Source organism: Streptomyces rimosus subsp. rimosus (assembly GCF_000720725.1).
Taxonomy (GTDB): Bacteria; Actinomycetota; Actinomycetes; order Streptomycetales; family Streptomycetaceae; genus Streptomyces; species Streptomyces rimosus_A.
The window spans coordinates 1-83005 of the sequence record NZ_JOCQ01000041.1 but is presented as its reverse complement, the minus strand read 5'-3'; the positions used below and the strand labels follow the sequence as shown (position 1 = coordinate 83005).

Sequence of the window (83005 nt, the reverse complement as noted above, 5' to 3'; positions counted from 1 at the left end):
GGTCCACCTTGCCGTTGACCGTCAACGGCAGCTCATCCAGCACCACCACCGCCGACGGCACCATGTAATCCGGCAACCGCACCGCCGCGAAATCCCGAATATGCACGGCATCCCCGACGACATACGCCACCAGCCGCTTGTCCCCCGGCTGGTCCTCCCGTACGAACGCCGCCACTTGTGCCACGCCGGGGCACTGTCCGAGCACCGCCTCGACCTCGGCCAATTCGATGCGGAATCCCCGGATCTTCACCTGGTCGTCGGCCCGCCCGAGGAACACGAGACGCCCGTCCCGGTCCCAGCGGACCACATCGCCCGTCCGGTACATCCGGCCGCCGAAGGGGCAGGCCACAAACCGTTCCGCCGTCATGCCCGGACGGCCGAGGTAGCCGTTCGCCACGCCCCGGCCCGCCACGTACAGCTCCCCGGCCACACCCACCGGAACCGGGCGCAGAAAACCGTCGAGGACGAATACGCGCAGGCCGTCCCGTGGCCCGCCGATCGGCAGCACGGGCGGCACCTTCGAGCCCGGCTCGACGGCGAACGTCGTGGCGCACAGCGTGGTTTCCGTGGGGCCGTACAGGTGGTGGACCACGGCGGCGGGGCAGGCCTCGGCGACGCGGGCGACGGCTTCGGCGGGGACCACGTCGCCGCCGGTCAGGACGTGCCGGAGGTCAGCGAAGCACTCCGGGGTCTCCTGCGCCAGCACGCGGAACAGGCCGGCGGTCACGTGCACCGCCGTCAGGGCGTGGTCGCCGACGAGACGGCTCAGGGTGTGGCCGTCGAGGTCCGTCTCCGGCGCGACGACCACGCACCCGCCGTTCAGCAGCGGCACCCACAGCTCGAACGTCGAGGCGTCGAAGGCGTGCGGCGCGTGGAACAGGACGCGGCCCGTGCCGATGTCGTCCCAGCAGGAGTCCAGCGCCAGTGCCGCGACACCGCCGTGGGTGGCCAGTCGGCCGCTTCCCGTACCTCCGCCTCGCCCACCACCAGGGCCGGTGCGGAGTCCGCGAGCAGCCAGCACACCCGCTCCGCCGGGTACGACGTGTCCACGGGCACGAACACGGCGCCCGCCTTCACGATGCCGAGGAGCACGACGACCAGCTCCGCCGAGCGGGGAAGCGTCACCCCGACCCGGTCGCCGGGCGTCACTCCCCTGCTGTGCAGGTACCGCGCGAACCGGTTCGCGCGCGCGTCCAGTTCGCCGTACGTCAGGGACACGTCGTCCGCCCGTACGGCGACCTGGGCCCGCGAGCGCCGCACGGCCTCATCGAACAGGCCGAGGACCGTGCGGTCCTCGACGCCCGCCGCTCCGACGTTGACGCCGGAGACGAGGCGTTCCCGCTCCCCGGGGGCGAGGAGTTCGACCGCGCCGAGCCGCAGTTCCGGGTCGGCGGCGACCTGGTCGAGCACCGCGAGCAGCCGGGTGATCAGGTGCTGGGCGCCGTCCGGGTCGAAGAGGTCGGTGGCGTACTCCAGGTAGCCGTCCAGGCCCGCGCCGCCGGTCCGCTCCGCCAGGCCGAGGGCCAGGTCGAACTCGACCGTCGCGGGCGGTACGGGGACCGGTGCCGCGGCGAGGCCGGGCAGGTCCCAGGCGGGGTGGAGGTCGTCCTCCATCACCAGCAGCACCTGGAACAGCGGGTGCCGGGCGGTCGACCGGGCGGGTTTCAGGGCTTCCACGAGGTGTTCGAACGGGAGGTCCTGGTGGGCGTAGGCGGCGAGGTCGGCGTCCCGGGCGCGGGCGACCAGCTCCCGGAAGGTCGGGTCGCCTCCGGCGTCGGTGCGCAGGACCAGGGTGTTGAGGAAGAACCCGACGACGTCGTGCAGGGACTCGTCGGTGCGGTCCGTGACGGGGGTGCCGAGCGGGATGTCGTCGCCCGCGCCGAGCCGGGACAGCAGCAGGACGACCGCGGCCTGGGCGACGGTGAACAGGGTGGCGTCGCAGTCGCGGGCGATCTCGCCCATCCGCCGGTGCACCCGGGCGTCGACGGTGAACGGCAGGACGGCGCCGCGGTGGCTGGCCGTGGCGGGGCGGGGGCGGTCGGTGGGCAGGGCGATCTGGTCCGGCAGGCCGGCGAGGGTCTTGGTCCAGTGGGTGAGCTGTTCGTCGAGCAGGCCGTTGCGGCTGTCGAGGAGGCCGTGCTGCCAGAGGGTGTAGTCGGCGTACTGGACGGGCAGCGGCTGCCGGTCCGGCGCGCGGCCCGCGGCGCGCGCGGCGTACGCCGTCGAGAGGTCGCGCGCGAGGATCCCCATCGACCAGCCGTCGGCGGCGATGTGGTGCACGACCACGAGGAGGACGTGGGTGCCGTCGGGCAGCTCGAACAGCGTGGCCCGCCGGGGCGGTGCGGTGTCGAGCGCGAACCTGCGGCCGATGTGGTCGGCCAGGTCGGTGTCCAGAGCGTCGTCGGTGGTGGGGACGGTGCACAGGTCCCCGGCGTCCAGTACGAACAGGTCCCCGGCGTCCAGCACGAGCTGGTGGGGTACGCCGTCGCGCTCCGGGAAGACCGTACGCAGCGGCTCGTGGCGGGCGATCACGTCCGCCCAGGCGGCGCGCAGCGCGGAAACGTCCAGGGCGCCGGTGAGGCGGACGGCCATCGCCATGTTGTAGGCGCCGCTGGTGTCCTCCAGCCGGTTCGCGAACCACATGCGCTGCTGCCCGAACGACAGCGGCAGGACGTCGGGCCGCTTCGCCGGGACCACGGGCGGGCGGCCGGCGCCCAGCTCGTTCAACCGCCCGGCGAGGCCCGCGACGGTGGGCGACTCGAACACCACGGTGATCGGGATCTCGACGCCCAGGGCGGCGCGGGCGCGGCTGGTCAGCCGCATGGCCAGGAGGGAGTCGCCGCCCAGGTCGAAGAACCGGTCGTCGATGCCGACCCGCTCCAGCCCGAGGACCTCGGCGAACAGGCGGCACAGAGTTTGCTCGTGCGGGGTGCGGGGCGCGCGGTCCGTGGTGGCCGCCGCGTAGTCGGGGGCGGGCAGCGCGGCGCGGTCGACCTTGCCGTTGGCGGTCAGCGGGAGCGCGTCGAGGGCGATGACGGTGGCGGGGATCATGTAGTCGGGCAGCCGGTCGGCGGCGAAGTCCCGTATCCCGGTGGTGTCGCCGACGACATAGGCGACCAGCCGCTTGTCGCCGGGCCGGTCCTCCCGTACGACGACGGCCGCCTGCTCCACACCCGGGGCCCGCCCGAGGACCGTCTCGATCTCGGCGGGCTCGATCCGGAAGCCCCGGACCTTCACCTGGTCGTCGGCCCGGCGCAGGAAGACCAGGTTCCCGTCCCGGTCCCAGCGCACCAGGTCGCCGGTGCGGTACATCCGCCCGCCGCCGTACGGGCAGCCGACGAAACGTTCCGCGGTCAGGGCAGGCCGGTTCAGGTAGCCGGGGGCCACGCCGCGCCCGGCGACATACAGTTCGCCGGTCACCCCGGCCGGCACCGGGCGCAGGGCGCGGTCCAGGACGTAGCCCCGTACGCCGTCGCGCGGGGCGCCGATCGGGAGGACCGCGGGCGCCCGCGTGCCGGGCGGGAGGGTGTGGGTGGTGGCGCAGAGGGTGATCTCCGTCGGCCCGTAGAGGTGGTGCAGCGTGGCGTGTGGGCAGGCCTCGGTGACCCGGGCGACGGCTTCGGCGGGGACCACGTCACCGCCGGTCAGAATGTGTTGGAGACCGGCGAAGCACGCCGGGGTCTCCTGCGCCAGGACGCGGAACAGGCCGGCGGTCACGTGGACGGCCGTCAGCGTGTGTTCTTCCACGAGCCCGGCGAGCGTCGCACCGTCCAGATCCGCCGCGGGCGCGACCACCACGCAGCCGCCGTTCAGCAGCGGCACCCACAGCTCGAACGTCGAGGCGTCGAAGGCGTGCGGCGCGTGGAACAGGACGCGGCCGGTGCCGGTGTCGCCCCAGCAGGTGTCGCGCGCGAGGGCCGCGACGCTGCCGTGGGTGGCCGTCACGCCCTTGGGCGTGCCGGTCGAGCCGGAGGTGTACATCACGTACAGGCCGGACTCCGGCGAGGTCCGGACCGGCAGCGGCGCGGGCGAGAAGTCGCGCAGGGCGTCCTCCCGCGCCGCTTCCGGGCCGCTGATCACCAGCGCGGGCGCGGAGTCCGCGAGCAGGTAGCGCACCCGCTCGGCCGGGTAGGACGGGTCGACGGGTACGGCCACCGCGCCGGCCTTCGCGATGCCGAGGAAGGTGACGATCAGTTCCGCGGAGCGGGGCAGCAGGACGCCCACCCGGTCGCCGGGCGCCACTCCCCCGGTGCGCAGGTGCCGGGCGAAGCGGTTGGCCCGCGCGTCCAGTTCCGCGTACGTGAGGGTGTCCGCGCCGCAGACGACGGCGGGCGCGTCGGGGGTGCGGTCGGCCATTTCCGCGAACCGGGCGGGCACGGTGGTGTCCGGCGGGGCCGGGCGGCCGGTGTTCACCTCGGTGAGCAGCCGCTCCCCTTCGCCGTCGAGCAGCGCCTCGACCCGGCTCACCGGCAGCGCCGGGTCCGCCGTCAGCTGGGCGAGGACCGCGGTGAGCCGGGCGGCCAGGGTGACGGCCGTCTCCCGGTCGAAGAGTTCCGCGTTGTGCCAGAGCCCGCCCTCGATGCCGCGCGGCGCCCCGTCGGCGTCGTGCCGCTCGCTGAGGTTCAGGTAGAGGTCGAAGAGGCCGAACGTCAGGTCGTCCCGGGCCGCCTCGATGCCGACCCGCTCCGCTACGGCGGTCAGTCCGGTCAGGTCCCAGGCGGCGCCGGGCGCGTCCTCCATCACCAGCAGGATCTGGAACAGCGGGTGCCGGGCCAGTGAGCGGTCGGGGTTCAGCACGGCCACGAGGTGTTCGAACGGGAGGTCCTGGTGTGCCTCGGCGGCCCGTTCCGTGGTGCGTACCCGCCGGAGCAGGTCGGTGAAGGCCGGGTCGCCGGTGAGATCCGTCCGCAGGACGAGGGTGTTGGCCGCGAATCCCACCAGGTCGTCGAGGGCGGGGTCGGTGCGGCCGTCGGCCGGGGAGCCGATGGGGATGTCCTCCCCCGCGCCCAGCCGCGAGAGCAGGACGGCCAGCGCGGCCCGTACCACCATGAGCGGCGTGGCGTCGCAGTCGCGGGCCAGCTTCAGCAGTGCCCGGTGGGTGTGCGCCGGGATGCGGACCGGGACGGAGCCGCCCTCGTGCCGGGGCTCGGCGGGGCGGGGCCGGTCGCAGGGGAGGTCGAGCTGGGCGGGCAGCCGTTCCAGGTTCCGCCGCCAGTAGGCGAGCTGGCGCCCGTACACGCTCCCGGGGTCCTGCTGGGTGCCGAGCAGTTCCCGCTGGCGCCGGGCGAAGTCGGTGTACGCGAAGGGCAGCGGCGCCCAGTCCGGCTGCCGCCCCCGCGAGCGGGCGGTGTAGGCCCGGGACAGGTCGCGGGCCAGGATCTCCAGCGACCGGCCGTCCACGGCGATGTGGTGCACCACCAGCAGCAGCACGTGCTCACGGTCGGACAGGGCGTACAGCGCCGCCCGGCACGGCGGCTCGGACCGCAGGTCGAACTCCCGGCCCGCCTCGGCCGCCAGGGCCCCGGCCACCTCGTCCTCGGTGACGCTGTGCGCGGCGAGCCCGGCGGGCGGTTCGTCCAGGACCCGTTGCCACGCCTCGCCGTCCGCCTCGGAGAAGACCGTGCGCAGCGCCTCGTGGCGCCCGACGACATCGGCCCAGGCCGCCTCCAGGGCCGGCCGGTCCAGCGCGCCGGTGAGCCGGACGGCCGTCGCCATCGTGTAGGCGGTGCCGGTGTTCTCCAGCCTGTTGACGAACCACATGCGCTGCTGGCCGGACGACAGCGGAATCCGCGTCGTCTCCGTCCGGGCAGCGCGGATATTCCGGTTTCCGCGCACGCCGAGCTCCCCCCGTGAATTACAACGCCGCGCGGCCACAACTCTTTACGGGGCGCGCGGCGGCAGCTCTTGCGGCGAAGATACCCGCACCGCAGCGGCACCACGCAATGTCCAGTGACGGTCCGGCGATGCGGAATTTTGACGTCCAGAGAAGAAAAACAACGACCGGTTCAGCGTGCGACAGGAGGGAATTCGACGCGGATTTCGAGACCGCCGTCCGGCAGCGGCTCGGCGCGCAGATCCGCGTCGTGGGCGGTGGCGATGGCGGCGACGATCGACAGGCCGATGCCCTGGCCGTCGTGACCGCCGAGGCGGGTCGCCCGCAGCCGCTGGAACGGCTGGAAGATCAGCTCGATCTGGGACGGCAGGACCTCGGGCCCCGTGTTGCGCACGCACAGCGCGGGCCGGTTCCCGCGCAGGCCCGTCCAGACGCGTACCCGGCCGTCCGGCACGTTGTGCCGCACCGCGTTGTCGACGAGGTTGATGATCAGCCGTTCCAGCAGCGGTGGGTCGCCCATGACCGCGGCCGGGGCCAGCTCGCTGCCGATCCGGACACCCGGCGGCCCGTCGCCGGAGCGGGGCTGGTCCAGGTACTCGGCGGCCAGCGCCGCCAGGTCCGCCGGCACCCGCCGGTCCAGGCCGCGCTGGCTGCGCGCCAGCGTCAGCAGCGCCTCGATCAGCTTCTCCTGCCGGGCGTTGCTGCCCAGCACCCGTACGCAGGTCTCCCGCAACTCGGCGGCGCCCGCGTCCGGGTCGGCGAGGGTGATCTCCAGCAGGCTGCGCTCGAAGGTCAGCGGGGTGCGCAGCTCATGGGAGGCGTTGGCGACGAACCTGCGCTGCGCCTCGAACGCGCCCTCCAGATGGTCGAGGAGCGCGTCGAAGGTGTCGGCCAGGTCCTTGATCTCGTCGGACGGGCCGGGGGCGCTCAGCCGCCGGTGCAGGTCGTTCGCCGAGATCGCTTTAGCGGTGTCGGCCATGGTCCGCAAGGGGCGCAGCACCCGGCCGGCCACCACCCAGCCCAGCCACACCGACAGGAAGGTCAGCAGCGCCAGCGCGATCCCGGACGAGGTGAGCAGCTTCTGGAGGTAGTCGCTGAGCTGCTGTTGCAGCCGCTGTTCCAGGTCCACCGTCGGGGCCGGTACGCCGGTGGCGGCACCCAGGCCGCTGGGGCTCACCGTCGCGGCCGGCGGGTTGGGCGGCTCGACGCCGGACCACGGCGGCCGGCCCGCCACCAGCAGGTAGACCACGGTGAGCAGCAGTACCCCGGTGACGAGGAAGAGCGCCCCGTACAACAGGGTCAGGCGCAGCCGGATGGTCCAGCGGACCCCGGCGGGGCGGCCGGGCGCGGGCCGGGCCGGACGCGGTGCGCGGCGCATCCCCGGCGCCCTCAGATCCGGTAGCCGGCCTGGGCGACGGTCTCGATGAGCGGCGGGTCGCCCAGCTTGCGGCGCAGCCGGCTCACGGTGACCTTGACCGTGTTGGTGAACGGGTCGGCGGCCTCGTCCCAGGCGCGCTCCAGCAGCTCCTCGGCGGAGACCACGCGTCCGCCCGCGGACAGCAGCAGTTCGAGGACGGCGAACTCCTTGGGGCTGAGGTCCAGGCGCTTGCCGGCCCGCAGCGCGGTGCGCTTCCCGGGGTCCAGCTTGAGGTCGGCGTGGCACAGCACCGGGGGCAGCGCGGGCTGGCTGCGGCGGCCCAGGGCCCGGATCCGGGCGACGAGTTCGGCGAACGCGAACGGCTTGGGCAGGTAGTCGTCGGCGCCGCTCGTCAGGCCCTCGACCCGGTCCTCGATCGTCGAGGCGGCGGTCAGCATCAGGACCCGCGCCGGGTACCCCTCGGTGACCAGCGTCTGGCACACCTCGTCGCCGTGGACGCCGGGCAGGTCGCGGTCGAGGACGACGACCTCGTACCGGTTGACCGAGGTGCGTTCCAGCGCGGCCGTGCCGTCCAGGGCGACATCGACCGCCATGCCTTCCCGGCGCAGGCCCGCGGCCAGCGTCTCCGCGAGATCGCGATGATCCTCCACCACCAGAATCCGCATGGCCCCCACCGTCGGCTCGACTCCGTTGATCGTGACCTTGCTCGCGGGGCGGTTACAGCGGCGTAAGGCCGCCGGCCGGGGTTACAGGCGCTTAACACCCGGCGTTCCGTCGCGGTAACCGCCCGGTTGGTGAACTGGCTTCCAGACGTCCAGCGTCCCAGAGGAGTTGACATGTCGGCACCGTCCGAAGAGGAAACACCACGTAAGAAGAAGCGCAGGCTGCTCGCCGTGCCGCTGCTCGTCGCGGCACTGGCGGCCGGCGGGACCGTGCTCGTGCTGCAGACCGGCTCGTCGTCCGCGGCCCCGGCCGCGTCGTCGGCGAAGATCGGCGCCGCGGCGGCCACGTCCTCGGCGTCGGCGTCGAGCGGTACGGGCGGGTCCGGCGAGGACGCCTCGACACGGGAGAAGCAGGCCGAGGCGTTCACCCAGTGCATGCGGGAGAACGGGGTCAAGGACTTCCCGGGCATCACGATCAAGGAGAACGGACAGCTCCAGCTGAAGGGCGGGAGCAACATCAACCCGGTCTCCAAGGCGTACCGGGCGGCGGCCAAGACCTGTGCCTCGAAGCTGCCGTCGGGCAGCAAGAGCCTGCCGAAGGAGCCCACCGCGGTGACCCCCGAGACTCCGTCGCTCGGTTTCACCTGCACCGAGGACTGCCCTTCGACGCCCAAGGCGCCGAGTCTGCCTTCTGATTTCTGATCCGTAGGCCCATGTCCAACCGCCCCGAATGGGCGGTTGGACATTCCCGGCATGCCAGGAATCCACAAAATCCGACCCGGCATCACGACAAAATCGCACCTGTAACCGTGACGTAACCGCCCGCCGGTCACCATGGAAGTTTCGCAACCGCCCCATGAATTCCGGCCACCGTTCGAATAACAGGCTCAATTCAGTTCCACGAGCACGACCCGGCGCCGAATTCGCCTCCGTATCGGCCGCCGGGGACCGCGTGGCCCGCCGCGGCCGTTCCCCCGTACGCACGACGCGACGGCCGGGCGCCGCGCCCCGGTCCCCGGCGGTGCACCACCCCGCCCGGCCGGGCCCGTCGGCCGCCGGACGGCCCACCCCCCGGGCCGTCCGGCGGCCGACGGGCAGCCGTCCGGTCCGGAAACGTGATGTTTTCGTGGCGGATCAGAACATAGGCACGGTGAGTCATCCCATAGGGTCGAGCGGTGATCGAACGTCGAAAAGGGGCACACGCCCGGACCACCGCAGCCGCTCCGGGCGGCCGATGGCCCGCCCTCCTCCTCCGGTGGTGGCGGGCCGGATACCTCCGCATACGCCGGCTCCGCCCGGCCTACCCGCGCCCGGGACGCACCGGTTTTCGGCGCTGGATACCGTCGTGGCGCCAGTCGCTGGGCCTGGGCGGCACCTGCGTCGGCGTGCTGGCGGGACTTCTGGCGATCATGTACGCGCGCACCGAGATACCCGCCGACCTGAACGCCTTCGCCACCCAGCAGGACAACGTCTACTACTGGGCCGACGGCACGGAGATGGCCCGCACCGGCGACATCAACCGGCAGGACATGCCGCTGGAATCCGTCCCCGAGAAGGTCCGGTGGGCGGCGCTGGCCGCCGAGAACGAGACGTTCTACTCCGACAGCGGCATCTCGCCCAGCGGCATCGTCCGGGCCGCCACCAAGATGGTCACCGGCGGCGACACCCAGGGCGGGTCCACCATCACCCAGCAGTACGTCAAGAACGCCTACCTCAACCAGGACCAGACGTTCACCCGCAAGCTCACCGAGGCGTTCATCGCGATCAAGCTGGACAACAAGATGTCCAAGGACGAGATCCTCGAACGCTATCTGAACACCAGCTGGTACGGGCGCGGCACCTACGGCATTCAACGCGCCGCGCACGCCTACTACGGCAAGGACGCCTCCCGGCTGAACGTGAGCGAGGGCGCGTTCCTGGCCTCGCTGCTCAAGGGCGCGGCGCTGTACGATCCGGCGCTCGGCGCCGAGTCCCGCAAGCGCGCGGTGGAGCGCTGGAACTGGGTCCTGGACCGGATGGTGGCCATCGGCAAGCTCTCCAAGGAGGAGCGGGACGGCTACACCCGCTTCCCCGAGCCGCAGGCCCCGCCCAAGCCCGCCGGGCTGACCGGGCAGAACGGCTACCTCGTGGAGACGGCCCGCGCCTACGTCGACGCGCACACCGACATCTCCGAGAAGGACTTCGCCCTCGGCGGCTACCAGATCCACACCACCTTCGAGAAGCCGCGGATGACGGCGCTGACCAAGGCGGTCGGCGCGGCGCGCGCCAAGCTCGACCCGGACACCCGGCAGGCCGACCGCAACGTCCGCATCGGCGCCGCGTCGGTGACCACGGACGGGCGGATCGTGGCGCTGTACGGCGGGCCCGACTACCTCAAGCAGGGCTTCAACGACGCCAACTCCTCGGTGGTGCCGTCGGGCAGCGCGTTCACGCCGTTCGTCTACGCCGCGGCGCTGCGCGACGGCGTCGAGCGCGAGCGCGGCAAGCCCCGTACGCCCGTCACCCCGGCCACCGTCTACGACGGCAACAACAAGATCACGCTGCTCACCCCGGAGGGACCGTACTGGGACCGCGCCGGCAAGATCGCCAAGGCGGAGAACGACGGCGGGAAGTCCTGGGGGAAGATCCCGCTGAAGAGCGCGGTCGCGAACTCCGTCAACACCGCGATCATGCAGCTGGGCATGGACGTGGGCCTGGAGCGGGTGGGCAAGGTCGGCGTGCAGACCGGACTGCTGGAGAGCAGCCTCGGCGAGAAGCTGCCGTCGTTCGCCCTCGGCACCGCCACGCCCAGCGCGATCCGGATGGCCGACGCGTACGCCACGTTCGCGGGCCAGGGCAAGCACAGCGAGCCGTATTCGGTCGGCAGGCTCGTGCGCAACGGCAGCAACGTGCCGGTCGGGAAGCCGTCCGTCAAGCAGGTGCTGCCCACGGCGGTGGCGGGCGCCGTGGACGACGCGCTGCGCGAGGCGGTCCGCGGGGGCTCCGCCACCGCGGCGAAGGCCGCCGGCACGGGCGCGGCCGGCAAGACGGGCACCGCGCAGGACAACACGTCCGCCTGGTTCGTCGGCTACCGCGGCACCCTGTCGACCGCCGTCTCGCTCGCCCGCATCGACCCGCGCACCCAGGAGCTCCAGCCGCTGGACGGCATCGGCGGGCGGCACAAGGAGCTGACCGGCAGCACCCTCCCGATCGACATCTGGACGCGTTACATGACCGCCCGCTGAGGGCGGGCGGTCCGGCCGCTTCCCGGTCCGCGGAGCCCCGGGGGCTCCGCGGACCGCGGCGGGGCTACTTCACCACCGAGGACCAGTCCGTGATCTGCGCCGGGTCCAGGCCGCGCAGCCGCTCCAGGACCGCCGGGTCCTGGGCGTCCAGCCAGTCGGCCACCTGCTTGAACGTGACGCAGCGCACCTCCTTCTTCGTGCACACCGCCTTCACGACATCCTCGATGGCCTTCATGTAGATGCCGCCGTTCCAGTCCTCGAAGTGGTTGCCGATGAACAGCGGCGCGCGGCTCCCGTGGTAGACGCGGTTGAATCCGTTGAGATATCCGTCGCGCGTCAGTTTCCGCCACTGCTCGTACTTCGCCGGGTCGCCCTTGGTGTTGTCGCCGGACTGGTTGTAGAGGAAGTTGAAGTCCATGGACAGGACCTGCTTCTCGCTCTTGGGATACGGCAGCAGTTGCAGCGGGAAGTTCCAGATGCCGTTCTTCTTCGACGGCCACACCTGGAAGTCGCCCGGTGAACTGGCGTCGTAGCGCCATTTGAATTCCTTGGCGGCGGTGAGCAGGTTCTCCTGCCCCTCCAGGCACGGCGCACGCCCGCCCACCAGCTCCTTCTTGTAGTCGAAGGGCAGCGGCGGCAGGCTCTTGTAGCCGGTGTTCGTCTTCCAGTTCTCGACGAAGGAATACGACTGCTGGATCTCGCTCTTCCACTCCGCGACGCTCCAGTCGCCGCCGCCCTTGGCCCCGCAGAAGTGGCCGTTGAAGTGGGTGCCTATCTCGTTGCCGTCCAGCCAGGCGGCCCGGACCAGGCGCAGGGTGTCCTTGATGTGATCGTCCGTCGCATAGGAAATCGCGGACTCGCCCGGCTTGTGCTGCGGCGGCTTGTACATCGCCGCCTTGGATTTCGGCAGCAGATACGTACCGGTGAGGAAGTACGTCATCTGGGCCTTGTTCTGCTTGGCGACCTCACGGAAATGGGAGAAGAGGTGGTCGTCCCCCTCCAGCGCGCCGTCCCAGGAGAACACCACGAACTGCGGGGGCTTCTCCCCGGGCTTGAGCTTGACGGGCTTGGGCTGCTTCGGCTGCGGGCCGGTGTACGACGTCGAGCCGTCCCCGAGCACCTTGACCTTGCCGTCCCACTTCTCCTCGGGCTTCGGCGTCGGCGTCCCGTCCTTGCCGTCCTCCGGCGGAGCCGGCCGTGGCTGGGCGGAGTCCCGGGCCGCCGCCTTCTTCCCGTCCCCGCCCTGGTCGTCGGAGCCGCAGGCCGACAGGCCGAGGGCGAGCGCCGCCACGGTGACCAGAGCCGGCGTGCCGAGCACGCTCCTCTTCGACATATTCCTACCCCCTGGCACCAAAACACGTGTTCTGGCCCAAGTATCACAGAGGCATCATGCCGACCATCATCCCCTGGCCCCGCATATCACGTCACAGGGGCGGCCGGGCGGCGGCGCCTTCCGGTGCGCCGCCCGGCCCGGCCGTCAGGTGCGGTAGGCGTAGTAGACCGCGTCCGGGTAGGACGCGATGATGCTCGCCACCGACTTCCGGTAGGTGTTGGTCGAGTGGTACGTCAGGTAGGGCACGCCGTAACTGCTGCGGTACGTCGTCATCATGGAGTGGTCCTTGGACCCGTCGCCGTCGAAGTCCATTTGCATGACATCGCCGATGTCCATCTGGTAGACGTTCGACAGGCTGGTCACGCGCTTGGAGTTCAGCGCGTACCAGGACCACTCGTTGACCCCGAGCCAGCTGTCGGACTGGTAGCTGCTGTCGTACCACCACTTGCGGTAGTCCGAGGCCGAGCCGCCCTCCGGCTTCCAGCCGCCCGCCTTCAGGGCCTGGCTGAGGAAGTTGGTGCAGTCGCCGCCGTCCGCGTTGAACTTGCGGTACTCGGGGTTGTAGTTCCGCCAGTACTTCTCCGTGTACGCGGCCATGGCGGCGTAGTCGTATCCGCCGGTCAGCTGCTTGCGGGGGGTGGCACGCAGCGGCCGGGAGGTCGAGGCGGGCGGCGCGCTGGGCGTGGTGTTCCCGTCGTCCGCGACCGCCGCCGCCCGCAGCGTCGGGGCGTTGATCGCGCCGGGCCCGTCGTCCTTGGACCGGACGCCCGTCAGCTCCCACGTGCCGCCCGGGAGGGCGGTGAAGTCCATCTCGTGGCGGGCCTTGAAGCCGGTGGTGCCCGGCTCGTCGCCGCGGATCTTCTTGTACGTGAGCGTGGTGCTCTCGGTCACCTCGACCGTGGCGCGCCGGCCGGTGACCCGGGCGCCGTCCACGGTGACCTTGGTGTCGGCGGCGGTGTAGGCCTCCCCGAGGGCGGCGAGCCGCTTCTTGCGGGCGCGCAGGGTGGCCACCCCGGCGTCCTCGGAGCGCGCCAGGCCCGCCGACAGGCGCACCTGCTTGCGGGGCAGCGGGGCTATCCGTCCGGAGCGGGTGTCGAGCAGCGCCGCCGTACGCTGCGTCAGCACGGCGTCGGCGGTGCGGCTGAACGTTTCTGCGGTCGCCTGGTCCACGCCGCCGGTGCGGGCGGTCGCCGCCGCGGGCACGGCGGGCAGCAGCACGGCCGCCGTGGCGACGGTGAGCACCGTGCCGACGGCGGATCTGAGGGTCGTTGATCTCACGAATTTTCCCCTTTACACCCCGGCCCACCCGGGCCGGGCAGGGAATCTTTACACAAACTTCCCAAGATTGGATCAGTCGAGTGGGAGGCGATGATGCCGCCACCCGGCGGGCGGGGCGGGACGGGTAGCCCTACTGACCGACCGCCCCCGCCCCGCCCGCACCCCTCCGGCCGGGCCCGGGCTCAGCCCGTCGCCGTACGGACCCAGGCCGTCGTCCACGGCGGCAGCTCGTCGCCGGTGACGGGTGCCGACGACAGCAGCAGCGTGCCGTCGGGCAGCGGCCGGGGTGTGTCCGAGAGGTTGGCCAGGCAGTGCCAGCCGCCCGAGCGCCGGAAGTGCAGCAGTCCCCCGGCAACCGTCTCGTCGTCGCCGACCCACTCCAGCCCTTCGTCCGCGAGCAGCCCGCGGCGCAAGTGCAGCGCCCTCCGGTACAGCTCCAAGGGCGCGGCCGGGTCCCCCTCCTGCGCCTCCACGGACAGTTCGCCCCAGTACGGCGGCTGCGGCAGCCAGGAGCCGCCGGTGCCGAAGCCGTACGAGCTGCCGGTGCGCCGCCAGGGCAGCGGAACCCGGCAGCCGTCCCGGCCCTTCGACCGGCCCTGGCTGCGGGTCCACACCGGGTCCTGCAGCGCTCCGCGGTCGAGGTCGGCGACCTCGGGCAGGCCCAGTTCCTCGCCCTGGTAGAGGTAGCCGGCACCGGGCAGCGCCAGCATGAGCAGGGTCGCGGCGAGCGCCCGGCGCAGCCCGTACTCCCGGTCGAGGGGCGGCTGCCGCCCGTCGGAGAGCAGCCACGCCTCCGCGTCACAGCCGTCCGGCAGACCGTGCCGGGAGGCGTGCCGGATCACGTCGTGGTTGGAGAGCACCCAGGTCGCGGTGGCCCCGGCCGCCCGTGCGTCGGCGAGCGCGGTGTCGATGGAGGCCCGCAGCCCGCCCGCGTGCAGCGACGCCTCCAGGAAGTCGAAGTTGAAGGCCTGGCCGAGTTCCTGGGGCGTGGCGTAGGCGGTGCGGCGGGAGTTGCGTACCCATGCCTCGGCGACCGCGATCCGCGGCGGGTCGTACTCGTCGAAGACCTTGCGCCACTCGCGGAAGATGCCGTGCACCTCGTCGCGGTCCCAGAAGGGGTGGCTGCCGTCCTCGGGCAGGTCCTGCGGGTCGTACGCCTCGACGGTGCCGATGTCGCGGAGCGGCGCGGCCAGGTCCTTGGCCAGGCCGTGCGCCACGTCGACCCGGAAGCCGTCCACCCCGCGGTCGGACCAGAAGCGCAGCGTCGTACGGAATTCGGCGCGCACCTCGGGGTTGTCCCAGTTGAAGTCGGGCTGCTGCGGGGCGAAGAGATGCAGGTACCACCAGCCGTCGGGCAGCCGGGTCCAGGCGGGGCCGCCGAAGCACGACACCCAGTCGGTGGGCGGAAGTTCGCCGTGCGCGCCCTTGCCCTCGCGGAAGACGTACCGTTCCCGCGCCGCGGAGCCGGGCCCGGACCGCAGCGCCTCCTGGAACCAACGGTGCTGGTCGGACGAGTGGTTGGGCACGATGTCGACCATCACCTTCAGGCCCAGCCGGTGGGCCTCGGCGACCAGCGCGTCGAAGTCGCCGAGGGTGCCCAGGCGCGGGTCGACATCGCGGTAGTCGGCCACGTCGTAGCCGCCGTCGGCGAGTTGGGACGGATAGAAGGGACTGAGCCAGACGGCGTCCACCCCGAGGCCGGCGAGGTGGCCGAGCCGGGAGGCCGCACCGGGCAGGTCGCCGATGCCGTCACCGTCGGAGTCGGCGAAGCTGCGCGGATACACCTGATAGACGACGGCCTGCCGCCACCAGTCGCGGGCCTGGGTGGCCCGGCCGGGGTCTGCGGCGTGCTGTTGTGCGGTCACGTGACTGCCTTTCAGGTCGTGGTACGTGGTGGGAGCACTCCGGGGCACAACGGCGTCGGCGCCGTGTCCGTCATCCCCCGACCGCCCCGGGTCATGCCGGTGGCGGGGAACGGCGGAAGACCACGACCAGGACACCGATCGGCGGGGTGGCCGCCACGGCCCCCGCGAACAGCGTCCCGTACGGGACGGTGGACCGCTCGTGGCCAGGGCGCTGCCGACGGGGATCGAACGGTGCCGTCCTCGCTGCCGTACGCGGCAAAGGAGCGCGGAGCGGCGAACACCGGCGGAGCGGGCTGATTCAACGGGCCCGACCCAATCCCGCCATTTACCATTTCTTGGCCTTTGCTTGACCACTCATTGCCGGTAGCGTCCGACCTTGATCAGCACGATCCCCTGGATGCCACGGAGGATGCATGCCGTCCCGTACCGCCGCCGGAATCGCCGTGTGCGCGCTGAGTTTCGGAGTCCTCGCCGCAGGCGCGGGCGTCGCCACCGGCGCTCCCACCCCCTCCCCCTCCGCCCCCCCTCCCCCTCCGCCTCCCCCTCCGCCTCGGTCGACGCACGCGCCGCGGCCGTGGACCGGTGCACGTACCAAGTCGTCCGCGATCACGACTCCCGCTACGTCTATGCGGTCAGCGCAGTGGTCGGTGGCGCGGTCCGCGAGCTGACGTTCCAGAAGGAAGCCGACGTCAGATTCTCCTCGGGCTGGCGCAAGGTCACCCAGGTCGACGCGTGCGCGGGCGGGCAGCACCAGCCCCCCACGGAACTGCGTGTCACGGGGAAGCTGGACAACCCCGACGGCTACGAGGAGTGGGTGCCGCGCACCATCCGCAGCAACGGCATCGAGCCCGCCGCCGCCTCGTCGATCCCGAAGGCGCCGTCGATCACCTCGGTCGACCGCATCGACGCGGCCACCGTACGCGTCAACTGGCAGACCCCGCAGGGCAATCCGGACCTGGTCATGCTGATGGAGCGCAAGCCCTTCTACATCAGCGAACTCGGCCTGTGGGACCCCTACACGTTCCAGCGCGACGTTCCCTCCGACGCCACCTCCGCACACCGCAAACTGGAGCGCAACGCCGCCATCCCCGCCAACGTCCGCACCCACTCGTACTGGATGCGCGTCACCAAGAACGGCTTCGTCAACGACCTCCGCACCGAAACCGCGGTCGACGTCCAGCCATGACAACCCGCCCCGGGCCCGTTCCCACCACGGGCCCGGCCACGGAAGTCCGGGCGGTGCCGGCTCCGCGTGGCGGCGCGCACCCCGGCCTTTGCCGGGGTGCGCGCCGCGCTGTCGGGGTCAGCCGCGGTTCAGCGCCGCGGGGCGCCGCCGGCGCAGTGCCGGCCACGCGGGCAGCAGGACGCCTGCGGTGACGGTCACCACGACGACCAGGGCGATGGCCGCCGCCTGCACCGGCGGGAGGTGGGGCAGGGAGCCTGCGACGGACAGGCTGAACGCCGTGAGGGGGATGGCGGCGGCCAGCGTGCCGACCGCCAGGCCGGTCGTGATCACGATGGCGGCCTCGGTCCTCAGCATCCGCCTGATCTGGCGCCGGCCCGCCCCCACCAGCCGGAGCAGCACCAGTTCCTGTCTGCGTCCGACGAGGATCAGCACCAGTGTGCTGAGGACGGCGATGACGGTGAATCCGCCGACGACGGCGACGGCCACGGCGGTGAGCACCTGGCTCACGCCCCGGTCCTCGGACAGCACGTGCTCCGGGTTCGGGGCGCCGGTCACCCGTACGTCCAGCGCGGCACCGGACAGTGCCGTGCGCACCGCCCGCCGTACGGCGTCCTGGTCGGCGTCCGGCGCGACCCGGGCCAGGATGCGGGTGTCGAGGGGTGCCGAGACGTGTGCGGCCAGCGCGTCGCGCGCGAACAGGAAGTCGCCGAGTGCGAGGGACCGGTCGTAGACCGCCACCACCCGCAGCGAGGCGGCGACGCCGTCCCCGTAGCGCAGCCTGACCTCGGAGCCGACCTTGAGACCGAGCGAATCGGCCCGGCCGGCGCCCACCGCCACGGTGCCCGCGCGCAGGTCCCGCAGCGACCCGGAGGTGACGCCGGGGTCCAGCGTCCCGGGCAGCGCGCCGGGCGTGACGCCCACCACCGGAAGCCGGTCGAGTACGGGGTCGCCTGCTTCCCGCCGGGCCAGGAGGACCGTGCTGTGGAGCGTGCCCGTGGCGGCCCGGACACCGTGCACCGCGGCGACGTCCTGCGCGGCCCGGGCCGGGAGTCCGGCCTGCCCGGTGGTCACGACGAGGTTCGCGCGCATGGCCTGCCGGGCCTGTGCGCTGCCCTCGTGGTCCATGGTGGCGCCTGCCGTGAGCTGGACGCCGGTGAAGGCGACCACGAGGGCCACGGGGGTGATGGCCGCGCCCAGCCGGCGTACGTTCGCGGTGGCCGACGCCGCGGCGAGGTAGCCGCCTGAGCCGCCCAGCTTCCGGGCGAGCGGCGCGAGCAGGCGCACGGCTCCGCGGGCGATCCATGGACCGAGCAGCGCGCAGGCGATGATGAGAGCGATCGTCGCGCTGCTGGCGGCCATGGCGGCGAGCTCGCCCGACTGCAGGGCGGCGGTTCCCGCGGAGCCGAGGCCCGCCAGGAGGACGGCGAGGCCGGTCATGGTCCGGCCCCGGCCCGGCGGTCCGGATTCGCCGGATGCCTCGCCGAGCGCCTGCGCGGGACGGATCCGGGCGACGCGTCCGCACGCCGCGGCGGCCGAGACCCGGGCCACGATCAGGGTGAGGACGGCCGTCAGGGCCGGCGCGGCGAGCATCCACGGCAGCACCGGGAGGTCCAGCCCGACGGGTACGGCGCCGCGGTCGCGCAGCATCCACAGCAGCATCAGGAAGACCGGCACGGCGCCGGCCGCGCCGAGGACGGCGGCCGTCGTGGCGACGCCGGTCACCTCCCGGCCGACCGTGGCCCGCAGTTGCCGGGGCGTCGCCCCGACCGCGCGGAGCAGCGCCAGTTCGCGGGACCGCTGGTGCACCGCCTGGCCGACGGTGCCGGCCACCACGAGCAGCGCGATCATGATGACGGTCGCGCAGAGGGCGGCGAGCAGGGTCAGCAGACTCGTGCGGCTCGGCGCGGCCTCCAGGAACTCCGCCTGTCCCCGCTCGTCGCCGGTCAGCACCTGCAGCTCGGCCGAGTCCTGCCGGTCCCGGCCGCCGGCCACGGCGTCCCGGGCCGGGTGGGGCCCGCCGAGGGCCTTGCGCAGCTCGGAGTGGAGCTGGTCGCCGCTCACACCGTCGGCGGCGAGCACCCCGATGGCGTCCACGGTGCCGGGGTGGCCGGCCAGCCGGGCGGCCTGGTCGTCGGTGAAGAAGAGGGCGCCCTGGTGGGCGAGTCCGGTGCCGTCGGCCCGGCCTTCGGGGGCGACGATGCCGGAGACGACGTAGTACGCCGGTGTGCCGAGCGTCTGCACCCGGATCCGGTCGCCGGGACGTATCCCGGCGCGTGCGGCCAGGTCCCCGTCGATCGCCACCTGCCCCGCCCGGGAGGGCGCCTTGCCTGCGCGCAGGGTGTACGGGGCGAGGGCCGCCGCGGCCCAGCCGTGGCCGTACACGGGGGCGGCACCCGAGTCACCGGCCGGTCCCGGTACGAGCCGGCCGTCGGCGCCGGTGAGCGCAACCGGGAAGCTGCTGTCCGGGATGGCGGCCCGGACGCCGGGCACCTTCGCGAGCCGGCCGACGACATCGGCCGGGATGCGGATCCGTTCGGTGAGCGACTGCGTCACGGTGGTCGGCTCGTCGCCCCACGGCTTGGCCCGGAACCGGGCGTTCTGGTCGGCGGCGACCACGGCGCCGGTCGCCGCGTAGCGCTCCACCCGAGGGTGCCCCACGAGCGCCGACACCGCCGCCAGGGCGAAGCTGCCGAGCAGCAGCGAGGTGAGGACGAGCGCCGCGAACACCGCGGCCCATGCCTTGCGGTGCAGGCGCTTGGAGCGGCGGGCGAGGAAGCGGGCGGTGCGCCGGAGGCCCTCGGCCGATTCCTCGCTCCCGTCCTGGGCCGGTGCCCGGCCGAGTTCGACAGTCATGGTCACCGCTCCGACAACTGCGCGAACCGGCGCGCCACGGTTTCCGCGGCGGGACGGTCCAGCCGGGCGACGCCCCGTCCCGCCTCGATGAACAGCACCTCGTCGGTCCAGGCGGCGGCCTGCGGGTCGTGGGTCACCATCACCACGGTGTGCCCCGACGTGTCGACGGCCCGGCGCAGCAGGCCCAGCACCTCGCGGGCGGTGACCGGGTCCAGCGCGCCCGTCGGCTCGTCGGCGAAGATGACGGCGGGGTCGGTGACCAGGGCGCGGGCGACGGCCACGCGCTGCTGCTGGCCGCCCGACATCCGCAGCGGGGAGTCGTCCGCCCGGTCGCCGAGCCCGACGGCTCCCAGCACGTCCAGGGAGCGCTCGCGCACCCCGGGGTCGTCGGGGCTCATGCCGCGCAGCAACAGCGGGAGCGCGACGTTCTCCTGGACGCTGAGCGACGGCACGAGGTTGAGCGCCTGGAAGACGAAGCCGATCCGGTCCCTGCGCAGCCGGGTCAGCGCCGCCTCGGACAGACCGGAGAGGTCGGTGCCCCCGATCCGTACCGTGCCCGAGGTGGGCTGGTCGAGCCCTGCCGCACACTGCAGGAAGGTCGTCTTGCCGGACCCGGAACGGCCCATGACGGCGAGGAAGCGGCCCTGCGGCACGTCCAGGCTCATGTCCTCCAGCGCGTGGAACGGCTTGCCCGCGCGCCGGTAACTCCGGGAAACGCGGTCCAGGGTGAGCGCGGAGGCACCGGCCGCGCCGTAGTCCGTCATCCGGGTCGTGCTGATGGGCGCCGAGGGTCTTCTCCCCGTGCGAAGTGCCATGGGTTCGCCTTCCGAATCGCAGTCGCACGGCCGTGTCGTTCACATGCCCCCACCTGGCCTTTCGACAGGGCGAGGCGGGGGTGGCCGTCCCTGGTGACACTAGGTTCGGACCGCGGGGCGGCACGATGGGGCGCCCACCCGTTCCGGGGGTTCAGCCGGCACCACCCGGACCGGGGTGGTGCCGGCACCACCCCGGGGGGTGGCGGCACCCGACGACGGCCCGGGCAGCGACGGCTCCGAGGCCCCGGAGGAGCGACGCCCGGCCCCACGTAACCTTGATCGGACAGCAGACCGCACCGCGCCCACCAGCGCACCACGACCGAGGAGTTGAGCATGGGCGCACCGGACGCGCAGGACACCGCCGAGCGGCTGCGGGCGGTCTGTGACGAGTTGTCGCAGCGGTTCTACGAGCGGGACGACGTGGTGCGGACGCTGGTGGTGACGCTGCTGGCCGGGCAGCACTCGCTGGTGCTCGGGCCGCCCGGGACGGCGAAGTCCGAGCTGGCCCGGGAGCTCACGGGCCGGATCGACGGGGCCGCCTACTGGGAGATCCTGCTGTCGAAGTTCACCGCGCCGACGCGGATGTTCGGCCCCATCGACGTCGCCGCGCTGGCGCGGGGCGAGTACCGCCAGGTGTACGACGGCCGTGCCACGACCGCGCATGTGGCGTTCATCGACGAGATATTCAAGTGCTCGACGGCGGCGCTCAACGAGACGCTGGGCTACCTCAACGAGCGGCTCTACCACCCCGAGAACGGCGGCGCGCCGATCCGCTGCCCGCTGATCGGGGCCATCACGGCGAGCAACGAACTGCCCGGCGGCGAGGACTCGGCCGCGATCTACGACCGGCTGCTGGTGCGGATCGAGGTCGGGTACCTGGAGGATCCCTCGAACTTCGCCGCGCTGGTCCGCTCCGCGGTCAGCCGCCCGGCGGCACCGTCGCGTACGACGGTCGCACTGGCCGCGCTGCAGCACGCCGTGACCGAGGCCGTCCCGGCCGTGGACGTGCCCGACGGGATCGTGGACGCGGTGTGCACGCTGCGCGCCGCCCTGCGCCGCAAGGAGCTGGTCGCCTCGGACCGCCGCTGGCGGCAGGCGGTGGGACTGCTCCAGGCGTCCGCGTACCTCGACGGCCGCCCGGCGGTCGCCGAGTCCGATCTGTCGGTGCTGGCGCATGTGCTGTGGGACTCCCCCGCCCAGCGCCCGACCGTCGAGCGCGAGGTGCTGCACCTGGTCAATCCCGACGCCAAGGAAGCGCTCGACCTGGCCGACACCATCGACGAACTGGAGGCCCAGCTCGACGCCATGGCCGGGCAGTCCCGTGAGGCGCTGAGCGAGTGGGTCATCAAGAACGCCCACAACACGCTCGCCAGGGCGGGCAAGCGGCTGGAGCGGCTGCGCGCGGAGGCGGCGGGCGCCGGCCGCTCCACCACGGCCATCGAACGGGTCGCCGGCCGCCAGCGCGCCGTCCGCGCCCGGGTGCTCACCGAGGCCCTCGGCGTGGACGCGAGCACGGTGCAGGCCCAGTTCTGAACATGGCGGGGGTACGACGATGTGCGGGACACCGAGCAGGCTCGGCGACCTGGCGGGCCTGGCCGGCCCGTGGCTGGCCGGGTCCGCAGCCACTGCCGAGGGACACCCGACGGCCGTGGTCGCGGACCGCTTCGAGCAGATCGTGTGGCGCGACACCTACACGCAGTCGGCCGGGCTGCGCGAGCTGGCCGAGGAACTGGCCGGGCGCTACGACCACACCGCCGACCTCCTGGCCGACGCCTTCCTGGCCGCCTACAAGACCGGCCCGTGGCTGCGCGAGCGCGCGGACATGGCCCCCTCCCGGCTGGTCAACCACCAGGTCATCAGCTCCCTGATGGAGTCACCGGAGTTCGCCGAGCTGCACCGGGAGACGGCCGGCGACCCGTACGCCGCCGCCATGGCCGTACTCGCCCAGGCCGCCGCGCTGCGCCGGATGCTGGAGCGCTTCCGGGCTGCCCGGGAGCAGGCCGAGCGGGCGGCGAAGGGCCGGCGGGACGCCGAAGGAGCGGCGGCGGCCGTGGGCGCGGCTCTTCAGCAGGCCGCCGGTGGGGCCGGTGCGGACGGCACCGTACCGGCCCCGGCCGCCGAGGCCGTACAGCAGGCGATACGGGCTGCCGAGACCGCCGGCGCCACCGCCCGGCAGGCCGCAGAGGGCGCCGCGCAGGCCCTCGCGGCGGCAGCCCCCGGCGTCCGTGCCACCGCGCGGAACGCCGTGACGAAGGCCGCCGCGGCCGTACGGGAGGAGAGCGCGCTGATGCGGGCGTGGGGCGTCGGCCCCGGCGAGCTGGAGCGCATGCCGTACGACCAGCGCGCCCGGCTCGCCGAGCGGCTGCGCACCGGCCGCCTCGCCCGGTGGGCCGAACTGATCGGCCGGTTCCGGCAGATGGCCGACGGCGAACGCGCCCGCAAGGTCGAGAACGCCACCGGGGAACTGATCGGCGTCACCCTGGGTGACGACCTCTCCCGCGTCATCCCCTCCGAGCTGGCCAACCTCGGCCTGCCCGAACTGCGCGCGGTGTTCGCCGCGCGCTACGCCGCCGGGGAGCTGATGCTCTACGACAGCCAGGGCGAGCAGACCACCGGCCAGGGCGCGATCATCGCGTGCGTCGACACCTCGCACTCCATGTACATGGAAGGGACCGGCGGAGGCACCCGGGAGGCGTGGGCCAAGGCGTGCGCCCTGGCGCTGCTGGACCAGGCCCGCCACGCGAAGCGCGACTTCGTCGGCATCCTCTTCTCTTCCGCCGACAGGCTCCGGGTCTTCCGCTTCCCGGCCGGCGAGCCCGCCGGCATCGCCCGGGTGCTCGACTTCGCGGAGACCTTCCTCGGCGGCGGCACCAGCTACCAGAGCCCCCTGTCCGCGGCCGTCGAACTGCTGGAGGCGGAGTTCAACGACGCGGCCCGCACCCGCGGCGACATCGTCATGCTCACCGACGACGAGTGCGGCGTCACCGAGGCGTGGATGCGCGACTGGAACGACGCCAAGCACCGCCTGGGCTTCCGCGTCTTCGGCGTGGCCATCGGCGCCCCCCGCGCCGCCGAGGCCGACTCGGTCCTGGACGCCCTGAGCGACAATGTGCGCTCCGTCGAGGATTTCCTGGATGTCCAGGTGGCCGCGGATCTGTTCCGGGTGATCTGAAACAACCACCCGCCGGAAGCCGGTCGGCCCCCGGTGGGTGGTGGCGGTCATTCCGGGCCACCCTGCCAGGTCACGCGCATCGCCTCCGGCCCCCGGATGTGCGGCCGTTCTCTCCACCTGATGTCGCGGACGGTCAGCTCCGGGGCCCTGGTGAGCAGCGCCCGCAGTCCCTCCTGGAGGTCGATGCGCCCGAGCTGGGCGCCGACGCAGTAGTGCGCGCCATACCCGAAGGTGAGGTGTCCACCGGGTGGCCGGGTGAAGTCGATCGCGTCGGGGTCCTCGAACCGGGCCGGGTCGTGGTTGGCCGACTCGACGGCGACGGTCAGGGCTTCGCCCGCGCGCACCAGCGTGCCGCCGACGTTGACATCCTCCCGCGCATAGCGGACGAACAGGCCGGCACCGGCGGAGGCGTTGTTGCGCAGCAGCTCCTCGACCGCCGCCGGCAGCTCGGCCGGATGCGCACGCAGCCGGTTCCAGAGCGCACGGTCGCCCCGCGTGAGAACGTAGACGCAGTTCGGGATCTGGGTGATGATCGCCTCGAACCTGGCCAGCAGCATGCTGACGACCAGCTCGATCAGCTCGGCGTCGGTGAGCCGGTCCGCCTCGTCCCGGGCCTGGACCATCGCCGACATCAGGTCGTCGCGGGGGCGGGCCCGACGCTCGGCGATGAGCCGCTCGGTGCAGGTGCGCAGCTCACCGAACCGCCGCATCATGTCCTCGGCGCCGACGGCGCTGCCGGGCATCAGCGCCGCGCTGGTCGACTCGAACGCCTCCCGGTCCGAGGCCGGCACGCCGAGCAGGTCGCAGATGGACAGCACGCTCATCGGCTGCGCGTAGTCCACCACGATGTCCATGCCCGGTCCGGCGTTCATCGCCGACGCCAGCAGGTCGTCCGCCGTCGCCTGCACCGTCGGGCGCTGCGCTTCGATACGGGATCTGGTGAGGGCTTTGACCAACAGCGTGCGCAGCCGGGTGTGTTCGGGGGCGTCCAGGGTGATCAGCCCGGCCAGTTCCGTCGCCTCCTCCTGGCGCGGGAAGTCCCGGCCGACCGACATCGCGCGGCTGAACCGCGCGTCGCCCAGCACCAGCCGGGCGTCCGCGTAGCGGGTGACCAGCCAGGTGGGTTCGCCGTAGGCGAGCCGCACCCGGAGCAGCCCCGCGCGCTGCCGCAGTTCCCGGAACCGCTCGTTGACCTCGATGCCGCGGCCGTCGTCGAAGGGGAAGTGCTCCAGTTCCTCCGCGGCGCCGGGAAGATCGGGAAAGGTCGTCATGCGGGCTGCACCTCCGTCAGCCAGTCGTGCAGGTTCGCTGAGATCAGGTCGGCGTGCTGGGACAGGAGGGTGAAGTGATCGCCGGGCAGTCTGCGCACGCGGTGCGCCAGTTCGGCCGGGAACGGGTGGTCCTCCGAGCTGGTGGGCATGCCCGCGACGACTTCGCTGGCGAGCAGGTGCAGGACCGGCGCCTTCAGCGGGCCGGGCCGCCAGCCGTAATAGAGCCTGCTGTAGCCGCCCATCGCCGCGATCTGGCCGCTGGTGGTCACGGTCCGGTCCGGACGGTCGAGCGACATGCCCATGAGGTCACGTCGTCGGATCTGCTCACGCATGAACTCGCTGCGGGTCTCGGTCTGGTCCATCTCCTCCTCCGGCAGGTACGAGTCCAGCAGCAGCAGCGCGGTGACGGGGACGCCGGTCTGCTCCAGGTGCGCGGCCAGGTCGTGCGCCGGCCAGCCGCCCGAGGAGTAGCCCGCGATGATCAACGGGGTGCCGGCCAGCTCACGGCGCAGCGGTTTCGCCAGCATCCGCATCAGGGCGGCACGGTCGGCGGGCAGCGGAGCCTCACCCGCGAATCCGGGCGACCACAGCGACCACACGTCGGACCCGGGGTCCAGCCCGGCGTGCAGGTAGGAGTAGGGCAGGTCCAGGTTGGGGAAGATCGGCGGGGTGAGGCCGACGATCGTGGGGCCGCCCGCGCCCGCCCCCACCTTGCGCAGTTCGGCGAGATCGCGCGGATCGTCCCGGTCGAACGTGTCGCGGGTCTCGGAGGCCGCGCGGGCCAGGCGGAGGGCGACGTTGATCCGGCCGGTGCGGATCGCCCGGATGTAGTACGAGGCCAGGCTGCCGTCGCTTTCGTCGGCATTCCCGGGCGCCGCGTCCACCCGCCCGGTACCGGATTCCGGGGCCCCGTTCCCGGTACGGGCGGTCCCCGTGATCTCGTCGAGCGTGCCCTCCTCGGCGCGGGCGGCCAGCTTTTCCAGCACGCGCTCGGTGAGGTCGACCACCGTGGGATAGTTCAGCACGTCGGAGAGTTCGATCTCCACACCGGCACCGGTGGTGAGCTGATCGCGCAGGTCCTCCGCGCCCAGCGAGTCCATCCCGAGATCGCGGAACGTGTCCTCGGCGTCGACCTGGTCGTCCGGTCCGTTGCCCAGCGCCCGGTCCAGGCACTCACGCACCAGCGTCTCGACGTGGCGCGTGCGCTCCTGCTCGTCCAGTGCCCACAGCTGAGCCGCGGGCGAGCGCCGATCGGGCTCGCGCGTCTTGGGGTCGTCGGAGACCAGGACCGGCATGGTCCACTCGCGCTCGATCCAGTACCGGCTGCGCTGGAAGGCGTAGCCGGGCAACGGGATACGCCGTGCACCGGCGCCGGCCAGGACGGCACGCCAGTCCACCGCCGCGCCCATCACGTACGCGCGGCCCAGCGCGCGCACGACCGCCGCCGAACCGGTCACCGCGCTCTCCGTCTCCTCCGGCACGGCCAGCACGGCGGGACCGTCGGGCAGCGCGGCGGCGATGCCGGCAGTGTCCCCACCGAACAGGAGCAGCAGTCGATGACCGTCGGCCCGCAGCTCACGGGCGGCCGAGCCGGAATCGGCAGCCGGCGCCGTACCGTAGTCGTCCTCGGCCGGACGCTCCCGCAGCCAACGGCCGGTGTCCCCGCACAGCACCGGCACGCCGGGTGCGGGGGGCGGGGCATTCGCGACGTCGGGTTCGACGCCCGCGGGGCACCCGGCTGCGATCCGCAGCGCCGAGGACAGGGACAGCCACCCGACCGCCCAGGACGCGGCCAGCAGGCCGGATCCGTGTCCCGCCAACGCCGCCGGACGCACCCCGGACGCGCACCACACTCGGGTCACGCCGGTCAGCACGGCCAGTGTGGCCGGGGCCAGCACGTCCGGCCGGTCCAGTGGTGGCGCGTCCGGGTCGCCGCGAAGCACATCCGTCAGAGACCAGCCGGCCAGCCCGGCCAGCGTGGCCGCGCATGCGGAGAGGTGCTCGGCGAACGGCTCGGCCTCGGCGTACTGCGCGGCCAACGCGCGCACCACGGCCGGGGTGCACTCGTGCGGGTACAGGAACGCGGTGGTGCCGTTGCGCACGGCGGTGCCGGAGACCACCACCGTGGCGCTCCCGGTGTCCTTCCGGCCCGTGCTCAGCGCGGTCAGGCCCGCGGCGAGGTCGGCCGAGCGGGAGCCGAACACCACCGCGCGGTGCGGCAGGTGCGCCCGGGTGGTGGCCAGCGACCACGACAGGTCCAGCAGATCCGGGCGCGTCCGGTCGAGGTACTCGTGCAGCGCGGCCGCCTGCGCGGACAGCGCCTGTTCGGTCCTGCCCGACAGGGTCCAGGCCAGCAGGGGCGGGACGGCCCGGGCGCCGGGCTCGGTGTCCGGGTCGGGCCCCGGGTCCTCCAGGATCACGTGCGCGTTGGTGCCGCCGACTCCGAACGCGGACACGCCCGCCCGCCGGGGACGCCCGTCGCGCGGCCACGGGACCGCGCCGGTGAGCAGTTCGACCCCGCCCTGCGCCCAGTCGACCCGGGGGGTCACCGTGTCGATGTGCAGGGTCTTGGGCAGCGTGCTGTGCCGCATGGCCAGCACCATCTTCACCACGCCGGCGACTCCGGCCGCGGCCTGGGTGTGGGCGAGGTTCGACTTCACCGCGCCGACCAGCAGCGGCGGCCGGTCGCCGCGGTGGCGGCCGTACCCGGCCAGCAGCGCCTGCGCCTCGATCGGGTCGCCGAGCGCGGTGCCCGCGCCGTGCGCCTCCACCGCGTCGACGTCCGCGGGCGACAAGCCGGCCGAACCGAGCGCGTCGGCGATCACCTGCTGCTGCGCGGTTCCGTTCGGGGCGGTCAGCCCGGAGGAGGTGCCATCGGAGTTGATCGCCGATCCGCGCAGCAGCGCGAGCACCGGGTGGTCGTTGCGGCGTGCGTCGGAAAGCTTTTCCAGCACCAGCATCCCGGCGCCCTCGCCCCACGCGGTGCCGTCGGCGGCCGAGGCGAAGGGCTTGCACCGGCCGTCCGGCGCCAAGGCGCGCTGCCGGGCGTAGTCGATGAACAGCAGCGGGCTGGACATGACGGTCACCCCGCCCGCGAGCGCCAGGGTGCACTCGCCCGCGCGCAGCGACTGCGCGGCCAGGTGGATCCCGACCAGGGACGAGGAACAGGCGGTGTCCACCGTCAGCACGGGCCCCTGGAGGCCGAACACATAGGCCAGCCGACCGGAGGTCACGCTGCCCGCGTTGCCGATGGAGAGCTGGCCCAGCATGTCCTCGGGCATCTCGCGGACCGCCGTGGCGTAGTCCGCGTTGGCCAGTCCGAGGAACACGCCGGTGCGGCTGCCGCGCAGCCCGGCCGGATCGATGCCGGCGGACTCCAGCGCCTGCCAGGTGACCTCCAGCGCGATCCGCTGCTGCGGGTCCATGCCGAGCGCCTCGCGCGGCGAGATGCCGAAGAACTCGGCATCGAAGTCGGCCGCGTCGTCGAGGAAGGCACCGTGCCGGACGTAGGAGCGGCCCGGCGTGCCCGGTTCAGGGTGGTAGATCTGGTCCTCGCTCCAACCGCGGTCGGCCGGGAACCCGGTGATCACGTCCCGCTCGGCGGCGAGCAGTTCCCACAGCTCCTCCGGTGAGCCGACCCCGCCGCCGAACCGGCAGCCCATGCCGACCACGGCCACCGGGTCGTCAGCGGGGTTCTCCAGCTCGCGTAACCGCTCCCGGGTGCGCTGGAGTTCCGCGGTGACCCGCTGGAAGTACTTGACGAGCTTCGGATCCTCGCCCACGGCTTTCGATTCCTCTCCGGTCGGTCTGGCGGCCCCGGCCGCTGACTCACGCATCGCCGAGCTCCCGGTCCACGAAGGCGTAGAGCTGGTCCACGGAGGCCGAGCTCAGCTCGTCCACACCGGGCTCCGGCTCGCCGTCCAGCGCGCGCAGCGCCGCCCGCAGCCGTCCGCGCAGCGCGTCGCGCTGCGCGTGCTCGCCGGCCAGCGCCTCCTCGACCGCCTGCGCGAGTCCGGAGAGCTGATCCGGGCCGCGCTCGGCAGGGCTCTCCGCCGGTTCCTCCACGCCTGCGGCGTCCGGCGCGACCTCCGTACCGAGGTGCGCCGCGAGGATGGCCGGAGTGGGGTGGTCGAACACCAAGGTGGCGGGCAGGTTCAGACCCGTGGCGGTGTTGAGCCGGTTGCGCAGCTCGACCGAACTCAGTGAGTCGAATCCGAGGTCGCCGAACGGACCGTCCGCGGGCACCCCGTCCGCGGACGGGTGGCCGAGCACGGCCGCGATCTGCCCGAGCACCAGGTTGAGGAGCTGCCGGTCCCGTTCGGCGGGGCTCAGCCTGCCCAGCCTGCGGGCCAGGTCCGCCGGGGACTCGGCGGGCGCGGCGGACCGCGCGGAGCGCCGGCGGCGGGCCGGGCGGACCAGATCGCGCAGCAACGGCGGAATGCCCTCCTCCCCCAGACCGGCCACGGTGACCAGATCCAGCCCGATGGGCACCAGGTGGACCCTGTCCGAGCCGGTCGCGGTGTCCCAGAGGGCCAGGCCCTGCGCGACGGTCAGCGCGCGGATCCCGGTGCGGTCCATGCGGTTCCGGTCCGCGGCGGCCAGCCCGCCGCCCATCCCGTCGGTCGTGCCGGATTCGCTGTCCGGCGCCCACAGGCCCCAGCCCAGTGAGCGGGCCGGGAGTCCGGCGGCGGCCCGCTGGTTCATCAGCGCGTCCAGGAAGGCGTTCGCCGCGGCGTAAGCCCCTTGGCCCGCGGTGCCGAACACACCGGCGGCGGAGGAGAAACACGTGAACCCGGCGAGGTCGAGTTCCCGGGTCAACTCGTGCAGGTGCCAGGCCCCGTCGACCTTCGGCGCCAGTACGTTCTCCACTTGCCCGTCGGTCAGCGATTCCACCAGGCCGTCGTCCAGCACACCGGCCGCATGGATCACGGCGGTGAGCGGGTGTGCCGCGGGCACCTCGGCCAGCACCCGGGCCACGTCGTCCCGCCGGGCTACGTCGCCGCGCGCGATCTCGGCGTGCGCGCCGAGCCGGCCGAGTTCGGCGACCAGTTCCGCGGCGCCGGGGCTCTCCGCGCCACGGCGCGAGAGGAGCAGCAGCCTGCGGGCGCCCCGGCTCGCCAGATGCCGGGCCAGCGTGCGGCCCAGCGACCCGAGTCCACCGGTGATCAGCACGGTGCCGTCGGGATCGGGCGTGCGGGCAGCCGATCCGCCGTCGCTCTCGGCCGGACCGTCGTCGCGGTGCAGCCGGGGCACCAGCAACTCGCCTGCGCGCAGCGCCACTTGGGGCTCACGGGCCGCGGACGCGACGGCGACCGCGTCGCGCAACGCGGTGTCGGTCGGCTCGTCGACGTCGACCAGCAGGATGCGACCCGGGTACTCGTTCTGTGCCGAGCGAGCCAGCCCGTGGGCCGCGGACAGTGCCAGGTCGGCTTCATCGTCCGCACGTACGCTGAGCGCGCGCTCGGTGCGGACCACCAGCAGCGAACCGGCGAACCGCTGGTCGGTGAGCCACATTCGCAGGTGCCCGGTCAGCTCGGTGAGCGCGGCGCGGACCCGTGCGGTGACGTCGTCCCCGGCGGGACGGACCGGGCGCAGCACCACCACCGGCGGCACCGGGTCCTCGGCGTCCGCCAGTGCCGCGAGGTCGAGCCCACCGGTCCCGGGGTCGTGCCACCCACCGGGATCGTCCACTGTGGACGGCCGGCGCACGGGCACCCAGTCCTGTGCAAGGAGTTCCGCGCCGTCCTCGGCCGGTCCCAGCAGGTAGGACGCATCGGCGGGCAGCGGCCGGAACAGCAGTGAGTCCACCGTGGCCACGGTGGCACCGGTCTCGTCCGCCAGCGTGATCGCCACATCACCGTTCCCCCCGGTGGCGTGCACCCGCACCGTCGAGGCTCCGGCCCGGAACAGCGACAGCCCCGACCACGAGAACGGCATCGAGCCGTTGCCCTCGTCGATCCCGTCCAGCTGCGGGCCGAGACCGACCGCGTGCAGTGCCGCGTCCAGCAGCGCCGGATGCAGGCTGTAGCGCTTCGCGTCCCCCGCCGCTTCGGCGGGCAGGGCGACCTCGGCGAACATCTCCGAGCTCCCGTCGGGGTGGTCGCGCTGCCAGAGGGTCCGCAGACCTCGGAACGCGCCCTCGTAACTGAAGTGCCTGCCCTCCACCACCTCGTCGTAGACGTCCGCGACCGGGATCTCCCGCACGTCCCGCGGCGGCCAGTGCGCGAGGGCCGTGTCCGGCGTCGCGGTGCGGATGCCCAGATAGCCGAAGGCGTGTGACCGCCATGGGCCCGGCTCGGCCCGGCCCACGCCCTCCGGCCGGGAGTACACCCGCACCGGGCGGCGGCCGGTCTCCTCGGCACTGCCCACCACCACCTGCACCGACACCCCGCCGTGCTCCGGCAGGGCCAGCGGTGCCTCGACGGTCAGCTGTTCGAGCAGGTCGCAGCCGACGTGCTCGCCCGCGGCCAGCGCCAGTTCCACGAAGCCGGTGCCGGCCAGCAGGGGGATGTCACGCACCCGGTGGCCCCCCAGCCAGGAGTGCGACTGGAGGGACAGCCTGCCGGTGAGCAGCACACCGTCGCCCTCGGCCGCGGACAGCATGGCGCCCAGCAGTGGGTGGCCCACCGGGAGCAGCCCGGTGGAACGCAGGTTCAGCCCGTTCCCGTCCGGCACCAGCCAGTACCTCTCGTGCTGGAACGCATAGGCGGGCAGGTCCGCCGTCCTGGCGGGCGCGGCGGGCAGTACGGCGGGCCAGTCCACCTCCACGCCTTGCGTGTGCAGCGCGCCGAGGGCGAGCAGTATGTCCTTGGTCTCGTCACGACCGTCCCCGCGCAGGGTGGGCACTCTCGCCTCGTCCGGCCCGGCGTCCCGTCCGGCCAGCGCGGAAAGCACCGCGCCCGGTCCCAGTTCGAGCAGGACGCGTGCACCGGCCTCACGTGCGGTGCGCAGCCCGTCGTGGAACCGCACCGCCTGCCGGACGTGCGCGGTCCAGTACTCCGGCGAGCGCAGTTGCTCCGCGGTGGCCATCTCGCCGGTGAGGTTGGAGATCACCGGGATGTCCGGATCGTGTGCCGTCAACCCGGCCACCACCGTGCCGAACTCGGCCAGCATCGGCTCCATCAGCGGCGAGTGGAACGCGTGGCTGACCCGCAGCCGCCGGGTCCGCCGTCCCCGGCCCGCCCAGTCGGCCTCCAGTTCCGTGATGTCCTCGTCCGCACCGGAGACGACCACCGTGTCCAAGGCGTTCACCGCCGCGACGGACACCCGCCGCTCGCGCCCCGCCAGCCAGGGGGCCAGGTCCTGCTCGGTGCCCTGTACGGACAGCATCGCGCCGCCCTCGGGCAGCGCGGCCATCAGGCGGCCTCTGGCGGCCACCAGCCGGACCGCGTCCGGCAGCGACCACACCCCGGCCGCGTGCGCCGCGCTGATCTCCCCGATCGAATGTCCCAGCAGCAGGTCCGGGCGCACACCCCAGGAGCGCATCAGCCGGAACAGCGCGACCTCCACCGCGAACAGGGCGGCCTGGGCGTAGTCGGTGCGGTCGAGCAGGTCCGGTTCGCCGTCGAGCACGGTCCGCAGCGGAATCGCCAACTCCCGGTCGAACAGCTCGCAGACCTCGTCGAACGCCTCGGCGAACACCGGAAAGGAGGCGGCGAGCTGCCGCCCCATGCCGGGCCGCTGCGCGCCCTGGCCGGTGAACAGCATGCACATCCCGCCGCCGGCCGCGGCGCCCACCGCCACATCGGGGGCCCGGCCGGTGTCGAAGTGGCCGCGCAGCGCGGAGGTGAGTTCGGCCAGGTCCCGGCCGGGCACGGCCAGCCGGTGGCGGAAGTGGGTGCGGCGGGTGGCCAGAACGTACGCCAGCCCCTCGGCGGAGGGGGCATCGCCGGACTCGGCGAAGGCCAGCAGCCGGGTCGCCTGGGCGCGCAGTGCGTCCTCGGTCCGGCCCGACACCGTCCACACCAGACCGGCGGACGGCACGCCGGGCTCCGGCGTCTCCGGCTCGACGTGCTGTTCCAGTACGACGTGGGCGTTGGTGCCACTGATCCCGAAGGAGGAGACGGCGGCGCGGCGCGCTCGGCCGGTCTCCGGCCAGGGCATCGCGTCGGCGAGCACGCTGACCCCGTTCACTCCCCAGTCCACCTTCGGGGTGGGGCTGTCCACGTGCAGCGTCTTCGGCGCGAGACCGTGCCGCATCGCCATGATCATCTTTATGATGCCGGCCACGCCGGCCGCGGCCTGCGTATGCCCGATGTTGGACTTCAGCGAGCCCAGCAGCAGCGGCCGGCCGGGCAGCCGGTTCTGGCCATAGGTCGCCACCAGCGCGGTGCCCTCCACCGGGTCGCCGAGCGGGGTGCCGGTGCCGTGCGCCTCGACCACGTCGACGTCCTGGGTGGACAGTCCGGCGTCGGCGAGCGCGGTACGGATCACCTCCTGCTGGGCGGTGCCGTTGGGTGCGGAGAGCCCGTTGCTGGTGCCGTCGGAGTTGACCGCCGAGCCGCGCAGCACCGCGAGCACCTGATGGCCGTGCCGCCGCGCGTCGGACAGCCGCTCCAGTACCAGCAGGCCCGCCCCCTCGGCCCAGATCGAGCCGTCCGCCCCGGCCGCGAACGCCTTGATCCGGGCGTCCCGGGAGGTGACGCCCTGGCCGCAGAACTCGACGAACGTCTCCGGCGTGCTCAGCACCGTCACGCCGCCCGCCAGCGCGATCGGGCACTCGCCGGCGCGCAGGGCCCGCATCGCGAGATGGGTGGCGACCAGGGAGGACGAGCAGGCGGTGTCCACGGTGAGGGCCGGGCCGTTCAAGCCCAAGGCGTAGCTGATCCGGCCCGAGATCACGCTCATGGTGTTGCCGGTGATGCCGTACTGGGAGAACTGGTCGGTGCCTTGCCAGAGCATCTCGTAGTCGTTGCTGGACGCGCCGACGAAGACCCCGGCCCGCTCGCCCACCAGCGAGTCCGGCAGGATTCCCGCGGACTCCAGTGCCTCCCAGGCCAGTTCCAGCACCAACCGCTGCTGCGGGTCCATCACCAGCGCCTCGCGCGGGGAGATCCCGAAGAACGCAGGGTCGAAATCGCCCGCCCCGCTGAGGAAGCCGCCCTCGCGCACGTAGGACCGCCGCGCCTGCTGGGACTCCGGATCGGCGTCGTAGAGCTCCTCGATCGGCCAGTGCCGGTCCTCGGGGAAAGGCGAGATGGCGTCCGTGCCCGCGGCCACCAGGTCCCACAGCTGGGCGGGCGAGGCCACGTCGCCGGGCAGCCGGCACGACATGCCGACCACCGCGATCGGCTCGGCGGACCGCTCGGTCACGTCACGCAACTCCTCCCGGGTGCGTAACAGATCGGTGGTGACCCTTTTCAGATAGTCCCGGAGCGTGCTGACTTCATCGGGCATGAGCGACTCCCTGCGACAAATGGCCGGTCAGAGTTGGAAGGTGATCCGTTCGGTGTCGAGGCCGCGGACGACCACGTGCCTGCGATAGCGCAGTGAGTCCTCGTGCACGTGGAAGCCGCGCAGCCGGCGAGCCAGCTCACCGAACACGATCTCCGCCTCCAGCCGGGCCAGGCTGCTGCCGAGGCAGAAGTGCGCGCCGGCGCCGAAGGCGAGGTTCATCACGGCCGGTTTCCGGTCCGCGATGAACCGGTCCGCCTTCGGGTGCACCCGCTCGTCCCGGTTGCCGGACGCCAGGACCAGGGTGACCACCGAGCCCTCGGGGATGTCGAGGCCGTTGATCCGGTCGGACCGCAGCGCGACGCGGCCGGTCAGCATGATCGGGCAGTCGTAGCGCAGCGCCTCGCTGACCACCTCGCCGGCGATCGCCGGGTTCTGCCGGAGCAGCTGGAACTGCTCCGGGTGGCGCGACATCGCGAGCAGGCCGTTGGTGATCAGGTTCGTGGTGGACTCGTGGGCCGCGGTGAACACGGTCACCACGACGTTCGTCACCTCACGCCGGCTCAGCCCGCGCCCGTTCTCCTGCGTGGCGAGCAGGCTGGAGATGAGGTCCTCGCCGGGGTTGCGGCGGCGCTTGTGGATGAGGTTCGCGAAGTAGCCGTGCAGTTCGGTGGTGGTGCGGATGATGCGGACGAGTTCCTCGCGGTCGAACATCGCGGCGGAGTGGAAGCTGGCCACCAGCGTGGGCAGCTCCGTGGACAGCGCCATGTCGCTGGACCACTCCCGCAGCATCGGGATGTCCTCGCCCGGGATGCCCAGGAGCGTCGCGATGACCCGCAGCGAGAGCACCGCGGCCAGGTCCTGCACGCCGTCGAACTCGCCGTCGGCCAGGCAGTCGCGGAGCAGTTCGTCCACGATCTCGCGGATCCACGGCTCGAAGCGCGCGGTGATCCGTGGCGTGAATGCCTTGCTGACGAGGTTCCGCTGCCGCCCGTGCGCGGGATCGTCCATGAAGAAGATCGAGTTGAGCACCGGCTCCTCGCCGCGGTCGCCGAAGAGTTCCCGCATCCCCGGCGCGTTGAACGTGTCACTGCCCATGGTCGTGTGGCTCTTGAGCACCGCCATGCAGTCGGCGTGGTCGCTCAGCAGCAGGGACCCGTCCGACGTCCATATCGGACCTTGCTCCCGCCACCGCTCGAACAACGGGTAGGGGTTCGCGAGCACCTCCCGGTCGAGCAGGGCGTGCAGCGGGTTGTCCGGCACGGTGGCCGGTGGGCGGCTTGGCGCCGACATGGGCTAGCTCCTCTCCGTGGCACGGCCGGCAGTGCGACCGGTGTCCGGGTTCGCGTCGTCGAGCACTCCGTCGATCAGCGTGAAGATCTCGTCGTCCGTGGCGCCGCTCAGGTCGGGCACCGCGGCCCGCTCATCGGCGGTGCCGTCCTCCTGGCTGCGCAGCAGTCGCCGCAGTGTCGTGGTGATCGCCTCGGGTACGGGCACGGACGGACCCCACCGGAGCAGGGCCGCCTCCAGTTCCCTCAGGCGGTCCAGCACGATCCGCTCGGCCGGGTCGCCCTCGTCGGCACCGAGCGCGTCGCCGAGGTACCGGGCCAGCGCGGCGGCGGTGGGATGGTCGTAGACCGCGGAGGCCGGCAGTGGCACTCCGGTGTCCGCGCCGAGCAGGTTGCGCAGCCGGACCCCGGCCAGCGAGTCCAGGCCCAGCTCCTTGAACGGCCGGTGAGCGTCCAGGCCTTGGGCCGGCCGGCCCGATACGACGGCGACCCGGGCCGTGACCAGCTCCAGCAGCACCGACGACCGCCGCTCCGGCGCGGTGGCCGCCAGCCGTTCCCGCAACGCGCTCGCGGGTTCGGGCCCGGTGTCCGCGTCCACACCCGGCAGTCCGGAGCACAGGCGCCCTGGCCGTGCGGCGGCGAACCGCGGCCAGTCCACGGCACCGGCCGCGTACTGCGCCGCACCGCCGGACAGTGCCCGCTCCAGCGCGTCCAGCGCCCGGTCCGCGGGCATCGGCGTGGCGCCGCTGTCCGACTGCGGGCCGACCGGCCAGGACGTGGTCATCCCGGTGTCCAGCCAGGGGCCCCACGCCAGACTCGTCGCGGGCAGGCCGGCGGCCTGTCGATGGGCTGCCAGCGCTTCCACTACGGCGTTGGCCGCGGCGTAGTTGCCCTGCCCCGGCGAGCCCGCGGTGCCGGCCAGCGAGGAGCACAGTACGAAGAAGCGCAGCGGATGGCCGGCGGTCAGCTCGTGCAGGAACCGCGCGCCGTCCGCCTTCGCCGCGTACACACGCGCCAGCCGGGCCTCGGACAGCGACTCCAGCACCCCGTCGTCGAGCACCCCGGCGGCGTGCACCACACCGGTGAGCGACCGCCCGGCGAGCAGCCCGGCCAGCGCCTCGCGGTCCGCCACGTCGCAGCCGACAATGTCGACCTCGGTACCCAGCGCAGTGAGTTCGGCGCGCAGTTCCGTCGCGCCAGGGGTGTCCGCGCCCCGGCGGCCGGCCAGCAGCAGGCGGTCCGCGCCCCGGGCCGCCAGCCGACGGGCGATGTGCACGCCGATGCCGCCCAGCCCCCCGGTGATCAGCACGGTGCCGATGGGCTCCGTCGTGGCGGGTTCGGTACGGGGCACCGGGACCAGCCGCCGGGCGTACAGCCGCCCGTCCCGGATCGCGATCTCGTCCCTGGCAGCCAGCGCCGCGGGCAGCGCGGCCAGGTCCTCCACGGCCGGTCGCAGCGGCAGGTCCACCAGGCCGCCGTGCAGCCGGGGCGCTTCCATGCCCGCGACCCGGGCCAGCCCGCACACGGCGGCCTGCTCCGGATTCGGCACGGTGTCCGCCGTGTCGGCCCGCACGGCGCCGCTGGTGATCGACCACAGGGGCGTATCCGCGCCTCTGGACAGCAGCGCCCGCAGCAGCGCCAGGGTGGCGGCCAGGCCGGTCGGCACCCGCGGCGTGTCCGGGCCCCCGGCCATCGCCAGGAGGGACACGATGCCGCCGCCCGGCAGGTCGGGCAGCAGCCGGTCCCAGTGCTCGGCGTCCACGGCGTCACCGCGTACGGTACGGGTCCCTTCGCCCAGTACGCCCGCCACGTCCTCGGTGAGCCGGTCCCAGTCCGCGCCCGGCGGGGCCACCACCAGCCACGGCCCCATCGCGTCGGCGGCCGAGCCGGGGTCGGGCAGCAGCGGCCACTCGACACCGTGCAGCAGAGGGTCGGCGGGGGCCCCGCCGTCGTCGGGCAGCCAGAACCGCTGCCGGGTGAACGCGTAGCCGGGCAGTGGCACCGTCCGCCCGCCCGCGCACCAGGCCGCCCAGTCCACGTCGGTCCCCCGGGTGTACGCGGTCGCCAGCGCCGTCAGCAGGCCGTGCACCTCGTCCACGTCCTGCCGTAGCAGCGGCAGGAAACCGTCCCCGCCCAGCGCCTCCTGGCCGAGCGCACTGAGCGTCGCGCCCGGTCCCAGCTCCAGGTAGGTGCTGGTGCCCGCCGCGTCCAGAGCGCGCAGGCAGTCGTGGAAGCGCACCGGTTCCCGCGCATGCCGGACCCAGTACTCCGGGTCACGAAGCTCTTCGGTGACCCGTGCGCCGGTCACCGAGGACACGACCGGAATCTCCGGTGTCCGGAAGTCCAGTGCGGCCAGCACCTTCCGGAAGGGGTCCAGAACCGGGTCCATGTGGTGGGAGTGGAACGCGTGACGTACCGTCAGGCGATGCGCGTGGGCCACCCGTTGCGCGATCTCCCGCACCGCGTCCGCGTCCCCGGCGAGCACCACCGAGGCGGGCCCGTTCACCGCGGCCAGCGCCACCCGGTCCTCGCGGCCGCGCAGCAGTTCCGGTATGTCGGCTTCCGGTACCTGGAGCGCCACCATCGCGCCCTCGCCGCCGAGTTCGTGCATCAGCCGCCCGCGCGCGGCCACCAGTGCGCAGGCGTCGGCCAGCGAGAAGACGCCCGCGGCGTGCGCTGCGGCGAGTTCGCCGACCGAGTGTCCGGCCACCGCGTCCGGCCGTACCCCCAGTGTGGTGAGCAGCCGGAATACCGCCACCTGGACCGCGAACACCGCGGCCTGCGCATGGTCGGTGCGTTCACCGGGCCCGTCCCGGAGGATCTCGGCGAGCGGCCGGTCCAGCAGCGGGTCCAGCTCGGCGGCGATCTCCTGAAGGGCCGCCGCGAACACCGGTACCCGGTCCCGGAGCGACGTGGCCATGTCCGCGTACTGCACGCCCTGGCCGGGGAACAGGAACGCGGTCGTGCCGTCGGCCGCCACTCCGGTACTGCCGGTCCCGGCTCGCAGCGCGGCGGTCAGCTCGCCGGTGTCCGTGCCGAGCACGACGGTGCGGGCACGCAGCCGGGCCCGCGTGGTGGCCAGCGAGTACGCCACGTCCAGCGCGGACGGCGAGCCGTTCCCGTCCTCGTTCCCGTCCTCGTCGGCCAGTCGGCGGAGCAGGGCCTCGGCCTGCGCGGGCAGCGCCTCCGGGGTGGCCGCGGAGAGCACCCACGGGATCAGCGGCGGAGCCGCGGCGGCCGCCGGCTCCGGGTCGGGCTCCGGCTCGGGTTCCTCCAGGATCACGTGCGCGTTGGTGCCGCTGAGGCTGAACGAGGACACCGCCGCCCGGCGCGGACGGTCCGCGCGCGGCCAGTCCATCGGCTCGTCCAGCAACCGCACCGCGCCGTCGCCCCAGTTCACATGCGGGCTCGGGTTCTTCAAATGCAGGGTCCGGGGCAAGCGGCCGTGCCGCATGGCCAGCACCATCTTGAGCACACCCGCCAGGCCCGCCGCGGCCTGGGTGTGCCCGAGGTTGGACTTCGCGGACCCGACCAGCACGGGGTGCTCCCGGTCCTGCCCGTAGGTCGCCAGCAGCGCAGTGGCCTCGATCGGGTCGCCAAGCGGGGTGCCGGTGCCGTGCGCCTCCACCGCGTCCACCTCGCCGGGCGCCAGGCCCGCGACGGCCAGCGCGTCCCGGATCACCCGCTGCTGGGCCGATCCGTTCGGCGCGGTCAGCCCGTTGGACGCGCCGTCGGAGTTGAGTGCCGAGCCGCGCAGCACGGCGAGCACCCGGTGGCCCCGTTCGCGCGCGGTGGAAAGCCGCTCCATCACCAGCAGGCCGGCGCCCTCGCTCCACGAGGTGCCCTCCGCTGCCGCATCGAACGGTCTGCACCGGCCATCCGGGGCGAGCACCCCCACCTGGGAGAACTCCACGAACAGCGTCGGCGTCGTGAGCACCGTGACGCCACCCGCCAGCGCGACCGTGCACTCACCGGTCCGCAGCGCCTGCGCGGCCTGGTGCATCGCCACCAGCGCGGAGGAACACGCCGTGTCCACCGTGATCGCCGGGCCGTGGAAGCCGAGCGTGTAGGCGAGCCGCCCCGACGCGACGCTGCCCGCGTTGCCGATGGAGACGTCGCCGGTGAGGTCCTCGGGCGTCCGGTGCGCGCGGCGCGCGTAGTCGTTGCCCATCAGCCCGAGGTAGACACCGGTACGGGTGCCCCGCAACGCGGTCGGGTCGATCCCGGCGTCCTCCAGCGCGTGCCAGGCCAGTTCCAGCAGGATGCGCTGTTGCGGGTCCATCGAGACCGCCTCGGCCGGGGCGATGCCGAAGAAGCCGTTGTCGAACTCGGCGATCCCGTCCAGGAAGCCGCCGTGCCGTACGTAGCTGCGCCCGCCACGGCCCGGCTCCGGGTGGTAGACCTCGTCCAGGTTCCAGCCGCGGTCCGCCGGGAACTCGGTGATCGCGTCCCGCCCGGCGGCCAGCAGCTCCCACAGCTCGTCCATGGTGGACACCCCGCCGGGCAAACGGCAGCTCGCGCCGACCAGCACCACCGGGTCGTCCATGGCGTGCGGGCCGGGCCCGGCGACCGCCGCCCGGCCACCGGGTACCGCGTCGGGGAGCTGCCCGGACAGGTACCCGGCCAGGGCCGTGGGGGTGGGGTGGTCGAACACCGCGGTCGCGGGGAGCCGCACCCCGGTCGCGACGGTGAGCCGGTTACGCAGCTCCACCCCGGACAGCGAGTCGAAGCCGATGTCGCGGAACGCCCGCGCCGGGTCCACCCGGCGTTCCACGCCGAGCACGGAGCCCACCGTGGCCAGCACGAGATCGAGCACCGAGCGCTCGCCGCCGGAGACGAACACGGGCGCCGCGGCCGCGGCGGCAGGCCGGGCCGCGCTCCGCCGGACGCCGAGCAGCCCGGCCCACACCGGAGCCCGCTCCGGGCCCGCCGCCCGCACGTTGGCCAGGTCGAAACGGGCGGGCACGGTGCACGCCAGGCCGGTGCCCAGCGCCGCGTCGAACAGCGCGAGCCCGTGTTCGCGGGACATCGGCACGAGCCCGGTCCGCCGCAGCCGGGCCCGGTCGGTGTCGTCCAGCCGCCCGGTCATGCCGGTGTCCTGCGCCCAAAGTCCCCACGCCATCGACGAAGCGGGCAGTCCCCGCGAGCGGCGGTGCTGCGCCAGCCCGTCCAGCCACGCGTTGGCGGCCGCGTAATTCGCCTGCCCCGGCGTGCCGAGGACACCGGCCACGGAGGAGAACAGCACGAAAGCGGCCAGGTCGAGGTGTTCGGTCAGTTCATGCAGGTTGCGCGCGCCCTCGACCTTCGGCCGCAGCACCGCGTTCAGCCGTTCGGCGGTGAGGGAGCGCACCGTGCCGTCGTCCAGCACCCCCGCGGCATGGATCACCGCGGTCAGCGGGCGGTCCGCGGGGACCGCCGCAAGCAGCTCGGCGAGGGCGGCCCGGTCGGCGACATCGCATGCCACGACCGTGATCTCGGCGGTGCCGGCCAGGTCCTCCAGACCGGCGAGCGCCGCCGTGCCGCCGCGCCGCCCCGCCAACACCAGGTGCCGCACCCCGTGTTCGGTGACCAGGTGCCGGGCCAGCTCCCGGCCGAGTACGCCGGTCCCGCCGGTGATCAGCACCGTGCCTCCGGCGAGGGAGGGCCGGTCCCCCGTCCGCGTCACCCGGACCAGCCGCGGCGCGAACGCCTGCCCGTCCCGGATGGCGATCTCCGGCTCACCGGTGGCCAGCGCCGGCTCCAGGGCGGAGCCGACGTCCTCGGGATCGCCGGGGCGCTCCAGGTCGACCAGCACGAACCGGCCGGGATGTTCGGTACGGGCCGTGCGGACCAAGCCCCAGGCTGCCGCGGCGTCGGGGTCCTGGTCGTCCTCCGGGGCGATCGCGACCGCGCCACGGGTCCGTACGATCAAGGGCCCGCCCGTCGCGTCCTCGTCCTCGGTGTCCAGGAACTCGCGGACCCGCGCCAGTGCTTCCCCGGGCCCGGCCACGTCCACGATCGGCGCGTCCACGATCGCCGGGGTGGACTGCCGCGCGACCGGCACCCAGTCCAGCCGGTGCAGCGCCCGGTCCACGCCCGCCGTCCCCGGCCGCACAGGCCCTACGGGCCGGAGCGCGAGCGCGCTGATCCTGGCCACCGCTTCCCCTGCCGCGTCGGCGAGCACCACGGCGAACGAGTCGTTGCCCTCGTTGCCCTGCGGAGTCAGCCGCACCCGCAATGCCGTGGCCCCGACCGCATGGAGTGCGACTCCGCTCCAGGAGAACGGCAGCCTCACCGGCGCGTCCCCCGCGTCCAGCAGCAGCGGGTGCAATGCGGCGTCGAGCAGGGCCGGGTGCAGGCCGAACCGCCCGGGATCAACCGGCAGTTCGACCTCGGCCCAGCGCTCCGCACCGAGCCGCCAGGCCCGCCGCAATCCCTGGAAGGCCGGCCCGTATTCGTAACCTCGCTCGTCGAGCCGCACGTACGCGCCATCGAGGTCGATCTCCTCGGCACCGGCCGGCGGCCACTCCGTCAGGGGTGCGCCGCCGGACTCCGCCGCCCGGAGGGTCCCGGTCGCGCACCGGGTCCACGGCGCGTCCGGCGCGGACCGGGCGTACATCGCCAGCGAGCCGGGATCCGTCTCGCCGATCGCGATCTGCAACTCGGTCTCGCCCCGCTCGGGCAGCACCAGCGGGCTCTCCAGCACCAGTTCGTCCAGCACCGGCAGCCCCGCCCGCTCACCCGCGTGCAGCGCCAGTTCGACGAACGCGGCCCCGGGCAGCAGTACGGTGCCGCGCACCTCGTGCTCGGCCAGCCAGGGGTGCCGGGCGAGAGAGAGCCGGCAGGTGGCGACCAGGCCACCGCCGGCGAGCTGGACCACCGAGTCCAGCATCGGATGCCCGGCAACGGGACCGGAGGCGGCGGTGGGCAGCATCCAGTACCGCTGCTGACGGAACGGGTAGGTCGGCAGCTGCACACTCCGGGCGCCGTCGAACAGTCCGTTCCAGTGCACGTCCACACCGTGCACGGCAGCCTCGGCCACCGCCGTCAGGAAGCGGTCGGCATCACCCTCGTCCCGTTTCAGGGTCTCCAGGACCACGCCGCCCCCGTCGGGGTCCTCCTGGTGGGCACCGAGGATCTGCCGCACGCCGCCGGCGAGCACCGGATGCGGGCTCACCTCCAGGAACGTGGTGTGCCCGGCGGTGACCAGCCCGCGCACCGTCGCCTCGAACTCGACGGTGGTACGCAGGTTGCGGTACCAGTAGTCCGCGTCCAGCGCGGTGGTGTCCACCGGGCTGCCGGTCACGGTCGAGTGGAAGGGGACCTCGGCCGCCGTCGGAGTCACCGGCGCCAGCAGTTCGCGCAGCTCCGCGCGCAGCAGTTCGACCTGCGCCGAGTGCGAGGCGTAGTCCACCGGCAACAGGCGTGCCCTTTTGCCCTCGGCGACCAGTGCGGAGGCGAACTCTTCGACCGCCTGGGCTGCGCCCGATACCACCGTCGCGCGCGGCCCGTTGACCGCGGCCACCGAGAGGTCCTCGCCCCAGGGGGCCATCGCCTCTTCGACCGCCGCTCTCGGCAGCCCCACCGACAGCATCCGGCCCGTACCGGAGAGCGCCCGTATGGCCCGGCTGCGCAGCGTGACGATTCGCGCCCCGTCGTCCAGGGACAGCGCGCCGGCCACGGTCGCGGCCGCGATCTCGCCCTGGGAGTGGCCCACCACCGCGGCCGGCCGCACCCCGTGTGCCCGCCAGAGTCCGGCCAGCGACACCATGACCGCCCACAGCGCGGGCTGCACCACGTCCACCCGGAGCAGCGCGTCCGCGTCGGTGAGCACATCGCGCAGGTTCCAGTCCACGTACGGCGCCATCGCGTCCTGGCAGGCCGTCATGTGCCGGGCGAAGTCCGGGCTGGACTCCAGCAGTTCCGTGGCCATCCCGGTCCACTGCGTGCCCTGGCCGGGGAACAACAGCACCGGACCGGTGTCCCGGCAGGGTGACCCGAGGACCGTGCCCGGTGCCGTACCGCCCTCGGCGAGCGCGTCCAGTCCGTGCACCAACGCGTCGCGGTCCCGGCCGAGGACGGCGGCCCGGTGCTCGAACCCGGCCCGGCCGGTCGCCAGGGTGAATCCGGCGTCCAGCAGGCCGACCCGGTCCGGGCGGAGCCGCTCGGCCAGCCGGGCGGCCTGCTCCCGCAGCGCCTCCGCCGTCCGTGCGGACAGCAGCAGCGGCACCGCGGACGCCGGGCGCGGTGCCGCGGCGGGCGCGGGTTCCGGCGCCTGTTCCAGGATCACGTGGGCATTGGTGCCGCTGATGCCGAACGAGGACACCCCGGCCCGGCGCGGGAGTCCGGTCTCCGGCCACGGCGTGTCCTCCGCGAGCGGGGTGACCCTGCCGGTCTCCCAGTCCACGTGCGGGCTGGGCTCGGTGTGGTGCAGGATGCGCGGCAGCACGCCGTCGCGCATGGCGTGCACCATCTTCAGGATGCCCGCCACCCCGGCAGCGGCCTGCGTGTGCCCGATGTTCGACTTGACCGACCCCACCAGCAGCGGGCGCGCACGCTGCGGGCCGTGCACCGCCAGCAGCGCCCGGGCCTCGATCGGGTCGCCGAGCCTGGTGCCCGTGCCGTGTGCCTCCACCGCGTCGATGTCCGTCTCGGACAGTCCGGCGTCGGCCAGCGCCGCCCGCAGCACCCGTTCCTGAGCCGGTCCGCTGGGTGCGGAGAGCCCGTTGGAGGCCCCGTCCGAGTTGACCGCGGTGCCGCGCACCAGCGCGTGTACGGTGTGCCCGTTGCGCAGGGCGTCGGAGAGCCGCTCCAGCACCAGCATTCCGACGCCCTCGGACCAGGCCGTACCGTCCGCCGCCGCGGAGAACGGCTTGCACCGGCCGTCCGGGGCGAGGCCCCGCAACCGCGAGAACTCCACGAACATCTCCGGGGTCGCCATCACCGTCACCCCGCCGGACAGGGCCAGGTCGCACTCGCCGAGGCGCAGCGACTGCACCGCGAGGTGAGTGGTGACCAACGACGAGGAGCAGCCGGTGTCCACCGTGACCGCGGGGCCGGTGAGGCCGAGCACGTAGGCCAGTCGGCCGGACACCACGCTGGCGGTGTTCCCGGTGATCAGGTACCCCTCCAGCCCGTCCGGGACGGTGTGCACCCGGGGCGCGTAGTCGTGCATCATCGAGCCGGCGAACACGGCCGTGCGGCTGCCCCGCAGCGAGGTGGGATCGATGGCCGCGTTCTCCAGGGCCTCCCACGCCGTGGTGAGCAGGAGGCGCTGCTGCGGATCGGTGGTCAACGCCTCGCGGGCGGAGAGCCCGAAGAACTCGGCGTCGAAATGGCCGGCGTCGTAGAGGAAGCCGCCGTGCCGGACGTAGGAGGTACCGGGCCGGTCCGGGTCGGGATCGTAGAGGGCCGCCAGGTCCCAGCCCCGGTCGTCCGGTAACTCGCCGATCGCGTCGGTCCCGTCCCTGGCCGACTGCCAGAGCCCTTCCGGGTCGGCTATTCCGCCCGGGTAGCGGCACGCCATTCCCACAATCGCAATCGGTTCGCCCGGCATCCGGTGCCCTCCCAGAGCAGTTTGGACTGTGTCGGCCACCCTGGACGCAAAATCATTCACCGAACTCGCGGCCAGCCAACCAAACGCCGATAAATCGAGGTGCGTCACCATGATTAGCCCCCGGACTCATGCCGCACAACACCTCCAGCCGACCAGACTCTGGGGCTTTCACTAGCAACTCCGGCCTGTTGTCGAGAATTTCCACCACTACCGCGACGGTTAGCAGATCCCGCCGGATTCCACTACCCGCCAAAATCAGAACGGCAAAATCCGCAGGTCACACGCTCGACCAGTGGCGCCGCTCGATTACCGGGCAGCAGGACGACCCACCCCTGCCCGGAACTCACACATCAGATCACGCAACAAGTCACGGATATGCGCCTGAACGAGCAGGCCGTCACGTGAATTGCCATCACCGCAAGCTCTTCGTCCGGAAAGCGCGGCGCGATCCATACCCCTGCCTGCCCGTATGTGACCGGCACAGAACGAACTGCCTCTACCGCGACCCGGTGGACGCATGGCTGACGGTCGGCACCCTTCTCTCCGTCACCAAGTGACCGGGAGTGCCGATACCGAGAACCCGGAGCCGTTGACGTAGCGCAGTTCGTCGCGTGGCGTGGCCAGGCGGAGAGTGGGGATGCGCCGGAACAGGGTGCCGAGGACGATGCCCAGCTCCAGCCGGGCCAGATTCGCGCCGAGGCACTGGTGCGGTCCCCAGCCGAAAGCCAGGTGCCTGCGGTTGTCCCTGGTGACATCGAACGTGTCCGGGTCGGCGAACGCCGCGGGGTCGCGGTTGGCGGCGGCGGACAGGGCGGCGACGCCCTCACCCGTCCGTACCAGAGTGCCGGCGATCTCGATGTCCGCCGTGGCGCGGCGCACCAGGGACAGCTCGGCGACGGAGAAGAACCTCAGCAGTTCCTCCACCACCGCCGGGGTCAGGTCGGGGTCGGCGGTGAGGAGGGCGAGCTGGTCGGGGTGTTCGAGGAGAGCCAGGATGCCGAGTGCGGTCATCGTGGCGGTGGTCTCCAGGCCCGCGACGGCCAGGAGTACGCACAGTTCGACCATGGCCCAGCGGCTCTCGCCGCCGCTGAAGAGCTGGTGGCCCGCCAGCCTGCCCAGCAGGTCCTCGGGTCGCTCAGTCATCTTGGTGGCGCACAGCGCGTCGAAATACGCGGTCAGAGAGCGGAAGGACTCGGCGCGATCCGCATCGGCGGAGTCGTGGGCTATCAGCACCGTGGTGTCGGTGGTGAACTCCTGCCGGTCGCTGGTCGGGATGCCGAGCAGCTCACACAGCACCAGACCGGCCATCGGCACGGCCAGCGCGGACACCAGGTCGACGGGCTCGGCGCCGGCCAGCACATCGTCGAGCAGACCGTCGACGATGCGCTGGACCTTGGGGTGCAGTTCCCGCATGCGGCGGGTGGTGAACTCGCCGGCGACCGCACGTCGGGCGGGGCCGTGCTCGGGTGGGTCCATCGCGATCAGTGAGGGCCTGAAGCCGGGGAACACGGTTTCGCCGACGCGCATCCACGGGAAGTCCGGGTGCGAGCGGTCGGAGCTGAGCCGGGCGTCGCCGAGCACGGCGCGGACGTCTTCATGGCGTGCGGCAACGAACACGGTGCGTCCGCTCGGGCCCGTCACCCTGGGCAGGCCGGGGCGCTCGCGCAGAGCGGCGTAGTCCGGCGGCGGGGAGAACGGGCAGGTCCGGGACATCGGCCAAGTCTCGGCTCGCAGCGGGCTCTGGTCGTGCATGGTCACCACCTCGGCTCGTCCAGAAATCGAGGATGACCGTATGACGAGCGATACCCGATTTTCCCTAGAATCCCGTTGAGGTCGGAATTCAGCCGTCCGTCCGAAACACCCCGCCCCCACTGCCGGGCCTCCCCCGATCCATTCGCATCCGGCCGCGCCAGGGGCGGAACAAGCCCCTCCAGGATCTTTTGTGGCCAGTTCCGGCCTCACGCCGCCACCCCCTGTGGCCGCTACATTCACCCCGACCGGACACACACGCCCAGGGGGAACAGGCAATGATGCGCTCCACAGGACCCGTCAGCCGCATCGGCAGATCACTCATGGCAGTGACCGTTACGGCGGCCGCCTGGGCGGTCACCGCCACGGGCCTTGCCGCGTCACCGGCTGCGGCAGCACCCACCGGCACGACGGCGCAGACGCCCGCGCCCGGCGACACCTGTACGGCGGCCGACCTCGGCACACGCCACCCGTACATCAAGTCCACCGAAGTGTCCCCGACGATCACCCACTTCAAGGGCTGGTACGTCACCGAGGGCACCACCGGCACCCAGACCGTCACCACCACCACCCAGACGACCGTCACGGTCTCCGTCGGCCTCAGCGGCAAGATCGAGGGCGGTTTCGGCACCGAGGCCCTCGGCAAGGTCGGCACGAGCCTGGGCTATGACGTGAAGGTCGACTACACCTCCACCAACAGCGAGTCGAACGCGGTCACGTGGAACTTCAACCAGCCCGGCTACTACGGCGCCTACAAGGGCACCAAGAAGATCACCGGTACGTACGCGAGCCTCAACTGCAACCGCGTCCAACAGGGCGACGGCACGTGGGCGTTGAAGTGGACGGAGGGGCCCGACGGCGGCAACTTCACCACCTACACCACTCTTGAGGAAGGCGCGGTGCGCTGCCAGGACAAGGTGCCCGCAGGCAGCATCATGGCCAAGGCACAAAGCCTCCTCGACTGCGGCTCGGCCGCCGCGAAGGCCGAGCACCCGGCGGGTGCGGTGGCGCCGACGGCGGAGCAGAAGCGCGACCACCTCGCGCAGCGTCCGGCTCTCACCAGCGGCACGTATGCCGGACAGCCCAAGGCCACCGGGCGTAGCGCGCGGGCCGCTCTCGACTGCCAAGCCCAGGTCTACAAGATCGCAGTACCCGGCAAGCCCCTGTCCTGGGGCGCGCCGCTCCTGGCGGACGACGGTGTCCGCCTGCGCCCCTCGTCGATCTTCAGCGCCCACCTGGACAACTGGCGCCTGTGCAACGTGACGGAGCGCAACGGGGTCCTTGAGGCGTCCCTCTGGAACTGGGGCAACGGCGGGTGCGCGACCATCGCCTCGCAGAACGCGGCCACCGAACGGGCGGTCCTGCAGACGGCCACCTGCGCGGAGGACGACCTCCAGCGGTTCTACATCTACCGCGACGTCCCCGGCAGCTCGAAGATCGGCGTGCAGAACAAGTACACCGGCTCCATGATGGGCCACGACCGTTACGCGGACGGGGAGTTCATACGCCAGTACTCCAGCGGCAGGCAGGACGGTACGGGTACCTACAGCCTGATCGGAGTCTGACGGCCCGTACCCCGTGAGCGGCCCCGCACGTGAACCCGGCTTCCCGGTTCCGTGCGGGGCCCTCCGCGTCCCTGCTCGGAGGTGGCTTGCTGAGCGCGGGCGGTGGTGGCGGTACGCCGGAAGCGAGAGTTCCAACCACTGGTGATGGAGCTCCAAGCCCTGCTCGACACCGTCGCCACCGGCAGATTCCTTGATCTATACCGACCGCCGACCTCTACCGTCCGCCGACCTCTACCATCCACTGATCTCTACCGTCCGCGGTCAACACACCACCGCTAGCTCACGGCTGCGGCCGCGCGTACTTCGGCGAGCGCTTGCCGTGCCAGCGGGCCGAAGCCCTCGCTGTTGCCGGTGTCGATCCACCGCTCGAAGGCGATCTCCCAGGCGAGCGAGCCCAGTTTCGCGGCCACGCGCGCGGTCAGGCCCGGGGCTCCGCGGCGGCTGAGGGCCTCGATCATCGAGGTGGTGAGGTCGATCCTTTTCAGGGCCTCGCGTTCACGCAGTTCCGAATGGGCGTTCAGCACGGCCTGGCGCCGGCCGCTGAACTCGCGGCGGTCGGCGGTGAAGAACGTCCGGCCGAGCGCTTCGAGGGCGTCCGCCACCGCGTCGAGCGGCCCGGCCGCCGACGGCGCCGAGGCGATCCCTTCGACGAGCAGACCGGACACCGCGCCCTTGTCGAAGAGCACCTCGCGCTTGTCCGGGAAGTGCCGGAAGAACGTGCTCTTGGTGAGTCCGGCGCGCTCCGCGATCTCGATCACGGTCGTGTTCTCGTAGCCGTTCTCCTCGAAGAGGTCGAGGGCGGCGGCAGCGAGTCGTCCTGGTGCGTCGGGTTGCCAGCGAGCCATGGGAGCAGTGTACGGGACTCGGTCCCATCGTTGATGTAGGGTCGATGAGACCAAGTCCCATCACTGGCCAAGAGAGGTCACCGATGAGTAGAGCTGTCCGTTACCGGCGATTCGGCGGTCCCGAAGTACTCGAACTTGCGGAGATACCCGAGCCGCACGCCGCACCGGACGAGGTGCGCGTCCGGGTCACGGCCGCCGGGCTGAATCCGATGGACTGGAAGATCGCCGCACAGCCCGACATGGCGGCGCGGTTCGGCATCACCTTGCCGGCCGGGTTCGGCAGCGACTTCGCCGGAGTGGTCGACGAGGTGGGCGCCGACGCCACCGGATTCGCGGCCGGCGACCGGGTGTACGGGGCTGCGATCGGCCGGTCCGTCGCCGACTTCGTGCTGGTCAAGACACCTACGGAAACGCTATGGCCCACCCCGGAGGGCATCGGCGACGAGGTGGCGGGCACGCTTCCGGTGGCCGGCCTGACGGCCTGCGCCGCGCTCGACGCGATCGGGCTCCGCGCCGGGGACACCGTCCTGATCGGCGGGGCGGCGGGTGGCGTGGGCATCTTCGCCGTACAGCTGGCGAAGCTCGCGGGTGCCCGGGTGCTCGGCACCGCCTCCGAGGGCACGTTCGGATTCCTGCGCGGGCTCGGCGCCGAACCCGTGGCGTACGGCCCCGGCCTGGCGGACCGGGTGCGGGCCCTGGCGCCCGAGGGGATCACCGCCGCGACCGACCTGTTCGGAAGGGAGGCGGCCGAGACCGCGCTGGAGCTCGGCGTGGCACCCGAGCGGATCTCCGTCGTGGCCGACGGCCCCGCCCCGCCGCCCGGTGTGCGCCAGACGGGCGCCCTCGATGCGGGGCCGGGCACCCTGCAACGGATCACCGACGCGATCCGTTCCGGCGAGATCACGGTGCCGATCGCGGCGACCTTCCCGGTCGAGCGGATTCGCGAGGCCGTGACGACGCAGGCCGAGGGGCATGTGCACGGCAAAATCGTGATCGCCCTGTGAACCGGCACAGGGCGGTATCAGCGACCGGGGATCAGGGCCGGATCAGGGCGCGCATCGCGTCGTGATTGATCGTGGAGGCCCGGTCCGGGTGATGCGACCGGGCCTCCGCGCCGGGCGCCGGCCTCCCGGCGCCCGGCCGTCCTACTCGGTCCCGGTGTGCACGATCTGGATCAGGTTGCCGCAGGTGTCGTCCAGGACCGCGGTGGTGGCGCCGCCCATCTCCAGCGGCTCCTGGGTGAACTCCGCCCCGAGCTTGCGCAGCCGGTCGTACTCCGCCCGGACGTCGTCCACCGCGAAGGAGGCGGCCGGGATGCCGTCCTGGACCAGGGCCGTCTTGTAGGGCTGCACGGCGGGGTGGCCCGAGGGCTCCAGCAGGAGTTCGGTGCCGTCGGGCGCGTCCGGCGAGACCAGGGTCAGCCAGCGGGCCTCGCCCATCGGGATGTCGTGCTTCTTCACGAAGCCCAGGACGTCGGTGTAGAAGCGCAGCGCCTTCTCCTGGTCGTCGACGAAGACGCTGGTGATGTAGATCTTCATGGGCTGCTCTCCGGTGCTTCGGGGGTGAGCCATCGGGTCACGATGTGCTCCAGGGGCCCGGTGTTCAGGTCGTGGAACTTGTAACGGCCCTGACGGCGTGCGACGACCAGGCCGGCGGATTCCAGGACGGCCAGGTGCTGGCTGATCGCCTGGCGGGACAGGCTCAGGCCGTGCTTGGTCACCAGCCGTGCGCATATTTCGAACAAGGTCTGGCCGTTCCGTTCGGCCAGCTCGTCAAGGATGCGCCGACGGGTGGGGTCGGCCAGCGCCTTGAAGACGTCCTCTGCCATGACCCTCACCATAGGCAAGTCGCGACTTGCCTATCAAGACGGGTTGCGCCGTACGCAGGGTGTGCGCGGCCTCGCCCGGCGCGGCTACAGTCGGCGCTGTCCCGCCCGAAGCCCGCACTCCGGAGCCGCTCATGACCACATCCCGGGACCTGTCGATCACCGCCGTGGAGGCGGGAGCCGGCCGCGCCGTGGAGCCGGGTGATCTGTCGCTCGCCCTCGCCGGGGCCGAGCTGATCGATCTGCTGGCGGCCGGTGCCCTCGCGCTGGACGGCGACCGCATCGTGCCCGGTGGGCCGGTGCCGCCGGGCGACCGTCTGCTGTCCGAGGCCGCCGCCTCGCTGGTACGGCAGGAGCCCTACGAGTCGGTCGAGGACTGGCTGTGGCGCCGGGGCCGCGGTCTGTCGGAGATCTACCGGGGCGTACTCGAATCGGAAGGGCAGGTGGCCCGGCGGCGCCGCCGGTGGGTTCCCGCGCGCGGCGGCCGGGCGGAACCGGCCGACTCACCGGCCCGCCGTCACGCCGCCGACCGCTGGGCCTCGGGCGAGCCGGTCCTCGCCGCCCTCGCGTCCGCCGCGGGGATCCGCGACCGGGCGGCCGATGGCGAGGAGGCCCCCGGCATCGCCGACGACGCCGTGCTGACCGTGCTGGCCGCCGTCAACGAGGCGGTGGTGGAGCTGGAGTCCGTACGGCAGCGGCGGACCGTCGAGAAGGCGGCCTTCGACAACATCTGGCGAGGCGCGTGAAGGGCGGGCGGCGGGCCCGGGGGGGGCTTCGCTCAGGCCGGCAGGCGGCGGGTGCGTTCGAGTGTGGTGACCAGGTCGTCGTAGACGCGGGTCATGGCGGGGTACGTCAGGACGGGCTCGGGGTTCCAGGGAGCGGTCTGGCCTGCGTGGACGGCCGGGAGGCTGCGCCAGACGCGGTTGGTGGCGAGCTGGTCGCGCTGGAGGCTGCTGGTGCGGACGTCCATGAGGATCAGGTCGGCGGGGTAGCGGTCGGCGTCCTCCCAGGAGAGCTTCTGCGCGTAAGCACTGGTGCCCGTGGGCGGCACCACGACATCGAGGCCGAGGCCCTTGAGGTCGGGGAGGCCGGGCCAGGCCTCGCGCGCCACGCGTAAGCCGTCCGGGTCCGCGGAGACGCACAGGACGCGCAGGCCGGGGCGGGTTCTGATGGTGTTCTTCAGGCGTCGGCGGGCGCCTTCGAAGGCCGTACGGTGGTGACCTGGGGCCTCCCCGCCCAACGCGCCCGCGAGTTGGGCGAAGCGGTGTACCGCCCGCGGGATCTCGGTGTGGTACACCTCCAGGCCGACCACCGGGGCCAACCGCCGTACGAAACCGAGGGTGTTGGGCTCTATCTGGTGCGCCCCGAACTGGAGGGTGTCGACGACGAGGTCGGGGGCGAGCCTGCCGAGGACTTCGAGGTTGACCTGGCCCCAGGTGCGGCCGAGCAGCGTGGTCCGGTCCAGGTCGACGCCGCCCAGGATGGCGGTGTTCACGCCGCCCCCGCTGGTCTGAATCCCTCCGTACACGCCGACGGCCCGGATGCCGTACTCCCACAGTGCCGCCGCGGCGGTCGCGTACGCCACGACCGTACGGGGGCGCCGGGGAGCGCCGACGGACGTACGGGTGTCGTCGGTGAAGGCCCACCGCCGGGGCCCTTCGGGGCGGGACGCCGCCGCCCGGGCGCAGCCCGCGGTCACCAGGCCCGCCCCCAGGGCCGTCGCTCCGGCCAGAAGCCGCCGCCGGCTCCACCGCGCGCCGTCGGTGTGCAGCATGGCTGATCCTCTCTCGTCGGTTCGCACCACGTTTGCTTGAAGATCATGGACGGACTTGCCAAGTTAGGCCAGCCTTTCCATAGTCCTGCTGTGGCACATGTACCGGAACAGATCACTCAGTCGCCGCCCCCACCGGGGCAGGCGAACACCGCGGCCGGGCCACGGCGTTGGCCGCACCGGCGGTTACGCCTGGCCGCCGGGCTGGTGGTGGCGCTCGTCGTGCTGGCGGCGCTGGCCACGGCCAGCGTGATGATGGGCAGCAAACCGCTGCCCGCGCACACGGTCGGGGACGCCCTGTTCCGTTTCGACCCGTCCGACACCGACCACTTGGTGATCCGTTCGTTACGGCTGCCGCGCACCGTCGTCGGGCTGCTGGCGGGGGCGGCGCTGGGGCTGGCGGGCGCGGTGATGCAGGGCATCGCCCGCAACGCGCTGGCCGATCCCGGTGTGCTGGGCGTCAATTCGGGTGCGGCGCTCTTCGTGGTCGCCGGGATCAACTTCTTCGGGGCCACCTCGCTGTCGGGTTATGTGTGGTTCGGGCTGGCGGGCGCGGCCGTCTCCGCGGCGGTGGTGTACGCGGTGGGCTCGATGGGCGCGAGCGGGGCGACCCCGCTGAAACTGGTCCTGGCCGGGACGGCGACGACCGCGGTGCTCACGTCGGCGACGCAGGCCGTACTGCTCCTGAACGTCAGCGCGTTCGACCAGTTCCGGTTCTGGCAGGTCGGGTCGCTGGCGGGCCGGGACGAGGCGGTGGCCTGGCAGGGGGCGCCGTTCGTGGCGGTGGGCGCGGTGCTGGCGCTGTCGCTGGGCCGGTCGCTGAACCTGCTGGCGCTGGGTGACGACACGGCCCGGGCGCTCGGGCAGCGCGTGGTGCGCGTACGGCTGGCCGCCGCGCTCGCGGTGGTGCTGCTGTGCGGCACGGCGACCGCGATGGCCGGGCCGATCGGGTTCGTCGGGCTGGCGGTGCCGCACGTGGCCCGCATGCTGACCGGCGCCGATCACCGCTGGCTGCTGCCCTACGCGATGGTGCTCGCGCCGGTGCTGGTGCTGCTGGCGGACATCGTGGGCCGGCTGGTGATCCGGCCGACCGAGGTACAGGTGGGCATCGTGACGGCGGTGATCGGCGCGCCGGTCCTCATCGCCATGGTGCGCAGCCGGAAGGGGGCGGCGCTGTGACGGCCGTGACCGTGCGGACCAAGAGCGTCCGCGGCGCCGTACGACGGCGGCGCGCGCGGCCCGTGGTGGCCGTGCTGGGCCTGGCGGTGCTGCTGACCGCCGTCACGCTGCTGGTGGTCGGCGACTTCGTCGTACCGCTGTCGGAGGTGATCGGCGCGATCCGCGGCCAGGCGGACTGGAAGAGCCAGTTGTTCGTCGTCGACATCCGGCTCCCCCGCGTGCTCACCGGCCTGCTCGCCGGTCTGGGGTTCGGCATGTCGGGCGCGATCTTCCAGAGTCTGGTACGCAATCCGCTGGCCAGCCCGGACGTCATCGGCATCACGTCGGGCGCGAGCGCGGCGGCGGCGACGTGCATCGTGGCGCTGGGGCTCGGCGGTATGGCGGTCTCGGCGGGTGCGCTGGCCGGGGCGCTGGTCACCGCCGTGGCGATCTATCTGCTGTCGTGGCGCGGCGGGCTGTCCGGCCAGCGGCTGGTGCTCGTCGGGATCGGCGCGACCGCCCTGTTGTCCAGCCTGGTCTCGTACTTGATGACCAGCGCGGCGGTCTGGGACGCGCAGCAGGTGCTGATCTGGCTGACCGGCAGCCTCAGCGGCCGCACCTGGACGCACGCCACGACGCTGGCCTGCTGTCTGGTGCCGCTGGTCCTGGCGGCTGCCGTGCTGGCCCGCCCCCTGAACGTGCTGTGCCTCGGCGACGACCTGGCCCGGGGCCTGGGGCTACGGGTCGAACGGTCCCGGCTCGCGCTGCTGCTGACCGGGGTGGCGCTGGCGGCGACGGCCACCGCGGCGGCGGGCCCGGTGGCGTTCGTGGCCCTGGTCTCCGCGCCGGTCGCCCGCCGCCTGGTGCGCGACGGCGGGCCGGCCCTGGCGGCGTCAGCCTTGGTGGGGGCACTGGTGACGCTGGTGTCCGACTTCGTGGCGGAACACGCCTTCACGCCGGTCGAGTTGCCGGTGGGGGTGGTCACGGGCGTGGTGGGCGGCCCGTACCTGCTGGTGCTGCTGGTGACGGCCAACCGGGCGGGTACGTCCGCGAGTCGCCGAGGAAGTCGACTTCTGAGGTGAGCGCCACGCCGGTGCGCCGCAGGACGGAGCGGTGCACGGTGCCGACGGCCTGCCCGAAGCTGGCCGCGCTCGCGCCCGACCGCGCGACCAGGGTGTAGTGCCGGGAGGACACGCGGACGCCGTCGGCGACGGTGGTGCGCAGCCCGAATCCGGCCTGGCGGATCAGCCAGCTGGCGCTGACCCGGGTCGAGCCGTCGGAGAAGGAGTTCAGCGGGGCACCGGCCGCCCGCAGCCGCGCCTGCTGCGCACCGGTGACCTCGGGGCTCAGGAAGACGCTGCCGACCGTACGGTGGTCGATGCCGGAGTCCTCCAGCACCATGCCTTTGCCGCGGCGGACGGCCAGGACGGCCCGCGCGGCGTCCTGGAGCGGGACCCGGCTGCCCAGGGGGACGTCCAGGACGCCGGCGACGCTGCGGTAGGTGAGGGGCGCGCTCAGCGGGGACGGCCGCAGCGCGAGCACCAGGGTGAGCAGCGTCCAGCGCGTGGTGCCCTTGAACTTGCTGGTGCGGTGGCCCAGGCCGCATTCGGCGGCGGACAGCGTCACCGCGCGGCCCAGCTTCCAGTCCCACGCCCGTACCCGCACGAGGCAGTCGCCGATCTCCTGGCCGTACGCGCCCACGTTCTGCACCGGTGTGGCGCCGACCGTGCCGGGGATGCCGCTGAGCATCTCCAGCCCGGACAGGCCCTCTTCGACGGTCGTCTCCACCAGGTCCCGCAGCGGATGGCCGACCTGTACCTCGACCAGGACCCGCCCGTCGGGCGCGGCCCCGCGCACCTCCACGCCCCGGGTCGCCAGGCGCAGTACGGGGCGGCTGCACCCGGCGTCGCTGACGAGGACGTTGCTGCCGTGCCCGAGGCAGACGGGCGCGGTGCCGTACCGTTTCGCCCAGGCGACGACGGCGGGGAAGTCGGCGAGGTCCCGCAGTTCGGCGAGGGCGGTGGCCGGGCCTCCCAGGTGCAGGGTGGTCATCGGCGCCAGCGGCACTCCGTACGCGATGTGCAAGGTGTCTCTCCTCCAGACGCAACTGCCCGGTCCCGGTCCGGCCGGGCGGCACGGAGGTCCGTGGGCGGAGCGCGCCGCCGCGTCCCGGCGGGGCCGCGGCGGGAACCGTACGGCAACAGCTCCCGCCGTGGCCCGCGCTCAGCCGCAGGAGGCCAGTCGGCGCGCCTCGTCGAGCGCCTCCGCCGTGCCCTGGGCGACCTGCCGGGCCACCCTCGCGTCGCAGCGTGTGAAGCGGCTGCGCAGCCGGGTCAGCCGGACGCGGGCGCGGTGCGAGGTGACCCGCTCGTAGAGCCCCAGGGCCTCCCAGGTCGCGGTCGCGGCGCCGTCCACGTCACCGTGTGCCAGCCGGGCCTCGGCCAGTGAGGTCCAGTGCAGCAGCCGGTTCAGCGGCTGGCTCTCGCCGAACAGCTCCAGTCCGCGCTCCAGATGGCGTTCCGCCCAGGTGGACCTGCCCACATCCAACCAGGACCGGCCCGCGTCGGCGACCAGCACGGCGGGGGTCACCCAGGACGCCCAGGGCGCGGTGTGGCACTCGCCGTCGGCCCCGATCAGCTCCTGCGCCTCGTCCAGCGCGCGCCGGCAGCCCACCGCGTCCCCCAGTGCGGCGTACGCCCTGGCCAGCCGGCTCGCCAGCAGCGCCTGCCCCGGCCCGGGTGCCTCGTCCTGGGTGCCCTTGCGGGCGATCTGGATCAGCCGCAGTGCCTCCCGGCCCTGGCCGCTCCAGGTGAACCGGTAGCTCAGGCAGGAGATGACGTACGCGGCCAGCGCGCGGTCCCCGGCGATACGGGCGGAGCGCAGCGCGGCCAGGAGGTGGCGCTCGCTCTGGCCCGCCATGTCGAGGTCGGCGGCCATCCAGCCGACGACCTGGGCGAGTTCGGCGGCGGTGCGGTGCAGCCGCAGCCCGGTCGCGCGGCCGTAGCTGCACTCGGCGATGAGCTTGCGGGTCCACCGCAGCTCCTGCACGGCCCAGTCCATGACCAGCTCCCCGGCGCGCTCGTCGCCGAGCCGGCGCAGCTGGGCGCTGCGGTCCTCCAGCACCGCGAGGATGCCGGGATCGACCTCCTCGCCGCGCAGCCGGCAGGTCATGGGCGGGTCGCTGCCCACGAGCCAGTCCACGGCGGTGGCGACCATGTCCTGTGCGGGCAGCGGGGCCGGTGCGGCACCGGCGGAACGCTGCCGCGGGAAAGGAGCCTTTTCGGCCGCCGCGGCCGGAAATCTGTCCGGCCAGAGATCACGGACCGTGACCGGCTCGCCGAGCTTTTCGGACAGAATTCTCGCTACGATTTCGGGAAGTTGCCGCCGCGGCAGGGAGCCTTTGAGCCAATTGTAGGGAGCCTTGTCGCTGATCGTGCCCCCGCCGCACACCCGGTTGATCTCGCGGGCGAGCCGGTCCGGGGACCAGGACAGCCTTTTCAGGCATGCGGACAACGTTACGGAGTCGCTCACGGCAGCCTCGTCCCGCCGCCTAATACGCGCATGCCCGGGAGAATCCGTCTGCTCTGCTCGTACCGGTCGGACACACCGCTGTGCACAAAACCCCTCCAGCGCTCGCGAACGAAGCACTGGGCAGCCTAACCGGAGGCCGACAGTCGCAGATCACCACCGGCAGAAAATTATCGCAAAGTCGCTTTGCGTTATGCGCACGGCAATCCCGGAACCAACCGAACGTGTGCTATAGGGCCAGGACTTCGTCTCCTTCCGCGCGGGGTGCGGCCGCGGGCGCCTGCCCGGGGCGCGGCACGAGCAGCCGCCGGTACAGGAGGATGCCGACGCCCAGGACGGCCGCGGCGCACACGAAGGGCGCGCCGAAGGACCCGGTCACCTCCGCAAGCCAGCCGGTGAGGACCACACCCGCCGTGGTGGCGGCGGCGTTGGCGAAGTTCATCAGCCCGCCGGCCGCGCCCACCGCGCCGGGCGGCGCGAGCAGGCCGGGCAGGCTCCAGGCCGCCGGCGCGGCGACCGCGAGACCGCCGAGGGAGAGCGCCATCCAGCCCATGGCGGCCGGGCCGCTGGACGCCGTGCCCGCGAAGGCGACGGTCGCGCCCACCGCGAGACCGCAGGTCAGTACGGTTCTGCGGACCTTCATCGGATCGCGTCCGGCCCGTACGAGACGGTCGGCCAGCCAGCCGCCGAGGGCGAGTTCGGCGGCGGTGGCCACGATCCAGGGGACCGCCGAGTACAGGCCGGAGCCCAGGGTGCGGGTGCCGAACTGCCGCTGGAAGAACTCCGGCATCCAGGTCAGGACGACGTTGATGGCGTAGCCGTAGCAGGCGAAGCCGAGCGCCATCGTCCACAGGCGGCCGGAGCGCAGTACCGGGCGCAGGACGGAGCCGCGCGGCGGGTCGGTGACGCGCGCGCCGCCGGCTTTCAGGTGTGCGCGCTCGGCGGCGCCCAGCCGGGGGTGTTCGGCCGGGTCCCGGTAGCGCCACCACCACACGGCGGCGAACAGCAGGCTGATCACGCCGGTGAACTGGAACCCGGCCCGCCAGCCCCAGGTGCTTACCACGAGGGCGAGCACCGGCAGCCCGATGACGTTGGCCAGTTTCGTGGCCCCGTCGAAGAGGGCGGTGGCGCGGGCGCGTTCGGCGGTGGGGAACCAGGTGGCGGTGGCCTTCGCGGCGCTGAGCATGAAGGGCCCCTCGGCGATGCCCAGCAGCAGCCGCGAGACGATGATCAGGCCGAGGCCCCCGGCGACCGCGAGCAGCAGGCTGGCCACGCCCCACAGCGTCACCGCGACGCGGTTGAGCCACTTGACGCCGATCCGGTCCACCAGCGCGCCGGCCGGCAGCTGGACCAGCCCGTACGACCAGCTGAACGCCGCGAGGACGACGCCCAGCTGACTCAGGCTCCACCCGAACTCGTCGGCCAGCTGCGGCGCCGCGACGGACAGCACCGTACGGTCCGCGAAGTTGACGAGCAGGCCGCCCGCCAGGAGGGCGCCGATGCCCCACCGGGCACGTCCGAGGGAAGACACCGGGCCCCTCTCACCGGCCGCCGGCGGCGCACAGGACGATGTTGGCGCGGAACAGCCGGCGGGGCTCCTCCTGGCGGATCTGCCGCACGCCGACCAGCCCGCGGTAGGCGCCGCCGGTGCCGACCGCGTGCAGGCTCTGCCACTGCCCGCCCCATACGGCGGTGGAGTCCATCCAGCCGGACGTGACGACCGTGCCGTCCGGGAACTCGATCTCCTCGCGGTAGTAGGACAGCACATGGCCGTCCCGGGGGTGTTCGAACACCTTCCAGCCGCCGCCGGTGATGGTGCCCACGGTGGTGCCGTCGGCGTCGGTGAGGCGGTCCACGTGGGTGTTCCGGTCCCCGACCGTGGGCCCCGTCGCGGTGGTGGCGTTGAAGGTGATGTCCGCGTGCTCGGCAAGCCCGGTCCGTACGAAGCAGCCCGTGCCGCCCTTGGTCTGCCCGCCGTCCGGCAGCGGGCCGTCGAGGGCGGTCCGGCACTGCGGGCACATCGCGGGAATTCCGGGGACCGGCAGCGGACTGGGCGTCGGGGTCATATCTCCCTCGTTTCACGGGTCGGTCGGGCGAGCATTTCCGCCGGGGTGGCCGGTATTCAGCCGGTGTCCGGGGCTCATCGGAAATCTACGAGCCTCTTCCCTTTGAATTCACTAGATCCACCCGGCCCCGGACGACCCCGGCGAGTACGGGAGATCCGCCGGCCGGCGCGAGCAGCGTCCCGGACGCCGGGAAGGCACATTCTCGGCCCCGCCCGGAAAAGGGACCGACGGACCCGTCGCAAATGCTGTGCCAGCCCCTTTCCCCTGTCAACCGTCCGATGTCGGGCGAGAATGCGCGAAGCGGGAATTCCGTCGGTCGTTCACACCGCGCCCGGGACCTCCTTATGCGTACGCCCGCGGAATCCGAGGAGCCACATCGCCGCGAGTCCGGCGGCCAGGGTGATGACACCGGCGAGGAGGAAAACGGCGTCCAGTCCGTCGGCGTACGCCGTGCCCGGGGCCGGGCCGTTGTCCGGCACGTACTGGTGGAAGACGGTGCCGAGCAGGGCGATGCCGAGGGCCAGGCCGAGCTGGCGGGCGCTGTTGGCGGCCGCGGCGGCGACGCCGCTGTGCGCGGCGGGCGCGGCGGACATGGCGATGGCGGGCAGCACGGGCGAGACGAGTCCCGCGCCGACCCCGGTGATCACCAGTCCGGGCAGCAGCGCCGGCCAGGACGAGCCGGGGCCCACCGTCAGCAGTGCGAGGTTGCCCAGGCCGACCACCACGGAGCCGCCGCCGAGGGTCCAGCGGGCGGGGATCCGGTGCAGGGCGCTGCCGACCAGGGCGGAGGTGGCGAAGAAGGCCGCGGGCTGGACGGTGATGACCAGGGAGGTGGCGAAGGAGCTGAGTCCCACACCGTTCTGGAGCCAGAGGGAGAGCACCGGCAGGAAGCCGAAGGCGGCCAGGTAGTAGCCGCAGGCGGCCAGGAGCATGCCGTCGAAGGCGGGTTTGCGGAACAGTTCCAGCGGGAGCATCGGGTGGGTGGCGGCCCGTTCCACGAGGACGAAGACGACGAGCAGGACGGCGCCGACGGCGAAGCCGAGCAGGGTGGTGGTGTCCGTCCAGCCCGCCTCGCCGCCGCGGATGAAGCCGAAGGTGATGCCGATGGCGGCCAGCGTGAAGGTCGCGATGCCCGGCCAGTCGATGCGGGTCGGCCGGCTGGCGTCGTTGACCAGCACCTTCAATGACAGGGCGATGGTGGCGGCGCAGACCGGCACGGCGCCGTAGAAGATCCACTGCCAGGACAGGAACTGGGTGAGCATGCCGCCCGCGACGTTGCCGATACCGGCCGCCGCGCCGGCGACCGCGCCCCAGACGGCGAACGCCGTGGCCCGGTCGCGTCCGGTGTAGGTCAGGCCGATCAGCGGCAGCAGCGTCGCGAACATGGCGGCTCCGGCGACACCTTGGACCGCGCGGGCGGCGATGAGCACCCCGACGTCCGGGGCCAGGCCGCAGGCGAGGGTGGCGGCGGTGAAGACGGTCAGCCCGAGGACGTACAGGCGCTTGCGTCCCAGGTTGTCGCCGAGGGAGCCCATGCCGAGCAGCAGGCCGGCCAGGGCGAGGGTGTAGACGTCGATGATCCACTGGAGTGATCCGAAGCCCGCGTGCAGGTCCCGCGCCATCTGCGGCAGCGCCACCGTCACGATCGTCGCGTAGACGAGGAGCATGAAGGTGCCCAGGCACGTGGCGACCAGGGGGAGCCATTTGCCGGGGGTGGGACGCGGGGGTGCGGAAGTCTGTGCGGGCGCGGGTGCCGGGGGTGCTTCTCCGGCGACGACGGGGCGCCCGTCGGCCAGTGGTGAGTTCATGGGGATCACTCTGCTGTAATGGTCTTATGCAGCAGAACCCTTACGGGGAGGACCCCGTCCGCTTCGTGACCGACCTCACCAACTCCCCGCCCGCCAGCGCCTCCGAGCTGGCCGAACGCTGCGTGGCCGCGGGCATGGTGCTCGACCGGCCCGCCACGGACGACGACCTCGCCGAGGTGCTGGACTTCCTCGCCCGCTGGGCGGAGGTCGTCGACGCCCCCACGGACGAGCGGCGCGCCGCCCTGCTCAACACGCTTCTCGCCGAGGCGTCCGCCCACCCCCGGCTGACCGACCACGCCGACGGCGGCTGGCACATCCACTACCGCGAGGACGACCTCGGGGCCGCGAGCCTGCTGCGGGCCGTGGTCAGCGTCGGCACCGCACTGCACCTGACCGGCCTGGGCATGCACCGGCTGGGCCGCTGCGCGCTGGCCGAATGCACCGACGTCTACGCGGACTTCACCCGCGCCGGACGGCAGCGGTACTGCTCGCACGCCTGCGCCAACCGCGACGCGGTACGCCGCCACCGCGCCAAACGCGCAGCCTGAAGGCACCGGCGGGCGGCGGCCCCGAAAACCGCCGCCGCCCGCCGGTGCTCCTCAGCCGTCCCGCCCGTCCAGTGCGGCCGCCAGCCGCGCCGGCGTGGCGTGCGCAAGCACATCGCGTACGGACACCTGCTTCCGCAGCACCTCGGTCAGGCGGTTGGCGATGCGGGTCGCGAGCAGCGAGTGCCCGCCGAGTTCGAAGAAGTCGTCGTGCACGCCGACGGGCTCGTACTCCAGGAACTCCTCCCACAGCGCGACGACTTGCTTCTCCGTATCGCTGTCCGGCGCCGCATAAGCGGTCCGCAGGCCGCCGGGCCGGGCCGTCCGCGCCTGCACCTGTGCCGGCTCGGAATGCCGCTCCTCGGAAGCGCCCGCTGCCTGCTGCCCGCCGCCGCGCGGCTCGATCCAGTACCGCTCGCGGGCGAACGGATACCCCGGCAGCGCGACCCGCTGCCGCGGTACCCGGTGCAGCGCGCGCCAGTCCACCTCGGCGCCCGCGAGCCACAGGTCACCGACGCCGGAGAGCAGGGTGACCCGCTCGCTCTCCGCCTCCGTGGGCCGCGGCATCGTACGGACGACGGTGAGCCCCTTGCGCGTACCGAGCGCCGCCCTGGCCAGCGAGGACAGGGTGGTGCCCGGGCCGACCTCGACCAGGGCGCAGCGCCCCGTGGGCAGGGCGGTGCGCAGCGCGTCGGCGAACCGTACGGGGCGGCGGATGTGTCCGCCCCAGTAGGCGGGGTCGGTGGCCTGCTCCGCCGTGATGGCCGCGCCCGTGACGCCGGAGGCGAACGGCCGCTGTGGCGCCGCGGGGCGAGCGGTCCGTACGGCTTCGGTGAACGGCGCGACGGCCGGTTCCATCATCGGGGAGTGGAAGGCGTGCGAGGTGTGCAGCGGCCGTGCGGGAACGCCCGTTGCGGCAAGGCGTTCGGCCAGGTCGGCGACGAGTTGTTCAGGGCCCGAGGCCACGCACAGTTCGGGCGCGTTGACGGCCGCGATGTCCAGGCCGTCAACGAGCAGTTCGCGTACCCGCTCCTCCGGGGCCTGGACCGACAGCATCGCCCCGGCCGGGCGTGCGGCCATCAGCCGGCCGCGCAGCGCCACCAGTCGCAGCGCGTCCTCGACCGTGAACACGCCGGCGAGGCAGGCGGCGACGTACTCCCCGAGGCTGTGGCCCACCATGCCGTCCGGCGCGATGCCCCAGGAGGCCAGCAGCCGGGCCAGCGCGTACTCGACGGTGAACAGCGCGGGCTGCGCCACTTCGGTCGCCGTCAGCCGCTCTGCCGGGGCGTTCCGGTCCAGCAGCAATTCCCGTACGTCGAAGCCCAGTTCGTCGCGCAGCACCTCGGCGCAGTGGTCGAGGTGTTCGGCGAAGACCGGCTCCGCGGCGTGTAGTTCGCGGCCCATGCCCGGGTATTGCGCTCCCTGGCCGGGGAACAGGAACACCGTCCTGAGCCGCCCGGCGCCGCTCTCCCCCGTGTGTTCGGCGTACGGCGCGCTCCCCGCGCGGAGGAGGGTGCGCCGGTGGCGCATCGGTGACCGGCCGGTCTGCAGGGTGTACGCGGCGTCCGCGAGGTCCGGGGCGCCGGGCTCCGCGAGCCGGGCGGTCAGCCGCCGCGTCGCCGTGTCCAGGGCCTCGGGGCTCTTCGCCGACAGGACGAGCAGCTGCGGCCCGTCGGCCGCGGTGCCTTCGACGGCGGCTGCCGTGGGCCGTGCCGCCTCCTCCAGGATCACGTGTGCGTTGGTCCCGCCGATGCCGAACGCGCTGACCCCGATACGGCGCGGGAACTCCTCCGCCTCCCAGGTGCGGAGCGCCGCGTCGACCCGGAACGGTGTCGCCGCGAAGTCGATGCGCGGGTTGGGCGCGGTGAAGTGCGCGGTGGGCGCGAGCTGCCGGTGGCGCAGCTGGAGGACCGCCTTGATGAACCCGGCGATGCCGGCCGCCGACTCCAGGTGCCCGATGTTGCCCTTGACCGACCCGACGGAGCAGAAGCCGCTCGCGTCGGTGGTGTCCCGGAACGCCCGGGTGAGCGCCTTGATCTCGATCGGGTCGCCGATCGGGGTGGCCGTGCCGTGCGCCTCGACGGCGGTGACGCTGCGCGCGGGCACGCCCGCGGCCCGCAGCGCCTCGCGGACCACCCGCTCCTGCCCGGCGACGCCGGGCGCGGTGAAGCCGACCTTGTCCGTGCCGTCGTTGTTGACGGCGGATCCCTTGACGACGGCCAGTACGCGGTCGCCGTCGGCCAGCGCGTCGGCCAGCCGCTTGAGGACGACCACGCCCACGCCGTTGCCGAAGACGGTGCCGGCGCCGCGTGCGTCGAAGGGGCGGCAGTGGCCGTCCGGGGAGTGCACCATGCCGCGCTCGGCGAGGTAGCCCGCGCGCTGCGGCACCCGGACGCAGACCCCGCCGGCGAGGACGACGTCGCACTCGTCCACGAGCAGCGACTTGATGCCTTCGTGCACGGCGACCAGCGAGGTCGAGCAGGCGGTCTGCACGCTGACGGCGGGCCCGGTGAAGCCGAGGCGGTGCGCGGTGCGGGTGGCGAGGTAGTCCTTGTCGTTGTGGATCTGCTGCTCGAACACGTCCGCGTCGAGCACGATGCGGCGGCCGCCGAGCAGGTTCGACATCCAGTACGCGGGCATGTTGGCCCCCGCGAAGATGCCGCCGCGGCGGACCGAGGCCGGGTCCAGTGCGGCGTCCTCAAGGGCGTGCCAGGAGCACTCCAGGAAGAGCCGCTGCTGCGGGTCGAGCAGGGTGGCCTCGCGCGCGCTGAAGCCGAAGAACCGGGCGTCGAACAGGTCGTGGCCGTCCAGGAGCGAGGCGACGCGGACGTAGTCGTCGCGCTCGAACAGCTCCCGTCCGATGCCCTCGGCGAGCAGGTCGTCCTCGCTGAGCGCGGTGACCGACTCCACGCCGTCGCGCAGGTTCGCCCAGAACGCGTCGAGGTCCGGGGCGCCGGGGAAGCGCCCCGCCATGCCGATGACCGCGACGTCCCGGGAAGCGGGCGTCATCGGGCGGTTCCGGGCGCGGGCCGTGCGGGCACCGGGCCGGTCAGCGCGTGCCGCGCGATGTCGTACGACGTACCGCCGTCCAGGGCCAGTTCCGCGCAGATCCGGCCGAAGAGCGGGACCAGCTTGAACGCCCAGCCGGCGACGGAGACGATCACGTTCTCGCCGCCGTCGACGAGGCCCGCCGCCGTGCCCAGGTAGAACTGCCGCGACGGGTCGCCGGGCAGCACGGCGAGGCAGGTCGAGGTGCCGGTGGGCTCCGGGTCGACCCACGGCATGTGCGCGCGGACCCAGTCGGTGACCCGCTCGACGTGCCGCGGGTCGGGGACGCCGGTGGCGCGGCTCGCGTGCTCCAGGGCGTTGACCTCGAAGTCAGGGCCGAGGCGCACCTCGTCGGAAGTGGACCAGGGATTGGGCGGGAATCCGTAGAAGAGGTTGGTGTCCTCCTCGGTGGGCTTCTGGAAGGCGAACCAGAACGGCCGCTGTGCGGAGGTGTCCCGCTGCCGCAGGGTGACCAGCGCCATCTCGTACGCGTGCAGGTCCAGCGCGCCGCCGCCCCAGGGGGTGATCAGGTCGTTGGCCTGCGAGCCGTTGGCGAGGACGACCTTGGCGGCCCGGTAGGCGGCCCGGTCGGTGCGGACCGTGACCCCGTCGCGGTCCGGTGTGGTCTCCAGTACGGCCTCGTTGCCGCGCAGTACCGCGCCGTGCTCCTGGGAGAGCTGGAACAGCGCGGCGAGGGTGCCCCGTACGTCGATGGCGCCGCCGTTGCGCTGGAGGAACCCTTCGAAGTGGCCGGGCAGCCCGGTGAAGCCGTAGCGCTTCTCGATGTCCCGGGCGGTCAGCCATTCGTACGCGACGGACATCTCGTCCATGGCCCGCGCGGTGTCCGCGATGTGCCCCTCGTTGGTCTCCACCTCGACATCGCCGAACCACAGGCTGCCCAGCTCGTGGATCAGTTTGCGGCCGGTCAGCCGCTCCAGCTCCGCCCACATCGGGCGGGTCTGCAGGGTCAGCGCGAAGATGTCCTTCTGGGTGTACTGCACCCGCCAGTGGCGTTCGGCGCCGCTCGATCCGGAGCGCTCGTTCAGGAAGCCGTACTGGTCCAGTACGAGGACCCGCTGTCCGCCGCGCCGGGCCGCGTGCCAGGCGGTGGACAGGCCGATCGGCCCGCCGCCGACGACGATCAGGTCATAGGTCTCGATGCCGCTCATGGACACAGCTCCTTAGGTGTACTGCCCGGTGGCGTGCGGAAGCGCTCCGACGAGCGCGGAGATCACGGCCTGCCGGCCGTCCCGGAGGTAGAAGTGACCACCGGGGAAGTGCAACTGCTCGAAGGGGCCGGTGGTGAAGTCGCGCCAGCGGGCGACGTCCTGCGGCGAGACCGCCGGGTCGTCGCGTCCGCACAAGGCGGTCAGCGCGGCGGTGACGGGCTCGCCGTCGAAGGGCTCGTAGCCGTCCAGCACCGCATAGTCCGCGCGCGTCAACGCGGCGACGAAAGCCTTGAGTTCGGGGCTGCGGCGGATGTCGGAGGCGGCGCCGCCCAGTCGCTCCACCACGTCCAGGACGCCGTCGTCGTCCCGCTCGTGGACGTCCTGGGGCGGCAGCTCGCCGGGCGCGTACTGGCCGGAGACGACCAGCCGCTCCGGTCCCGGCAGGCCCAGCCGCTCCCAGTGGCGGGCCACTTCGTAGGCGATCAGGGCGCCCATGCTGTGCCCGAAGAAGGTGACCGGGCCGCCGCCGAGTTCGGTGGTCAGCTGCGCCGAGACGCCCTCCACGACCTCCTCCACGGTCTCGGCGAAGGGCTCCTGAAGCCGGTCCTCGCGGCCGGGGTACTGGATCACCAGCAGTTCCGTGGCGGGCGGCAGCGTGTCCCGCCACGGCCGGAAGAAGGAGGCGCCGCCGCCCGCGTGCGGGAAGCAGACCAGGTGGTGGGCGGCGGGCTCGGCGCCGGGGAGGCGTTTGACCCAGGCGGAGCGGGCCGTGTCGCTCATCGCGTGCGTGCTCCTTGCGGTGGTGGGGTGAGGGGGTGGGGGCGGACCGGGCCGGCGGCGCGGTGGGGGGTCACGTCCCGGCGGCGACCCGGGCGGCGATGTCCTTGCGCAGCGCGGCCTTGTCGATCTTCCCGATGCCGGTCAGCGGCAGCGCGGCCACGGTCTCCAGCCGTTCGGGGAACTTGTAGCGGGCCAGCCCGCGCTCCTCCAGGAACCGCCGTACCGCGCGCAGGTCCAGCTCCTCCCCCGCGCCCGCCTCGGGCACCGCATAGAGGCAGACCGCCTCGCCGTACAGCGGATGCGGCATGGCGACACCGGCCACGTCGGCGATGTCCGGGTGCTGCCGGGCGATCTGCTCCAGTTCCTCGGCGGAGATCTTCTCGCCGCCGCGGTTGATGACGTCCCGCACCCTGCCCTCGACCAGGACATTGCCCCGCGCGTCGAGGCGGACCAGGTCGCCGGTGCGGTAGAAGCCGTCCGGGGTGAAGGAGGAGGCCGTGGCGTCGGCGTTGCGGTAGTAGCCGGCGACGGTGTACGGGCCGCGGGTCAGCAGTTCCCCCATCTCCCCGGCCGCCACCTCGGCGCCGTCCGCGTTCACGACCCGGACCTCGTCGAGCGGGGACGCGGGGGCGCCCTGCGTGCCGTCGGCCGTCGCCACCGGGTCGTCCAGGCGGGTGTAGCAGAGCAGGCCCTCGCTCATCCCGTAGCACTGCTGGACCGTGGCGCCCAGGACCTCGCGCAGGTCCGCGGCCATGTCGGCGGACGGCCGCGCGCCGCCCACCTGGATCACTTCCAGGCTCGACAGGTCGTAGGTCCGCTCGCGGGCCGCGGCGGTCCACTGGAGGGCCAGCGTCGGCACCAGGGTGCTGTGGGTGACCCGCTCGCGTTCGATCAGCTCCAGGGCGTGCCGGGCGCTGGCGGGCGTGGTCAGGACGGCCGTGCCGCCCGCGGACAGGGTGCCGAGCAGGCCGGGGCAGTTCATGACGAAGCCGTGTTCGGCGGGCATCACGACGAGGTTGACGGTGCGTTCGGTGACCCCGGCGAGGACCGTCGCCGTACGGATCATGTAGCCGTAGCCCTCGTGGGTGCGGGCGATGGCCTTGGGCAGGCCGGTGGTGCCGCTGGAGAGCAGGAAGACGGCGGCGTCGTGGGGCGCGGCGCCGGGCACTTCGGGCGGGGGCGGCACCGGGCCGCTCGCGCCGGGCTCCGGGCGGCACAGCTCCGCGAGGTCCACCAGCGTGCCGTCCGCGGCGGCGTCGCCCGGATCCGCGCCGCGGACCAGCAGATGGCGCAGGCCCGGGTGCCGGGCGGCGAGGTCGCGGGCGGTGGTGAGCGCGTCGGACCTGCGGTTGCCGCGTTCGACGGCGAGCGCCACCGGGCGGGTGACGGAGACGATGTGGTCGAGTTCGTGGGCGCGGAACGCCGGGAGGATGAGGACCGGCGGGGCGCCGATCTCCAGCAGGGCGAGCACCAGCACGACGTATTCGGTGCTGTTGGACAGCTGCACGCCCACCCGGTCGCCGGGCCCGATGCCGAGCCCGCGCAGCCGTCCGGCCGCGGCCCGTACGGCGTGGCCGAGTTCCCCGTACGTCGTGCGGCGCTCGCCGTCGACCACGGCGCAGCGGCCGGGGGCGGTGCGGCAGCGCTCGGCGATCCGGGCGCCGACGCGTTCGTCCGTCCACACGCCCGTGGCGCGGTAGCGGGCAGCGCGTTCGGGGTCGATGGCGGGGACCATCGGGTCGAGCGGGGTGCGGGCGCCGGCCGGCTCCGTGATCGTCATGACGGGCTCCCGGCGGGGGCGATGCGCTCGGCCAGCTGGGCGAGCGTGTAGTCCTCCTGGTCCCACAGGTCGATCTCCACGCCGAACCGCTTCTTCAGTTCGAGCTGGAGGTCCGTCGTCTCGACGGAGTCCAGCCCCAGTTCGGCGCGCAGTCTGGCGTCCGGGCCCGCCTCGTCGAGCAGGGCCGCGTCCAGCCCTATGTCCGACAGGGCCCGCAGGACATCGTTCATGGACACAACCGACTCCTTCGCTGCCTTCGATTTCCATGGGGCGGCCGGGCAGGTGCCGTCCGCCGGACCGGCGCCCCGGTGCCACGCCGTACGCGCTCCCGCGCCGTACCGCCCCGTCACTCCGCCTGTTCGCGGCGGGCCAGGCTCTCGGCGAACTCCGCCCACAGCCGCCCGCAGGCACGGGCCGTCTCCGCCAGGGCCGGGAGGCAGTGCGGCGGGACCTCGGCGGCCAGCCGGTCGCCGTCGGCGAGCACGGCCTCCTGGGCGATCAGCAGCCGCAGCAGGGCCCGGCCGGTGTTCGTGGACCGCAGTGCGACGTCCTGCCGCAGGAACGGCAGCCGCTCCAGGGGGACTTCGTGCGGGGTGCCGCGCCGGTGGGCGGCACCGGTGGGCGCCGCGCTGTCCGCGGTGCGGCTGTGCACCTCGATCCGCCGGACGGCCGCGGCAGCCTCGCTCTGCTGTACGGGCAGCAGGTCCCGGCCGTTGCGCAGGCGCCGGCTGACGTCCTGCGCGGTGCCCAGGGAGATGCCCGCCCGCTGGGCGACCTGCCGCAAGGACGCCGTGGGGTCCTCGCGGAGGATCCGCCCGGCGCGCAGCCGCCCCTCGGCCGCACTGGCCGGGCGCACCCGGCCGTCCCGTCCGAGCCGCGCGGTGTTCAACCGCGGACCGTCCGCGCTCGAACGCCGGCGCAGCCCGGCGATGGTCTTCGCGGACAGCCCGGCGACCTCGGCCAGCGACCGGTCCGAGCAGTACGGGAAGTCCCGCAGGATGCGCCGGGCCGCGGCCTTGCGGTCCGCCGTGGTCAGCGGCAGCCCGTGTGCGGCGTTGGTCCGTACGGCGTGCACGAACCCCTCGTTCTCCGTACCGCGGAAGAGTTCGGCGCTGATCTCGGACCCGCCGCGCAGGATCATCGCCCGGACCCGGTGGGCGCCGTCGAGGACCCGCATCGTGGCGCGGTGCACGAAGATCGGCGGCAGGCCAGCCGGGTCCGCCTCGGCGAGCGCCCGTACGTGTGCCACGTCGCAGCCCGCGAGCCGGGGCGAGCCCGACAGGTCCAGCGCGCTGATGCGCACGGTCACCGGCTCGCGCCAGGCCGGGGGTGGTGCCGGCAGGTGGGTGCGCACCTCGTCGTCCACCGGCCCGGACCCGGACACGAGCTCGGATACAGACTCGGACACGCACCCGGTCACCGGTCCGGCAGCGGAGCCGGGCAGCGGCCCGCCCGGCAGTGCCTCTTCCCAGGGTTCCCAGGGCATCGGTCGTCTCTCTTCCTTCCCCCCTCGCGCTCCCCGCCGCTACCGGCCGAGGTCCGCGACGGCGGACGCCAGCGGTGCCGGGGCTCCGCCGTTCAGCTCGGCCAGCGACTCGTCCAGCGCGTCGACGAGGTAGTCCACCTGGGAGGGCGTGAGCCGGGGGTGGCACGGCAGGTTGAGGTGCTGGTCGAACCACAGGCGTTCGGCGACCGGGCACTCGCCGCGCAGGTGGCCGCGGTGGCGCCACTCGGGCAGCAGGTGCTGCGGGAAGTAGCGCAGCTGGATCTCGACTCCCCTGCGGTCGAGACCCAGTACGAGCTGGTCGCGCAGTTCCTGGCGGTCGGCGAAGCAGGTGTACAGGTGGTACGCGTGCTCGCTGTGCGCGGGCGCCGACTGGGCCCGCACGAACGGGTAGCGGGAGATCACCTCGTCCAGCCGGGCGGCGATCGCGCGCCGGGTGGCGCCGGTGGCCGCCAGCCGGCCGAGCTGGACCTGTCCGACGGCCGCGGCGGCCTCCGACATCGTCGCGTTCGTACCGGCCCGGCGCAGCCGCCGTACGGAGTCGCTGTAGACGGGCGTGGCGTACTTCATCCACGGCAGGACGATCGGCTCGACCGTGTCGCTCAGGTCGGACCGCACGATCTCGGCGTCGATGTCGTTGGAGCGCAGCCGGTCCAGCCGTACGGCCCAGTCGTCCCGGTCGCAGGTGACCATGCCGCCCTCGCCGAGGGTGGTGATGTTCTTGGCGTTCTGGAAGCTGAACGTGGCGATGTCGGCCAGGGCCCCGGGGACCCGCCCCCGGTAACGGGCCCCCAGCGCGTGCGCGCAGTCCTCCAGGACGAGGAAGCCGTACCGCCGGGCCAGCGCCATGATCGCGTCCATCTCGGCCGGGCAGCCGCCGTAGTGCACCAGCAGCAGGGCCTTGGTGCGCGGGGTGACCAGCGCCTCGACGGCGGACGCGTCGATGTTGAGGGTGTCCGGGTCGACGTCGCAGAACCGTACCCGTACGTCGTAGTCGAGCAGCGGCTGCACGGTCGCCTGATAGGTCTGCGGAGTGGCGATCACCTCGTCGCCGGGTTCCAGGTCGAGCATGCGGATGGCCAGTTCCAGGGCCACCGTTCCGCTGGTGACGGAGATCGCGTGCTTGCTGCCGACCGTTTCGGCGAAGGAGCGCTCGAAGCGTTCCCGCCGGCTGCCCATCGACAGCGGCGTGTCCTCGTGGATGAGTTCCTTCAGTACGGACACCTCGGCCTCGGCCAAGATGCTGCCCCGCTTTCCCCAGGGCACGACATAGCTCCGGTCCATCAGATCCCCCAGCTGGTCTCGGGCACAGCGGTCGGTTGCCGCTTCCATGACAGTCGAGAGCCGGGTGTTAATGAAGGGTCAGCGGAGGTCAGTAAGGTCAGTTAGGTCAGAACGGCGGGCCGTCGGCGGGCGGAACCGGTCGGCGTGCGCAACCGGTCGGCGTGCGGGGCGGGGCCGTGTGGCGCCTGTCCCCCGGCCCTGCCGGGAGCTGACCGGACGGGACGGGCGTGCCCGCCGAGGTGCGGCGGGCACGCCCGTGGAGCTCAGTGCGCGGTCAGCGGCGGCCGGTTCACCGTCCGCCGCCGCCCCCGATCGTCGGCAGGTAGCGCGGCGCCTTCCAGGCGTCCAGCCGGTGTTCCACCGCGGCCCCCAGCGACAGCAGCTTGCCGTCCTGGTGGTTCCCGGCCGTCAGGAGCACACCGACGGGCAGTTCGCCCACGGACCCGGCGGGCACCGACAGCGACGGGTAACCCGCCACGGCCGCGGGCGTGGAGGACGGGATCACGTCGTTGTCGCCCCGTGCGCAGTCGGTCGTCCAGGCGGGCGGGTTCGTCGGCGCGGCGATGGCGTCCAGCCGGTGGGCGGCCAGGGTCTCGTCGATGGACCGCCGGGAGAGGTCCTTCAGCTCGGCGCGCATGGCGCGGTACTTCGGGTCGGTGGTGGGCGGCGCGGCGAGCGCCTGCTCGAACAGCTCCTGCCCGGGGAAGCAGGTCTGCTCGGCCGGGTGGCTCCGGGTGAACTCGATGAGCCCGGCCAGATCACGGGGCCCCTTGCGGGTGGCGAGGTAGGCGTCGATGTCCCGGTGGAACTCGCTCAGCAGGGCCGGGAACTCCAGCTCGGCGATGCGCTTCTGGTACGGGGGTGTCACCTCGACCACCTGGGCTCCCGCCGCGCGCAGCTTCGCCGCCGTACGGGTCATCAGGGCGTCCACCTCGGGGCCGAGCTCCGGCAACCGCCACAGCCCGATCCGCTTGCCACGCAGGCCACCGTTGCGCCGCGCCTCGTCCGTACCCGCCGGGGAAAGTCCGTGCCGCGTACCGTCACCGCTGAGCGCCGCGAGGGTGAGCGCCACATCGGTCACGTTGCGGGCCATCGGCCCCGCGGTGTCCTGCTCGGCGGAGATCGGCACCACGCCGTCCCCGCTGACCACCCCGAGGCTGGGCTTGAGGCCGGCCACCCCGTTCATCCCGGCCGGGCACACGACCGAGCCGTCCGTCTCGGTGCCGATTGCCACCTGCGACAGCGACGCGGCGAGCGCGGCGGCCGAACCGGAGGACGACCCGCACGGGTTGCGGTCCAGCACGTACGGATTGCGGGTCTGCCCGCCCACCGCCGACCACCCCGACGTCGGCTTGGTCGAGCGGAAGTTGGCCCACTCCGACAGGTTGGTCTTGCCGAGGATCACCGCGCCGGCCTCGCGCAGCCGGGTCACCAGGGCGGCGTCGGCGTCGGGCGGGCTGCCGGCGAGCGCGAGCGAGCCGGCCGTGGTGGGCAGGCCGCGGGTGTTCACGTTGTCCTTGAGCAGGACGGGGATGCCGTCCAGCGGCCCCAGCGGGTCGCCGCGCCGGTGCCGGGCGTCGCTGGCGGCGGCCTGGCGCAGGGCCGTCGGATCGGTCCGCAGCACCGCGTTGATCTTCGGGTCGACGGTCTTGATGCGGTGCAGGTAGGCGCGGGTCAGCGCCGAGGACGTGAGGGAACCGTCATCCATGCGGTCCTGCAGCTCCGGGATCGTCACGGTGTCGAGATCGACTCCGAGTCCGGCGGCCGGGCCCGCGGGCGCCGCGGTGCCGCCGGGTTCGGCGGCCTCGGCGCGCGGCTGCGGTGCGCCCGTGACAAGGGAACCCGTGACCAGGACGGCAATCAGTGCGGCAACTCTCCTTTTCACCATGCGGGGTAGCGGACTACACGCGGCACATCCGGCGCAAGGGCCAAGGCACGTTCGCACGTCCCTCCCGCCGCTGCCCCCTGCACCGGCGTTCGCGCTAGTGCTGTGACCGAGAAGGTTCGCCGGTTTGGCGGTTGGGGCGGTTGGATGGGAGGCAACGTCTGTTCCGACCGCTGGAGGTGTGGTGGCCGAGCCTGTGCGGGTGCGCAGACTGACCGATCAGGAAGGGCAGAAGCTGCAGCAGATCGTGCGCCGGGGCAGTACCAGCTCGGTGCGCTATCGCCGGGCGATGATGCTGCTGGCGTCCGCCGGCGGAAACCGCGTTCCGGTGATCGCCCAGCTGGTCCAGGCCGACGAGGACCCGGTGCGAGAGGTGATCCACCGGTTCAACGAGATCGGCCTGGCCTGCCTGGACCCTCGATGGGCGGAAGGCCGTCCCCGCCTGCTCACCCCGGATGACGAGGACTTCGTCATCCAGACGGCCACCACCCGCCCCACCAAGCTCGGCCAGCCCTTCACCCGCTGGTCGATCCGCAAACTCGCCGTCTACCTGCGCCGCGGGCACGGACGTGTCATCCGTATCGGCCGTGAAGCCTTACGGTGTCTGCTCCTGCGCCGCGGCATCTCCTTCCAGCGCACCAAGACCTGGAAGGAGTCCCCGACCCCGAACGCGACGCCAAGCTCGACCGTATCGAGCAGGTACTGGAACGCTTCCCGGACCGGGTCTTCGCCTTCGACGAGTTCGGTCCCCTCGGGATCCGCCCCACCGCAGGCTCCTGCTGGGCTGAACAGGGCAAGCCCGACCGCCTGCCGGCGGCCTACCGCCGCACCCACGGAGTCACCTACTTCCACGGCTGCTACTCCGTCGGCGACGACACCCTGTGGGGCGTCAACCGCCGCCGCAAAGGCACTGCCAACAGCCTGGCCGCACTGAAGTCGATCCGCACCACCCGACCCGACAGCGCCCCGATCTACATCATCCTGGACAACCTCTCCGCCCACATCCGAACCACACGGTGCAGACCCGGGCCTTGCACCGCTACCTGCGCTGGCGCAATGCCAACGCCCGCCACCCCGACGTACTCACCGCACAACGCCGAGAACGTGCCCGCATCCGCCGCGAGAAAGGCATCCGCTGGGGCGGCAGACCACTACAGACTGCGGCCTGACCGCCGAACCCGGTGACCGGAAACGATCAACGGTTGCTCAGCTATCGGCAACTTCCGGTCGGGAGGTAGTGAGAGGTCGGGAGTGGTGAGAGAGGGAGTAGCCGACGTCAAGCACGTGGTGGGATTACGGCCTGGCCCCGTGCCCGGTGCCGCTTCGCGTACGACCAGGTCACCGCGGTCATCAGGACCGGGATGGCGAACAACGGGGCGAAGGTGAAGCCCCAGACGGTCTGTGCCGTACCGCTCGACATGTACGTCTGGCTCTCGACGGTGAAGGCGACCACGAGCTGCCACAGTGCCACCAGGACCAGGACGGCCGACGTGGTCCAGGCCAGCGCGGCGAGGGTCCGGGGGCGCAGCGGCCGCCACCGGTCACTGACGAGGAGCAGCGGGAACAGGGCGGCCAGCTCGGTGAAGACGGAGAGGCCGACGACGTACGCGACGCCCCAGCCCGGAATGTCGAAGACGTCCCGCAGGACCTGGTCGCTGTAACCGACATAGACACCGGATGCCATGGCAACGCGCCACAGGCCGGAGGGGACAGCGCACAGGGCGATGGCGTGGGCGGCGCGGCGGACCCAGACAGGCGCGGCGGGAATAGGAGCGGTTGCTGTGGTCATGATCTACATGCTGGTCGTGGACACGGCAGCCGTGCGTCGTCCGCGAGGGCGGACGGTCTCCGCCGTACGGCGGAGGGCGGACCCGCTGAGGGAAGACCTGAGTGGGGGTTCAATCGCCGGACAGGCTGGGTTTTCCAGCCTGTCCGGCGATTGAGGACATCACGACCAACACCGGTGACGTTCCCGGTCACAGCACTAGGCTCCCGGCCCCGGGTGTGGTCAGCCCCCTCGCAAACCAGGGGGCCCGGAGTGAACACGGGCCCCGGGCTCCCAGGCTCCTAGCGTCTGACGTTGTACGACACCAAAGCGGCGGCCCCGGCGGCCCGGCCGTCTCCTCCCCGCCGGGAGTCCGCAAGGCAATGAAGGAGGTCGGCCCGCGCTACGACATCATCGGCTTCGCCCCACGCTTCGTCGGCCGCAGCACGCCGCTGGACTGCCGCTGGCCCGTCGGCACGCACTTTGCGTCGGCCGGTCTGAGCCGGGCGGGCTTCGAGCTACCTGGGCTACTCGTACGGCTCGTATCTGGGCACCGTCTACACGCAGATGTTCCCCGGTCGCCACGACCGGATGGTGCTCGACGGGTCAAAACTTCACGATCAACACCTCTGACTCCAGGTCCACCGCATCATTCAAGAAACCATCGCCACTTCCACCGGCCACCGTTGAAGGACAACGCCACCACTGCCCCACGCACAACCTCATCGCGTCCACGAGCCCCGGGCGGGCCGCCGGCAGCGGGCTCACGCGCACGGACGCCCGTGTGCAGGTCGTCGCGCTTGCGAGGCCGGTGGGAACCGGCGACGCGCGCAACTTCGCGATGAACGAGGTGGCCGCCGACTGGCTGACCACCTCGGACGACGATGACGTACTCCCGCGCAGTCGTTGTCCGTGCGCCTCCGCTACGCACAGGAGCACGATCTGGGCTGGTGCGCAGGTTGATCTCTGCAGACCTTCACCCCGACCGCTCTATCACTACCTGGCGCTGCTCAACTCCGCCCAGTTTTCGTGCACCTGGCGATAAGGCGTGGTTCGAGGTCCGGGATGGCGGGGAAGGTGAGGGATTCCTCGGTTCGCCGGGCGAGGCCCTGGCGGGGTGTCAGGCGGAAGTAGTCGTCCCGAGCCTGCCGCTGTTCGGGGGTGTCGGCCTGTTCGAGGTCGCTCATCGACCGGGAGGTGGCGGCCATGGACCGGGTGCGGTCGCGGCGGCGGTCCTCGTACGTCCGCAGGGCGAGCGGCAGATCGTCGCACGCGCCGGGCTCGGCCAGGGTGTGGGCCAGGACCACGGCGTCTTCGACGGCCATGCCGGCCCCTTGGCCGAGGGTGGTCAGCATGGGGTGCGCGGCGTCGCCGAGCAGGGGGACGGGGCCCCTGTCCCCAGCGTTCCAGGAAGGTGCGGTCGCGGGAGGGTACGGCGGGGATGTCCCCGGCCGGGGTGGCCTCGATGACGGCCCGTACCTCGTCGGCCCAGTCCGCGTAGGCCCGGGTGATCTCGTCCTTGGTGCCGTCCCAGGCGTGTGAGTGGGCGGTGGGCATGGTCTTGGTGCCCCACCAGTAGGCATGGCCGTGGCCGATGTCGATGAGGTCGAAGCGCTGTCCGCTGCCCCAGTAGTGGCGCACGCTGCCCGGGGGGAAGGCGGGGTGGTCGAACGGGACGATGCCGAGCCAGCAGACGTAGCCGCTGTCGTGGGATGCCTCCGGGCCGACGAGCTGGGCGCGGATGGCCGAATGGAATCCGTCGGCGCCGATGAGGAGGTCGCCGTGCGCCGTGCGCCCGTCCGCGAAGCGGACGGTGGCGCCCGTGTCGTCGGGCACGGTCGCGATCCCCCTCGGCACCGGCACGGTAGGCGGCTTCCTCCTCGACAAACGCAAGGCAGGAAGCAGGCTCGTGACACTCCGTGTGCCCCCCTCGCCACCAGTGACCCGCGCGTAGTCCTCAAGGATCTCGCGGATCAGCCGGTTGAGGGCCCAGCCGTCGGCGACGAGATGGTGCACCTTGACCTGCAGATGCGTGACGTCCGGACTCTCCACCAGCAGCGTGGATTCGACCAGGGCGCCGCTGTCCGTGAGCGACAGCAGCGTCGCCAACGAGCGCCGGATCCACGCGGCGCACGCGACGTCGGGTTCGGGCTCCTGCGCGAGGTCCACCCTGCGAACCGGGAAGCCGCCCTCCCCCGCCACCCACTGAAAGGGCGTTCCCGCCCTTTCACCGAACCGCAGCTGGAACGCCTCGTGCCGATACAGCACACCTTCGATGCACCCGGCGAGCGCATCGAGATCGATCCCGCCCCGCAGCCGTTCGTGGATGACGACGTTGAACTGCGGCGATTGCGGGGCCTGAGAACTGGCGGCCCAAATATCGCGTTGGTTACGCCGTCAGCGGGCTTTGCCCATGCAGCGGGTTCTGCGCACGGTCGTTCACCTGCGCTTGTGTCTCCGGGAGGGTCGCTCCAGCAACCGCGGTTCTCTTCATGGCGCGGATCATGCCGCCTCGCGACTGGGCAAACCCCTTGATTCTGTGGCGAAAACAGCACCTGTCGTGGCGGGAATGGCATCTTTCGTCCCGGCGCCGGCCGACCGGCCGACCGGCCTGCGGGAGAACCCCGGGGGCCGGAGAAAGCCCGGACCGCACCATGGGTTGTGTCGGGCGGCGAGGTCGGCCTGGTCCGCATGGGCCCGGCCGGCTACCTGACACCTTTCGAGGAACAGGCCGGGAGCGGCCCTGCTTGCGTAGCCGAGTCCGTCGGGGCGAGCGTAAACGGCGCCCAGAGCGAGGAGTTGCCGGGGAAGGGGACCGATGCACCGGAATAGCCGTCATCGTCACCAGCGGCAGGAGGACCGGCATCGGCGGCGGTGACCGCATACCGCTTCGCGCGAAGGCGCCGCGACGATCACCGCCGGGCAGATGCCCCTGACGCCCCTGGGCCGAATTTGAAAGCTCGCCTACAAAGTCAGTGGGCCTCTTCCGGAATATCTGAAGGGAGTGTAAAACTCGCAGATCTCACCCGGCGCTATCGAACAGGTCGGGCGCCGGCCCCTACGACGGGAGACCGATCCCCCATGTTGAATCCGGTACGCCGCAGAGTGCGGACGGCCGCACTCGCGCTTTCGGCCATCGCGGCCCTCGCCATCGGCGCGACCGCCCCGACCGGCGCGGCAGCCGCCACCGCTCCCGCTCCCGCTCCCGAGAAGCAGGGACCGACCTCGGTGGCCTACGTCGAGGTGAACAACCACAGCATGCTCAACGTGGGCAAGTACACCCTCGCCAACGGCGGCGGCAACGCCTTCGACGTCGCCGTGATCTTCGCAGCGAACATCAACTACAACACGGACACCAAGAAGGCGTACCTGCACTTCAACGAGAACGTACAGCGCGTCCTTGACAACGTTGCCACCGAGGTTCGGCCGTTGCAGCGGAAAGGCATCAAGGTCACCCTCTCGGTGCTCGGCAACCACCAGGGCGCGGGCTTCGCCAACTTCCCGTCACAGCAGGCGGCTTCGGCGTTCGCGAAACAGCTGTCGGACACCGTGACCAAGTACGGCCTGGACGGCATCGACTTCGACGACGAGTACGCCAAGTACGGCACCAACGGCACCGGCCAGCCCAACAGCAGCTCGTTCGTGCACTTGGTGACGGCGCTGCGCGCCAACATGCCGAACAAGATCATCAGCCTCTACAACATCGGCCCGTCCGCGTCGCGCCTCTCGTACGGCGGCGTCAACGTCTCCTCCAAGTTCGACTACGCCTGGAACCCGTACTACGGCACCTGGCAGGTCCCCGGCATAGCACTCCCCAAGTCGAAGCTCTCACCGGCGGCTGTAGAGATCGGCCGGACCTCACAGAGCACGACCGCCGGCCTCGCCCGCCGCACCGTCCGCGAAGGCTACGGCGTATATCTCACATACAACCTCGACGGCACCGACCGCAGCGCCGACGTCTCCGCGTTCACCAAGGAGCTGTACGGCAGCGACGCCGTGTACACGCCCTGAGGCAATCGCACGACCCGGTTGCACGGAGCCCTCGCGGGCACACCACGAGACCGTCAACGACGCCACCGGCATCCTCACCGGCGTGCGGAAGGTGGCCGAGCTGGTGCGCGAGCACCAGCTCGGCCACCACGTTTCTGCAAACGCCCATGCTGCCCGGGGTTCCGCTCGGCGGGTACGCCAGCACCCACCGCATGACCAACGCGCTGGAGCGGCGCCCGGCCATCTCCCTCGCCGACGGCGTGCGGCGGTACGCACGGTGGCTGGACAAGCATCCGCGGACCGTACCCGAGCAGTGGCAGAGCCCGGAAGATCACCCTGCAGGGGCCTGAGCCCGGACGACCACCCGGTAGAGACCTGGATGACCGGCGGGCGCCCGAGGTGGGTCATGCGCCACACGGTCCGCCGCATCACCCTGGTTCCCCGTACTTGGCCGCACCCCGTCGAGCCGGTGCAAGTGGCCGGCCAGTCCAAGCCCGTACGCATCCGGCTGCAGCCGCACGGCGTGCGTCTCGCCCCTGCCGCTCTGAGCCAAGCGCTTGGATGAAGTCCCTTACTGATGCGCAGGGCCGGTTTCGTTGCTGGGGCATGGCCTGGCCGACGGCCTCGCCGAGGGAGTCGGTGCCGACCTGGGCACGCTGAGGGAGAGCCCGCGTACTTCGCTGCCGCCAGACCAGCCCGATGTCGTTCAACTCCGGGCTGCGCTCGGCACGGAGGCTTCCGGGCGCGGCGTCCCCACCAAGGAAGGTCCGCCCGACACAGTCGACTTCGACGGGGCGAACTTCGGCGATCAACACGTATATCGACGGTATCCCAAAGATCGGGGCCTCGAAGATCATGAAGCCAGCCAACCAGGTCCCCGCCTCGGCCGTCGCGCTCCTGATCTCCTTGCTTGATCAGTTGCTCCCGTCCGACGCTGCTTCGCAGACAGAAGGCATGGAGGCGGTGGGGCGTCGTCGCCGGGCGCCCCACCGCCTGCAAGTCCTTCCCGCGAGGCCGCGCCGGACCGCGGCTTCGGCATCATGGGCATGCGCGAACGCGCCCACTCCGTCGGCGGCGAGCTACGTGCCGGGCCCCGCGCCGGAGGCGGCGCCCGTGGGAGCCGCCTCCGCAGGCCGCGGGGGTGCACCGCTGTCGATCTTGGGTGCGGGTGAGGGCCGGGTATGGACTCTGAATCACCTGATGATGAGTGGGACGACGAGGACGAGGTCGACGAGCTTCCTTGCCTGATCGACTGCGACGAGTGCGGGAGGGTGATGGAGCCGATCCTGTTCGATCCCGGCGACGACCCGCTGATCACGGTGGTGACCGACCCGTCCCGTCGGCGGTGTATCCGGAGGCGTCCGAGCGCAACGGCAAGTGAACGGTGATGGTCTGTTCGGCCGCCTGCTTCGACGCGATCCGCGAGCGGTTTCGGCCGCCGACGCCCGAGGCGGAGCAGTGGGCGATCGCTGTCGCCCGGGCGGTGTGGAACCACCCGGGCGAACACCTCATGCCGCAGCGGCTGCGGGAAATGAGGGCCTGTCACCGGAGCAGGTGTCGGCCGGTGTCGCCTATCTGCGCAAGCGCCTGCAGAGCGAGTCCGGGCCCGACGGAAGGACACCACCGAAGTGATCAGGCAGGCTGTGCCATCACGTAGCCGTGGGCGACATCGCGGCGTTCGGCGGGCCGGGCCTGGCGGCGGGTCAGCCGTCGTGTCATCAGGGGGATGCAGGCCCAGGTGATCAGTGCTTCGCTCATCTCGGGCAGCCGTTCGTGATCGCGGCAGTGGCACCGGGCCCGTAAGATCCACGACCACGACCGTTCCACCGCCCAGCGGCGCGGCAAAATGACAAACCCCCTGCTTCCGGGCGGGCACGTACCGTTGACACGGTGATGTCCAGGTACCTCTTCGCGCACCCGGGCCACGCCTGCGGCTGCGAGTGGGATGAGACCTGGCGCATGGTCCGGACACCCGGCACCGAGCCCGGAGCCGTCCCGGTCACCGCCCTGCGGCACCCGGCCGCCGCGGTGACCGCCGCCGGCATCCCCAACCCCGAGACAGGAGCACCCGCGACCTGGGCAGCCTGAAACCCGTTCGCTTCGAAGCCCCGCCTCCGGCCGCGCCGGAAGCGGGGCTTCTTTCGTGTCCGGACTCGGCACCTGCAATGCGCTATGTGGGGCGCGGCTGTTCATCGGATCGTTCGCTGGATCCACGGGCCGGCAAACTCTGCTGCAGCTCAGAAGAAGGTCTTGTCCCAGTCGTCGGTGACAAGCGCACGGACTGCATGGGCGAAGCCAGTTGCGACGTGTTGGATGCCTGCGTCTCCGGCGAGGTAGACGTCGCCGCTGTCGGCCAGCAGAACGGCTTCCTGGGTGTCGGTGGCTGTTCCAGCCAGTAATACGGGGCGGCCGATGCGCTTACCGAAGATGCGCACACTCCTCGGCAGCGAGTGCGCCGAGTCCATCGTCTCCTCCACTGATGTCGTGAGGAACGTCTCGCCGAAACGGTACGACCAGGTCACGGTGAACTCGCCGTATGCTTCCAGGAACTCCCGGACTTCCGAAGTGAACTCGAAGCCCTCCTCCGTGTACCGCTGACGGGCCTGCTCGATATCCAGAGGGTGGACCTCGAAACGCGCTCTGCCTGCCAGGGAACTCCGCAGTTCTTCGATTTCCTTCCGTTCGGCCTCCCCGCTCATCCCGTCAGGACCTCTCCTCCGAAGTCAGGCACCCATGTCTGGCAGTTGGCGCACATGTTGAACTTCTTTCCCTTGGGGTCGACGGTCACCGAGTCGATGTCCTTGGGGCCAGCGCCGTCCTTGATCGCGTTGGTGAACATCCGTGGTTCGGCGCAGCCCCCTGGCGGGCCCTTGAGCACGACCTTCTCGTTCCGGCCGGCGGCCTGGGGCCGGGAACCGCCGGGCAGGCCCGCGTGCTCGCGGCCGAGGACCGCGCGCCAGTTGCGCTTGGACAGGCGAGGCCACAGCCAGACGGTGAGGACAAAGAGTGCTACCGCGAAAAGGACGGCCAGGAGCAGCACATTCTTGCTGGTCAGACCCATGTGGCGCTTTCTTACGGGCGGCCGGTCAGCCGGGCCGCGAGTGTCGCCCCAAGTCCTGGCACACCGTCGTACAGGGCCCAAAAAGTCCACAGGTCGCGACGACTCGCACTCGCACGTTCTCTCGACCGGGGCGACGGGGAAACAATGTCTGACAGGCTGGACGGCGAAAAGTCCGGGGCGGTTGTGTGGCGTTTGCCACACCGACCACGCGGCCCCGCCCGGAAGTGGTGCCGCCTTGGGTGGCACAGCTGGCTGCATGCGCCGGCGGAGGTCTTGCCGGACACCGTGAGCGCCCTGGCTGCGGCCTTTTCCATAGTCGTCGGCATCCCGCCCTGATGCCTGCCACGGGCCCGAACGAAGTAAGCGCCACGCCTGGGGCGGCCGTCTTGCTGCTCCTGGGCGTATCGCGGACCGCCGGAAACTCAGCCCTACTCGGCCACCCGCAATCCGAGGCCGTCCATGCGCAGCGTCGGATGGCTCTTGCGGCGGCACGCGGCGCGGCAGCCCCGGGCCGGTCCAGCCAGCCGCCGCCACGCGCTTTCTTAGAATTCAGTGCTTTCCTGTGTTCGCCTTTGGTTAGTTTTCCGCCTCGCGCCGCGCCACGCGGCACGGTCCTAAGGAGCCCTGCCATGACCACGCCCGTCCCGTCCGCCTCTTCCGCCGCCTCTCCTTCCTCCGCTTCTTCCGCCCCCGCGCCCGTCGTCGCCGTCGCCTATCACTCGGGCTTCGGTCACACCGCGGTGCTCGCCGAGGCGGTGCGCGACGGCGCCGCCGACGCCGGGGCGACCGTCC

49 protein-coding genes and 5 pseudogenes are annotated in these 83005 nt (G+C 72.6%); 16 read left to right on the top strand and 38 right to left on the bottom strand.

What is annotated here, in order from left to right; all coding sequences use genetic code 11:
• The 4 genes from IH45_RS1000000145380 to IH45_RS0122170 all read right to left on the bottom strand — a co-directional run.
• The coding region (locus IH45_RS1000000145380) for an AMP-binding protein (protein ID WP_234440627.1) at nt 1-898 on the bottom strand (898 nt) is incomplete at its 3' end.
• Complete coding sequence (locus tag IH45_RS1000000150040; RefSeq protein ID WP_158813220.1) at nt 820-5835, bottom strand: non-ribosomal peptide synthetase; 5016 nt, start codon at nt 5833-5835, stop codon at nt 820-822. The genes IH45_RS1000000150040 and IH45_RS1000000145380, both read right to left, overlap by 79 nt.
• A gap of 170 nt (nt 5836-6005) precedes the next feature.
• Nucleotides 6006-7211, bottom strand: a complete 1206-nt coding sequence (locus IH45_RS0122175; protein WP_030671025.1) for a sensor histidine kinase — start codon at nt 7209-7211, stop codon at nt 6006-6008.
• Between the two features lie 11 nt (nt 7212-7222).
• The gene (locus IH45_RS0122170; RefSeq protein ID WP_030671022.1) at nt 7223-7876 is read right to left on the bottom strand and encodes a response regulator transcription factor; all 654 of its coding nucleotides are present in this window, start codon (nt 7874-7876) and stop codon (nt 7223-7225) included.
• Nucleotides 7877-8047: 171 nt separating this feature from the next.
• Between IH45_RS0122170 and IH45_RS1000000148865 the strand changes: the two genes are divergently transcribed.
• Nucleotides 8048-8575 carry a hypothetical protein gene (locus tag IH45_RS1000000148865; RefSeq protein ID WP_030671019.1) on the top strand — a complete coding sequence of 176 codons (528 nt, stop codon included), beginning with the start codon at nt 8048-8050 and terminating at the stop codon, nt 8573-8575.
• 473 nt (nt 8576-9048) lie between these two features.
• Nucleotides 9049-11097 carry a transglycosylase domain-containing protein gene (locus tag IH45_RS0122160; protein ID WP_030671015.1) on the top strand — a complete coding sequence of 683 codons (2049 nt, stop codon included), beginning with the start codon at nt 9049-9051 and terminating at the stop codon, nt 11095-11097.
• Between the two features lie 64 nt (nt 11098-11161).
• Here the strand turns inward: IH45_RS0122160 and IH45_RS0122155 are convergent, their stop codons facing one another.
• The 3 genes from IH45_RS0122155 to IH45_RS0122145 form a co-directional block, all read right to left on the bottom strand.
• Entirely contained in the window at nt 11162-12430 is a 1269-nt protein-coding gene (locus tag IH45_RS0122155) for a polysaccharide deacetylase family protein (protein ID WP_030671012.1), read from the bottom strand.
• A 144-nt stretch (nt 12431-12574) separates the two neighbouring features.
• Nucleotides 12575-13708 carry an amidase domain-containing protein gene (locus tag IH45_RS0122150; protein ID WP_234440625.1) on the bottom strand — a complete coding sequence of 378 codons (1134 nt, stop codon included), beginning with the start codon at nt 13706-13708 and terminating at the stop codon, nt 12575-12577.
• Nucleotides 13709-13890: 182 nt separating this feature from the next.
• The gene (locus tag IH45_RS0122145; protein WP_030671006.1) at nt 13891-15573 is read right to left on the bottom strand and encodes a glycoside hydrolase family 13 protein; all 1683 of its coding nucleotides are present in this window, start codon (nt 15571-15573) and stop codon (nt 13891-13893) included.
• A gap of 574 nt (nt 15574-16147) precedes the next feature.
• Between IH45_RS0122145 and IH45_RS0122140 the strand changes: the two genes are divergently transcribed.
• Nucleotides 16148-16759, top strand: coding sequence for a hypothetical protein (locus IH45_RS0122140; RefSeq protein WP_030671003.1), 612 nt, complete (start codon nt 16148-16150; stop codon nt 16757-16759).
• A gap of 117 nt (nt 16760-16876) precedes the next feature.
• Here IH45_RS0122140 and IH45_RS0122135 read toward each other — a convergent pair whose 3' ends face one another.
• Both IH45_RS0122135 and IH45_RS0122130 read right to left on the bottom strand, forming a co-directional pair.
• The gene (locus IH45_RS0122135) at nt 16877-19612 is read right to left on the bottom strand and encodes an FtsX-like permease family protein (RefSeq protein WP_030670998.1); all 2736 of its coding nucleotides are present in this window, start codon (nt 19610-19612) and stop codon (nt 16877-16879) included.
• Nucleotides 19613-19614: 2 nt separating this feature from the next.
• A complete protein-coding gene (locus IH45_RS0122130) occupies nt 19615-20427 on the bottom strand; it encodes an ABC transporter ATP-binding protein (RefSeq protein ID WP_030670995.1) in 813 nt (270 codons plus the stop codon).
• A 333-nt stretch (nt 20428-20760) separates the two neighbouring features.
• Between IH45_RS0122130 and IH45_RS0122125 the strand changes: the two genes are divergently transcribed.
• Together IH45_RS0122125 and IH45_RS0122120 are read left to right on the top strand one after the other, a co-directional pair.
• On the top strand, nt 20761-21960 hold the full coding sequence (locus IH45_RS0122125; RefSeq protein WP_030670993.1) for an AAA family ATPase: 1200 nt from the start codon (nt 20761-20763) through the stop codon (nt 21958-21960).
• Between the two features lie 19 nt (nt 21961-21979).
• Nucleotides 21980-23599, top strand: a complete 1620-nt coding sequence (locus IH45_RS0122120) for a VWA domain-containing protein (RefSeq protein ID WP_030670990.1) — start codon at nt 21980-21982, stop codon at nt 23597-23599.
• A gap of 47 nt (nt 23600-23646) precedes the next feature.
• Here IH45_RS0122120 and IH45_RS0122115 read toward each other — a convergent pair whose 3' ends face one another.
• The 6 genes and pseudogenes from IH45_RS0122115 to IH45_RS0122090 form a co-directional block, all read right to left on the bottom strand.
• Nucleotides 23647-24870, bottom strand: a complete 1224-nt coding sequence (locus IH45_RS0122115; RefSeq protein WP_030670988.1) for a cytochrome P450 — start codon at nt 24868-24870, stop codon at nt 23647-23649.
• Nucleotides 24867-28706, bottom strand: a complete 3840-nt coding sequence (locus tag IH45_RS0122110) for a type I polyketide synthase (RefSeq protein ID WP_078897712.1) — start codon at nt 28704-28706, stop codon at nt 24867-24869. The genes IH45_RS0122115 and IH45_RS0122110 overlap by 4 nt, the downstream gene beginning before the upstream one ends.
• Nucleotides 28699-34239: pseudogene (locus IH45_RS0122105) on the bottom strand (type I polyketide synthase); the annotation flags it as partial. The pseudogene IH45_RS0122105 and the gene IH45_RS0122110, both read right to left, overlap by 8 nt.
• Before the next feature lie 54 nt (nt 34240-34293).
• Nucleotides 34294-35556, bottom strand: a complete 1263-nt coding sequence (locus IH45_RS0122100) for a cytochrome P450 (protein WP_050515062.1) — start codon at nt 35554-35556, stop codon at nt 34294-34296.
• Nucleotides 35557-35559: 3 nt separating this feature from the next.
• Nucleotides 35560-45063 (bottom strand): SDR family NAD(P)-dependent oxidoreductase, encoded by a 9504-nt coding sequence (locus tag IH45_RS1000000150035; RefSeq protein WP_394298692.1) that lies wholly within the window; start codon nt 45061-45063, stop codon nt 35560-35562.
• Nucleotides 45064-45633: 570 nt separating this feature from the next.
• A complete protein-coding gene (locus tag IH45_RS0122090) occupies nt 45634-46839 on the bottom strand; it encodes a cytochrome P450 (RefSeq protein ID WP_030670973.1) in 1206 nt (401 codons plus the stop codon).
• 320 nt (nt 46840-47159) lie between these two features.
• Here IH45_RS0122090 and IH45_RS0122085 point away from each other — a divergent pair, with 320 nt between their 5' ends.
• On the top strand, nt 47160-48401 hold the full coding sequence (locus IH45_RS0122085) for a hypothetical protein (RefSeq protein ID WP_199810704.1): 1242 nt from the start codon (nt 47160-47162) through the stop codon (nt 48399-48401).
• Nucleotides 48402-48676: 275 nt separating this feature from the next.
• Here IH45_RS0122085 and IH45_RS0122080 read toward each other — a convergent pair whose 3' ends face one another.
• A complete protein-coding gene (locus tag IH45_RS0122080) occupies nt 48677-49246 on the bottom strand; it encodes a TetR/AcrR family transcriptional regulator (RefSeq protein ID WP_030670967.1) in 570 nt (189 codons plus the stop codon).
• 83 nt (nt 49247-49329) lie between these two features.
• Here IH45_RS0122080 and IH45_RS0122075 point away from each other — a divergent pair, with 83 nt between their 5' ends.
• On the top strand, nt 49330-50250 hold the full coding sequence (locus IH45_RS0122075; RefSeq protein WP_030670964.1) for an NADP-dependent oxidoreductase: 921 nt from the start codon (nt 49330-49332) through the stop codon (nt 50248-50250).
• A gap of 141 nt (nt 50251-50391) precedes the next feature.
• Here IH45_RS0122075 and IH45_RS0122070 read toward each other — a convergent pair whose 3' ends face one another.
• A complete protein-coding gene (locus IH45_RS0122070; RefSeq protein WP_030670961.1) occupies nt 50392-50784 on the bottom strand; it encodes a VOC family protein in 393 nt (130 codons plus the stop codon).
• Complete coding sequence (locus IH45_RS0122065; RefSeq protein ID WP_030670958.1) at nt 50781-51074, bottom strand: ArsR/SmtB family transcription factor; 294 nt, start codon at nt 51072-51074, stop codon at nt 50781-50783. Before IH45_RS0122065 ends, IH45_RS0122070 begins: the two co-directional genes overlap by 4 nt.
• Nucleotides 51075-51205: 131 nt before the next feature.
• Here IH45_RS0122065 and IH45_RS0122060 point away from each other — a divergent pair, with 131 nt between their 5' ends.
• Complete coding sequence (locus IH45_RS0122060) at nt 51206-51817, top strand: GPP34 family phosphoprotein (protein WP_030670955.1); 612 nt, start codon at nt 51206-51208, stop codon at nt 51815-51817.
• A gap of 32 nt (nt 51818-51849) precedes the next feature.
• Here IH45_RS0122060 and IH45_RS0122055 read toward each other — a convergent pair whose 3' ends face one another.
• On the bottom strand, nt 51850-52845 hold the full coding sequence (locus IH45_RS0122055; protein ID WP_050515060.1) for an ABC transporter substrate-binding protein: 996 nt from the start codon (nt 52843-52845) through the stop codon (nt 51850-51852).
• 204 nt (nt 52846-53049) lie between these two features.
• Between IH45_RS0122055 and IH45_RS0122050 the strand changes: the two genes are divergently transcribed.
• Both IH45_RS0122050 and IH45_RS1000000146750 read left to right on the top strand, forming a co-directional pair.
• Nucleotides 53050-54021, top strand: a complete 972-nt coding sequence (locus tag IH45_RS0122050; RefSeq protein ID WP_078897710.1) for a FecCD family ABC transporter permease — start codon at nt 53050-53052, stop codon at nt 54019-54021.
• Between the two features lie 5 nt (nt 54022-54026).
• Nucleotides 54027-55082, top strand: a complete 1056-nt coding sequence (locus IH45_RS1000000146750) for a FecCD family ABC transporter permease (RefSeq protein WP_394298693.1) — start codon at nt 54027-54029, stop codon at nt 55080-55082.
• Here the strand turns inward: IH45_RS1000000146750 and IH45_RS0122035 are convergent.
• The 5 genes from IH45_RS0122035 to IH45_RS0122015 all read right to left on the bottom strand — a co-directional run bounded on the left by IH45_RS0122035 (nt 54982) and on the right by IH45_RS0122015 (nt 61402).
• Nucleotides 54982-56085: a UDP-N-acetylmuramate dehydrogenase gene (locus IH45_RS0122035; protein ID WP_030670940.1), complete on the bottom strand. Its 1104-nt coding sequence runs from the start codon at nt 56083-56085 to the stop codon at nt 54982-54984. The genes IH45_RS1000000146750 and IH45_RS0122035 overlap by 101 nt on opposite strands.
• A gap of 138 nt (nt 56086-56223) precedes the next feature.
• Entirely contained in the window at nt 56224-57531 is a 1308-nt protein-coding gene (locus tag IH45_RS0122030; RefSeq protein WP_030670937.1) for a hypothetical protein, read from the bottom strand.
• 226 nt (nt 57532-57757) lie between these two features.
• Complete coding sequence (locus IH45_RS0122025; protein WP_030670934.1) at nt 57758-59059, bottom strand: MFS transporter; 1302 nt, start codon at nt 59057-59059, stop codon at nt 57758-57760.
• Nucleotides 59060-59069: 10 nt separating this feature from the next.
• Nucleotides 59070-59594: an allene oxide cyclase barrel-like domain-containing protein gene (locus IH45_RS1000000145365; RefSeq protein ID WP_158813218.1), complete on the bottom strand. Its 525-nt coding sequence runs from the start codon at nt 59592-59594 to the stop codon at nt 59070-59072.
• A 320-nt stretch (nt 59595-59914) separates the two neighbouring features.
• Complete coding sequence (locus IH45_RS0122015) at nt 59915-61402, bottom strand: MFS transporter (protein ID WP_234440623.1); 1488 nt, start codon at nt 61400-61402, stop codon at nt 59915-59917.
• Between the two features lie 26 nt (nt 61403-61428).
• Here IH45_RS0122015 and IH45_RS0122010 point away from each other — a divergent pair, with 26 nt between their 5' ends.
• Nucleotides 61429-61950 carry a CGNR zinc finger domain-containing protein gene (locus IH45_RS0122010; protein WP_030670925.1) on the top strand — a complete coding sequence of 174 codons (522 nt, stop codon included), beginning with the start codon at nt 61429-61431 and terminating at the stop codon, nt 61948-61950.
• Nucleotides 61951-62001: 51 nt separating this feature from the next.
• Here IH45_RS0122010 and IH45_RS0122005 read toward each other — a convergent pair whose 3' ends face one another.
• The 8 genes from IH45_RS0122005 to IH45_RS0121970 all read right to left on the bottom strand — a co-directional run bounded on the left by IH45_RS0122005 (nt 62002) and on the right by IH45_RS0121970 (nt 73400).
• A complete protein-coding gene (locus tag IH45_RS0122005; protein ID WP_050515057.1) occupies nt 62002-64956 on the bottom strand; it encodes a type I polyketide synthase in 2955 nt (984 codons plus the stop codon).
• Nucleotides 64953-66164: an NAD(P)/FAD-dependent oxidoreductase gene (locus IH45_RS0122000; protein ID WP_030670919.1), complete on the bottom strand. Its 1212-nt coding sequence runs from the start codon at nt 66162-66164 to the stop codon at nt 64953-64955. Before IH45_RS0122000 ends, IH45_RS0122005 begins: the two co-directional genes overlap by 4 nt.
• Nucleotides 66165-66176: 12 nt before the next feature.
• Nucleotides 66177-66944, bottom strand: a complete 768-nt coding sequence (locus IH45_RS0121995) for a thioesterase II family protein (RefSeq protein ID WP_050515056.1) — start codon at nt 66942-66944, stop codon at nt 66177-66179.
• Between the two features lie 70 nt (nt 66945-67014).
• On the bottom strand, nt 67015-68724 hold the full coding sequence (locus tag IH45_RS0121990) for a (2,3-dihydroxybenzoyl)adenylate synthase (RefSeq protein ID WP_030670915.1): 1710 nt from the start codon (nt 68722-68724) through the stop codon (nt 67015-67017).
• Nucleotides 68721-68954: an acyl carrier protein gene (locus IH45_RS0121985; protein WP_078897713.1), complete on the bottom strand. Its 234-nt coding sequence runs from the start codon at nt 68952-68954 to the stop codon at nt 68721-68723. The genes IH45_RS0121990 and IH45_RS0121985 overlap by 4 nt, the downstream gene beginning before the upstream one ends.
• A 116-nt stretch (nt 68955-69070) precedes the next feature.
• Nucleotides 69071-70210 carry a hypothetical protein gene (locus tag IH45_RS0121980; protein WP_050515055.1) on the bottom strand — a complete coding sequence of 380 codons (1140 nt, stop codon included), beginning with the start codon at nt 70208-70210 and terminating at the stop codon, nt 69071-69073.
• 39 nt (nt 70211-70249) lie between these two features.
• A complete protein-coding gene (locus IH45_RS0121975) occupies nt 70250-71512 on the bottom strand; it encodes a DegT/DnrJ/EryC1/StrS family aminotransferase (protein WP_032918055.1) in 1263 nt (420 codons plus the stop codon).
• 289 nt (nt 71513-71801) lie between these two features.
• Nucleotides 71802-73400: an amidase family protein gene (locus IH45_RS0121970; RefSeq protein ID WP_030670903.1), complete on the bottom strand. Its 1599-nt coding sequence runs from the start codon at nt 73398-73400 to the stop codon at nt 71802-71804.
• 181 nt (nt 73401-73581) lie between these two features.
• Here IH45_RS0121970 and IH45_RS01000000143935 point away from each other — a divergent pair.
• Nucleotides 73582-74566 (top strand): annotated as a pseudogene (locus IH45_RS01000000143935) (IS630 family transposase).
• Nucleotides 74567-74673: 107 nt separating this feature from the next.
• On the opposite strand, the gene IH45_RS0121960 reads toward IH45_RS01000000143935, so the two are convergent.
• Complete coding sequence (locus IH45_RS0121960) at nt 74674-75186, bottom strand: hypothetical protein (RefSeq protein WP_050515054.1); 513 nt, start codon at nt 75184-75186, stop codon at nt 74674-74676.
• A 272-nt stretch (nt 75187-75458) separates the two neighbouring features.
• On the opposite strand from IH45_RS0121960, the pseudogene IH45_RS1000000146745 reads away from it, so the two are divergent.
• A pseudogene (locus IH45_RS1000000146745) lies at nt 75459-75771 on the top strand (alpha/beta hydrolase); the annotation flags it as partial.
• A 401-nt stretch (nt 75772-76172) separates the two neighbouring features.
• On the opposite strand, the gene IH45_RS1000000150830 reads toward IH45_RS1000000146745, so the two are convergent.
• Nucleotides 76173-76517, bottom strand: coding sequence for an FAD-dependent oxidoreductase (locus tag IH45_RS1000000150830; protein ID WP_050515053.1), 345 nt, complete (start codon nt 76515-76517; stop codon nt 76173-76175).
• A 637-nt stretch (nt 76518-77154) separates the two neighbouring features.
• Nucleotides 77155-77490, bottom strand: a pseudogene (locus tag IH45_RS1000000148005) (condensation domain-containing protein); the annotation flags it as partial.
• Between the two features lie 753 nt (nt 77491-78243).
• Here IH45_RS1000000148005 and IH45_RS0121940 point away from each other — a divergent pair.
• Together IH45_RS0121940 and IH45_RS0121935 are read left to right on the top strand one after the other, a co-directional pair.
• Complete coding sequence (locus IH45_RS0121940; RefSeq protein WP_030670896.1) at nt 78244-79173, top strand: endo-beta-N-acetylglucosaminidase H; 930 nt, start codon at nt 78244-78246, stop codon at nt 79171-79173.
• 146 nt (nt 79174-79319) lie between these two features.
• Nucleotides 79320-79502, top strand: a complete 183-nt coding sequence (locus tag IH45_RS0121935; RefSeq protein WP_030670893.1) for a hypothetical protein — start codon at nt 79320-79322, stop codon at nt 79500-79502.
• Nucleotides 79503-80784: 1282 nt separating this feature from the next.
• Here IH45_RS0121935 and IH45_RS1000000150650 read toward each other — a convergent pair.
• Complete coding sequence (locus tag IH45_RS1000000150650; protein WP_267885148.1) at nt 80785-80910, bottom strand: hypothetical protein; 126 nt, start codon at nt 80908-80910, stop codon at nt 80785-80787.
• Between the two features lie 135 nt (nt 80911-81045).
• Here IH45_RS1000000150650 and IH45_RS1000000148855 point away from each other — a divergent pair, with 135 nt between their 5' ends.
• Nucleotides 81046-81240: a hypothetical protein gene (locus IH45_RS1000000148855; protein WP_030670887.1), complete on the top strand. Its 195-nt coding sequence runs from the start codon at nt 81046-81048 to the stop codon at nt 81238-81240.
• 149 nt (nt 81241-81389) lie between these two features.
• Here the strand turns inward: IH45_RS1000000148855 and IH45_RS0121915 are convergent, their stop codons facing one another.
• Both IH45_RS0121915 and IH45_RS1000000148000 read right to left on the bottom strand, forming a co-directional pair.
• A complete protein-coding gene (locus IH45_RS0121915) occupies nt 81390-81851 on the bottom strand; it encodes an SUKH-3 domain-containing protein (RefSeq protein ID WP_030670886.1) in 462 nt (153 codons plus the stop codon).
• 239 nt (nt 81852-82090) lie between these two features.
• Nucleotides 82091-82213 (bottom strand): annotated as a pseudogene (locus IH45_RS1000000148000) (esterase); the annotation flags it as partial.
• Between the last annotated feature and the right edge of the window lie 792 nt (nt 82214-83005).

What these genes read in the sequence shown, in the direction of transcription:
- IH45_RS0121995 (WP_050515056.1), bottom strand. Translation starts at nt 66,944, where the DNA reads ATGAGCGACACGGCCCGCTCCGCCTGGGTCAAACGCCTCCCCGGCGCC.
- IH45_RS0122100 (WP_050515062.1), bottom strand. Translation starts at nt 35,556, where the DNA reads ATGTCGGCGCCAAGCCGCCCACCGGCCACCGTGCCGGACAACCCGCTG.
- IH45_RS1000000148865 (WP_030671019.1), top strand. Translation starts at nt 8,048, where the DNA reads ATGTCGGCACCGTCCGAAGAGGAAACACCACGTAAGAAGAAGCGCAGG.
- IH45_RS0122085 (WP_199810704.1), top strand. Translation starts at nt 47,160, where the DNA reads ATGGCAGTGACCGTTACGGCGGCCGCCTGGGCGGTCACCGCCACGGGC.
- IH45_RS0122005 (WP_050515057.1), bottom strand. Translation starts at nt 64,956, where the DNA reads ATGACGCCCGCTTCCCGGGACGTCGCGGTCATCGGCATGGCGGGGCGC.
- IH45_RS0122070 (WP_030670961.1), bottom strand. Translation starts at nt 50,784, where the DNA reads ATGAAGATCTACATCACCAGCGTCTTCGTCGACGACCAGGAGAAGGCG.
- IH45_RS0122090 (WP_030670973.1), bottom strand. Translation starts at nt 46,839, where the DNA reads ATGCACGACCAGAGCCCGCTGCGAGCCGAGACTTGGCCGATGTCCCGG.
- IH45_RS0121970 (WP_030670903.1), bottom strand. Translation starts at nt 73,400, where the DNA reads ATGGTGAAAAGGAGAGTTGCCGCACTGATTGCCGTCCTGGTCACGGGT.
- IH45_RS0121980 (WP_050515055.1), bottom strand. Translation starts at nt 70,210, where the DNA reads ATGCCCTGGGAACCCTGGGAAGAGGCACTGCCGGGCGGGCCGCTGCCC.
- IH45_RS0122120 (WP_030670990.1), top strand. Translation starts at nt 21,980, where the DNA reads ATGTGCGGGACACCGAGCAGGCTCGGCGACCTGGCGGGCCTGGCCGGC.
- IH45_RS0121985 (WP_078897713.1), bottom strand. Translation starts at nt 68,954, where the DNA reads ATGAACGATGTCCTGCGGGCCCTGTCGGACATAGGGCTGGACGCGGCC.
- IH45_RS0122115 (WP_030670988.1), bottom strand. Translation starts at nt 24,870, where the DNA reads ATGACGACCTTTCCCGATCTTCCCGGCGCCGCGGAGGAACTGGAGCAC.
- IH45_RS0122175 (WP_030671025.1), bottom strand. Translation starts at nt 7,211, where the DNA reads ATGCGCCGCGCACCGCGTCCGGCCCGGCCCGCGCCCGGCCGCCCCGCC.
- IH45_RS1000000150650 (WP_267885148.1), bottom strand. Translation starts at nt 80,910, where the DNA reads ATGAGCGAAGCACTGATCACCTGGGCCTGCATCCCCCTGATGACACGA.
- IH45_RS0122130 (WP_030670995.1), bottom strand. Translation starts at nt 20,427, where the DNA reads ATGGCACTTCGCACGGGGAGAAGACCCTCGGCGCCCATCAGCACGACC.
- IH45_RS0122170 (WP_030671022.1), bottom strand. Translation starts at nt 7,876, where the DNA reads ATGCGGATTCTGGTGGTGGAGGATCATCGCGATCTCGCGGAGACGCTG.
- IH45_RS0122000 (WP_030670919.1), bottom strand. Translation starts at nt 66,164, where the DNA reads ATGAGCGGCATCGAGACCTATGACCTGATCGTCGTCGGCGGCGGGCCG.
- IH45_RS0122080 (WP_030670967.1), bottom strand. Translation starts at nt 49,246, where the DNA reads ATGGCTCGCTGGCAACCCGACGCACCAGGACGACTCGCTGCCGCCGCC.
- IH45_RS0122075 (WP_030670964.1), top strand. Translation starts at nt 49,330, where the DNA reads ATGAGTAGAGCTGTCCGTTACCGGCGATTCGGCGGTCCCGAAGTACTC.
- IH45_RS0122110 (WP_078897712.1), bottom strand. Translation starts at nt 28,706, where the DNA reads ATGCGTGAGTCAGCGGCCGGGGCCGCCAGACCGACCGGAGAGGAATCG.
- IH45_RS0121935 (WP_030670893.1), top strand. Translation starts at nt 79,320, where the DNA reads ATGCTGCCCGGGGTTCCGCTCGGCGGGTACGCCAGCACCCACCGCATG.
- IH45_RS0121975 (WP_032918055.1), bottom strand. Translation starts at nt 71,512, where the DNA reads ATGGACCGGAGCTATGTCGTGCCCTGGGGAAAGCGGGGCAGCATCTTG.
- IH45_RS0122135 (WP_030670998.1), bottom strand. Translation starts at nt 19,612, where the DNA reads ATGACTGTCGAACTCGGCCGGGCACCGGCCCAGGACGGGAGCGAGGAA.
- IH45_RS0121915 (WP_030670886.1), bottom strand. Translation starts at nt 81,851, where the DNA reads ATGAGCGGGGAGGCCGAACGGAAGGAAATCGAAGAACTGCGGAGTTCC.
- IH45_RS1000000145365 (WP_158813218.1), bottom strand. Translation starts at nt 59,594, where the DNA reads ATGACCCCGACGCCCAGTCCGCTGCCGGTCCCCGGAATTCCCGCGATG.
- IH45_RS0121990 (WP_030670915.1), bottom strand. Translation starts at nt 68,724, where the DNA reads ATGACGATCACGGAGCCGGCCGGCGCCCGCACCCCGCTCGACCCGATG.
- IH45_RS0122125 (WP_030670993.1), top strand. Translation starts at nt 20,761, where the DNA reads ATGGGCGCACCGGACGCGCAGGACACCGCCGAGCGGCTGCGGGCGGTC.
- IH45_RS0121960 (WP_050515054.1), bottom strand. Translation starts at nt 75,186, where the DNA reads ATGACCACAGCAACCGCTCCTATTCCCGCCGCGCCTGTCTGGGTCCGC.
- IH45_RS0122055 (WP_050515060.1), bottom strand. Translation starts at nt 52,845, where the DNA reads ATGCTGCACACCGACGGCGCGCGGTGGAGCCGGCGGCGGCTTCTGGCC.
- IH45_RS0122155 (WP_030671012.1), bottom strand. Translation starts at nt 12,430, where the DNA reads ATGTCGAAGAGGAGCGTGCTCGGCACGCCGGCTCTGGTCACCGTGGCG.
- IH45_RS0122015 (WP_234440623.1), bottom strand. Translation starts at nt 61,402, where the DNA reads ATGAACTCACCACTGGCCGACGGGCGCCCCGTCGTCGCCGGAGAAGCA.
- IH45_RS0121940 (WP_030670896.1), top strand. Translation starts at nt 78,244, where the DNA reads ATGTTGAATCCGGTACGCCGCAGAGTGCGGACGGCCGCACTCGCGCTT.
- IH45_RS0122060 (WP_030670955.1), top strand. Translation starts at nt 51,206, where the DNA reads ATGACCACATCCCGGGACCTGTCGATCACCGCCGTGGAGGCGGGAGCC.
- IH45_RS0122065 (WP_030670958.1), bottom strand. Translation starts at nt 51,074, where the DNA reads ATGGCAGAGGACGTCTTCAAGGCGCTGGCCGACCCCACCCGTCGGCGC.
- IH45_RS1000000150830 (WP_050515053.1), bottom strand. Translation starts at nt 76,517, where the DNA reads ATGCTGACCACCCTCGGCCAAGGGGCCGGCATGGCCGTCGAAGACGCC.
- IH45_RS1000000148855 (WP_030670887.1), top strand. Translation starts at nt 81,046, where the DNA reads ATGTCCAGGTACCTCTTCGCGCACCCGGGCCACGCCTGCGGCTGCGAG.
- IH45_RS0122010 (WP_030670925.1), top strand. Translation starts at nt 61,429, where the DNA reads ATGCAGCAGAACCCTTACGGGGAGGACCCCGTCCGCTTCGTGACCGAC.